Source organism: Croceibacterium selenioxidans, from assembly GCF_018599195.1.
Classification (GTDB): domain Bacteria; phylum Pseudomonadota; class Alphaproteobacteria; order Sphingomonadales; family Sphingomonadaceae; genus Croceibacterium_A; species Croceibacterium_A selenioxidans.
The window spans coordinates 1,577,074-1,686,337 of record NZ_JAHFVK010000001.1 but is presented as its reverse complement, the minus strand read 5'-3'; the positions used below and the strand labels follow the sequence as shown (position 1 = coordinate 1,686,337).

General features: G+C 64.0%; 116 protein-coding genes (2 of these 116 running past the window's edge). 52 read left to right on the top strand and 64 right to left on the bottom strand.

The features are described from left to right. The 12 genes in view from KK137_RS08275 to KK137_RS08220 are tightly spaced (at most 53 nt apart) and all read right to left on the bottom strand, a layout consistent with a single transcriptional unit that may run on beyond the window. On the bottom strand, nt 1–135 hold the beginning of the coding sequence (locus KK137_RS08275; protein ID WP_214535652.1) for a DUF899 family protein. 600 nt of this gene lie to the left of the window's left edge; 135 of the gene's 735 nt are visible here — the first part of the coding sequence; it begins with the start codon at nt 133–135; its stop codon lies off the left edge, out of view. Nucleotides 136–137: 2 nt separating this feature from the next. Then, a complete protein-coding gene (locus KK137_RS08270) occupies nt 138–776 on the bottom strand; it encodes a glutathione S-transferase family protein (RefSeq protein WP_214535651.1) in 639 nt (212 codons plus the stop codon). A 53-nt stretch (nt 777–829) separates the two neighbouring features. After that, nucleotides 830–1,279, bottom strand: coding sequence for an SRPBCC family protein (locus KK137_RS08265; protein WP_214535650.1), 450 nt, complete (start codon nt 1,277–1,279; stop codon nt 830–832). A 20-nt stretch (nt 1,280–1,299) separates the two neighbouring features. After that, the gene (locus KK137_RS08260; RefSeq protein WP_250893626.1) at nt 1,300–1,950 is read right to left on the bottom strand and encodes a glutathione S-transferase family protein; all 651 of its coding nucleotides are present in this window, start codon (nt 1,948–1,950) and stop codon (nt 1,300–1,302) included. After that, nucleotides 1,950–2,615 (bottom strand): dihydrofolate reductase family protein, encoded by a 666-nt coding sequence (locus KK137_RS08255; protein ID WP_214535648.1) that lies wholly within the window; start codon nt 2,613–2,615, stop codon nt 1,950–1,952. The genes KK137_RS08260 and KK137_RS08255 overlap by 1 nt, the downstream gene beginning before the upstream one ends. 4 nt (nt 2,616–2,619) lie before the next feature. Further along, nucleotides 2,620–3,117: a VOC family protein gene (locus KK137_RS08250; protein ID WP_214535647.1), complete on the bottom strand. Its 498-nt coding sequence runs from the start codon at nt 3,115–3,117 to the stop codon at nt 2,620–2,622. 2 nt (nt 3,118–3,119) lie between these two features. Continuing rightward, a complete protein-coding gene (locus tag KK137_RS08245; RefSeq protein WP_338028009.1) occupies nt 3,120–3,911 on the bottom strand; it encodes a VOC family protein in 792 nt (263 codons plus the stop codon). A 2-nt stretch (nt 3,912–3,913) separates the two neighbouring features. Next, the gene (locus KK137_RS08240; RefSeq protein WP_214535646.1) at nt 3,914–4,270 is read right to left on the bottom strand and encodes a DUF1428 domain-containing protein; all 357 of its coding nucleotides are present in this window, start codon (nt 4,268–4,270) and stop codon (nt 3,914–3,916) included. Nucleotides 4,271–4,290: 20 nt separating this feature from the next. Next, complete coding sequence (locus tag KK137_RS08235) at nt 4,291–4,953, bottom strand: glutathione S-transferase family protein (RefSeq protein WP_214535645.1); 663 nt, start codon at nt 4,951–4,953, stop codon at nt 4,291–4,293. A gap of 3 nt (nt 4,954–4,956) precedes the next feature. Further along, nucleotides 4,957–5,379, bottom strand: coding sequence for a DoxX family protein (locus tag KK137_RS08230; RefSeq protein ID WP_214535644.1), 423 nt, complete (start codon nt 5,377–5,379; stop codon nt 4,957–4,959). 27 nt (nt 5,380–5,406) lie between these two features. Then, the gene (locus tag KK137_RS08225; RefSeq protein WP_214535643.1) at nt 5,407–5,826 is read right to left on the bottom strand and encodes a VOC family protein; all 420 of its coding nucleotides are present in this window, start codon (nt 5,824–5,826) and stop codon (nt 5,407–5,409) included. Between the two features lie 24 nt (nt 5,827–5,850). Beyond that, entirely contained in the window at nt 5,851–6,576 is a 726-nt protein-coding gene (locus KK137_RS08220; protein WP_214535642.1) for a DUF899 family protein, read from the bottom strand. 80 nt (nt 6,577–6,656) lie between these two features. On the opposite strand from KK137_RS08220, the gene KK137_RS08215 reads away from it, so the two are divergent. Further along, complete coding sequence (locus tag KK137_RS08215) at nt 6,657–7,340, top strand: winged helix-turn-helix transcriptional regulator (protein ID WP_250893625.1); 684 nt, start codon at nt 6,657–6,659, stop codon at nt 7,338–7,340. Here KK137_RS08215 and KK137_RS08210 read toward each other — a convergent pair. Then, nucleotides 7,337–7,978 carry a glutathione S-transferase family protein gene (locus KK137_RS08210; RefSeq protein ID WP_214535641.1) on the bottom strand — a complete coding sequence of 214 codons (642 nt, stop codon included), beginning with the start codon at nt 7,976–7,978 and terminating at the stop codon, nt 7,337–7,339. The two genes, KK137_RS08215 and KK137_RS08210, sit on opposite strands and share 4 nt — an antisense overlap. 80 nt (nt 7,979–8,058) lie before the next feature. Between KK137_RS08210 and cobS the strand changes: the two genes are divergently transcribed. Next, nucleotides 8,059–9,042, top strand: coding sequence for a cobaltochelatase subunit CobS (gene cobS / locus KK137_RS08205; RefSeq protein ID WP_214535640.1), 984 nt, complete (start codon nt 8,059–8,061; stop codon nt 9,040–9,042). Between the two features lie 43 nt (nt 9,043–9,085). Continuing rightward, complete coding sequence (locus KK137_RS08200) at nt 9,086–11,239, top strand: transglycosylase domain-containing protein (RefSeq protein WP_250893624.1); 2,154 nt, start codon at nt 9,086–9,088, stop codon at nt 11,237–11,239. A 27-nt stretch (nt 11,240–11,266) separates the two neighbouring features. On the opposite strand, the gene truA is transcribed toward KK137_RS08200, so the two are convergent. Together truA and fmt are read right to left on the bottom strand one after the other, a co-directional pair. Continuing rightward, nucleotides 11,267–12,013: a tRNA pseudouridine(38-40) synthase TruA gene (gene truA, locus KK137_RS08195; protein ID WP_214535639.1), complete on the bottom strand. Its 747-nt coding sequence runs from the start codon at nt 12,011–12,013 to the stop codon at nt 11,267–11,269. Next, a complete protein-coding gene (fmt, locus tag KK137_RS08190; RefSeq protein WP_214535638.1) occupies nt 12,010–12,915 on the bottom strand; it encodes a methionyl-tRNA formyltransferase in 906 nt (301 codons plus the stop codon). Before fmt ends, truA begins: the two co-directional genes overlap by 4 nt. A 44-nt stretch (nt 12,916–12,959) precedes the next feature. Here fmt and recR point away from each other — a divergent pair, with 44 nt between their 5' ends. From recR to def, 3 genes are all read left to right on the top strand, one after another. Then, complete coding sequence (gene recR, locus KK137_RS08185; protein ID WP_214535637.1) at nt 12,960–13,556, top strand: recombination mediator RecR; 597 nt, start codon at nt 12,960–12,962, stop codon at nt 13,554–13,556. Then, nucleotides 13,553–13,798, top strand: coding sequence for a hypothetical protein (locus KK137_RS08180; RefSeq protein ID WP_214535636.1), 246 nt, complete (start codon nt 13,553–13,555; stop codon nt 13,796–13,798). The genes recR and KK137_RS08180 overlap by 4 nt, the downstream gene beginning before the upstream one ends. Nucleotides 13,799–13,861: 63 nt before the next feature. Then, a complete protein-coding gene (gene def / locus KK137_RS08175) occupies nt 13,862–14,431 on the top strand; it encodes a peptide deformylase (RefSeq protein WP_214535635.1) in 570 nt (189 codons plus the stop codon). Nucleotides 14,432–14,445: 14 nt separating this feature from the next. On the opposite strand, the gene KK137_RS08170 is transcribed toward def, so the two are convergent. Together KK137_RS08170 and KK137_RS08165 are read right to left on the bottom strand one after the other, a co-directional pair. Next, the gene (locus KK137_RS08170; RefSeq protein ID WP_214535634.1) at nt 14,446–14,856 is read right to left on the bottom strand and encodes a four-helix bundle copper-binding protein; all 411 of its coding nucleotides are present in this window, start codon (nt 14,854–14,856) and stop codon (nt 14,446–14,448) included. A gap of 119 nt (nt 14,857–14,975) precedes the next feature. After that, nucleotides 14,976–16,643, bottom strand: coding sequence for a formate--tetrahydrofolate ligase (locus tag KK137_RS08165; protein WP_214535633.1), 1,668 nt, complete (start codon nt 16,641–16,643; stop codon nt 14,976–14,978). Between the two features lie 245 nt (nt 16,644–16,888). Between KK137_RS08165 and KK137_RS08160 the strand changes: the two genes are divergently transcribed. Together KK137_RS08160 and KK137_RS08155 are read left to right on the top strand one after the other, a co-directional pair. Then, nucleotides 16,889–18,256: a DNA recombination protein RmuC gene (locus KK137_RS08160; RefSeq protein WP_214535632.1), complete on the top strand. Its 1,368-nt coding sequence runs from the start codon at nt 16,889–16,891 to the stop codon at nt 18,254–18,256. After that, nucleotides 18,253–18,882, top strand: coding sequence for an SH3 domain-containing protein (locus tag KK137_RS08155; protein WP_214535631.1), 630 nt, complete (start codon nt 18,253–18,255; stop codon nt 18,880–18,882). Before KK137_RS08160 ends, KK137_RS08155 begins: the two co-directional genes overlap by 4 nt. 12 nt (nt 18,883–18,894) lie before the next feature. Here the strand turns inward: KK137_RS08155 and KK137_RS08150 are convergent, their stop codons facing one another. The 7 genes from KK137_RS08150 to KK137_RS08120 all read right to left on the bottom strand — a co-directional run bounded on the left by KK137_RS08150 (nt 18,895) and on the right by KK137_RS08120 (nt 24,171). Continuing rightward, complete coding sequence (locus KK137_RS08150; protein ID WP_214535630.1) at nt 18,895–19,695, bottom strand: TrmH family RNA methyltransferase; 801 nt, start codon at nt 19,693–19,695, stop codon at nt 18,895–18,897. Nucleotides 19,696–19,722: 27 nt separating this feature from the next. Further along, entirely contained in the window at nt 19,723–19,998 is a 276-nt protein-coding gene (locus KK137_RS08145; protein ID WP_420829317.1) for an HPr family phosphocarrier protein, read from the bottom strand. A 23-nt stretch (nt 19,999–20,021) separates the two neighbouring features. Continuing rightward, the gene (locus KK137_RS08140) at nt 20,022–20,426 is read right to left on the bottom strand and encodes a PTS sugar transporter subunit IIA (RefSeq protein ID WP_214535629.1); all 405 of its coding nucleotides are present in this window, start codon (nt 20,424–20,426) and stop codon (nt 20,022–20,024) included. Nucleotides 20,427–20,499: 73 nt separating this feature from the next. After that, nucleotides 20,500–21,405 carry an RNase adapter RapZ gene (gene rapZ, locus KK137_RS08135; RefSeq protein WP_214535628.1) on the bottom strand — a complete coding sequence of 302 codons (906 nt, stop codon included), beginning with the start codon at nt 21,403–21,405 and terminating at the stop codon, nt 20,500–20,502. Nucleotides 21,406–21,450: 45 nt separating this feature from the next. Next, nucleotides 21,451–21,870 (bottom strand): HPr kinase/phosphorylase, encoded by a 420-nt coding sequence (locus KK137_RS08130; RefSeq protein ID WP_214535627.1) that lies wholly within the window; start codon nt 21,868–21,870, stop codon nt 21,451–21,453. Then, nucleotides 21,867–23,423 carry a sensor histidine kinase gene (locus KK137_RS08125; RefSeq protein ID WP_214535626.1) on the bottom strand — a complete coding sequence of 519 codons (1,557 nt, stop codon included), beginning with the start codon at nt 23,421–23,423 and terminating at the stop codon, nt 21,867–21,869. The genes KK137_RS08130 and KK137_RS08125 overlap by 4 nt, the downstream gene beginning before the upstream one ends. Then, nucleotides 23,416–24,171, bottom strand: a complete 756-nt coding sequence (locus KK137_RS08120; RefSeq protein WP_214535625.1) for a response regulator transcription factor — start codon at nt 24,169–24,171, stop codon at nt 23,416–23,418. The genes KK137_RS08125 and KK137_RS08120 overlap by 8 nt, the downstream gene beginning before the upstream one ends. Nucleotides 24,172–24,434: 263 nt before the next feature. On the opposite strand from KK137_RS08120, the gene KK137_RS08115 reads away from it, so the two are divergent. The 4 genes from KK137_RS08115 to KK137_RS08100 all read left to right on the top strand — a co-directional run bounded on the left by KK137_RS08115 (nt 24,435) and on the right by KK137_RS08100 (nt 29,996). Continuing rightward, nucleotides 24,435–26,030, top strand: a complete 1,596-nt coding sequence (locus KK137_RS08115; RefSeq protein ID WP_338028008.1) for a phosphoenolpyruvate carboxykinase — start codon at nt 24,435–24,437, stop codon at nt 26,028–26,030. 434 nt (nt 26,031–26,464) lie between these two features. Then, nucleotides 26,465–28,684 carry a putative bifunctional diguanylate cyclase/phosphodiesterase gene (locus KK137_RS08110; RefSeq protein ID WP_214535623.1) on the top strand — a complete coding sequence of 740 codons (2,220 nt, stop codon included), beginning with the start codon at nt 26,465–26,467 and terminating at the stop codon, nt 28,682–28,684. 175 nt (nt 28,685–28,859) lie between these two features. Continuing rightward, the gene (gene aqpZ, locus KK137_RS08105; RefSeq protein ID WP_214535622.1) at nt 28,860–29,570 is read left to right on the top strand and encodes an aquaporin Z; all 711 of its coding nucleotides are present in this window, start codon (nt 28,860–28,862) and stop codon (nt 29,568–29,570) included. A 156-nt stretch (nt 29,571–29,726) separates the two neighbouring features. Continuing rightward, nucleotides 29,727–29,996 (top strand): hypothetical protein, encoded by a 270-nt coding sequence (locus KK137_RS08100; protein ID WP_214535621.1) that lies wholly within the window; start codon nt 29,727–29,729, stop codon nt 29,994–29,996. A 3-nt stretch (nt 29,997–29,999) separates the two neighbouring features. On the opposite strand, the gene KK137_RS08095 is transcribed toward KK137_RS08100, so the two are convergent. After that, nucleotides 30,000–31,841, bottom strand: coding sequence for a DUF885 domain-containing protein (locus KK137_RS08095; protein WP_214535620.1), 1,842 nt, complete (start codon nt 31,839–31,841; stop codon nt 30,000–30,002). A 76-nt stretch (nt 31,842–31,917) separates the two neighbouring features. Between KK137_RS08095 and KK137_RS08090 the strand changes: the two genes are divergently transcribed. Beyond that, a complete protein-coding gene (locus tag KK137_RS08090) occupies nt 31,918–32,124 on the top strand; it encodes a hypothetical protein (RefSeq protein WP_214535619.1) in 207 nt (68 codons plus the stop codon). On the opposite strand, the gene KK137_RS08085 is transcribed toward KK137_RS08090, so the two are convergent. Then, complete coding sequence (locus KK137_RS08085; RefSeq protein ID WP_214535618.1) at nt 32,121–32,795, bottom strand: TonB family protein; 675 nt, start codon at nt 32,793–32,795, stop codon at nt 32,121–32,123. The genes KK137_RS08090 and KK137_RS08085 overlap by 4 nt on opposite strands. A 123-nt stretch (nt 32,796–32,918) precedes the next feature. Next, nucleotides 32,919–33,575, bottom strand: coding sequence for an alpha/beta hydrolase (locus KK137_RS08080; protein ID WP_214535617.1), 657 nt, complete (start codon nt 33,573–33,575; stop codon nt 32,919–32,921). 96 nt (nt 33,576–33,671) lie between these two features. Here KK137_RS08080 and KK137_RS08075 point away from each other — a divergent pair, with 96 nt between their 5' ends. From KK137_RS08075 to parC, 4 genes are all read left to right on the top strand, one after another. After that, the gene (locus tag KK137_RS08075) at nt 33,672–34,754 is read left to right on the top strand and encodes a cysteine desulfurase family protein (protein ID WP_214535616.1); all 1,083 of its coding nucleotides are present in this window, start codon (nt 33,672–33,674) and stop codon (nt 34,752–34,754) included. Then, on the top strand, nt 34,751–35,836 hold the full coding sequence (locus KK137_RS08070; protein WP_214535615.1) for a cysteine desulfurase family protein: 1,086 nt from the start codon (nt 34,751–34,753) through the stop codon (nt 35,834–35,836). The genes KK137_RS08075 and KK137_RS08070 overlap by 4 nt, the downstream gene beginning before the upstream one ends. 5 nt (nt 35,837–35,841) lie before the next feature. Further along, nucleotides 35,842–36,171: a 2Fe-2S iron-sulfur cluster-binding protein gene (locus KK137_RS08065; RefSeq protein WP_214536080.1), complete on the top strand. Its 330-nt coding sequence runs from the start codon at nt 35,842–35,844 to the stop codon at nt 36,169–36,171. Nucleotides 36,172–36,262: 91 nt separating this feature from the next. Continuing rightward, nucleotides 36,263–38,548, top strand: a complete 2,286-nt coding sequence (gene parC, locus KK137_RS08060) for a DNA topoisomerase IV subunit A (protein WP_214535614.1) — start codon at nt 36,263–36,265, stop codon at nt 38,546–38,548. An 88-nt stretch (nt 38,549–38,636) separates the two neighbouring features. Here the strand turns inward: parC and KK137_RS08055 are convergent, their stop codons facing one another. From KK137_RS08055 to KK137_RS08040, 4 genes are all read right to left on the bottom strand, one after another. Further along, entirely contained in the window at nt 38,637–39,143 is a 507-nt protein-coding gene (locus tag KK137_RS08055; protein WP_214535613.1) for a hypothetical protein, read from the bottom strand. 244 nt (nt 39,144–39,387) lie between these two features. Then, entirely contained in the window at nt 39,388–40,569 is a 1,182-nt protein-coding gene (locus tag KK137_RS08050) for a CCA tRNA nucleotidyltransferase (protein WP_214535612.1), read from the bottom strand. A gap of 65 nt (nt 40,570–40,634) precedes the next feature. Then, nucleotides 40,635–41,231: a CoA pyrophosphatase gene (locus KK137_RS08045; protein ID WP_214535611.1), complete on the bottom strand. Its 597-nt coding sequence runs from the start codon at nt 41,229–41,231 to the stop codon at nt 40,635–40,637. Continuing rightward, entirely contained in the window at nt 41,228–41,776 is a 549-nt protein-coding gene (locus KK137_RS08040) for a DUF1285 domain-containing protein (RefSeq protein ID WP_214535610.1), read from the bottom strand. Before KK137_RS08040 ends, KK137_RS08045 begins: the two co-directional genes overlap by 4 nt. 167 nt (nt 41,777–41,943) lie before the next feature. Here KK137_RS08040 and KK137_RS08035 point away from each other — a divergent pair, with 167 nt between their 5' ends. Beyond that, nucleotides 41,944–42,246, top strand: coding sequence for a hypothetical protein (locus tag KK137_RS08035; protein ID WP_214535609.1), 303 nt, complete (start codon nt 41,944–41,946; stop codon nt 42,244–42,246). A gap of 307 nt (nt 42,247–42,553) precedes the next feature. Here KK137_RS08035 and KK137_RS08030 read toward each other — a convergent pair whose 3' ends face one another. Together KK137_RS08030 and KK137_RS08025 are read right to left on the bottom strand one after the other, a co-directional pair. After that, complete coding sequence (locus KK137_RS08030) at nt 42,554–43,072, bottom strand: GNAT family N-acetyltransferase (protein WP_214535608.1); 519 nt, start codon at nt 43,070–43,072, stop codon at nt 42,554–42,556. A 225-nt stretch (nt 43,073–43,297) separates the two neighbouring features. Continuing rightward, nucleotides 43,298–44,458 carry a PQQ-dependent sugar dehydrogenase gene (locus KK137_RS08025; protein WP_214535607.1) on the bottom strand — a complete coding sequence of 387 codons (1,161 nt, stop codon included), beginning with the start codon at nt 44,456–44,458 and terminating at the stop codon, nt 43,298–43,300. On the opposite strand from KK137_RS08025, the gene KK137_RS08020 reads away from it, so the two are divergent. From KK137_RS08020 to folP, 3 genes are all read left to right on the top strand, one after another. Next, the gene (locus KK137_RS08020) at nt 44,457–45,098 is read left to right on the top strand and encodes a ribonuclease HII (protein WP_214535606.1); all 642 of its coding nucleotides are present in this window, start codon (nt 44,457–44,459) and stop codon (nt 45,096–45,098) included. The two genes, KK137_RS08025 and KK137_RS08020, sit on opposite strands and share 2 nt — an antisense overlap. Nucleotides 45,099–45,291: 193 nt before the next feature. Continuing rightward, nucleotides 45,292–46,416, top strand: coding sequence for a site-specific DNA-methyltransferase (locus KK137_RS08015; protein WP_214535605.1), 1,125 nt, complete (start codon nt 45,292–45,294; stop codon nt 46,414–46,416). A gap of 117 nt (nt 46,417–46,533) precedes the next feature. Further along, nucleotides 46,534–47,649: a dihydropteroate synthase gene (gene folP / locus KK137_RS08010; RefSeq protein ID WP_214535604.1), complete on the top strand. Its 1,116-nt coding sequence runs from the start codon at nt 46,534–46,536 to the stop codon at nt 47,647–47,649. 28 nt (nt 47,650–47,677) lie between these two features. Here folP and KK137_RS08005 read toward each other — a convergent pair whose 3' ends face one another. Both KK137_RS08005 and KK137_RS08000 read right to left on the bottom strand, forming a co-directional pair. After that, the gene (locus KK137_RS08005) at nt 47,678–48,652 is read right to left on the bottom strand and encodes a GGDEF domain-containing protein (RefSeq protein ID WP_214535603.1); all 975 of its coding nucleotides are present in this window, start codon (nt 48,650–48,652) and stop codon (nt 47,678–47,680) included. Between the two features lie 67 nt (nt 48,653–48,719). Then, the gene (locus KK137_RS08000) at nt 48,720–50,138 is read right to left on the bottom strand and encodes a sigma-54-dependent transcriptional regulator (protein ID WP_214535602.1); all 1,419 of its coding nucleotides are present in this window, start codon (nt 50,136–50,138) and stop codon (nt 48,720–48,722) included. A 140-nt stretch (nt 50,139–50,278) separates the two neighbouring features. Between KK137_RS08000 and KK137_RS07995 the strand changes: the two genes are divergently transcribed. The 9 genes from KK137_RS07995 (at nt 50,279) to KK137_RS07955 (ending at nt 56,936) form a co-directional block, all read left to right on the top strand. Beyond that, the gene (locus KK137_RS07995; RefSeq protein ID WP_214535601.1) at nt 50,279–50,401 is read left to right on the top strand and encodes an aa3-type cytochrome c oxidase subunit IV; all 123 of its coding nucleotides are present in this window, start codon (nt 50,279–50,281) and stop codon (nt 50,399–50,401) included. A gap of 18 nt (nt 50,402–50,419) precedes the next feature. Beyond that, the gene (locus KK137_RS07990; protein ID WP_214535600.1) at nt 50,420–51,541 is read left to right on the top strand and encodes an NAD(P) transhydrogenase subunit alpha; all 1,122 of its coding nucleotides are present in this window, start codon (nt 50,420–50,422) and stop codon (nt 51,539–51,541) included. Continuing rightward, nucleotides 51,538–52,029 (top strand): VOC family protein, encoded by a 492-nt coding sequence (locus KK137_RS07985; protein ID WP_214535599.1) that lies wholly within the window; start codon nt 51,538–51,540, stop codon nt 52,027–52,029. Before KK137_RS07990 ends, KK137_RS07985 begins: the two co-directional genes overlap by 4 nt. 5 nt (nt 52,030–52,034) lie before the next feature. After that, complete coding sequence (locus tag KK137_RS07980; protein WP_214535598.1) at nt 52,035–52,529, top strand: endonuclease domain-containing protein; 495 nt, start codon at nt 52,035–52,037, stop codon at nt 52,527–52,529. After that, nucleotides 52,529–52,810: an NAD(P) transhydrogenase subunit alpha part 2 gene (locus KK137_RS07975; RefSeq protein WP_055920497.1), complete on the top strand. Its 282-nt coding sequence runs from the start codon at nt 52,529–52,531 to the stop codon at nt 52,808–52,810. The genes KK137_RS07980 and KK137_RS07975 overlap by 1 nt, the downstream gene beginning before the upstream one ends. 56 nt (nt 52,811–52,866) lie before the next feature. Further along, on the top strand, nt 52,867–54,288 hold the full coding sequence (locus tag KK137_RS07970) for an NAD(P)(+) transhydrogenase (Re/Si-specific) subunit beta (protein WP_420829323.1): 1,422 nt from the start codon (nt 52,867–52,869) through the stop codon (nt 54,286–54,288). A 26-nt stretch (nt 54,289–54,314) separates the two neighbouring features. After that, nucleotides 54,315–55,010: an aspartate/glutamate racemase family protein gene (locus KK137_RS07965; protein ID WP_214535597.1), complete on the top strand. Its 696-nt coding sequence runs from the start codon at nt 54,315–54,317 to the stop codon at nt 55,008–55,010. Nucleotides 55,011–55,105: 95 nt separating this feature from the next. Next, nucleotides 55,106–56,266 (top strand): deoxyguanosinetriphosphate triphosphohydrolase, encoded by a 1,161-nt coding sequence (locus KK137_RS07960; RefSeq protein WP_214535596.1) that lies wholly within the window; start codon nt 55,106–55,108, stop codon nt 56,264–56,266. Next, entirely contained in the window at nt 56,259–56,936 is a 678-nt protein-coding gene (locus KK137_RS07955; protein ID WP_214535595.1) for an NAD(P)H-binding protein, read from the top strand. The genes KK137_RS07960 and KK137_RS07955 overlap by 8 nt, the downstream gene beginning before the upstream one ends. Nucleotides 56,937–57,003: 67 nt before the next feature. Here the strand turns inward: KK137_RS07955 and KK137_RS07950 are convergent, their stop codons facing one another. Next, nucleotides 57,004–57,132 carry an entericidin A/B family lipoprotein gene (locus tag KK137_RS07950; RefSeq protein ID WP_214535594.1) on the bottom strand — a complete coding sequence of 43 codons (129 nt, stop codon included), beginning with the start codon at nt 57,130–57,132 and terminating at the stop codon, nt 57,004–57,006. Between the two features lie 57 nt (nt 57,133–57,189). After that, nucleotides 57,190–58,104, bottom strand: a complete 915-nt coding sequence (locus KK137_RS07945) for a DMT family transporter (RefSeq protein WP_214535593.1) — start codon at nt 58,102–58,104, stop codon at nt 57,190–57,192. A gap of 75 nt (nt 58,105–58,179) precedes the next feature. On the opposite strand from KK137_RS07945, the gene KK137_RS07940 reads away from it, so the two are divergent. Next, nucleotides 58,180–58,410, top strand: coding sequence for a hypothetical protein (locus KK137_RS07940; protein ID WP_214535592.1), 231 nt, complete (start codon nt 58,180–58,182; stop codon nt 58,408–58,410). Between the two features lie 40 nt (nt 58,411–58,450). Here the strand turns inward: KK137_RS07940 and KK137_RS07935 are convergent, their stop codons facing one another. The 7 genes from KK137_RS07935 to KK137_RS07905 all read right to left on the bottom strand — a co-directional run bounded on the left by KK137_RS07935 (nt 58,451) and on the right by KK137_RS07905 (nt 66,649). Then, entirely contained in the window at nt 58,451–59,980 is a 1,530-nt protein-coding gene (locus KK137_RS07935; RefSeq protein ID WP_214535591.1) for a TadA family conjugal transfer-associated ATPase, read from the bottom strand. A 110-nt stretch (nt 59,981–60,090) separates the two neighbouring features. Further along, complete coding sequence (locus tag KK137_RS07930) at nt 60,091–61,239, bottom strand: glycosyltransferase (RefSeq protein ID WP_250893620.1); 1,149 nt, start codon at nt 61,237–61,239, stop codon at nt 60,091–60,093. Between the two features lie 36 nt (nt 61,240–61,275). After that, nucleotides 61,276–61,971, bottom strand: a complete 696-nt coding sequence (locus KK137_RS07925) for a class I SAM-dependent methyltransferase (protein WP_214535589.1) — start codon at nt 61,969–61,971, stop codon at nt 61,276–61,278. A 3-nt stretch (nt 61,972–61,974) separates the two neighbouring features. Continuing rightward, nucleotides 61,975–62,874 carry a lysylphosphatidylglycerol synthase domain-containing protein gene (locus tag KK137_RS07920; protein WP_214535588.1) on the bottom strand — a complete coding sequence of 300 codons (900 nt, stop codon included), beginning with the start codon at nt 62,872–62,874 and terminating at the stop codon, nt 61,975–61,977. A gap of 16 nt (nt 62,875–62,890) precedes the next feature. Further along, nucleotides 62,891–64,447 (bottom strand): hypothetical protein, encoded by a 1,557-nt coding sequence (locus KK137_RS07915; RefSeq protein WP_214535587.1) that lies wholly within the window; start codon nt 64,445–64,447, stop codon nt 62,891–62,893. A 101-nt stretch (nt 64,448–64,548) separates the two neighbouring features. Further along, entirely contained in the window at nt 64,549–65,562 is a 1,014-nt protein-coding gene (locus KK137_RS07910; RefSeq protein ID WP_214535586.1) for a glycosyltransferase family 2 protein, read from the bottom strand. Nucleotides 65,563–65,680: 118 nt separating this feature from the next. Beyond that, the gene (locus tag KK137_RS07905) at nt 65,681–66,649 is read right to left on the bottom strand and encodes a phosphatase PAP2 family protein (RefSeq protein WP_214535585.1); all 969 of its coding nucleotides are present in this window, start codon (nt 66,647–66,649) and stop codon (nt 65,681–65,683) included. 43 nt (nt 66,650–66,692) lie between these two features. On the opposite strand from KK137_RS07905, the gene KK137_RS07900 reads away from it, so the two are divergent. Further along, nucleotides 66,693–67,667 carry a DMT family transporter gene (locus tag KK137_RS07900; RefSeq protein WP_250893619.1) on the top strand — a complete coding sequence of 325 codons (975 nt, stop codon included), beginning with the start codon at nt 66,693–66,695 and terminating at the stop codon, nt 67,665–67,667. Nucleotides 67,668–67,987: 320 nt separating this feature from the next. Here KK137_RS07900 and KK137_RS07895 read toward each other — a convergent pair whose 3' ends face one another. The 6 genes from KK137_RS07895 to KK137_RS07870 all read right to left on the bottom strand — a co-directional run bounded on the left by KK137_RS07895 (nt 67,988) and on the right by KK137_RS07870 (nt 74,468). Next, nucleotides 67,988–68,245, bottom strand: a complete 258-nt coding sequence (locus KK137_RS07895) for an ATP synthase F1 subunit epsilon (protein ID WP_055920448.1) — start codon at nt 68,243–68,245, stop codon at nt 67,988–67,990. Nucleotides 68,246–68,247: 2 nt separating this feature from the next. Then, nucleotides 68,248–69,705, bottom strand: a complete 1,458-nt coding sequence (gene atpD, locus KK137_RS07890) for a F0F1 ATP synthase subunit beta (RefSeq protein WP_214535584.1) — start codon at nt 69,703–69,705, stop codon at nt 68,248–68,250. A 25-nt stretch (nt 69,706–69,730) separates the two neighbouring features. Next, the gene (locus KK137_RS07885; protein ID WP_214535583.1) at nt 69,731–70,606 is read right to left on the bottom strand and encodes a F0F1 ATP synthase subunit gamma; all 876 of its coding nucleotides are present in this window, start codon (nt 70,604–70,606) and stop codon (nt 69,731–69,733) included. A 10-nt stretch (nt 70,607–70,616) separates the two neighbouring features. Next, entirely contained in the window at nt 70,617–72,146 is a 1,530-nt protein-coding gene (atpA, locus tag KK137_RS07880; RefSeq protein ID WP_214535582.1) for a F0F1 ATP synthase subunit alpha, read from the bottom strand. Nucleotides 72,147–72,148: 2 nt separating this feature from the next. Then, a complete protein-coding gene (locus KK137_RS07875; protein WP_214535581.1) occupies nt 72,149–72,703 on the bottom strand; it encodes a F0F1 ATP synthase subunit delta in 555 nt (184 codons plus the stop codon). Between the two features lie 187 nt (nt 72,704–72,890). Further along, complete coding sequence (locus tag KK137_RS07870) at nt 72,891–74,468, bottom strand: S1 family peptidase (RefSeq protein WP_214535580.1); 1,578 nt, start codon at nt 74,466–74,468, stop codon at nt 72,891–72,893. 78 nt (nt 74,469–74,546) lie between these two features. Here KK137_RS07870 and KK137_RS07865 point away from each other — a divergent pair, with 78 nt between their 5' ends. Both KK137_RS07865 and KK137_RS07860 read left to right on the top strand, forming a co-directional pair. Next, nucleotides 74,547–75,584 (top strand): bifunctional transcriptional activator/DNA repair enzyme AdaA, encoded by a 1,038-nt coding sequence (locus tag KK137_RS07865; RefSeq protein WP_420829316.1) that lies wholly within the window; start codon nt 74,547–74,549, stop codon nt 75,582–75,584. Beyond that, nucleotides 75,581–76,333 (top strand): isocitrate lyase/PEP mutase family protein, encoded by a 753-nt coding sequence (locus KK137_RS07860; RefSeq protein WP_214535578.1) that lies wholly within the window; start codon nt 75,581–75,583, stop codon nt 76,331–76,333. Before KK137_RS07865 ends, KK137_RS07860 begins: the two co-directional genes overlap by 4 nt. Here KK137_RS07860 and KK137_RS07855 read toward each other — a convergent pair. Beyond that, nucleotides 76,318–78,483 (bottom strand): primosomal protein N', encoded by a 2,166-nt coding sequence (locus KK137_RS07855; protein ID WP_214536074.1) that lies wholly within the window; start codon nt 78,481–78,483, stop codon nt 76,318–76,320. The two genes, KK137_RS07860 and KK137_RS07855, sit on opposite strands and share 16 nt — an antisense overlap. Before the next feature lie 58 nt (nt 78,484–78,541). Between KK137_RS07855 and KK137_RS07850 the strand changes: the two genes are divergently transcribed. Beyond that, on the top strand, nt 78,542–79,231 hold the full coding sequence (locus KK137_RS07850; protein ID WP_214535577.1) for a DUF4197 family protein: 690 nt from the start codon (nt 78,542–78,544) through the stop codon (nt 79,229–79,231). On the opposite strand, the gene KK137_RS07845 is transcribed toward KK137_RS07850, so the two are convergent. Further along, nucleotides 79,228–79,878 (bottom strand): DUF2490 domain-containing protein, encoded by a 651-nt coding sequence (locus tag KK137_RS07845; protein WP_214535576.1) that lies wholly within the window; start codon nt 79,876–79,878, stop codon nt 79,228–79,230. The genes KK137_RS07850 and KK137_RS07845 overlap by 4 nt on opposite strands. Before the next feature lie 63 nt (nt 79,879–79,941). Here KK137_RS07845 and cobT point away from each other — a divergent pair, with 63 nt between their 5' ends. From cobT to KK137_RS07825, 4 genes are all read left to right on the top strand, one after another. Continuing rightward, nucleotides 79,942–81,759 carry a cobaltochelatase subunit CobT gene (cobT, locus tag KK137_RS07840; protein ID WP_214535575.1) on the top strand — a complete coding sequence of 606 codons (1,818 nt, stop codon included), beginning with the start codon at nt 79,942–79,944 and terminating at the stop codon, nt 81,757–81,759. A 117-nt stretch (nt 81,760–81,876) separates the two neighbouring features. After that, nucleotides 81,877–83,364: a cysteine--tRNA ligase gene (gene cysS, locus KK137_RS07835; protein ID WP_214535574.1), complete on the top strand. Its 1,488-nt coding sequence runs from the start codon at nt 81,877–81,879 to the stop codon at nt 83,362–83,364. 4 nt (nt 83,365–83,368) lie between these two features. Then, the gene (locus tag KK137_RS07830) at nt 83,369–84,286 is read left to right on the top strand and encodes a D-2-hydroxyacid dehydrogenase (RefSeq protein WP_214535573.1); all 918 of its coding nucleotides are present in this window, start codon (nt 83,369–83,371) and stop codon (nt 84,284–84,286) included. A 38-nt stretch (nt 84,287–84,324) separates the two neighbouring features. Further along, on the top strand, nt 84,325–85,758 hold the full coding sequence (locus KK137_RS07825; protein WP_214535572.1) for an aldehyde dehydrogenase family protein: 1,434 nt from the start codon (nt 84,325–84,327) through the stop codon (nt 85,756–85,758). 21 nt (nt 85,759–85,779) lie between these two features. Here the strand turns inward: KK137_RS07825 and KK137_RS07820 are convergent, their stop codons facing one another. Both KK137_RS07820 and KK137_RS07815 read right to left on the bottom strand, forming a co-directional pair. After that, a complete protein-coding gene (locus KK137_RS07820; protein WP_250893618.1) occupies nt 85,780–86,133 on the bottom strand; it encodes a hypothetical protein in 354 nt (117 codons plus the stop codon). Beyond that, nucleotides 86,108–86,269, bottom strand: a complete 162-nt coding sequence (locus KK137_RS07815) for a hypothetical protein (protein WP_420829315.1) — start codon at nt 86,267–86,269, stop codon at nt 86,108–86,110. Before KK137_RS07815 ends, KK137_RS07820 begins: the two co-directional genes overlap by 26 nt. A 176-nt stretch (nt 86,270–86,445) precedes the next feature. On the opposite strand from KK137_RS07815, the gene KK137_RS07810 reads away from it, so the two are divergent. From KK137_RS07810 to KK137_RS07765, 10 genes are all read left to right on the top strand, one after another. Beyond that, complete coding sequence (locus KK137_RS07810) at nt 86,446–87,075, top strand: S24 family peptidase (protein WP_214535570.1); 630 nt, start codon at nt 86,446–86,448, stop codon at nt 87,073–87,075. Between the two features lie 26 nt (nt 87,076–87,101). Then, the gene (locus tag KK137_RS07805; RefSeq protein ID WP_214535569.1) at nt 87,102–88,115 is read left to right on the top strand and encodes a nuclear transport factor 2 family protein; all 1,014 of its coding nucleotides are present in this window, start codon (nt 87,102–87,104) and stop codon (nt 88,113–88,115) included. Between the two features lie 68 nt (nt 88,116–88,183). Further along, on the top strand, nt 88,184–88,858 hold the full coding sequence (locus KK137_RS07800; protein ID WP_275950682.1) for an MBL fold metallo-hydrolase: 675 nt from the start codon (nt 88,184–88,186) through the stop codon (nt 88,856–88,858). A gap of 146 nt (nt 88,859–89,004) precedes the next feature. Further along, the gene (gene rpmF, locus KK137_RS07795) at nt 89,005–89,184 is read left to right on the top strand and encodes a 50S ribosomal protein L32 (RefSeq protein WP_082553650.1); all 180 of its coding nucleotides are present in this window, start codon (nt 89,005–89,007) and stop codon (nt 89,182–89,184) included. 25 nt (nt 89,185–89,209) lie between these two features. Further along, complete coding sequence (gene plsX, locus KK137_RS07790) at nt 89,210–90,268, top strand: phosphate acyltransferase PlsX (RefSeq protein WP_214535568.1); 1,059 nt, start codon at nt 89,210–89,212, stop codon at nt 90,266–90,268. Beyond that, entirely contained in the window at nt 90,265–91,230 is a 966-nt protein-coding gene (locus KK137_RS07785; RefSeq protein ID WP_214535567.1) for a beta-ketoacyl-ACP synthase III, read from the top strand. The genes plsX and KK137_RS07785 overlap by 4 nt, the downstream gene beginning before the upstream one ends. Before the next feature lie 99 nt (nt 91,231–91,329). Next, nucleotides 91,330–91,632 carry an integration host factor subunit alpha gene (locus KK137_RS07780; protein WP_214535566.1) on the top strand — a complete coding sequence of 101 codons (303 nt, stop codon included), beginning with the start codon at nt 91,330–91,332 and terminating at the stop codon, nt 91,630–91,632. After that, complete coding sequence (locus KK137_RS07775; RefSeq protein WP_214535565.1) at nt 91,629–92,015, top strand: MerR family transcriptional regulator; 387 nt, start codon at nt 91,629–91,631, stop codon at nt 92,013–92,015. The genes KK137_RS07780 and KK137_RS07775 overlap by 4 nt, the downstream gene beginning before the upstream one ends. 72 nt (nt 92,016–92,087) lie before the next feature. Next, nucleotides 92,088–92,624 carry an RNA polymerase sigma factor gene (locus KK137_RS07770; protein WP_250893617.1) on the top strand — a complete coding sequence of 179 codons (537 nt, stop codon included), beginning with the start codon at nt 92,088–92,090 and terminating at the stop codon, nt 92,622–92,624. Further along, nucleotides 92,621–93,214 (top strand): hypothetical protein, encoded by a 594-nt coding sequence (locus KK137_RS07765; RefSeq protein WP_214535564.1) that lies wholly within the window; start codon nt 92,621–92,623, stop codon nt 93,212–93,214. The genes KK137_RS07770 and KK137_RS07765 overlap by 4 nt, the downstream gene beginning before the upstream one ends. A gap of 58 nt (nt 93,215–93,272) precedes the next feature. Here the strand turns inward: KK137_RS07765 and KK137_RS07760 are convergent, their stop codons facing one another. Continuing rightward, nucleotides 93,273–93,806: a SixA phosphatase family protein gene (locus KK137_RS07760; RefSeq protein WP_214535563.1), complete on the bottom strand. Its 534-nt coding sequence runs from the start codon at nt 93,804–93,806 to the stop codon at nt 93,273–93,275. Next, the gene (locus KK137_RS07755) at nt 93,803–96,535 is read right to left on the bottom strand and encodes an ATP-dependent DNA helicase (RefSeq protein ID WP_214535562.1); all 2,733 of its coding nucleotides are present in this window, start codon (nt 96,533–96,535) and stop codon (nt 93,803–93,805) included. The genes KK137_RS07760 and KK137_RS07755 overlap by 4 nt, the downstream gene beginning before the upstream one ends. A 234-nt stretch (nt 96,536–96,769) precedes the next feature. Here KK137_RS07755 and KK137_RS07750 point away from each other — a divergent pair, with 234 nt between their 5' ends. Beyond that, the gene (locus KK137_RS07750) at nt 96,770–97,732 is read left to right on the top strand and encodes a hypothetical protein (protein WP_214535561.1); all 963 of its coding nucleotides are present in this window, start codon (nt 96,770–96,772) and stop codon (nt 97,730–97,732) included. Nucleotides 97,733–97,851: 119 nt separating this feature from the next. Continuing rightward, entirely contained in the window at nt 97,852–98,400 is a 549-nt protein-coding gene (locus tag KK137_RS07745) for an NINE protein (RefSeq protein ID WP_214535560.1), read from the top strand. 18 nt (nt 98,401–98,418) lie between these two features. Here KK137_RS07745 and KK137_RS07740 read toward each other — a convergent pair whose 3' ends face one another. From KK137_RS07740 to KK137_RS07720, 5 genes are all read right to left on the bottom strand, one after another. Beyond that, nucleotides 98,419–99,927, bottom strand: a complete 1,509-nt coding sequence (locus KK137_RS07740) for a tannase/feruloyl esterase family alpha/beta hydrolase (RefSeq protein WP_214535559.1) — start codon at nt 99,925–99,927, stop codon at nt 98,419–98,421. A 22-nt stretch (nt 99,928–99,949) separates the two neighbouring features. After that, nucleotides 99,950–100,444 (bottom strand): hypothetical protein, encoded by a 495-nt coding sequence (locus KK137_RS07735; protein ID WP_214535558.1) that lies wholly within the window; start codon nt 100,442–100,444, stop codon nt 99,950–99,952. 12 nt (nt 100,445–100,456) lie between these two features. Then, nucleotides 100,457–102,163, bottom strand: a complete 1,707-nt coding sequence (locus KK137_RS07730; protein WP_214535557.1) for a MoaF N-terminal domain-containing protein — start codon at nt 102,161–102,163, stop codon at nt 100,457–100,459. A gap of 94 nt (nt 102,164–102,257) precedes the next feature. Further along, nucleotides 102,258–103,433 (bottom strand): HlyD family secretion protein, encoded by a 1,176-nt coding sequence (locus tag KK137_RS07725; RefSeq protein ID WP_338028005.1) that lies wholly within the window; start codon nt 103,431–103,433, stop codon nt 102,258–102,260. After that, on the bottom strand, nt 103,430–105,040 hold the full coding sequence (locus tag KK137_RS07720) for an MFS transporter (RefSeq protein ID WP_214535556.1): 1,611 nt from the start codon (nt 105,038–105,040) through the stop codon (nt 103,430–103,432). The genes KK137_RS07725 and KK137_RS07720 overlap by 4 nt, the downstream gene beginning before the upstream one ends. 245 nt (nt 105,041–105,285) lie before the next feature. Between KK137_RS07720 and KK137_RS07715 the strand changes: the two genes are divergently transcribed. Beyond that, the gene (locus tag KK137_RS07715) at nt 105,286–106,887 is read left to right on the top strand and encodes a lysine--tRNA ligase (protein ID WP_214535555.1); all 1,602 of its coding nucleotides are present in this window, start codon (nt 105,286–105,288) and stop codon (nt 106,885–106,887) included. A 3-nt stretch (nt 106,888–106,890) separates the two neighbouring features. Here the strand turns inward: KK137_RS07715 and KK137_RS07710 are convergent, their stop codons facing one another. From KK137_RS07710 to ettA, 3 genes are all read right to left on the bottom strand, one after another. Beyond that, nucleotides 106,891–107,574, bottom strand: coding sequence for a prolyl hydroxylase family protein (locus KK137_RS07710; protein WP_214535554.1), 684 nt, complete (start codon nt 107,572–107,574; stop codon nt 106,891–106,893). Nucleotides 107,575–107,699: 125 nt separating this feature from the next. After that, the gene (locus tag KK137_RS07705; RefSeq protein WP_214535553.1) at nt 107,700–108,731 is read right to left on the bottom strand and encodes an RcnB family protein; all 1,032 of its coding nucleotides are present in this window, start codon (nt 108,729–108,731) and stop codon (nt 107,700–107,702) included. Nucleotides 108,732–108,902: 171 nt separating this feature from the next. Continuing rightward, nucleotides 108,903–109,264: the end of an energy-dependent translational throttle protein EttA gene (gene ettA / locus KK137_RS07700; protein ID WP_214535552.1), read on the bottom strand. The gene runs 1,312 nt beyond the window's last position; 362 of the gene's 1,674 nt are visible here — the last part of the coding sequence; its start codon lies beyond the right edge, outside the window; its stop codon occupies nt 108,903–108,905.

Sequence of the window (109,264 nt, the reverse complement as noted above, 5' to 3'; positions counted from 1 at the left end):
CAAGTTGCGGCGCATCTCGGCCACGGACTCGGTCTGCCGGCGAAGCGCGATCTCGGCGTCGAGCAGGGCGTTGCGGGCCTCGCGGTAGGCCGGGCTTTCGTTGGGGAACGCCATGCGGGGGAAATTGGCCGGCATCGTCACGCCTCCGTCTTGGTGGAACCCTGCATCTCGGCCATCAGCGCCATGTCGATGGCCGAGCCTTCCTGGTAAGCGGGCCGCTGGCTGCAACGGTCCCAATAGGCCTTGAAGCTCGCGCGCTCTGGCATGGAGCCGAAGCGCAAGCCCCACATGACCTGGCTGCCGACATAGACGTCCGCCATCGTGAAGCGGTCGCCGCAAACGTAGTCATGGGTGGAAAGCCAGCCGTCGAGCGCGTCCATCGTCTGATCGAAGCTGCCGAAGCCGACCATGCGCTGCCTGTCGCCTTCCGACCAACCCATCGCCTTCGCCGTTGTGGCCTGCTCGACCGGTCCGGAAGCGAAGAACAGCCAGCGGAAATAGTCGGCCTTCTCCTCAGGGCGGGGCAGCAGTTCCGGCGCCGACATTTCGGCGAGGTAGTGACATACCGCCGCCGCTTCGCTCACCGCGTGGTCGTGGCCGTTGTGGTGGTGGATGAGGGTCGGCAGCTTGCCCATCGGGTTCGCCCGGAACAATGCCTGGGGCTTGTTGTCCCATTCGACCAGCACTGGCTCATAGTCCGCTTTCGCTTCGTGCAGCGCCCAGCGCGCGATCTGCGCTCGGCTCATCGGATTGAAGAAGAACGTGTACTCGGCCATCGCAACCTCCAAAGCTCATTTGGAGCGGAACATAAGTAGAACAAATGGAGGGTTCAACCCCCTTCGCACAATTCCTTGAGCTGGTCGGCGCAGGCGCCCCAGCCGGGTTCGAAGCCCATGTCGGCGTGGCGCTTCGAATCCTCCTCGGTCCAATGGCGCGCCTTGGCGGTGTAGCGCGTGCCGCCGCCCTCAGGCTCGATCGACCAGATGCCGATCATGAACGGGCCGGCAGGCTCGAGGTCGCCGACGATCGCGTCGGTGAAGGCGAAACGTTTGCCTTCGTCCCAAGCCAGCACCATGCCGTCATGCGGATGCACTTCTCCGTCTGGGCCGTACATCGTGCAGTTGGAGACGCCGCCCGGGCGACGTTGAAGGTTGGCGAATTCGGCGCGCCACGGCTTTGGGCACCACCATTCCTCGATCCGGTTCGACATGACGTCCCAGACCTTCTCCGGCGGGGCGTCGATGAAACGGGTGATGCTGAGTTCCTTCGGATCGCTCATGTCTGTCCTCTCTCCAAATGTCAGTCTCTGTCAGGCGCGCCGAGCGGGAAGAAGGCGCGATAGGGCCGGGCGTCGTCGACGCAGCGCGCCACGGGCGGCAAGGCCAGCAGCTCGGCGCGCAATGCGGCGAGGCGCGAGCAATCCTCGGGTATCCGCTCGACCCAGTCGGCATAGAACAGCGACGGTGCCGCGGCGCAGGTAACCAGCGAAACGTGCGGCGGCAGGCTGTTCGCCTCGAGCCACTTCTCAAGCCAGCGATAAGTGCGCAACAGATCCTGCCTGCCCTTGTCGACCATGGCCTGGTCCGGGTTCTCCGAATTGGAGAGATGGGCGAACACCACCTGCTGCATGGGGTGCATGACGTAATGGTCGAACACCCGGTCGAGCATCCGCGTGGTCACGGCTTCAAGCGGGTCGGCCGGGATCAGCGGTGCGGGACCAGGGTGGCGGACGGCGAGGTATTCGATGATCGCTGTCGCTTCGAAGACCACGGTGTCCCCATCCTTCAGCACCGGGAATTTCCCCGAAGGATGCGCGCGTTGCACGAACACCGCGTTGCGCGGGTGGTCGGGCGAAACCTCCTTGAACGCGAACTCGGTCCCGTTCGCGTAAAGCGGGATCAACGCCTTCCAGGTGTAGGAGGAGAAGAGGTGGCCATAAAGTTCGAGCATCACCAGGTCCCTGCCTTCACCTTCTCGCGGCGTTCAAGTTCGCGATCGCTCGGCTCTTGCGTCGCAAACGTGCCGGTTTCCAGTTTGCCGACAGGCTCATACGTCAACACCACATTCCCTCCGGAACCCACGCGCTGTTCGATGAGCTTGAAGGTCCCCGGCGGCGTGCCTTCGCCGAACAGTCGCTTCCCCTGGCCTATGGCGACGGGGGCAAGCATCAGCACCAGCCTGTCGATCAGCCCGCGCTGGAGCAATTGCGGATAGAGCGTCGAGCTTCCCTGTATCACCAGGTCTGGTCCGTCCTGCTGCTTCAGGGCGGCGAGCGCGTCGATGTTCGCCAGGCGGTGGCTGCCCTCCCATTCGAGGCGCGCGTCCGAACGTGTCAGGACGAACTTCGCGACCCTGGCGAAGAGCGAGGCGATCGGACCGTCCGGGGGTTGGAATGGCCAGTAGCTGGCGAAGATATCATAGGTCCGGCGCCCGAGTAACAAATCGAACGGCGCGTCGAAGAGGCTGTCGATCTGCTCCCCGATCGCCTCGTCGGCGACCGGCTCCAGCCAGCCGCCGTACGGGAAGTTGCCCTGATCGTCTTCACCCGGCCCGCCCGGGGCCTGGATGACCCCGTCGAGCGAGATGAAGGCAGCGCCGATGATCCTGCGCGGCATGGCGTCAGGCTTCGGCGGGAGCGGCGTCGGCGGCCGCCTTGAGTGCGGCGATGTCGATTTTTTTCATCTTCATCATCGCTTCGAAGACTCGCTTGGCCCGACCCTTGTCGGAATCGGTCGAAGCTTCGGCAAGGAAGCGCGGGGTGATCTGCCACGAGACGCCCCACTTGTCCTTGCACCAGCCGCACATGCTCTCCTGCCCGCCATTCCCGACAATCGCGTTCCAATAGCGGTCGGTCTCTTCCTGGTCCTCCGTGATGACCTGGAACGAAAATGCCTCGCTCTGCTTGAAATACGATCCGCCGTTGAGGCCAAGGCAGGGGATGCCGAGCACGGTAAAATCGACCGTCAGCGGCTCGCCTTCCTTGGCGGAGGGATTGTCCGAAGGCGAGGCGTGTACCTTGCCGACAGAACTGTTGGGAAAGGTCTCGGCATAGAAGCGAGCTGCCGATGCGGCGTCGCTCTCGTACCAAAGACAGACCACTGCCTTGTTGCTGCTCATGATCATGCTCCTTTTGGGCCGACGAGCCCGAGGGCCGCGCCGCTGGGGTCGGTGGCGGTGAAGGCGAACTCTCCGCCGGGGATTTCCTGCAAGTCCTGGGTCACCCTGCCGCCGGTTGCTTCGACCGCCGCCTTCGCCGCCTCGACTTCCTTGACCCCAAATATCGGCAACCAGTGCGGCCGCTCGCCGCCCAGGTCGGGGTTGATTGCGCCGATCGCCACGCCGTCTACCTCGACGAACTGATAGTCGCCCAACGGACCCATCGGCATGGCCATCCCCAGCGTCCACCCGAGCAGGGCGGGGTAGAATTCGCTGGCCGCGCCCGCGTCGGTGGTGTTGAGCTCGTTCCAACGGCAATGGCCGGGCTTTTGCGCGTCGAACGCATCGCTCTGCGCATTCGGGTCACCCGGCGGGGGTACCGGATCCATGAGGTAGAACGAGGCGCCTTGGGCATCGGTGACCATGGCCATGCGGCCTACGCCCTCCATCGTTGTGGCCGGCATGTGTACCTGGCCACCCAGTTCTTGCGTCTTGGCTACGGCGGCGTCGACGTCCTGGGTGTGGAAGTAGGGCACCCAATGAGGCTGCATTCCGCTGTCCGACATCGTCGAGGTCAGCGACAGGACGCCACCGGCATAGCCGCCGCTTCCGCGCCGGATCTCTCGATATTCGGAACCGTTGGGCATGGAGTGGCCCTCGGCCGGGATCTCCCAGCCGAGCACCTCGCGATAGAACGGAGCCACGCCGCCGGGGTCGGGCGTCATGAGCTCGTACCAGATCGGTCCGCCGGGCACGGTCAGCGTCCCCTTACGACGAGGGGATCGAACCCGCCGAAGATCATGCGCTTGCCGTCGAAGGGCATGGCCTCGCCGAATGCCTTCATGCGTTCGTCGGCCATCATCTTTTCGTGGCTGGCGTCGGCGGTCGCCTTGTCGGGCCAGACCATCCACGAGAAGACCACCTTTTCGCCGTCCTGTATGTCGACGGCGCGGCGGAAGTCGGTCCACTTGCCGTCCTTGACGTCGACTTCCCAGGCTTCGACCTGCTCTTGCGCACCATAGTCCTTGGCGATGTCCCAGAACCGTTCGGCAACGTCCTGGTATTCGGCCTTCTTGTCGCCGGGGACCGGCACGAGGAATCCGTTGATGTACATGGCTATCTCTCCTCTGGGATTCAGGCGGCTTCTTCGGTGAAGTCGGCCATCTGCGCAGCGAGCGCGCGCTTGTAGGCCGGACGCTCCTCGCCACGAGCCTTGTAGGCGGCGAGGGCAGGGTATTCCGCGATAAGGTCCGTATGCCGCAGGTTATTGAGCACTGTGATCATCGCGATGTCGGCGATCGAGAACCGGCCCGCGAGCCAGTCCTTGCCGGCAAGCGCGTCGGTCAGGCGCGAGAGACGCTTTCGGCAGATGGCGAGCGCCGCTTCGCGCGCCTCCGGCATCCAGGCCTTGTCCTGGTGCAACAGGTCATAAATCGTGATCGGGACGATGAACGGCTCGACGCTGTTGAGCGCGGAGAACAGCCACGAGATGGCAGTCCAGCGGGGCTGGCCGTCCTTCGGCAGCAGACGCTCGTCCTGCTCACCGAGGTAGAGCAGGATGGCCCCGGTTTCGAAGATGTCGAGATCACCTTCACGAAACGCCGGTACCTGGTCGAACGGCTGGCGGGAGAGGTAGGCCTCCGGACGCGGGCTGCCGGCATTGAGCAGCTCTGTGTCGTAAGGTTCGCCGATCTCCTCCAGCGCCCAGCGGACGCGCAAGTCGCGCACGAGACCGCGAGCAAAAGGTGGAACCCACTCGAAGGCGGTCACTAGGGGGCGGGGGGCGGATGGGGTCATGGTTCACTCCTCTCGAATGCGGATGGGGAGGATGGCTCGAAGCGCGGGGCTGCGCAGCCAAAGACCGCCCCAGACCATGAGCGCGAGATACACGCCGAACAGCGTGTGAGTGAGCGGCGGGCTGCCGATACGCATGTGCGTGGCGATCGCTCCGCCGAGGTAGCCGGTGATCAGGATCGCTCCCAGGACCGCCGTGCGAGGCCAGATATACAGCAACGTGGGAACGAACAGCAGGAGGCCGAGGGTCCGTATCGTCACTGGGTCGAGCGACCAGCCGATGTCCGGACTGTTCGCCGCCACCATCGCCGGCGCCGCCAGCTTCGATCCGGCGTCGAGAAGCAGGAAGGCGGCGGCAAGACCGCTCAAAACCCTTCCGGCCCAGACTTGCGGAGATGCCGTCGTTTTGGATTGGGCCAGGCTCGCCATTATCGTTCTCCTCTCCCCGTCGGCCTCTCAGGCCCCTGCGTGCTCCGGAACCTCGGCCATGTTCATGTAGGCGTTTTCCCAGATATGGCCGTCGGGATCCTCGAAACTGCGACCGTACATGAAGCCCATGTCCTGCTTGGGAGTGGGATCGGCCTTGCCGCCTGCCGCAACCGCCTTGGCGACGATCGCCTCCACCTCCTCCTTGCTGTCCTGGCTCAGGGCCAGCAGCACTTGGGCCGACTGGTGGGCGTCTGGAATCTGCTTGGAAGTGAAGGTCTTCCAGAAGTCATGCCGCAGCAGCATGGCGACAATCGTGTCCGACCACATCATGGCCGCGGCCTGGTCGTTGGTGAACTGCGGATTGTTGGTGAATCCGATAGCCTCGTAAAAGCGCATCGAGGCGGGCAGATCCGTCACCGGAAGGTTCACGAAAATCATCTTGGCCATGGTTGATCCTTCTTATGCGGAGATTCAGTTCGAGTAAGTGAGCTTCGGGTACCAGTCCTTGCCGCGCCCTTGGGGCGTCCAGTCGAGGATGTTCCAAAGCGGCGTCGGGTCAGGCGCTAGATGGGGGTCGAATCCGGGGTCGGCCGTTTCGGAACCGCCTTCGGCTGCCCAGAACAAACGCACTTCCGGACCCTCGCGAGTCCAGACGAGCACGCCGGCGCCTTCGTTGCCATCGACTACCCAGTGGGTATCGCGCACGAAATCGTCGTCGACCGACTGATAGAACTTGAGGTTGCTCCATCCCCGCTCACGCGCGAAAGCCAACTGGCGGGCGACCGGCGAGCGACCGATGATGGCGAGCGCCAGCCGTTGCTCGATGTCAGGGGCGGGTACGTCCAACGAGCCTACGAACGACGTGCACATCGGGCAGGGCCGCGTCCGCTCGGGTCCGTACATCCACAAGTAGGTGAACAAGGTGTCGTGCGCGCCGAACAAATCGGCCAGGCCGACCTCGTTGCCCTGTTCGTCCAGGAAGCGGTAATCCTTCGCCGTTGGGCCCGGAGGAAGGGCCCGACGCTGCTCGGCCACTCGCTGGATCTGGCGGCGAAGGGCGATTTCCTCGCTCAGTAGCGCGGTGCGGGCTTGCCGGTAGTCGGCGCTCTCGCCTTGCCACCTCGTCGTGCTCGCTTCGGCCAGCTCAAGCGCCGGTTTCAGCGTGTCCCTGGACGGCAGTATTGCGGTGTCGCTCATTATGCAGCTCCTGTCCCGCTTCGTTGGTGCCGCGAATCGGCACTTGTTATTCGTGACCCATTGAGTTACTAAAAGCAACTATGAAGTTACAAAAAGAAACCGAGTCGCATGGCAAATGGTACCAGGACGCCTGCGGCACGGCCTTTGCGATGGAACTGGTCGGCGAGCGGTGGTCGATGCTGATCGTCAGGGAACTTATGCTTGGCGGTAGACGGTTTTCCGACTTGCGCGCCAGCCTGCCCGGAATTTCCGCCAAAGTGCTTACCGAACGACTGACCGGACTTGAGGAGGCAGGCGTGTTGACGCGCCGGAAGTTGCCTCCGCCGGCCGCGACGCAAGTCTATGAACTGACGGAGTGGGGCTATCTTGCGGAGCCCGCCATTCAGGAACTGGGGCGCTGGGCAGCGCGCTCGCGCGAGCACAATCCGCAACTGCCGCTTTCGCCGGTCAGCCTGATGCTGTCGATGCGTACCATGCTGGTGGCAGAGGCGGCGGAAGGGGTGGAGGCCAAAGTCGGCTTCGATATCGGAGGGGAGACGTTCCTCGCCCACCTTCATGATCAGCAATTGCCCGTTCGTCGCGGAGAGCTGGATGGGGCAGACGCGGTGATCCGCGCGTCAGCGCCGTTGCCGATCCTGCGCGTCATCTACGGCAAGCAGACTCTCGAAGCGATCGAAGCGGAAGGCGGCCTCAAGGTCGAAGGTGACCGCGAAGCCGCCCGCCGGTTCTGTTCCGTGTTCAGTCTGCCGGATAAGGTGGATTAGCGGCCCATCGCCGCGGCGAAGACTTCCTTTTCGATCTCCACGGCGGCTTTCCAGCCTGCGCGTTGCTGTACGCGTTCGAACCAGGCGGCGAGTTGCGGGTAGGCGGATGCGTCAAGCTCGAACCCGGTATAGCTGAGCGTGCGGATGACCGAAGCAACAGCAATGTCACCGACCGAGAAAGCTCCGTCGAGCCATTCGCCCGACACCGCGTCCTCGAGATAGACGAGGGGCTTCTTGATCGCTTCGTCGGCCGCCAGAGCGGCGGCCTCGTCACCCTCCGTGCCGAAAATCTGCGGACGCAGGAACCTGTTGAGCACGATCGGGGCACCGGCCGGGGTCAGCACGGTGTCGGCCACTTCCTCGAACCAGATCGCCCTGGAACGCGCCTCGGGCGAAGCAGGGAGCAGGGCGGGCTGGGGGTATTTGGCTTCGAGGTAAGTCACGATCGCGGTCGAGTCGGCCATCGTGAAATCACCGTCGCGGAAGGCGGGGATCTTGTGGAATGGGCTTACCGCCGAAAACTCCGGGTCCGGCTGGCCGGGATTGCTGGGCACCAGTTCGGCGTCGAGGCCCTTCTCCTTAACGGCGACAACCACCTTGCGTACGAACGGCGACAGCGGAAAACCGTAGATCTTCATGGATACCCTCCTTCAAGTGGCCGCTTGATGGGCTTTGCGTGTTGCAGGCACAAGTGCGTACGTCTACGCATCCCGGCGCGATGAACGAAATGACTACCAGCCACGCCAACTCCGGAACCGCCATGGCTGCGCCCGATCTCGAGATCGACGTGCGCGAGACCTTCGGCATTGATATCGACATGAAGGTCCCGGCCTTCTCCAAGGCCGACGAGCGCGTGCCTGATATCGACGAGACTTACGTGTTCGATCCGGACACCACGCTCGCGATTCTGGCCGGATTTGCCTTCAACCGCCGCGTGATGGTCCAGGGCTATCACGGCACAGGCAAGTCGACGCATATCGAACAGGTGGCGGCGCGCCTCAACTGGCCCTGCATCCGCATCAACCTCGACGCGCACATCAGCCGCATCGACCTGATCGGTCGCGACGCGATCGTGCTGCGTGACGGCCTCCAGGTGACTGAATTCCGCGAGGGCCTGCTGCCCTGGGCCCTGCAGCACCCGGTGGCCCTGGTGTTCGACGAGTACGACGCCGGCCGCCCGGACGTGATGTTCGTCATCCAGCGCGTGCTGGAGACCGAGGGCAAGCTCACGCTGCTCGACCAGAACCGCGTGATCCGCCCCAACCCCTATTTCCGCCTGTTCTCGACCGCCAACACGGTCGGCCTCGGCGATACCAGCGGGCTCTACCACGGTACCCAGGCGATCAACCAGGGTCAGATGGACCGCTGGAACGTCGTTGTCGGCCTCAACTATCTGCCGGCTGAGACCGAGCGGGAGATTGTCTCGGCCAAGACCTCGCTCGATCCGAAGCTCGTGGCCGATATGATCCGTGTGGCAGACCTGACGCGCCAGGGTTTCATCGGTGGCGACATCTCCACGGTGATGAGTCCGCGTACAGTCATCACCTGGGCGCAGAACACCGAGATATTCAAGGACCCCGGCTTCGCCTTCCGCCTCACCTTCCTCAACAAGTGTGATGAGGCGGAACGGATGCTGGTGGCGGAATATTACCAGCGCGTATTCGGCGTAGATTTACCCGAAAGCGTCGTCGGCAAGGCGTGAAGCCTCTCGTCAATCCTGTGTTAATCCTGTAACACAGTAGGCGATGGACATGCTGTCGCGGGGATCGGTCAAGGAACGTCGGGCGGGAATCTGGCCATGGTCGCGCCGGGCCGAGCCCGCGCGCTCGCAGGCGGAGTACATCTCCTACGGTCCCGATTACGACGAGCCTGATGCCCGCGATGCGCGCGAATGGCTCGACGAGCAACTTGCGCCCAAATCTAAGCCACGGACCCGATGGTGGTGGATCAAGCGTGGCCTGCTCGTCTGCCTGGCCGTGTTCCTGCTGCTGCTCGCCTGGCTGGCGATCACCGCTCCGCTCTCAAAGTCGCTCCAGCCGATTGCTCCGCCGCAACTGACGCTGCTCGCTGCCGACGGGACACCGATCGCGCGCAACGGCGCCATCGTCGACCAGCCGGTCCAGGTAAGTGAGTTGCCGCCCCATGTGATCCAGCCGTTCATCGCCATCGAGGACCGGCGCTTCTACAGTCATTGGGGCGTCGACCCGCGCGGCGTCGCCCGGGCGCTTTGGTCGAACATCACGACAGGGCGCACGCAAGGCGGCAGCACGATTACCCAGCAGCTCGCCAAGTTCACTTTCCTCACGCCCGAACAGAACCTGACCCGCAAGGCGCGCGAGGCGCTGATCGCATTCTGGCTCGAGGCGTGGTTGTCGAAGGACGAGATTCTCGAGCGCTACCTCTCCAACGCCTATTTCGGCGACAACGTTTACGGTCTGCGCGCCGCCTCGATGCATTATTTTTACCGCAAGCCCGAGAACCTCAAGCCGGAGCAGGCGGCGATGCTCGCCGGGCTGTTGCAGGCTCCTTCGCGCCTGGCGCCGACCGACAACCCGAAACTCGCCGAAAAACGCATGCGGATGGTGATGCGGGCCATGGTCGAGGCGGGCTACCTGACCCAGGCGCAGGCCAATGCGCTGCCGACCCCCCGAGTCGACGTACGAACCAAGAACGACCTCCCGACGGGAACTTATTTCGCCGACTGGGCCTTGCCCGAGGCGCGCCTCCATTCAGGCGTGAGCTACTCCAGTCAAACGGTCAGGACGACGCTCGACTCCCGCTTGCAGGCGGCGGCCCGCCGGGCCATCGAACGCGCTCCGCTCGGCGATGCCCAGGTCGCGCTGGTGGCGATGCGCACCAATGGTGAGGTCGTGGCGATGATCGGCGGGACAGACTACGCCAAGTCGCCGTTCAATCGCGCGACGCAGGCTCGGCGCCAGCCAGGCTCGACCTTCAAGACCTTCGTCTGGCTCGCCGCGCTCGAGGAGGGCTGGGAGCCGGACGACAGGATATCCAACCAACCGATCGAGCAGGGGTCCTATCGCCCGCGCAATGCCGGCGGGCGCTATTCGGAAACCATCACGCTGGCCGATGCTTTCGCGCAGTCGAGCAATGTCGCGGCCGTTCGCCTGTGGGGCGAGGTCGGCGACAAGGCGGTGATCGATGCGGCTCGCGAACTTGGCGTCACCTCTCCGCTAGCCAGCGGCGACCCCAGCCTGGCTCTCGGCACGTCTACCATGACACTGATGGAGCTGACCGCCGCCTATGCCGGAATTGCCGCCAATGACTTTCCAGTGAAACCGACCGCGATCAAGGCCGAGGAACCGGGCTGGCTGGAGACCTGGTTCGACGGCCGCTCAAGCCTGTCGGAAAGCGAACACGCGGACATGGAGGCCATGCTGCGCCAAGCGGTCAACCGGGGCACCGGGCGGGCAGCAACGCTCAACGGCCCCAACTTCGGCAAGACCGGGACCAGCCAGGACAATCGTGACGCGCTGTTCGTCGGCTATGCCGGGGACCTGGTGGTCGGAGTGTGGATTGGCAACGACGACAACACCCCGCTCAACGGGGTCTATGGTGGCGGGCTTCCGGCGCAAATCTGGAAGGACTTCATGCAGCAGGCGCTTGGTGAGCGCGCGGCCCCGCAACGCCCGCGTCCGACGCCGACGCCCGATCCGAGCGGGCCGGTGCAGCAGCTCGACTTGCCCGACCTCGGCACTATCCCGCTTGGCGATGGCAACGCGACGATCGGGGTTCAGAACGGCGGTGCGGTGATCTCCGGCGATATCCAGGGCGTGCCAGTCGACCTGCGCATCGACGAGCAGGGGGTTCGGATTAACGCCGACCCGCGCAATCGCGAGCGGCCGGTAGCTCAGGCGACACCGACAGCGACACCCTGATCCTCTCCGAGACAAGCTCGGGGTGGATCAGATGTCAGGATACTTCGCCGCGACGAAATACAATCCCTGAGCCGGCGCGTTCAGCCCCAACGCTGCGCGGTCGCGGGCCGCGAGAGCATCGGCCACCTGCTCGACGCTCCACTGCCCAAGGCCAACAAGTCCTAGAGTGCCCACCATCGAGCGGACCTGATGATGCAGGAAGCTGCGCGCTTCGGCCTCGATGCTGATCAGGTCGCCCTCGCGCCGCACGTCCAGTCGGTCGAGAGTCTTCACCGGATCGTTCGCCTGGCAATGAACCGAGCGGAAGGTTGTGAAGTCATGCCGCCCCACCAAGACTTGCGCCGCGCGGTGCATGGCCTCGGCGTCAAGCGGACGCGTCACGTGCCACGCCCGCCCACGGTCGAGCGTCAGCGGAGCGCGGCGATTGCGGATGCGATAGAGGTAGCTGCGGCCCAGGCAGGAGAAGCGCGCGTGCCAGTCCCCCGCCTTGGGTTCGCACGCCAGCACGGCAATAGGCTGCGGCCGGAGGCGAGCGTTGAGCGCCTCCATCAGGCGGAACGGAGCGATGTCCTTCTCGATGTCTACGTGGCTCACCATACCGAGTGCATGGACCCCGCTGTCGGTACGTCCGGCGCTATGCATCGTCACCGTTTCCCCGGTCACTTCGCGCACGGCGCGTTCGACCTCGGCCTGGATGGAAGGGCCGTGGTCCTGCCGCTGCAGGCCCATGAACGGGCCTCCGTCGAATTCGAGGGTGAGGGCGAACCGCGTCACCTCAGGACAGTTCCCACCGGTACCTGCTTGCCACGCAGGAAGTCCGTCGCGCTCATCGCGGGCTTGCCGGCACGCTGGACCGTCACGGCCCGCATCGCCGCATCGCCGCAAGCGACCGTAAACTCTTCATCCAGCACCGTCCCCGGCGCTCCATTCACTCCGACGACCCGCGCACGAAGCACCTTGATGCGCTCGCCATCAAGCTCGAGCCATGAGCCGGGAAAAGGCGCGAAGGCGCGCACCTCGCGCTCAAGCAACTCGGCGGACTTACGCCAGTCGATCCGGGTTTCGGATTTGTCGATCTTGGCGGCGTACGTCGCCCCGAGGGTTGGCTGCGGCTCGGGCCGAAGCTGGTCGAGCTGCGCGAGGGTATCGACCATCAGCCTCGCGCCGATCTCGGCCAGTTCCTCGAACAGCTCGCCGCTGGTCTTGTCCTCCACGGGGACCCGGGCTGTCGCGAGCATCGGGCCGGTATCCAGCCCTTGCTCCATCTGCATGATGGTGACGCCCGTCACGTGATCTCCGGCAAGGATCGAGCGCTGGATCGGCGCCGCGCCCCGCCACCTGGGCAGGAGCGAGGCGTGCACATTGAGACAGCCCCGCACCGGCCCTTGAAGGATCGGCTGAGGAAGGATGAGGCCGTAGGCGACAACCACGGCGATCTCCGGCTCCAGCGCGAGAAAGTCTGCCTGCGCTTCCATGTCGCGCAACGTGAGAGGATGGCGCACCTCGATGCCGAGGGCGTCGGCGGCCTGTTGGACCGGAGAGGGCTGCAGCTGCTTGCCGCGTCCCGCGGGGCGGGGCGGCTGGGTGTAGGTGGCCAAGATCTCGTGCCCGGCCTCGTGCAGCGCGGTAAGCGTCGGCACCGAAAAGGCCGGGGTGCCCATGAAGACTATGCGCATAGGGTCCCTTCCTCTTCGCCCGGCTTGGCCCTATCTCCCGCTCCATGGCATCGCAAGAGATCGAGGCGCTCGCGGGCGCATTGGCCCGCCTGCCCGGCCTTGGCCCGCGTTCGGCCCGGCGGGCGGTGCTGTGGCTGATCAAGCGGCGCGAGACGGCGCTGGTCCAGTTATTGGATGCTCTGGAGAACGTGCGGGTCTCGCTGGTCGAATGCCGCACCTGCGGCAACGTCGACACGCAGGACCCGTGTGGCATCTGCGCGGACCCGCGCCGTGATTCCCGCCAGCTTTGCGTGGTGGAAGATGTCGCGGACCTCTGGGCGCTCGACCGAGCGCGGCTGTTCACGGGCCATTACCATGTCCTGGGCGGCCGGCTCTCCGCGCTCGACGGCGTGCGGCCGGAGGATCTTTCGATCGGAAAACTGATCGAACGCGTGGCCGCGGGCGGGATCGACGAGGTCGTGCTCGCCATGAACGCCACCCTCGAAGGCCAGACCACCGCACATTACATAGCTGATCGGCTTGAGGCCTATCCGGTACGTATTACCCAGCTCGCCCACGGTCTGCCCGTCGGCGGTGAACTCGACTATCTCGACGAAGGCACCCTGGCCCAGGCATTGCGGGCGCGGAGGCCGGTGGGATGAAACGCAACTGGATCGTCGGGGGCTGGCTCATCGCCATGGTCGCCTCGGCGCTTCCATCGCTGTGGATGTCCCTTGACCTAGCCGAGCGCAATCCGCTGCAGATATACGTCGACCCCGCGACGGGCCGTCCCACGGCGCAACTCTACTGGCAGTTCTTCAGGTGGTGGCTGCCGATCGCGATTCCGGTCAGCTTGCTGGCCGCCGCTTGTATGTTCCTTAACCGCCCGGCGGACCGGCCGTAAGGTTGTGACTTTGCGCGCAGGCGTTCACTTGTCGTTCGGGGCGAAAATGCTTATTTGCGCGCCATGGCTATCCGCGAAATCCTCGAAGTGCCGGACTCCCGGCTGAAAACCGTGTCGACCCCCGTCGAGAAGTTCGACGACGAGCTCAAGGTGCTCGTCGAGGACATGTTCGAGACGATGTATGACGCCAACGGCATCGGCCTGGCGGCAATCCAGGTCGGCGTGCCGCTGCGCGTGCTGGTGATCGACCTCCAGCCCGAAGACCCGGATGCCGAGCCCGAGGAATGCACCGCGCATGGCGGGCATCACCACACGCACCAGCCGCTCAAGAAAGAGCCGCGGATATTCATCAACCCGGAGATTCTCGACCCGGCGGACGAGTTGAACGTCTACCAGGAAGGCTGCCTTTCGGTCCCCGACATCTACGCCGATGTCGAGCGCCCGAAGACGTGCCGGGTCCGCTGGCAGGACCTCGAAGGCCAGGTGCACGAGGAAGAAATGGACGGCCTGATGGCCACGTGCATCCAGCATGAGATGGACCATCTCGAGGGCATTCTGTTCATCGACCACCTGAGCCGGCTCAAGCGTAACATGGCGCTCAAGAAGCTTGAGAAGTTGCGCAAGGCGGCCTGACGCCGCTGGGAGGTTCAGGCCTCCGCGTGAACTTCCTGGTTGAGCATGATCAACGCTTCCCGGCAGTCGACCGAACATTCACTGCACATGGCTGCGCAACGGTGACAGTGCGCATGGTCATGCGTCTCGCATTCCGCCCGGCAGATGTCGCAAGCTTCGATGCAGGCGGCCAGCATGGTGCGGATGAGCTGACGGTTATGGTCGGTCCGGCGGCTGGCCACGCGGTAAGTCGCGGTACAGACGTCCGAGCAATCCATGCACAAGCGGATGCATCGGCGCATGTCCATGTCCTCGGCCGAGCAGGCATCGGCGCAGGAATTGCAGATCGCCGCGCAGTGCATCGCGTGCCTGACCGCCATTCCCAGAGAAGGATTGTCTTCGCCGCCGACCTCCGGGTGCTCGGCAATCATCTTTTCGATCGACATCGTTAGCTCCTTTCCCGTGAAGGGAGCGAACGACAGGGCGGGGCGTTCCGGAATTGATTTACGAAAAGGGCCGCCCCTTGGGGAGCGGCCCTTCGATTTCACACCGAGTGAATCGGCTCTTAGAACAGACCCTCGATCTGGCCGTTCTCGAGCCGGATGTGTTCTGCGCTCGGGACCTTGGGCAGGCCGGGCATGGTCATGATGTCGCCGCAGATGGCGACGATGAAGCCGGCGCCCGCCGCCAAGCGCACTTCGCGCACCGGCACCGTGTGGTGGCTCGGCGCGCCGAGCTTGGTCGGGTCGGTGGTGAAGCTGTACTGGGTCTTGGCCATGCAGATCGGCAGGTGACCGAAGCCGTCCTTTTCCCACTGGTGCAGCTGGTTGCGGACCGAGGAGTCGGCGATCGCTTCGTCCGCGCGGTAGATGCGCGTGGCGATCGTGTTGATCTTCTCGAACAGCGGCATGTCAGACGGGTAGAGCGGGGCGAACTGCGACTGGCCGCTCTCGGCGATCTCGACAACTCGCTTGGCCAGCTCTTCGGTGCCGGCGCTGCCGTTGGCCCAGTGGGTGCAGACGAAGGCTTCGCTGCCAACTGCGGCGACCGCTTCCTTGATCGCCTGCACTTCGGCCTCGGTGTCGGTGATGAAGTTGTTGATCGCGACGACTGCCGGCACACCGAACTGCTTCACGTTCTCGATGTGGCGCAGCAGGTTCACGACGCCCTTCTTCACCGCTTCGACGTCTTCCTTGCCGAGGTCGGCCTTGGCGACGCCGCCGTTCATCTTGAGCGCGCGCACGGTGGCGACGATCACGGCTGCCGACGGCTTGAGGTCCGCCTTGCGGCACTTGATGTCGAAGAACTTCTCCGCACCCAGGTCAGCGCCGAAACCGGCTTCGGTCACGACATAGTCGGCGAGCTTGAGCGCGGTCTTGGTCGCGGTCACCGAGTTGCAGCCGTGGGCGATGTTGGCGAACGGGCCGCCGTGGATGAACGCCGGGTTGTTCTCCAGCGTCTGCACCAGGTTCGGCTGGATCGCGCTCTTGAGCAGCACGGTCATCGCGCCATGGGCGTTGATGTCGCGAGCGCGCACGGCGGTCTTGTCGCGGCGGTAGCCGATGATGATGTTGCCGATCGACTCCTCCAGGTCCTCGATCGAGGTGGCGAGGCACAGGATCGCCATGATTTCCGAGGCGACGGTGATGTCGAAGCCGGTCTCACGCGGGTAGCCGTTCGAAACGCCGCCCAACGAGTTAACGATCTGGCGCAGGGCGCGGTCGTTCATGTCGAGCACGCGGCGCCAGGTGATGCGGCGGGTGTCGATCTCGAGCGCGTTACCCCAGTAGATGTGGTTGTCGATCATCGCGCTGAGCAGGTTGTGCGCGCTGGTGATCGCGTGGAAGTCGCCGGTGAAATGGAGGTTGATGTCCTCCATCGGCACGACCTGGGCATAGCCGCCGCCAGCCGCGCCGCCCTTGACGCCGAAGCACGGGCCGAGGCTCGGTTCGCGCAGGCAGACGATCGAGTTCTTGCCGATGCGGTTGAGACCATCGTTGAGGCCGACCGAGGTGGTGGTCTTGCCTTCGCCCGCCGGAGTCGGGTTGATGGCGGTGACGAGGATCAGCTTGCCGTCTTCCTTGTCCGCCTGCTGGTTGATCCAGTCCATGGCGATCTTGGCCTTGAAGCGGCCATAGGGCTCAAGCGATTCATCGGGGATGCCCAGGCGGGCGCCGATTTCAGTAATCGGCTTCATCTTGGCTGCGCGGGCGATCTCGATATCGGTGGCCATCAGGCGTCCTCTTCCGGTTTCTGGCCCGCCAGGTGATGCGGGCGTTAATGGGTCGCGAATTTTCGCAATCACGAAATTTTCGCAATCACGAATTTGTATGTGGCCCATACAATCTTACGGGCGTGATGCTCAAGCGCGAATCTTGCGGCGGTGCGTGATGATCGGGGGATCGAGCGGGCCGCAGCCTTGCAATGTTGGATTTTCCCGAATAGGTTCTCTTTTCGTTCTCAATTCCCGGAGGTTTGGTGGAACCGCTTCTCGTCATACTGATCGCACTTGGCGCCCTGGTGACCGGTGCCGCGCTCGGCTGGTTCGCCGGATCGCGCCCGGTCGCGGACTGGAAGGCGCGCCATGCGGAAGTCGATGGGATGGCCAAGGAGCGGGACGGACAATTCAAGCAGGCCGCGGCGGAGCTTGGTCAGGCGCGGATCGAAATCGCGACGCTCAAGGCCAATGCCGAGAACTTCGACAAGCAGATCGCGCAGTTGAACGAGGCGCGCGCCGAACTGCTTACCCAGTTCAAGGCGGCGGGCAGCGAAGTCCTGTCGAAGGCACAGGAGGATTTCCTCAAGCGTGCCGAGGAACGGTTCGGCAATTCGGAAAAGGCCAACAAGGAAGCGGTCTCCGCGCTTCTCGAACCGGTCAACCAGCGGCTTAAGAGCTACGAGGAGCAGGTCCGCGCCCTCGAAAGCCAGCGCGTCGATGCGTTCGGTCAGTTGACCGGGCTGATCCAGTCGATGCGAGAGGGGCAGGAGGCTGTACGGGCAGCGGCGCAACAACTCGGCAACAGCCTGCGCAATGCTCCGAAGGCCCGCGGGCGCTGGGGCGAGCAGCAACTCAAGAACGTTCTCGAACAGTGCGGCCTGGCCGAGCATACCGACTTCGTGACCGAGCATTCGGTGGAGACCGAGGAAGGCCGGTTGCGCCCCGATGCGATCGTGCGCATTCCCGGCAACAAACTGCTGGTGATCGATGCAAAGGTTTCGCTCAACGCCTACCAGGAAGCGTTCGAGGCGGCCGACGATGCCGAGCGCATCCGCCACCTCGATCTGCACGCGGCCTCGATGCGCAACCACATCCAGACGCTCGGTGCCAAAAGCTATCAGAGCCAGTTCGAGGAAGCGCCTGACTACGTGCTGATGTTCGTGCCGGGCGAGCACTTCATCGCCGCCGCGCTCGAACACGATCCGCGCTTGTGGGACTTCGCTTTCGAGCGGCGGGTACTGCTGGCGAGCCCGACCAATCTCGTCGCCATCTGCCGCACCGTCGCGCAAGTCTGGCGGCAGGACGGGCTCGCGCGCGAGGCCCGTGAGATCGGCCGCATGGGCGGCGAGCTTTACGATCGGCTCGCGGTCTCCGCCGAGCACCTCAAACGGGTCGGTTCGGGGCTGGAAACCGCGGTCGGCAACTACAACAAGTTCGTCGGCAGCTTTGAGCGCAACGTGCTCTCGGCCGGGCGCAGGCTGCGCGAGAAGCACATCGAGATCGGCAAGCGGGAGATCGACGAGGTACCTGTCATCGAAAGCGCACCCCGTTATGGCGCGGCAGACGATGTGCCGACACCGCGCCTGGTCGACACCTCGGACGATGACGAGGTCCGGAGCGCGGGATGAGGCTGAGGCTCGCGCCAACCCTGCTTCTCCCAATCCTGCTTTGCCATTCCGAAAGCGCGCTCGCCGAAAGCAAGTGGGCTCCGCAAGATACGTGCTCCGAAGTCGAAGGAGCCAGGTCGTTTCTCGACAGCCTCAAGACGGCCGTCGAGACGCGCGACACCGATGCCGTTATCGCGCTGGCAACAGATGACATTCTGCTCGACTTCGGGGGTGGGGCGGGGGGCACAGAACTTCGCTCGCGGCTCGACGATGGTCTGTGGGGTGAGCTCGACAAGCTCCTGGCTCTCGGTTGCGTGGTCAATCCCGGTGGCGACCTGACCTTGCCTTGGATATTCGAACAGGATCTCGGCGATGCGGATCCGTTCAGCACGATGCTGGTTGTCGCGCGCGACGAGCCGGTCCGGGCGGAGCCGAGCGCATCGGCGCGGGTGATTGCAACCATTTCGTGGGATCTAGTCGAGGTGGCTTCGCTCGATTCCGAGCAGCCGTTTCAGGCTGTTACCCTGGCGGATGGCCGCGAAGGCTACGTTGCGACCGGAAGGCTTCGCTCAATCGTCGATTATCGCCTGATTGCGTCACGTGTGGGTGGGCAGTGGAAGATCGCAGCGCTGGTAACCGGGGACTAGCGAGCAGACGGGTCAGACCTTGAGGTTCGCCAACACTTCGTAAGCCAAAACCGCGCCCGCCACCGCAGCGTTGAGGCTGTCTGCTCTCCCGCGCATCGGCATGGTCACCCGCAGGTCGCAGGCGATCTCGTACTCTTCGGGAAGCCCGCGCGATTCATTGCCCACCAGAATGAAGCACGGCGCGGCATAGGGCGCCTCGCGATAGGGCAGGGCATCCCGCAGGCTCGCCGCGACGAGTTGTCCGGCCCCGGAACGCAGCCACGGCAGGAACTCCTCCCAGCGGGCCAGTGCCACCTGCTGCGTGAAGATCGCCCCCATGCTCGCACGCACTGCTTCGACCGAGAACGGGTCGGCACTGTCGTCGAGCAGAATAAGCCCGCCGGCCCCAACGGCGTCCCCGGTCCGCAGCATGGTGCCGAGATTGCCGGGATCGCGCAGCGATTGCGCCACGAGCCAGATCGGCGCGGCGCCGCGGTCGAGTGCTGCCAGGGAAGTGTCGAATTCCGCAAAGACTCCGGCGATCGCCTGAGGATTGTCCTTGCCGGTGATCTTCGAAAGAATATCCGCGCTGGTCTCGACAATCTCACCTCCCGCGCGCTCTACGTCCGCCTCCAGCGCATCGAGCAGCGGATGGGGATCACGCCCCTCGGCCATGACCAGCATCTCGGGAAGCCGACCACATTCGCGCGCGTCGGTGAGCAACCGCAGGCCTTCGGCGAGGAACTTGCCCTCGCGCTTGCGATGTTTCTTGTCCCTCAACGAGCGAAGGTACTTCACCGTTGGGTTGGAAAATCCGGTTATCGTGCGGCGCATGATGGGGGCGAACTGGCTGGCGAAGGGTCAGTCCTCGCCGAAACCGTCCATGACCAATGCGGCGAGTTCTTCAAGCCGCTGTTCGGCCTCGGCCCCACTGACGCAAAGGCGGACAGTATCGCCTTTGGCAGCGCCGAGCATCATCAGGCCCAGGATCGAACCGCCGGCGGCACAATGGCCGTCCTTGGAAACGCGAACATCGCTTCCTTCCATTCCGGCCACGGCTGCGACGAACTTGGCGCTCGCACGAGCGTGAAGCCCGCGCTTGTTGACGATCATGACTTCGCGGCAGGTCTCTCCCAAGCCCCTGTCTCCCTCGGATCCTGTCACGCCTCCTGGCCGAGAAACTCGGAGGCGATTGTTATGTAATTGCGTCCGGCGTCACGCGCGGCCCGGGCCGCCGAGGCGAGGTCCATGTCCTTGCGCGCGCCAGCCAGGCGAATGAGCATGGGCAGATTGATCCCGGCAATGACCTCGGTCTTGCCGCTCTTCAGCAGCGAAATCGCGAGATTGGAGGGCGTGCCACCGAACAGGTCGGTGAGAAGGACTGCTCCGCTGCCGGAATCGACTTGCTTGATGGCCCTGGCGATTTCCTTGCGGCGCGCCTCCATGTCGTCGTGCGGGCCGATGCAGACGGTAGCGACGTCGACCTGCTTGCCGACGACATGCTCCATCGCGTGGACAAACTCCTCGGCCAATTGGCCGTGGGTCACCAGAATCATACCAATCATTTGGGGCAGCGACTCACGAAAAACGGGCGCGCAATCTGGACGATCCCTTGCGTCCGGACCAAAAACAAACAGGTCACGACTGTTGCGGCCCTTCGATCATTTCGGCAGTCCGCGACCCTAGGTTGCGGTGCAGCACAGTGGGCGAAAACCCTCCTTTACGCAAGGCCTCGGCTATACTTTCAGCGACAAACACGGACCTATGCCTGCCACCGGTGCAACCGAAGGCGATGTTAACATAGGTTTTTCCCTGTGCCGAATACCGCGGGAGCAGCTCCAGCAGCAAGTCGCGGATGCGAACGAAGGCCGACTCGAAGGCCGGATCCTTGCGAATGTGGTCGCCCACTTGCTTGTCCAAGCCGGTTTGAAGCCGCAGTTCCGGGTCCCAGTGCGGGTTATCGAGAAACCGCACGTCGAACACTAGGTCTGCCACGGGGGGCATGCCCCGGGCAAAGCCGAAGCTCGAAACCGTGATGGTCATATCCCGTGGGGCGTTCGCAGCAAAAAGCTCGCGCACGCGCTGCTGCAGGTCATTGCTGGAGAAATGCGTCGTGTCGATCAGTACGTCGGCCCAGCGCCGCAAGGGTGCCAGGAGTTCCCGCTCGGCCGCTATGCCCATCGCAACCGGAAGGTCGTGGGCGAGGGCATGTCGCCGTCTCGTTTCGTTGAAGCGCCGCTCGAGCTCGTGGCCCGAACAGTCCAGAAACAGCGTGGTGACGGCAATGCCGTCGCGATCGATGAGCTTCTTGACCAGCTCGATGATGGTTTCCGGGACAAACCCCCGGGTGCGGCAGTCGAAGCCGATCGCTAGCGATTGTTCGGTCGGTTCGGTGCCGACCAGGCGCTGGAGCAGGCGGACCGGGAAGTTATCGATAGCTTCCCAGCCAAGGTCTTCGAGTTCGCGCAGGGCGGTCGACTTGCCGGCGCCGAGCATGCCCGTGACCAGGAGAATCTGCTGCCGCTTAGGTGACTCGCTGGACATCCGACACGCTTTGCCCCTCTAAGTAACACTTGTGAAGTGGGCCGATCAGGGCGTCCCGTGCAGGGTCAGAGCCCACTCAGCTCGCAGCGCCAGCGCCGGATTGGCAGGATAGAGTCGGACGAACGGGATCCTGACGCCGTGCAGCGTGATGGATTCGACCGTATCGGGCAGGCGCGGCGCGCTCGAATCAAGTTGGACGATCAGCGCGATCGGGGCGGCCTCGGCGGGCAAATTGAGGAGGCCGACATTGCGGATCTCCAGCAGGCCGGTGATGAGCGGTGGCGGCAGGGCCCACAGGCGGCCTTGGCGGACTTCCAGCATCACGCCGTCATCACCGACGAGAGTCGCTCCGCGGTCGATCAGCGAGAGCGCTAGAGTCGACTTGCCGCTTCCCGGCGGCCCTTCGATCAACAGTCCGCGCGACTTGATGGCTACGCTGGTAGCCTGGTGAGGGACCGGGATCATGCCGCCGGTAAGTCCAGCACCAGGCACGCGCCTGTTGCCGCATCCGGGCGATCGGTGACGTAAAGCGCGCCGTCGTGGGCTTCTGCGATGGTCCGGGCGATGGCCAGCCCCAGGCCGCTGTGATCGCCGAAACCCTCTGTTTCGGGACGTGAGGTGTGGAACCGGGCGAAGACCTTCTCACGCGAGCCTTCCGGTATGCCGGGGCCCTCGTCGCAAATCGCGGCCCGGACCGTGTCGCCTTCGCGATATACGTTCACATGGATGGTCCCCCCAGGGGGCGAGAACGATACGGCGTTGTCGAGCAGATTGTCGATCACGCGCTCGAGACGGATCGGCACGCCGCTTACCAGGCCCGAACCGCTTTGCCGGATTTCCACCGTCCTCGCCGCGTTGAGGCCGCGGTCCTCGCGGGCCTTGACGACGTTGCTGATGAGCGTGGCCAGATTGAGCGGCTCGAAAGTCGCGCGGCTGAGCTCCGCGTCGATCCGGCTGGCTTCGGCTATCTCGGTTACCAGGCGGTCGATGCGACGCACGTCGTGGGCGGCGATCTCGTGCAACTGATCGCGCAGGGCCGGGTCCTTCACCTTGGGGAGAGACTCGATGGCACTCCTCAGGGAGGCGAGCGGGTTCTTGATCTCGTGCGCCACGTCGGCGGCGAAAGCCTCGACGCCGTCGATACGCTGGCGCAGGGCAATGGTCATGTCCGACACGGCGCGCGCGAGGACGCCGATCTCGTCCCCGCGTTGCTGCATCCGGGGGACCTCGACTTCGCGTTCTCTCCCCAGCCTCACACGCACGGCGTCGCGCGCCAGGCGGCGGAGCGGATCGATGATCGTGCGCGCCAGGAATAGCGACAGCACGATCGAGATGACGAGCGACACGGCAAAGAGAATGAGCAGCGAAGTGCGGGCATCGCGGACGGCGGCGGTGATGTCGCTGGCGTTTCGCGTGGTCAGCAAGCTCGCGCCGTTAAGGCCGACAGGCGCCGCGGCAGTGATCACGGGGGTCCTGTCGGGGGCCAGCCGCAATTCGATCTGGGTCAGGCCCTGCTCGCGAGCCCGGACCAGCTCCGGCCAGGCGTCCGCACCCTGCTCCTTCGGCTCGACGAAGGGGGGCACGGAGCGGGCCCCGACCAGGAAGTCCACCGTCGTGTCCAGAGCCCTGGCAAAGTCCTGAGGGAACGGCGCCGACACGGGATCACCCAGTTGAAACGACGGCTTGGCCAGTTCGAAGCTGTCGGCCCAGAGGTTGCCTTCGGCGTCGTACATGCGCAGCCGCATGTGCTGTTCCTTGCCGATCTGGATGAGCAGCGCTTCCTGCCGTTCGCGGGTGGCGCCGGCGAGCGCCTCCGCCGTGATCTGGGCTTCGATGCGCGCCAGCTTGAAGCGCTCGTCGAGCAATTGCCGGCGATAGGAGTCGAGGAAAAAGAGGCTGCCTGCCAGCAGCAGCAACGGGATCAGGTTCACCGCGAGGATGCGGGAGGTCAGCGAGGCGTTCGACGTGAAGGGAAACCAACGCCCGACGCGGCGTTCGTGCGGCTCCGGTTCAACCATCTGAGAAGCTGTAGCCTGCGCCGTAAAGCGTCTCGATCGCGCTGAATTGCGAGTCGACGACGCGGAACTTCCGTCGCAGGCGCTTGATGTGACTATCGACGGTGCGGTCGTCGACGAAGACGTCATCGGGATAGGCGGCATCCATAAGCTGGTTGCGGCTCTTGATGACGCCCGGCCTCTGGGCCAGCGCTTCGAGGATCAGGAATTCGGTCACGGTCAACGAGACCGGCCGATCCATCCACATGACCCGGTGACGTGACGGATCCATCCGCAGACGCCCCCGCTCGATCATCGGACCGTCCGGCGTATCCTCTTCCCCAGGTTCGGCGCCCGGATCGCGGAGAGACGAGGCGCGGCGCAGGATAGCGCGGATACGCGCGAGCAAGAGACGCTGGCTGAACGGCTTGGCGATGTAGTCGTCGGCGCCCATCGCCAGGCCTGCTTCTTCGTCCTGCTCTTCATCCTTGCTGGTCAGGAAGATGACCGGCAAGTCGCTTGTCTCGCGCAGCCGCCGTAACAATTCCATGCCGTCCATGCGGGGCATCTTGATGTCGAAGACGGCGAGGTCTGGGGGATTCTCGGTCAGCGCCTTGAGGGCGGCCTCGCCATCCGAATAGACGCGGGTAGCATACCCTTCGGCCTGCAGGGCGATCGACAGAGTCGTCAGGATATTCCGGTCATCATCGACCAGCGCGATGCTGCGCTGTAGTTCGACCGGTGCGGGGTCGCCAGGCGCCTGTTCAGCCATCATTCCGCCGGTCCAGAGAGCTATTCATCGCGTTCGGGTTACCGCGTTAGTCCTGAGGAGACAATTGGAGCTGGCGAATTTCGCAAATGGAATCCGCATAAACTATTGAAATGTAGGATTTCAGATTGCAGATGGACCGACGCAAAGGCTCTTGGTTCCCCGGTTTGACGGCGAACCGTTCGCCGACTATGCGCACGGATCAAGACTTGCCGCCTTATTGGGGGAGCGGCCTCGTATTGCGATTTTCGAAGGGAGACCCCTTAGTGACCAGTTCGCTTACCGTTCCGCTGTCGGCGCAGGGCATCAAGACTGACGCGGTAATCCTCGCCAACCTTGGTACTGCGGCGCTCGTCGAGCAGGCCGTCGCCAATGGCGAAGGTCAACTTGCGAAGCATGGGCCGTTCGTCGTTCAGACCGGCAAACACACTGGCCGCTCTGCGAAGGACAAGTTCATCGTCCGCGACGCCGAGACCGAGAGCACCGTGTGGTGGGGCAAGGTCAACGTGCCGATGACGCCGGAGCACTTCGCCGCGCTCAAGGAAGATTTCTTCGCCGCGCTCGGCACGAAGGACAAGCTTTACGTGGCCGACCTGTTTGGCGGTTCGCAGCCGGAATACCGCGTCAACGTGCGCGTGATCAACGAGCTCGCGTGGCACAACCTGTTCATCCGGACGCTGCTGGTGCGCCCGAGCAAGGACGAACTCGCTTCGTTCGCGCCCGAATACACCATCATCGACCTGCCGAGCTTCCGCGCCGATCCTGAGCGCCATGGCAGCCGCAGCGAGACGGTCGTGGCGGTCAACCTGAGCGAGAAGCTGATCCTTATCGGCGGCACGGCTTATGCCGGCGAGATGAAGAAGAGCGTGTTCGGCATCCTCAACTACCTGTTGCCGGCGAAGGGCGTGATGCCGATGCACTGCTCGGCCAACGTGGGGCCCGACGGCAAGACCGCGGTGTTCTTCGGCTTGTCAGGCACCGGCAAGACCACGCTCTCTGCCGATGCCAGCCGCACTCTGATCGGCGATGATGAGCATGGCTGGTCGGACACCGCCGTATTCAATTTCGAAGGCGGTTGTTACGCCAAGATGATCCGCCTTTCGCCCGAGGCGGAGCCGGAAATCTACGCGACCACCCGTATGTTCGGCACCGTGCTTGAAAACGTGGTCATGGACCCCGAGACCCGCGAACTCGATTTCGACGACGCCAGTCTCGCCGAGAACAGCCGTGGTGCCTATCCGATCGAGTTCATCCCGAACACTTCGGAGAAGAACCTCGGTCCTGTTCCCGCGAACGTGGTATTTCTCACCGCCGACGCCTTTGGAGTGCTGCCGCCTGTGGCGCGCCTGACGCCGGACCAGGCGATGTACCACTTCCTCTCGGGCTACACCGCCAAGGTCGCGGGCACCGAGATCGGAGTGACCGAACCGGAAGCGACTTTCAGCACCTGCTTTGGTGCGCCGTTCATGCCGCGTCATCCCTCGGTCTACGGCAACCTGCTCAAGCAGCGCATCGCTAGTGGCGGTGTGCAGTGCTGGCTGCTCAACACCGGTTGGACTGGGGGCAAGTACGGCGTCGGCAAGCGCATGCCGATCAAGGCGACGCGCGCGCTGCTCAATGCTGCGCTCGATGGCAGCCTGAACAATGCCGAATTCCGCCAGGATCCCAACTTCGGCTTCGAAGTTCCGGTGGCTGTGCCAGGGGTCGACAGCGCAATCCTCGATCCGCGCGAGACATGGGCGGACAAGAACGAATACGACCAGACCGCCGCCAAGCTGGTGCAACTGTTCGTGGAAAACTTCGCCCAGTTCGAAGCCCACGTCGACGAGGGCGTGCGCAAGGCCGCTCCGCAAGCGGCCTGAGCCGACTCGTAAACGTATCCCGTCCGTCCTCGTCCCGGGGGCGGACGGTTGTCTTTAAGGTTAATCGCCGCGCCACAAGTGCGAAGACACGCGAAGGTCGCCGAGAGGCTTCACGGCATCGTCAATTCGAGGCTTTGGCTGGACAAATGACGATCACCTGAAAGGGAAGGCGGTTTCACTGCGACCGCTTCTTCTTTGCGGTCTCTGCGATCCTGTTGAGGTGCTCCAAGTGGAGCAACGGCACCGAAGAGATTGATAGATATTTCTGAGAAAAGGGCGCGTCCCATCTCAGCTCTTGACCACGTTATGGTTACCCGAGATCTAGGGGTTTCTCCCTGGACGGTGGAAAACTGCCCGTGCGAGGTCCGCCGTTAGTTCAAATTAAACCATCCCGATTTACACATTGACCGAGACTTGGGGTCGACAGGCGGTCAATGGCAGTTCGGAGCATTCTCAAAGGGCTTACGGGCGCAGTTTCAAGCCGCGCCGATAGCGGACCCGATCACGGTGACGTTGCCGTCATTCGAGCGGGGGATGCCGACCGCCGATTGCAGGTACTCGATGAATTCGAAAAGGCCGGCATGGGCTGGATCTGGGCGACCGATGCGGAGGGACGCCTGATCTATCTCTCCGAAACAGCAGCGGAAAAGATCGGGCGACCCGTCGATTTGCTCCTCGCAAGGCCGCTTGTCCTGCTGTTCGAGACGGATCCAGACAATCCCGACGACAAGAGCGAAAGGCCGCTCAATTTTCAACTCAACGCGCACAGCAAGATCAATGACCTGACCGTGCGCGTCGTCCTCGATGGTGGCAGTTCTCGACCGGCATGGTGGTCGCTTTGCGGCCATCCCAAGTTCGACAAGGGCGGCAAGTTCGAAGGATATCGCGGCAGTGCCAAGGACATCACTGTCGAATACGAGCGCAAGCTGATCGACTCGCGCATGGCCGAATACGATGCTCTCACCGGGCTCGCCAACCGCCATCGCATGGTTCGCAGGCTCGATAGCATTCTCGGCGCCTACAGGTCTGCGAAGCGCAGCTGCGCGCTGATGATGCTCGACCTGGACCGCTTCAAATACGTCAACGACACCATGGGGCATCAGGCGGGCGATGACCTGTTGCGCCAGGTCGCGGAGCGGCTGCGAAATATCGTCGGTGATCGTGGCGAGATTGGGCGACTGGGCGGAGACGAGTTCCAGATCATCCTTCCGGATCTCGATGACCGCGGCAAGCTCGGCGAACTGGCCGACAAGGTCATCCAGATCGTCTCCCAGCCCTATCCGATCGACGGCAAACGCGCGATCATCGGCACAAGCGTTGGCATCGCCATTGCTCCCTATGACGGTATCGAACGCGAGGAAATCACCAGGGCATCCGACCTAGCCCTGTACGCGGCCAAAAACGGCGGGAGAGGGCAGTTCCGCTTCTACTCGTCCGACCTCAGGGACGAAGAGGAAGAGCGCGCGCTCCTGCTCAAAGACTTGCGCGAGGCCCTGGCTTCCGAACAGCTTCAGCTTCATTACCAGCCGGTTGTCAGGACCAGCGATCACGTGGTCGTCGGTTTCGAAGCGCTGATGAGGTGGGAACATCCCGAACGTGGGCCGGTTTCGCCTGACATTTTCATCCCAGCGGCCGAAGAATCTAACCTGATCAATCAGTTGGGCGAATGGGCGCTCCGTCGTGCCTGTGCCGACGCCGCCTCGTGGCCAGAAACTGTTCGCGTGGCGGTCAACGTGTCGGCGGTCCAGTTCAACAACGTGAACTTCGTCTCGGTGGTCACCAACGCGCTCGCCGCTGCGGAAATGACCCCAGATCGGCTCGAGCTTGAGCTCACCGAGAGCGTATTCATGGGGGACAGCGAACAGACCGATCGAACCTTCCAGTCCCTCAAGCATCTGGGGGTGAGGCTGGCGCTGGATGATTTCGGTACCGGCTACTCTTCACTGAGCTATTTGCGCTCTGCCCCGTTCGACAAACTCAAGGTCGACAAGAGCTTCGTCGATTCCTGCACCCAGAAGGACCAGAACAGCGCCAAGATCATTACGGCGATCATCGGCCTGAGCGACGCCTTGGGGATGGAAACTACGGTCGAGGGTGTCGAGGCTTTCGACCAATTCCACCTGGTTTGTGAGAAGGGCGCCAAATACATCCAGGGCTGGATCTATTCCAAGGCCTTGCCGGCTTCGATCGTCGCCGAGCGCATGCGTAGCGGCGAACTAAAAATTGAGCCGAACGGCCCCGAGATTCACCGACCGGAGCGACGCTCTGTATTTCGCCGTGTCGGGGTGATTCACGACGATCACCGTTACGAAGCGGTGATGCGCAACCTTTCCAGGACCGGCGCGATGGTGGAGGGCCTTGTAGGCGTTCCCGTGGGCACGGGCCTGGTGCTCGACCTGGGCGAAGGCCAGCTTGCGGTGGGCATTGTGAACCGAAGCGAGGACCTGATGATCGCCATCGAGTTCGAGACGCCCTTGGTCGGAGACGGGGCGGGTGGCCTATGCACCCGCCACCGCGTTTCTCCCTACGCGCTTGCGGCGGCGGGCATGCCGCTCGCAGCCTTGCCTCCGGGCCACTATCCCCTGGCCCTGAACGAAGGGGGCAGGAAGTCGAAGCCGCAATTCATGCAGGTTGTCGTCGCCGGCATGGGATGACCGGGGTACCGCGCTGGATCTAACCCCACGAATTTCTCCGACTTTTCAGCCCTTCTCGTAGGATTCCGCGTCCCGTACTACGGGAAAGCCCTGATGGTCGTTAGACCCATGGAATGGTCAACCTCCCTTGCCGCTCCTCAGGGGGCGTAGTGGCAATCGCGGGGAAGGAGAGCCCATGACTATCGGCAGACGCATGGCGGCGGAGGTTATCGGGACCTTCTGGTTAGTATTCGGTGGGTGCGGCAGCGCTGTCTTGGCGGCGGCGTTCCCTGAAGTGGGAATCGGCCTGCTCGGCGTGGCCTTGGCGTTCGGACTTACCGTGCTGACGATGGCCTTTGCACTCGGCCACGTATCGGGAGGGCACTTCAATCCGGCCGTGACGCTAGGCCTGTGGGCGGGCTCGCGCTTTCCCGCACGGGACATTCCCTATTACGTCGTGGCCCAAGTGATCGGCGCAATCGCGGCCGCCTACCTGCTGTTCTGCATCGCGAGCGGCTCTCCAGACTTCGATCTGGCGACCAATGGCCTTGCCGCAAATGGTTTCGGCGCGGGATCGCCGGGGGGCTATTCGCTTGCCGCGAGTTTGATCATCGAGATCGTTTTGACTGCCGGTTTCCTGATGGTGATCCTCGGAGCGACGGACGTCAGGGCGCCAGCGGGATTTGCGCCGATAGCTATCGGGCTCGCTCTTACGCTGATCCACTTGATCAGTATTCCGGTGACGAACACCTCGGTCAATCCGGCCCGTAGCACAGGACCCGCGCTAGTCGTGGGCGGCCTGGCACTTCAGCAACTGTGGCTGTTCTGGGTAGCGCCGTTAATCGGTGGTGCGATCGGTGGCGGGCTCTATCGGGCGTTGTTTTCTGAGCCGCCCCGGCCGATGTGAGGTTTGGCGTGATCTGCATGGTTGTGCCGCGATTAGGCGCCGGTTTCGGGCATTTAGTCACAAAAACAAAGCGGATCACCTCACTATCCTGCAGTCTTCGCAACAGGACGGGCTGTCGTGCCAAGCACGAAGCTGGGACATGAGGGGTAAATCGACTTGGCCGACAAAGGACAGGGCCATCTGCCAGCGGATGCGAATTCCGCGACCGCGCCGAACGGGACAGTCGACCGACTTCCCGGCTTGGCGCATGAGCTGGCCAACCTTGTGCAGGCGGTGAGCGGCAACCTTGAGCTGCTCGGCCGCGGCTCGCTGGATGAAACGTCGCTCCGCTATCTTAGCAATGCCCAGATGGCTACCCGGCATCTGACCGAACTGACCATCGGGCTTCAGTCGACAATGCCGAGCCGGCTCAGGACGCGCAGGTAGCGATCACGCTTTCTCCGAGGCAATGTAGCGGTCGATGGTCTTCGCCAGAACGTCGAGCGGCACGTTGCCGCCCTGGACCACGGCCTCGTCGAAATCGCGCAAATCGTAGGCAGGGCCGAGCGCTTGCTGCGCCCGCCCGCGCTGGCGGACGATCTCGGTGTGGCCCACCTTATAGCCGCAAGCCTGGCCGGGCCACGAGCAGTAGCGATCGACTTCGCTTTCAACCTGCTCGCGCTTGTTGCCGTTGCGCTCCATGAAGAACGCGATGCCCTGCTCGCGCGTCCAGCGCTTGGCGTGGAGGCCGCTGTCGACCACCAGGCGGCAGGCGCGGAAGGCCTGGTCCTGGAGGTATCCGAGCCGCCACGCCGGGTTTTCGTCGTACGCGCCGAGCTCGTCGGCCAGCTGCTCTGCGTAGAGGGCCCAACCTTCCGAATAGGCGTTGAACGAGAGGATCGAGCGGATCAGCGGGAGCTGGTTCGAATATTCGCCCTGCCAGACGTGGCCCGGGATGGCTTCGTGATGGACGAGGGTGGGGACGTCGAACTTGCGGTGCAGGTCAGTGGTCCGCAGGTTGAGCCAAACCTTGCCGGGGATCGAGCCGTCAACTGAACCGGCCCCGCCATACGCGGTCGGAGCGCCAGGCTCTTCCGCAAGCGGCAGACGCCGCACTTCGAGGTTGGCACGCACCAATGTGCGGAAAGCGCGGGGCATCTGCGCGCGGATCCACGAAATGCGCTCCTGGACGAATTCCATGATCTCCGCCCGGCCGGGATCGTCCGGCGCGAACTTGAACCGCGGATCGGTACCGAGCTGAGTCATCCGGGTTCCGACCGGCCCCTCGGTATAGCCGAGACTGCGCAGGATCGGGTCCATCCGCGAGTGGATCTCGTCGAGCTGGGCCAGGCCCATCTCGTGAATCTCGTCCGGCGTCATGCGGGTAGTCGTGCTCGCGCGGAGGGCCCAGGCGTACCACTCGTCACCGCCGGGCTGCGACCACATGCCAGCGTCGGTGTCTGACTTTCCGGCCTGGCGCTTCAATTCGGTGAGTTGATGCTCGAGCGCCGTGGCAATCGGCCCTTTGACTATGGCCGAGGCCCGCTTTTCCCAATCGCCCGCGATATTGCCCTCTGCTGCGCGGCGGGTGAGGGAGCTGACCATCGAACCGCCTGACTTGGCGTCCGCGACCGAGGCTTCCATCTGGGTGATAGCCTTGGCCAGCAGGAACGACGGGGGGATGACTCCCAGGCCGGCGGCCGAGCGGATGCGTTCGAGTTCGCCGTCGAGGTTGGCCGGTATCTGCTCCAGGCGCGAGACGTAGGCCTCGGCGTCTGCCGCATCGCGCACGGGATGATCGGCATCGAGAAAGCGCGGATAGTCGATGTAGCCGCCGACGTTCTGAATCACGACATAGGGCGCGTTGCGCCAGCCCCCCACGGCCACGTCGCCATAGGGAAGGGCAAAGCCATCGAGCGCCGTCGAATAGGCGCTTTCCACCACCTCGAAGCTGGTCCTGGTCGAGGGATCGAGCTTCGAAGTGTCCGTCGCTCGCACCCGGGCGAGATCGGCGCGCAGGGTTGCGGCCAGCGTCTCAACCGCGGCGGGCGTAGTGCCGCCCAATCGGCCGCGCATATAGGCCCGGTTACCCACGTCGAGGCCAAGCCCGGTCGCCCCAGTCGGAGATTGTTCGAGCAGGTTCCACGCCACATCGTTGAGCAGCGTGGTCGCGTCGGCCGGCGAGGTTTGGGCAGAGGCCGCCGACCAGGCGGGCAGCGCCAACATCGAGGCACCGACACCAAGCGTGGCGAGCGCCTGGCGGCGGGTGATGGTTTCATTTGAAATGGGCATGGCGGGTTTTTGCGGCCGAGGATCGAGTCTGTCAATCCGCATGGATTTGCGAGGCGCCGCCGTCTAGGTCAGCCCCATGGATATCGTGCTTTCACTCGTCATGCTCGCCACGCTGGTCCTTATCGGGGGGGCGGTCTTCCTGTGGCGCAGGGGCGGAGCGCAGAAGCAGATTTGGCTCATGTTGCTTCTGGCGGTGGTAATGGTCATCAACTTGATGATCTGGTTGCTGCCGGATTCGAGCGGCACCGCCCCGGTCGACCGTGCCGCCGAACAAGCACGCTAGTCGGGAATTTGCCAGAGCACCGTACCGCTGAACGAGCCCATGATCTTGGCGCCGGCGCCATCGGTCGCGGGCTCGAACCGGGCACGGCGCGCGATCAGCCGGCAGGTGGCGTCGTCGAGTTGGCGATTACCGGACGATAGGGTCACATCGCAGGCCGATACCTTGCCGTTGGTTCCGATGATCAGCTTATAGCCGACCGTGCCCTCGACCTCTCTGTAGAGGAGTGCGGCGGGATAATCATTGTTCGTGACCCAGCCATTGCGATCGTTGCTCGGCCTTGCGAGTCGAGGCTGGAGAAACGGACTGGGAGTGGGGGATGGCATTGGCGTTGACGTAGGCGTGACCTTCAGCCCGGTTCCATCTGGCGGATCGATTGGCTTGTCGAATGTAGCAACACCGTCGTCCTTGGGTATCGGCAAGTCGATGGGCCGCTGTGGCGCGACGACCGTGCTCGAAGTCGGTTGGTCGCTGGCCTGTGGCTTCGGCGGGGTCGGAGTAGGCGTCGGGTCTGGCGTCAGGACGATTGGCCTCCACACATCCACCGGCGGAGCAAAGCCCGCCACGGTCAGCCCGGTAACCACCCCAAGGCCAAGGGCCGCGTGGATGATGGCCACGCCCGCAATGGCGGTGACGCGGCGACGCGGATCATTCGATTGGTCCAGATAGGCCATGCCCTGCTCCTCTCCTTGTACGGCCCCGGTTTATGCTCCGGTGACTCCTGTAATGATGTAACATTACTACAGAGAGGCTTTGTTGAGCAAGACCCCTCGCGAGGCCTTGCTCAACCAGTCAGTTCAGCGGATCGGGCAGTCGGGCGACAGGCGGAAGTCGAGGTAGTTGTCGACCGAGCCCATCAGTTCTTCGATCTCGTTCTCGAAGAAATGGTTCGCCCGTGGGATTTCCTCGTGATGGATCGTGATGTGCTTCTGCGTGCGCAGCTTCTCGACCAGCTTCACGACCGAATTGGGTTGCACGACAGTGTCCGCCGCACCCTGGATGAAGATGCCAGAGGCAGGGCAGGGAGCCAGGAACGAGAAGTCGTACATGTTGGCCGGCGGGGCGATCGAGATGAATCCGCGAATCTCCGGACGGCGCATCAGCAACTGCATGCCGATGAGCGCGCCAAAGCTTACCCCGGCGACCCAGGTGGTCTGCGACTCGGGATGGATCGACTGCACCCAGTCGAGGGCGGCGGCCGCGTCGGACAGTTCGCCGATGCCATTGTCGAAGCTGCCCTGACTGCGGCCGACGCCGCGAAAATTAAAGCGCAACGTGGCAAAGCCGCGGTCGACGAAAGTCTTGTACAACCGCTGGACGATACGGTCGTTCATCGTGCCGCCACCCTGCGAATGAGGGTGGAGAATCATGGCCACAGGCGCGCGCGGACGCGGGGCTGGTGCAAAACGGCCTTCGAGGCGGCCTTCGGGGCCGGGGAAGATGACGGAGGGCATGGTCGCAGCTCTTGTTCGGTAGGGTACTGGCGCAGGTGGCGCGCGTGAAGTCGCGGGCTATATAGTGTTGATGCAAAATTTCGCAATTCCCGCGCGATGAGCCGTATCTATCTGGATCATGCCGCTACCTCGCCCCTGCGCCCACAAGCTCGCGAGGCGGTCGAGCGCGGATTCGAGATCTGGGCCAATCCGTCGAGCCCGCATGCTGAAGGAAGGGCGGCCCGGGCGGCCCTCGAAGACGCCAGGGCCCGCGTAAAAGCGGCGCTTGGCTGGGAGGGAGAGGTAATCTTCACTTCTGGCGCAAGTGAAGCCCTGGCTATCGGGCTTGGGCAGGCCAAGGCCGATCGCCGGCTCGTCTCGGCGGTCGAGCATGACGCCGTCTTTCGCGCCGCACCGGATGCCGAGATCCTGACGCTCGGCAAGGACCAGGACAGGCACGCCTGCGTCGATCGTGAGGTTCTGGCCGAGTCGCTTGCGCGGCCCGGCCGGTCGATTGTCGCGGTGCAGTCGATCAACTCCGAAACCGGCACGGTGCTGCTGCCGCACGGTGACGATTCGGTCGCCCGCCAGGTGCGGGAAGGCGGGGGATTGCTGCTGGCGGACTGTTCGCAATCTGCCGGCAAGGTGCCGCTGCCGGATGCCGACATGATCGTGGTTTCCGCCCACAAGCTCGGCGGTCCGATCGGGATCGGTGCCTTGCTGGTGAAAGACTACGCCATGCTCGAACCGACGGGTGGACATGAGCGCGGCTACAGGCAGGGTACGGAGAACCTCCCGGGCGCACTCGGATTCGCAGCGGCGCTGGAGGTCGGCGGGGTCGAGACCTGGCTGACTTCCTATCCCGAGCGCTTCGAGTTCAAGGACTTGCTCGGACGGGGCGGAGACGTGCTTAGGCCCGGACTGCAATGTTCGCATATCATCGCCGTGTCAGCCAAGCGGCTGGCCGCCGCGGTGACGTTGATCAAGCTCGACGCCATGGGTTTCGCGATCTCGGCTGGCAGCGCCTGCTCTTCGGGTACCTTGAAGCGTAGCCGGGCTCTGGAAGCGTTCGGCGTGGACGAGGACGTTGCCGCGCGCACGGTTCGGATCAGCATCGGCTGGAACACCACGGTCTCGCAGCTCGATGCTTTTGCCGAGGCTTGGCAAGCGGTCGCCAGCGAAGCGCAGTCGCGCGCATGATTTACCTCGATTACCAGGCCACGACGCCGCTCGCCCCCGAGGCGCGAGAGGAGATGCTGCGTTGGCTTGATGGGCCGGGCGGGGCGGGGTTTGGAAACCCCCACAGCATTCACCGCATGGGCCGCCAGGCGGAAGCGGCGGTCGAAATCGCCCGTGAGCGCGTGGCGGCGCTGTTTCCTTCGGGAGGAACCGTCGTCTTTACAGGTAGCGCGACAGAGGCGATCAATCTCGCCCTGCGCGGGAGCGAGGCGGGTCGGGCAGGGAGGCCGGTGGCTGTTAGCGCCATCGAGCATTCGGCGGTTCTCGATACCGCTCTCGACCTGCCGGGTGACACGACGATCCTGCCGGTCGATCGCGATGCCCTAGTCGACCCGCAGGTTGCCTTGCCCGAAGGTGTCGGGATCGTTTCGGTGATGCAGGTCAACAACGAGGTTGGTACGATCCAGCCCGTCGCGGATTTGTACGAGCGGGTGAAAGCACGGGGCGCGCTGTTTATGTGCGATGCGGTCCAGGCCGCTGGCAAGATCCCCATAGGCGAGGCTGACCTGATTGCGATCAGCGCGCACAAGTTTCACGGTCCCAAAGGGATCGGCGCCTTGTGGGTGCGCGACGGGATTGAGCTCGCGCCCGAGATTACCGGCGGCGGACAGGAAGGAGGGCTTCGATCGGGAACTCTCAGTCCGGCCCTGTGCGCGGGAATGGGCATGGCCGCGAAAGTGGCGCTCGAACGCATGGACCAGGACGCCGTCCATGTGGCTTCCCTGTGGGACCGCGCGCTTGAGCTCTTCCCCGATTGGCAAGTCAACGGAAGCGCGGCGCAGCGCTATCGCGGCAACCTCAACATCCGCCACAAAGGCCTCGACGTCTCGCGCCTGATCTCCGACGTGCGCGAGGTCATGTTCTCTGCCGGGTCGGCCTGTGCCAGCGAGAGCAACAAGCCGAGCCGCATCCTTTCGGCGATCGGCCTGACGCAGGAACAGGCACGCGGATCGATCCGTCTCGGTTTTGGACGCTACACCACGCTCGAGGAGCTTGAACGGGCGGCCGAACTGGTTAATTGTGCTGCAGCGCAGCAAGGATAACAGCCATTCGTGTAGCCTTCATTACAAGTGACGGAGAACGCGTAGATGCGGCCGCTGAGCCGGGCATGCGCTTGCTCGAGGTCGCCCAGGCTGCCGGCATGCCGCTCGAAGGAACATGCGAAGGGCAGATGGCTTGCTCGACCTGTCACGTGATCCTTCCCACTGATTGGTTCGAGCGTCTGCCACCGGCCAGCGACGACGAGGAAGACATGCTCGACCTGGCCGTGGGCGTTTGCCGCACCAGCCGACTGTCGTGCCAGATCGAGCTGACCGACGCTCTCGACGGGATCGAAGTGCGTATCCCGGCCGAAAGTTGGGATATGCAGAAGCGGTAGAAACGCGTCGTTCGCTGTCTTCCCTATCCTTGGTGTTGAAAGCCCCATTCCCCGCCTGTCGCGTGGTTCCAGCCGCTGCTAGGGCGGGGGCATGACTGTTATCGAAGACGAGAAGGATCCGTTCGACGCCATCGTCGACGCGCCGTTCGATAGTGCCTTGTCCGAGCGCTATCTGGTCTATGCGCTTTCGACGATCACGGCGCGCTCTCTGCCCGACTTGCGCGACGGCCTGAAGCCGGTTCACCGGCGGATCCTGTGGGGCATGCGCGGGTTGCGGCTAGATCCTTCGAGCGCGTTCAAGAAATCCAGCCGCGTGGTGGGCGATGTGATGGGCAAGTACCATCCGCACGGCAACCTCGCGCTCTACGACGCGATGGTCCGCCTCGCGCAGCCGTTCACGCTGCGCTATCCCTTGGTCGAAGGGCAGGGGAACTTCGGCAACATCGACGGCGATAACGCGGCGGCGGAAAGGTACACCGAGTGCCGTCTGACGCGCACGGCGATGCAGCTGATGGAGGGGCTCGACGAAGGTACGGTCGATTTCGTCCCGACTTACAACAACGAGGAAGAAGAGCCGTCGATCTTCCCGGGCCTGTTCCCGAACCTCCTCGCCAATGGCGCGAGCGGCATCGCGGTGGGCATGGCGACCTCGATCCCGAGCCACAACGTTGCCGAGGTCATCGACGCGGTGCTCGAGCTGATCGACAATCCGCACGTCGAGCATGCCCGGCTGATGGAGCTATTCCACGGGCCGGACTTCGCCACCGGGGGGCTGATCGTCGATTCGAAGGAGGCGATCTCGCAAGCCTACGAGACGGGCCGCGGCAGCTTCCGGGTTCGCGGGCGGTTCTTCGCGGCGGAGTCCAAGGACGAGGCCGACCAGCAGGCCGGCATCGAGCGCCTTGGGGGCGGACAGTACCAGCTGGTGATCTCAGAGATCCCCTACATGGTCCCGAAGGGCAAGCTCATCGAGCAGATCGCCCAGGCTATCGCCGATCGAAAACTACCGATTCTGGAAGACGTTCGCGATGAAAGCGACGAACAAATCCGCATCGTCCTCGTGCCCAAGAGCCGTAACGTAGATCCGGAGCTCCTCAAGGAAAGCCTCTACAAGCTCACCGATCTCGAGACGCGTTTCGGCCTCAACCTCAACGTGCTCGACGCCACCCGCACACCGATGGTTATGGGCTTGCATGAACTGCTGTCGAACTGGGTCGCGCACCAGATCGACATCCTCCAGCGACGTAGTCGTCACCGGTTGCAGAAAATTGCCGACCGGTTGGAGCTTGTCGAAGGCTATATTATCGCCTTCCTCAACCTCGACCGCGTGATCGAGATCATCCGCACCGAGGATGAGCCCAAACCCGTGATGATGGCGGAGTTCGGGCTGACGGACCGGCAAGCCGAGGCGATCCTCAACATGCGCTTGCGCAGCTTGCGCAGGCTCGAGGAGATGGAGCTCAAGCGAGAGCGTGACGAGCTACTGGCCGAGCGCGCGGACCTTGAGAAGCTGCTCGATTCCCCGGCCCGGCAACGGACTCGCGTCAAGCGCGACCTCACCGCTTTGCGGAAAGACTACGCTGAAGACACCGCGCTCGGCCGCCGCCGGACCACTATTGCCGAGGCGGCGCCCACCGTCGAGTTCAGCATGGACGCGATGATCGAAAAGGAGCCTGTGACGGTGATCCTCTCCCAGCGTGGCTGGATCAGAGCCGCGCGCGGGCATTTGCCGCTGGAGCAGGATTGGAAGTTCAAGGAAGGTGATGGTCCGGCCTTTGCGCTCCATGCCCAGACTACCGACAAGCTGCTCGTAGCCGCTGACGACGGACGCTTTTTCACCATCGGCGCAGACAAGCTCCCCGGGGCTCGGGGCTTCGGCGAGCCCTTGCGCAATACCCTGGACATTGATGCGTCAGCCCAGATTGTCGAGTTGATCGTCCACAAGCCGGGCACCCAGTTGCTGCTGGTCTCAAGCACCGGCCACGGGTTTGCCGCGGTGACCGACGAGCTGCTGGCAGAGACCCGCAAGGGCCGGCAGGTGGTCAACCTCAAGGACGGGCGAAAGCTGGTCGTTGTCCGCCCGATCGCTCCCGAGCACGATCATGTCGCCGTGGTGGGCGAGAACCGCAAGCTGGTGGTCTTCAGTCTCGAAGAGCTGCCGGTCATGTCGCGAGGGCAGGGAGTGACCTTGCAGCGTTATCGCGATGGTGGGCTGGGAGATGCCACGACGCTCAGGCTGGAGGATGGTTTGTCATGGGAGATGGGAGGCGACACAGGCCGAACCCGGACCGAGAAGGACATCCACATGTGGAAAGTCGCCCGCGGTGCCGCTGGGCGGCTCCCTCCGCAGGGCTTTCCCCGCGACAACAAGTTCTGAGCCTAAGCCGCGAACGGAGGGAACCCGCCCAAGTAGCGACCCTTGGCGGGCCCCCTCCACCGGGTGCGGGGGCACCCGGTATCCCTGATCAATCGCCGCCCTGGGCTGCGAGAGCCGCTTCGACGTCGGCGGCGGTCGCGAGGAACGTGAGCTTGTCGGCCTGTACGGCCATCTGCTTCTTGGGCAGCGAGGTCGCGCCATCCTTGAGGTCGACCACTACGAGGTCTCCTTCGACCTTGTTCACCTTGCCGAGAACGATGCCGTCGCTGCTGTAGACTTCGGTGCCGCCCACGAGCTTGGCCTCTAGCGCCGCGCCCGCTTCTGCATTCGCCGCACCAGCCGCAGCTTCGAGATCGGCCTTGTTCCAGCCAATCGTCGGGCCTTTCTCGCCGTCGCTGATCGTGTCGGCGGGGATAGCCGCTTTGAGGTTGCCGGTGTCGATCACGACATTGCCGCCGGTCACCTGTTCGATCTTGCCGACTTCGTTGCCGTCGGGGCCGTAGACAGTGGCACCAACGGTGGGAGCCGCAAACGCCGAGGCCGAAAGGCCAGCCAGCGCCAGGACGGAAGCGGCAGCCAGGGGGAAGAACTTCATCGTACTCTCCATTGTCTCCAAAACACTTGGCGCCCGTTCGAGCGGGCGGGGACAGCCGAAATGAGGGGAGTGGGGCTGGCCGCTATAGTTGCGGCAATTTCTGGCGACCCCGCGCCGATGACGGGCGTCACCGGTCCTGCATGTTGCGACTTCGTTTCCTGCTTCGGGATGCAAGGGCCATCGCGCAAATCGGTTTCGGATGAGCCGTTGCCTTCCCGCGCCGAAAGGTTAGCCAATACAACTGTTAACGCGGCAGCCGCTCATCCAGCAGGGCAGTCGCCCGCTCCGGACCCGGAAATCCTTCCTCGACCCAGCGGTGCTCGATTTCGCGCAGGATTCTCGCGACTTCCGGTCCCGCCGAGATTCCGCGTGCGACAATTTGGCCGCCCTTGATCGGGAATTGCGGAATGTCCCACCCGCTGAGTGGCGAGATGTCGGCACCCGCCAGAAGGAGCCGGTCGATCGCTTCGTCGTGGCCCAGGTGATAGGCGAGGGAACGCGCCTCGCCTGGATCGGGCTTTCGCCCCGCGGCCGTCACCAGCCGCTTCTTCTGCGCTGCCGACAGTCTCAGCCGGGCGGCAACTTGTTCAGCCGCGCGGGGGTCTGCCGGCAACAGCGCGGCAAGCCGACGCAGCGGGTCTGATCTGGCACCCTGGCGGCTTTCCTCGTCGACAAGCGCGTGGAGCGCAGCGACCCCCGGTGCGCCCGCTTCGGGCAGTATGACCGGCAGCACGCCGCGTGCCTCCATCCGCTCCACTGTCGCAGAGGGGTCGGGCAGGGAGAGCAGGTTGAGGAGTTCCGCTGCCACGCGTTCGCGGCTCAGCCCCTTGAGCGTGGGCGCAAGTTGGGCACAAGCCTCTTCTGCCTCATCGTCCAGCTCGCTGCCGAAACGGGCCTGGAAGCGGTAGTAGCGCAGGATGCGCAGGTGATCTTCGCGGATCCGTTGGCGCGCATCCCCGATGAACCGTACGCGATGTGCCTTGAGGTCGGCCGTTCCCTCGAACCAGTCGAAGAGTTCGAGCGTCACCGGGTCGACATAGAGCGCATTGATGGTGAAGTCGCGCCGCTGGGCATCTTCTCGCCAATCGGTCGCGAATGCCACGGTGGCGCGGCGCCCATCGGTGCTGACGTCGTGCCGCAGCGTCGTCACTTCGACATTGCCGCCCGGCAGGATCGCGGTCACCGTACCGTGGTCGATACCTGTGGGGATGGCACGGATGCCCGCCTGTCCGAGCCGTTCCATGACCGTCTGGGGTGGATGCAGGGTAGCGGCGTCGATGTCGGCGACTGGATGGCCGAGCAGGGTGTCGCGCACAGCGCCGCCCACCCAGCGGACGTTGTCCGAGCCGAGGGCAGCGACGAGGGCCGCGAGGTCCTCTCGGGCAGTCCACGGCGCGGCAGGCAGATACGGCGCTGCGGTATTCATTCTGGCTGCGGGCAGTTCGCGATCATTTGCGCCGCATGGCACAGCGAGAGCGAGTAGGACAGACTTCAGTCTCTCCGCGGCCACGCCAACCGTTGCGATAGGTTGGCGATGATGGCCGCGGTGATGCCCCAGATGACATGGCCCTGCCATTCGATCTCGATGTAGGGCCGCATCTGGCCAAACCATTCGCGTTCCTTGTGAGCCTGATTGGCCGGGTCGAGAACGAAGGCGAGCGGCGCCTCGAACCAGGAGGCGACTTCGAGCGGATTGGGTGAGATCGCCAGATCCGGCGGGACCAGTCCAAGCACCGGTGTCACGTCATAGCCGGTTCCGGTGATGAAGCGATCGCTGGCGCCGATAATCCTGACATCCGAAGGGTTTATGGCCAGTTCCTCGTGGGCTTCGCGAAGCGCGGCCTCGACTGCGTCTTCACCCGGATCAAGCTTGCCGCCCGGGAAAGCCACCTGTCCGGCATGAGCCCGCATCGAATCCGGCCGATGCGTCAGGATCACGCCGGGCTCATCCCGCTCGGTCACTGCCACCAGCACCGCTGCGGGCCGGATTTCAGGCGGAGCGAACTGCCCGTCATTGCGGAGGCCGGGCAGTTCGACGCTGTGCCCTTCGTCGAACAGCAACTTCAGCCGTTCGAACAGCGCACTCATTCTGGGTAGAGCGAGAAGCGCTCGCCCTGGCTTTCGACCCAGAACCCGTCGTCGTTGGCGAGCGCGTGATGAGCCAGTTGCAGCCAGGTCGAACGGTTGAGTTTCGCTTCGCAGCCGTGGCGCACCATCAAGTAGACCGAGGGCGTATCAAGGTCTCCGGCGGTGCGAAGCGGATGATCCGGGCCCGCGATAACCAGTTCATCGGTGTTGAGGCGGAAGGCGAGCGCGCCGTCGAGGACCTTGGTGTCGATGGCGATGAAGGCCGCATCTTCGACCTCGATCGACTGCTTGCACTCGGGCGTGACCAGCCAGTGCCGTCCTTTGCGGTCGCGCTTGAGCAGCGAGGAGAAGGTCCGGATCATCGCGGGCCGAGTAATTTCCCGGCCTTCGTGGAACCAGGTGCCGTCTGCGGCGATTCGCGCGTGGCTGTCTGCAGTATCGCGGGGATTCCAGCGATCTACAGGCGGAAGTTCGTGCGCTTCGATAACTTCGGTTATCTCCCGCAGCGTCATGGCTGCCAGATCTGGTGGTTCATCGTACGGCATTGGCTCTGAGATGGCAGATGGTGACGCCTGTAACAATCTCGCATCTTTTCGGAGGGGGGCATTAAGACGGAATTCAGCCCGTTCCGACGGGTGGCCGTCACCCGAACGAGATCGTTGCGGAGCTTGGTAGAAGGCGTAGGTTGCCATCGCGATTACATTGAAGACCAATGGCCGGGGAGAAGGTGATGAAGGTCGGCATATTCGGTGCAGCCATGCTCCTCGCGTCGACGAGCGTCATGGCGCAAGAGACGCAGGCGCCGCCAGCCGACACGCAAGCCAAACAGGAAAAGCGCATCTGCCGCACCGACAAGATGACTGGCTCGCTCACGCGATCCCGACGGATTTGCCTGACACGGGCGCAGTGGCAAGAGGTCCATAACCGCACGAAACAAGGGCTCGACGATACGGTGAGGCAAGCTGCCGGAGGTTGTCAGGCGCCTACGAACGTTACGCGGGGATCGATGTGCTAGCAGAATTCAGCAGAGCGCCAAATTGACACTTTGGGGTGACGGGGTGACACGGTGGCGTCGAGTTTTTCGAAAGTGTCACCTTGCGGATTTTTCGCGGAAAACAGCCAAATTTTGTGTCACCTTGGGTTATCGAGTGTGACCTTTCGGTTCCTGCCCCTTCGGGTCAAGTTGACACTTTTCGCTCAAGCGAGACCAAGAGAGAATCCAACAATATCAAAGAGCCAACCCCGTTGTGGGCTGGTTCGTTGTTTGTAGGAAAGTGGTTTTTGGCTGCTCATGCACCCAAGGCGCGGCTTAGTTCGCCGGTCTATCCCAGCCAGGGGCCCAACATACCCGCTTGAGGCAATGTAGCCGGAGCGGCGCCGCGGATCAGAAGACGGGCCGGGTCCCACGGGCCGGGGCACTGCCAGCCTCGCGGGGCTTCGGTGAAGCCGAAGCGTCCGTAGTAGGGCGCGTCACCGATCAGGACTTGCGGAATCGGGGCAGCGGGGTCGATCGCGGCAGCTTGCGCCGCCATCAGCGCCCGACCGAAGCCCTGGTCCTGCCGCTCGGGAGTGATCGCGACCGGGCCGACCATAATCAGCGGGTGGGCGCGGCCTTGGGGATCATTGAGCGCGACCGGCCAGGCCTGGATCGTGCCGACGAGGTACTCTTCGGCATCGAGCGCGGCGAAGCTTAGCCCCGGAAGCCAATCGGTACCCTGGCGGATCTTGTAGGCCGTGCGTTCTTGCCGGCCAGGGCCGAACGCGCGATCCAGCACGTCTTCCACCAGAGCCGGATCGACCTGGTCGAGGGGAATCAGGGTGGAGGCTGCAGGCTCGGCCATAAGGCGCGCGCCGATAGGGTTCGCAGGGGGTGATGGCAATGATGAAATCCTCAGCCGAGGCAGCGTGGGCTCGCTTGACCCTCCGTCACGCGCTTGCAGGGCGCGTCCACCTCCCCATGAGCGTCGCTCACAGGGAGGATCTGACGTAGCCTGAAAATCCGCCCGGTCGCGGAGCGATGGGGAGGGGGACCGTCCGCGAAGCGGATGGTGGAGGGCCTCGTCGGGCTACCTCGCCGGTGTCAGCTGCAACAGCCGCCCGTTAGCGCCGTCCTCGATCACGTAGAGCGAGCCATCGGCTGCCTCAACGATATCACGCAACCGCTTGTCGAACTTGATACGCGCTTCCTCGGTGCCCTTGCCGTCAGCCAACTTGACCCGCACGATCGACATGGAGCCGAGGTTGGCGATGACGGCCTGGTTGCGCCACTGCGGCCAGAGCTTGCCGCTGTAGAACACGAAATCGCCCGGGGCGATCACCGGGTTCCAGGAAATCGCGGGCTTGGTAAATCCGTCGTTGGCGGAGTGATCGGGGATCGGCGAGCCGTCGTAGTTGTCGCCGTTGGAGCGCACCGGCCAACCGTAGTTGTTCCCGGGCTCGACCTTGTTGATTTCGTCCCCGCCGCGCGGGCCATGCTCGAGGTCCCACAGCTGGCCGTCGAGGTCGAAGTGGAGCCCAAGCAGGTTGCGGTGGCCATAGCTCCAGATCTCCCGGCTCACGCCGCCCCGGTCGGCGAACGGGTTGCCGTCGGCGGGCGTGCCGTCGAGGTTGAGCCGCAGGATCTTGCCCAGGTTGGTGCCAAGATCCTGCGCCGGATCGCCCTGCATGCGCTCGCCCGAGGAGAGGAACAGGTACTTGCCGTCGGGCGAGAAGGCGATCTTGTGCGAATAATGTCCGGCGCTCTTGATCGCGGGCTGCTGGCGCCAGATCTGCGTCAGGCCCTCTATCCGGCAATCGGCCCCGGGATCGCAGACCAGCGTGCCGCGGCCCATCGCGGCGAAGCTGGCCGTGCCGTCGCCCGGATCGGCCCAGGTGAGATAGATCGTCCGGCGGCTGACCGTGGGCGCGCTCTCCGAAGCCAGGAACGCCACGTCGCCGAGGCCGCCCTGGCCTTGAACGAGAACCTTCGGCAGCCCGGTAACGCTGCCCAGGCGGCCCGTGGCCAGATCGACGAACTTCATCGTGCCCGGCTTCTCGGTGATGAACAGCGTTTGGGTGCCCGGCGCGAAGGCGAGCGCCCAGGGAGAATCGAACGAACCCTTTTCTGCGATCGCAAACGGTGAAGAGCCCGCCTGCGCCGGACTATCCCCCGACTGGGCGCTGCTGCAGCTTGCGATCAACAGCGTTGCGGGAGATAGGGCGGCGAGCAGTTGTTTGACCTTGCGCATGCTATCCGGAACTCCCTCTCGCGAATTTGCGTCGTCTCTGGCTTCGGGCGAACTCGTCTTTGGCGTCGACGAGGCCGGCCGCGGGCCGCTTGCAGGGCCCGTTGTGGCGGCGGCGGTGCTGCTGTGCAAGCCGCGACCTGCCGGGCTCGACGATTCCAAGAAGCTTGCCGCCGCGCGGCGCGGGGAGCTGGAAGCGCGTATCCGCCGCCGTTGCGCGTTCGGGATTGGCGTGGTCGAGGTTGAACATATCGACGCCCTCAACATCTTTCAGGCGACGATGTGGGCCATGGCCCAGGCCGTCGCCCGATTGTGCGAGGCAGTGGGCTGCGAACCCGCCGAAGTGCTGGTTGACGGCAACCTGACGCCCGCCGGACGGCGTTCGGAGTGGCGCTGGCCCGCCCGGCCGATCGTTGGCGGCGATGCGCTGGAGCCGTGCATCTCGGCGGCCTCGATCCTCGCCAAGGAGCACCGCGACCGGCTGATGCGCGAGTATCACCTGGCTCATCCGCAGTACGGGTGGGAGCGCAACAAGGGTTACGGCACGCCCGATCATCTCGAAGCGCTGCGCGTGCACGGCCCGACGCCGCTGCACCGGCGCAGCTTCTCGCCGGTCGCGCAGATGGATCTTTTTTCGGCCTGAAGCCGAGTCTTTCCAGCCACACCACCAGATATCGAGTCTCTGACCACCGCAATGACTCAAGATGCTGTGCCGGACTCGTTCCGTTCCGGTCTTGGCAAATCGCGCCACGTCCAAACCCTCGGAAATCCGCGGGTTGACGCGGGACTCGCACCACTGGCAACCTGTGGATAAATCAGGGGGCAGAAAGAACGTAATGGGCGTTGTCACTACACTCCGGGCGCCGCGTGCCCGCGCCGCCGAGCCGGTAAAGCTGCCGCTCGGCCAAATCCTCGCGGGCGATTGCATCGAGGCGATGCGGTCTCTTCCGAGCGCGTCGGTGGACCTAGTGTTCGCCGATCCGCCGTACAACTTGCAGCTGGGCGGGGATCTCAATCGTCCCGATGGCAGCCATGTCGATGCCGTGACCGACCATTGGGACCGGTTCGACAGCTTCGCGACTTATGACGCATTCACAAGGGATTGGCTTACGGAAGCGCGACGCGTTCTCAAGCCCGATGGCGCCCTGTGGGTCATTGGCAGCTACCACAATATCTTCCGCGTCGGCGCGCTGATGCAGGACCTGGGGTTCTGGATCCTCAACGACATCGTCTGGCGCAAGTCGAACCCGATGCCGAACTTCCGCGGCACCCGCTTCACCAATGCGCACGAGACGCTGATCTGGGCGAGCATGGGCGAAAAGTCCCGCTACCACTTCAACTACCGCGCGATGAAGACACTCAACGACGAGCTGCAGATGCGCAGCGACTGGGTCATGCCGATCTGCAGCGGACAGGAACGGCTCAAGGAGGGCGGTCACAAGGCGCACCCGACGCAGAAGCCCGAGGCGCTGCTTTATCGCGTACTGCTGGCGACGACCGAGACCGGCGACGTGGTGCTCGACCCGTTCTTCGGGACCGGTACCACTGGCGCGGTCGCCAAGCGCCTGGGCCGCAACTGGATCGGCTGCGAGCGGGAGACGGACTACCGCCGCATCGCGTTGGAACGGATCGAAGGGGCGCTGCCGCTCGACGAAAGCGCGCTGGCGACGATGCAGAGCCGCAAGCAGGCGCCCAAGGTGGCGTTCGGAGCGCTGGTCGAGGCGGGCTTCATTGCCCCCGGCACCGAGATCTTCGACCGCCAGCGCCGCTGGACCGCTATCGTGCGCGCCGACGGCTCTATCGAATGCGGGCGCGAACAAGGGTCGATCCATGGCGTCGGCAAGACGCTGCAAGACGCCCCGAGCTGCAACGGCTGGACCTTCTGGCACATCATGCACGAAGGGCAGGCGAGCCCGATCGACACTCTGCGCCAGCTCTATTTGCTGGCGGTTGAGGACTAATCTCACCCTCGCTCCTAAACTCGTCATTGCGAGGAACGAAGCGACGCGGCAATCCAGAGCGATTACGCGAAGCGCTCTGGATGGCGCCGCTTCGCTCGCAATGACGAAGGAATGGACTTGCCCGACAAGCTCTACATCCAGCCGCTGACGCTGGTATCCAGTCCCCAGACCGTGGCTGGCGACGCGATCCGCCTTGCCGGTGGGATGGTCTATGCCCGCGAGTTCGCGGTCACAATCAGCCGAGACGGGACAGTGGTGCAGCGGGAGCTGGTGACGCCGGAGGGCATAGACGAGGCTCTAGCACGGCTGCCGGACACGCTCGGCGCCGAAGCCGAAGCACAATGGGCAGGGTTGCGCATGGCTCATCCCCCGCTGCAACTGGGGGAACGCACGGTCCGGCTAGACCAGCCGCAGGTGATGGGCATTCTCAACGTGACCCCCGACAGTTTTTCGGATGGCGGCAAGTTCCTCGACGATCCCGCGGAGGCTCAGGCCCATGCGGGCTCCATGCTCGAGGCCGGAGCGGCGATCGTCGACATTGGCGGGGAAAGCACCCGCCCGGGCGCCGCTGCGGTGTGGGAGGGAGATGAGATCAAGCGGGTGGTCCCGGCGGTGGAGCACTGCGTCAAGATGGGTGCGGCCGTCAGCGTCGATACTCGGCGTCCGGGAGTGATGGAGGCCGCGCTCGCAGCGGGCGCGCATATCATCAACGACGTTTCAGCCTTGCGGCACGACCCGCGCAGCCTCGAGTTCGCCGCAGCCAGTGGCGTGCCGGTTGTGCTCATGCACGCCCCTGGCGATGGTGAGGATCTGCACGCGGACGGCCACTACGGCAACGTGGTGTTCGACGTGTTCGACTGGCTCCGCGCTGCACGCGATCGAGCGGTCGAGGTGGGCATCCCCCGCCAGCGGATCGTGCTCGACCCCGGCATCGGCTTCGGCAAGACGCTGGCCGAAAACCTCGCGCTGCTCAACGCGCTGCCGCTGTTCCATGCCCTGGGCCAGCCGCTGCTGCTAGGCGCGAGCCGCAAGCGGATGATCGGCGCGCTCTCGAACGAAGTGGAGGCGCACAAGCGCCTCGGAGGCAGCGTGACACTCGCGGTCGCGGGAATGCAGGCCGGCTACCAGCTACTCCGCGTCCACGATGTCTATGACACGGTGCAGGCCCGCAATGTCTGGCGCGGGCTGCGCGATGCGGCGCTGACGGACTTCAGGGGCCTGGCCGACGACTGATTTGCCGCTCTGCCGCGCGCGCGCGGCACTAGGCGGCGATCGAGCGATTCCTGCCTTCGGATTTCGCCCGGTAGAGCAATTCGTCGGCACGAATGATCGCTTCCTGCGCACCATTGTCGGTGTCGTTCACGCAAACGAGACCGGCCGAGAAGGTGATCGTGCCAATGGGCTCATCGGTCGCGCGGAGCTTGTACCGGGTGCCGGCAACATGTTCCCGGGCTTCCTCGATGATGCGCTTTGCGTCGCTGAGTTCAGTGTCCGAGAGGATGACCAGGAATTCCTCGCCTCCCCAACGTCCGACCACGTGCGGGGCGCAAGCTGTCGAGAGCGCGTTTCCGATCGATTTCAGGACCCGGTCTCCGACGACATGACCGTATGTGTCGTTGACCGACTTGAAGTGGTCCACATCGCAGATGGCCAGGACATGGTCGCGCTTGGCTTCCGCGAGCTCGGCCAAGTGGGCAAGCAGGGCCCGTCGATTATGCAGGTTTGTCACCGCGTCGCGATTGGAATCCTCGCGCGCCGCCTCCAGCTCGGTCCTCAAGGTCTGAAGTTCGGCCATCGCCGCGGCCAGTTCGTTTTCGGCTTTGCGGGACCGGTCGAGCATCGTTGCCAGGATGGTTGCGACGTTCGCAGGATCGGTTTTCAGTCGATCGTAGTCGCTGCTCAACTCGAGATTGAAGGCGCCCGCGACAACGGCAGCGTCGTTCACGGCGTCAGTGATCTTGAGAGCCTGATGACGAAGCGCCCTGGCAAAGTCGGGCTCGTCGTTTGTCAGGCCTGGAGGAAGAGCGGTAAGGAATTGCGCAAAAAGCTCGTCGGCATCCTTTTGGGTGACGCGAATGCCATCGTCGCTGATTGCGGCCAAAGCCTTGTGGAGCGCCGGATGCGCGCCGGAATGGGCCGCGAAGCAGAGTGTGTAGTTCTGGGGTGTCGGATCGAGGAGATGATGCCGGAGAAACGCAATCGTCTCTTCCGCTATCTCATGGGGGCGCTCAGACATCTGCAGATCCAAACCTGGCCTTTCGCTCATCGAAGCCAGTCTCGTTGAAATGGGATTCGCGGGACACTCAAGCTGCGCTCTCGATCCCGAGGTCGCTAAGCTTGCGATAGAGCGTCGACCGACCGATCCCCAGGCGGCGCGCCACCTCGGTCATGCGACCGCGGTAGTGGCCGATGGCAAGGCGGATCACGTCGGCTTCGATTTCCTCGAGCAGGCGGAGGTGTCCGTCGGAGGTGTAGAGCTGCACACCACCACCGTCCTGCGCCGGCTGCGTCGCGTTCTCCATGTCGCCGAGGATTTCGCTCAGTTGCGGGAAGTCGGTCGCGGTAAGGGCGTTGCCGTCGCAGAACACGGCGGCACGGAACAGCACGGCTTGCAGCTGGCGAACGTTGCCAGGCCAGTCGAATGCGGCCAGCAACTGCAGGGCGCCGTCGGTGATGCCGAGCGGACGCAAGCCGGGCTGTTCACCGATGCGGGCTAGGAAGTGCCGGGTGAGGGAGGGAATGTCTCCGGTCCGCTCTCTCAGCGCAGGAAGCACGATCTTGGTTCCGTTCAACAGATCGAGCAGTTCGGCCCGGAAATGACCCGCCGTCACCAGGTCGGCGAGCGGCAGGTTACTGGCGGAAATGATGCGGACGTCGACCTTGAAGCTGTGAGCCACGCCAATCGGGCGGACCGAGCGATTGGTCAGCGATTCGACCAGGCGGTCCTGGAGTTCGGGCGAGAGGCGATCGACCTCATCGAGTACCAGCGTGCCGCCGTCGCAATTCTGCAAGGCGCCCGTCTGGCGGTCGAACGCTCCGGCGAAGGCGCCCTTCTCGTGGCCGAAGAGCATCGATTCGAGGCTGTTGGCAGGAACGCTGCCGATGTTGATCATACGGAAGGCGGCCTTCGCCCGCGGGCTTGCCGCGTACATGGCGCGCACCAGCATTTCCTTGCCGGTGCCACTTTCGCCTTCGATGAGGATCGAACCGTGGCCCCGTGCGGCCTTCGCCGCTTTCGCCAGCGCGTCGCGGAACGGGGGGGCGGTGCCGACCATGGCGTCGAAATCGAGCACTGCCGGCATCTTCTCGGTCAGCGGCGTCAACTCGTCGCGCGGGGCCTCGTGCGTCGTGGTATTGCGCAGCGCCAGCATCATCCGGTCCGGAGCGACCGGCTTGACGAGATAGTCGGTTGCACCGGCCCGCATCGCCTCGACCGCCAGCAGCGGCGAAGTGCTGGTCGTGAGCATGAGGATCGGCACAGCGGGGCGGCGGCTCTTGAGCTCGGCGATGAGCTCGCAAGCTTGGTCACCCGGAACAAACTGGTCGAGAATGATCGCCGAAAGCTGCATTCCCTGGCGGGTGCCAAGGGTCGCGATGGCGGTTTCGGCGTCATTGGCGACAACAGTCCGCCAGCCTTCGCGCGCGGCCAGCGCCGAAATCAACCTGCTCTGCGCAGGCTCGTCGTCAATCAGCATTAAAAGGCGCTGCTCGGCCTCGGCCATTCGTATTGTCCCCAGTCCCTACCAAGCCGCTGCATACCGGGATCGAGTAAAGAGCGGATTAAGGAGGGGTTGAGCGCATTCGCGTGCAGCTATAGAGCGGTCAGCAACTGCTAACGACGCTCACAAGGGAATTCAGGGTAATGGCATCGGCTAACGACATGAAGGCTGCGGAAAAGACCTACGGCGGCTTCATCAACCTGCTCAAATGGACCGTGCCGATTCTCGTCGCGCTGGTCCTCCTGATCATCATCGTCATTTCCTGATCAGGCGCGGCTGGGGGGATGCGCATCGCGGTCTTGCAGGAACGGGCCGCGGGCGAAACCCGCGTGGCCGTTACGCCGGAGACGGTCAAAAAGTTCAAAGCGCTGGGCGCTACCGTCGCGGTTGAACGCGGCGCTGGTGTCGACGCGTCGATTTCCGACGAGGACTACGAAGCGGCAGGGGCTGAGCTGGGTCTGGCCGCCGAGGTGGTGAAGGGCGCGGAAATCGTGCTCGGCATCCAAGCGCCCGAGATTGCGACGCTGGCGGGCGCTGCACCCGGCGCATGGGTCGTGGCCGTGTTCGATCCGTTCGGCCAGCGCGAGCGGGTGGAGGCTTACGCCAAGGCGGGGCTCGAGGCGCTGGCGATGGAGTTCATGCCGCGCATCACGCGGGCGCAGAGCATGGATGTGCTCTCCAGCCAGTCCAACCTCGCCGGCTACAAGGCGGTTCTGGCCGCAGCCGACGCCTATGGCCGCGCGTTTCCCCTGATGATGACCGCGGCGGGCACCGTCGCGGCAGCCAAGGCCTTTGTCATGGGTGTCGGGGTGGCGGGCCTGCAGGCGATCGCCACCGCCAAGCGCCTGGGCGCGCAGGTTTCGGCGACCGACGTGCGTTCGGCGACCAGGGAACAGATCCAGTCGCTCGGCGCCAAGCCGATCTTCGTCGAAAGCGTCGCTGGCATCGAGGGCGAAGGCAGCGGCGGCTATGCGACGGAAATGTCCGAAGAATACCAGAAGGCCCAGGCCGAGCTGGTTTCGAACCACATCGCCAAGCAGGACATCGTCATCACGACGGCGCTCATCCCGGGGCGCGCGGCTCCGCGCCTGATCACCGATGCGCAGATCGCCACGATGAAGCCGGGAAGCGTGATCTACGATCTTGCCGTGGCGCAAGGCGGCAACGTCGAGGGCTCGGTGGCCGACCAGTTGGTCGAGCGTCATGGCGTGAAGATCATCGGCTATTCGAACACACCGGCTCACCTGGCCGCGGACGCCTCGGCGCTGTTTGCCCGCAATCACTTCAACTTCCTCTCCGCCTTTTGGGACAAGGAGCAGGGCCGTCCGGTGCTGGACGATGAAATCGGCAACGCCGTGCGCCTGACGCGCGGCGGGGAAATCGTGAACGAGAGGGTCAAGGGATGAACAGGTTGCGTATTTCGCTGGCGCTCGCGGCATTGGGTCTCGCCGTTCCGGCCAGCGCCCAGGGGCCGGAGTTCTCCGCTGGGCTGCAATTCAACCCCTTCATGGTCGCGATCTCGGTCGCCGATATCGAGAAGGAAACGGCCTGGTTCGTCGACAACCTCGGCTTCACGGTCGAGAAGGACGCGTCGCTGAGGGACGGTGCGGTTCATTTCCGTTGGCTGATCAACGGTAACCAGCGGATCGAACTGATCCAGCTCGCGGATTCGCAGCCTGCCGCCACTCGGCCCAAGCCGCCCGGCCACGCTGCGGTTCGCGGGATCACGCAGGTCACGCTCGAGACCTCTGACATCGAGGCGGTAAAGGTCGCCTTGGCAAACAAGGGGGTGACTCCCACGCTCGACATCACCGAAGTCGCGCCGCTTGGGATCAAGGTCATGTACCTGCTCGATCCCGAGGGTAACGCGATCGAGATCGCGCAGAAGGTCTGAGGCTGATGGTGGGGGGAAGCGTGGACGAGAAGAACGGCGGCGCCGTTTTGCCTCCCCAGCACGGGGAGGGGGACCGCGCGAAGCGTGGTGGAGGGGGCTCGCGCCCCGCACAACGTCCCGTAGTCTACAACGCGCGAAAACTGCGCAGGGGAATGACCATCCCCGAGCGGCTGCTTTGGCGCGCATTGAGACAGCGCCCCCAAGGAATAAAGTTCCGCCGGCAGCATCCGATCGGCCCCTACATCGCAGATTTCTGCTGTCTGCAGGCGCGGCTGGTGATCGAAGTCGATGGGTTCGTTCACGACACGGCGGGACGGGCAGAGCGCGATGCTCGGCGTGAAAAGTACATTGAGGAAAACGGGTTCAGGGTTGTGCGGATTTCGGCAGCGCGCGTCATAGCCGACGCGGTCGATACTGCGGCCAGAATCGACGCGTTGGCGGAGGGCCCCCTCCACCAGCCTTCGGCTGGTCCCCCTCCCCGTGCCGGGGAGGTTAACTAGTGGACTTCATCACGATCCTTTCGATCTTCGTGCTGGCCTGTTTCGTGGGCTACTACGTCGTCTGGTCGGTCACTCCCGCGCTGCATACGCCGCTGATGGCGGTGACCAATGCCATCTCCTCGGTGATCATCGTCGGTGCGCTGATCGCGGCGGCGGCCTCAGGTAATCCGGTGGCCAAGTGGCTCGGTCTTGCCGGTGTAGTGCTGGCGAGTGTGAACATTTTCGGCGGATTCGCGGTCACGGCGCGGATGCTGGCGATGTACAAGAAGAAGGAGCGTTGACCGTGGCGCTTCTTCCCCCCGACAACACGACCGACCTCAGCATCGCCGCCGACGCGGTGCATGCGGTGAACCCGTGGGTCTCGTTGGCCTACCTTATTGCCGGCGTGTGCTTCATCCTGGCCTTGCGCGGGCTTTCTTCGCCCTCGACGAGCCAGCGGGGCAATCGTTTCGGCATGGCGGGCATGCTGATCGCTGTCGTGACGACGCTGATCACTCACCAGATCGCCAGCGTAGCGGAAATCGCGGGGGCCATCGCGATCGGCGGGGTGATCGGCTTCGTCATCGCCCGCCGCATCCAGATGACCGCGATGCCGCAACTCGTGGCCGCTTTCCACTCGCTGGTTGGCCTGGCCGCGGTGTTGGTCGCGGCCGCGGCGTTCGTGAACCCCGACGCGTTCGGCATTCTCGGCCTCGACGGCAATATCCTTACCGTCAGCCGCATCGAGATGGCGCTGGGCGCCGCTATCGGCGCGATAACGTTCTCCGGCTCGGTCATCGCCTTTGCGAAGCTCAACGGCAACATGTCGGGAGCGCCGATCCTTCTGCCTGCACGACACGTAATCAACCTCGGTACCCTCGCGGCAATCGTCGTCCTCACCGGACTGTTCGCCGTCTCTCCGGACGCCGGCCCGGCCGAGAACATGATGTTCTGGATCGTCGTCGCGCTCGCCTTCGCGATCGGCTTCCTGCTGATTATCCCGATCGGCGGGGCGGACATGCCCGTCGTCGTGTCGATGCTCAACAGTTACTCGGGCTGGGCGGCGGCGGCGATGGGGTTCACGCTGCACAACACCGCGATGATCATCACCGGCGCCCTGGTCGGCAGCTCGGGCGCGATCCTGAGCTACATCATGTGCCGCGCCATGAACCGCAGCTTCATCAGCGTGATAGCGGGCGGATTTGGCGCGGATACGAGCTCTGCCGGAGGCGAAGCCAGGGAGCAGCGCCCCTACAAGCAGGGCAGCGCGGCCGACGCCGCCTTCATGCTCCAGCAGGCCGAGAGCGTCATCATTATCCCGGGTTACGGCATGGCCGTGGCCCAGGCGCAGCACGCGCTGCGCGAGATGGGCGACTTGCTCAAGAAGGAGGGGGTCAACGTCAAGTACGCGATCCACCCGGTAGCGGGCCGCATGCCCGGGCACATGAACGTGCTGCTGGCCGAAGCCAACGTGCCCTATGACGAGGTGTTCGAGCTGGAGGACATCAACAGCGAGTTCGCCCAGGCCGATGTCGCTTTCATCATCGGCGCCAATGACGTGGTGAACCCGGCGGCCAAGACCGACAAGTCGAGCCCGATCTACGGCATGCCCGTGTTCGATGTGGACAAGGCCAAGACGGTCATGTTCATCAAGCGGAGCATGGGCGGGGTGGGCTATGCCGGGGTCGATAACGACGTCTTCTATATGGACCAGACGATGATGTTGCTGGCCGATGCCAAGAAGATGGTCGAAGAAATCAACAAGGCGCTGGCGGAATAGCCGGTCTGCAAGTGAGGGATTAAAAGTTGCGCAAGCTCGGGCTGATAGGGGGGATGAGCTGGGTCTCCACCCGCACCTATTACGAACACATCAACCGCAAAGTGCAGCAGCGCACCGATGCGCGGCATAGCGCGCCCTTGTTGATCGAGAGCCTCGACTTCTCGCAGCTTTACGCCCTGCACGACGAGGCGGACTGGGACCGCGCCGCCGCAATCCTGGTCGACGCCGCCCGGCGACTTGAGCAGGCCGGGGCGACCGCGATCGTTATCGGCGCGAACTCGATGCATCGCGAATACGACCACGTTGCCGAGGCGGTGCAAGTGCCGATCCTGCACATCGCCGAATGCGTTGGTGAGCGAATGGGCGCGGATGGCGTGAAGAGCGCGGCCCTGTTCGGCACCAGCAACGTGATGACCGAGAGCTTTTACCGTCGCCGGCTGGTGGCCCACGGCGTCGATCTCTTGCCGCCCGACCTAGCCAACGTCGAGACGCTCGACCGGATCATCTACGACGAGCTGATGGTCGGCAAGGCGACCCGCGACGCCGAACGCAAACTCAAAACCATGATCACGGTGAAGGAGAAGGAAGGCGCCGATGCCATCGTTCTCGCCTGCACCGAGTTGGAGATGGTGGTCGACGTCGATGCCAACGTGCTGCCCATTTACGACAGCACACGGATCCATGCCGAGAAGGCGGTGGAGTGGATCCTGGGCGAGGGCTGAGCAAATCCTTCGCGAGCTTGCTCGGCGCGGATTTCATTCACTTTCCTGGCGTTGAGCGGGTTGTAAACCGCGGGGCGCAAGTCTAGCGCCCAACCATGAACCGCGCGCCCTATGCCGCCGATCCAGCCGCTTCGCGCGGACGCGAGTTCCAGCAGGGGCACGAAGGCAGCCGCGGCCCGCGCAGCGCCTTTCAGCGCGATCGCGACCGCATCATCCATTCGATCGCCTTCCGGCGCCTGGCAGGCAAGACCCAGGTCTTCATCGCTCCCGACGGCGACCATTTCCGCGTCCGCTTGACCCACAGCCTGGAGGTTGCGCAGATCGGCCGCGTCATCGCCCGGGCGTTGGGACTGGACGAGGACCTGACCGAGGCGCTGTGTCTGGCCCACGACATTGGCCACCCGCCGTTCGGCCATGCTGGTGAGAAGGCCCTCGACGCCGCGCTCGAGCAGCGGGGCGGGTTTGCCCACAACGAGAATACCTTGCGCGTCCTCATGCGCCTGAATTGCCCCTATGCAGGCATTCCGGGGCTGAATCTCAGCTGGGAAGTGCTCGAAGGGCTGGCGAAGCACAACGGTCCGGTGACCGAGCCGGGCTGGGCGCTGACCGAACTCGACGCGGCCTATCCGCTCGATCTCGTGCGTTGGCCATCGCTCGAAGCCCAGGTCGCCGCGCTCTCCGACGACATCGCTTATGATAACCACGACATCGACGATGGTTTGCGCTCGGGATACCTCACGCTCGACGAGTTGCTCGAACTCGATTTCGTAGCCGACAACTGGCGTGCGGTCGAAGCGCGCTTTCCCGGGCAACCCCACGAAGTGCTCTTGCGGGAACTGGTGAGGGACCAGATCGGGCTGATGGTCAACGATCTGCTGGAAACCACGCGCGCCAATCTCGCCGGCATCGGCTCCGTGGAGGACGTGCGCGCCGCGGGCCGGGCGCTGGCAACGCTCTCTCCGACGATGGCCGCACAGGAGCGGCAGCTGAAGTCCTTCCTCTACCGCCGCCTCTATTACCACGACGTACAGCTGGCCACCGCGGAGCGGGCGCGAAACGTCATTGCCAAGCTCTATGCCGGCTACCACCAGCAGCCCTCGTTACTGCCGGAGGGTTGGGGCGCGAGTCTGCCCGAAGAAGAGCCCGGTCGGAGCCGTCATATTGCCGATTTCATCGCCGGAATGACCGACCGCTACGCAATGGAGCAATATCGCAAGATCTACGGCTCGGTGCCCGAAGGGCTGTCCAATGTCTGAGCCGTATCGCGTTCTGTTGGTCGGCGCCTCGGGTCTCGTCGGCCATCGCGTGATGGAGACGGCAAAGGACGAAGCCTGGTTGCGCGTGGTGGCGCTTGCCCGTCGCGAAACACCTATGCCGCGCGGGGCGAAGATGGAGATGCTGGTAGCTCCGCCAGGCGAATGGCCGGAAGTGGTGGCGGCCATCGCTCCTGACGCGATGATTTGTGCACTGGGTACGACCATGAAGCAGGCGGGGAGCGAAGAAGCCTTCCGCTCAGTCGATCATGATCTGGTCTTGTCGGTAGCGAGCGCGGCTCGCGAGGCGGGCGTCAAGAATTTCGTGCTGATTTCTTCGGTGGGCGCCAACCCCAATTCGAAAACCTTCTACCTGCGGGTGAAGGGCGAAGTGGAAGCGGCCGTTAGCAAGCTCCGTTTCCGCCGGTTGGATATCCTGCGCCCCGGGCTTCTACGTGGGAAGCGCCAGGGAGAGGCGCGGCGGCTGGAGAGGATGGCGATGCTCTTCGCTCCTTTGACGGACTTGTTTATGCTTGGCGGTATGTCGCGCTATCGCTCCATCGAAGCACGAGAGGTCGCCGCCGCCGCGATCCAGTGTTCGCGAGAGAAAGCCTCAGGGCAGTTCGTGCATGAACACGCGGCAATCCTGCGTCAGGCGCGGCGGCTCAGCTAGCCCTATATAGAGAGGCGCCCGCCGGACATCTCCGACGGGCGCCTTGCGACCCTCAGGTCAAGCTATCTCAAATCTCGTTGTCGGCGGCCTGGCCGACAGATTCGATGTCCTGTCCGGCTCCCTTTACGGTGTTGCACGCGGCGACCGACAGCGAGAACGCAGCTAGTCCCAAGGCAAGAACGATCTTGCGAATCATATCCCAACTCCTTCCGAAGCTTTGCGCTTCTTGAAGGGTCCAACCCTTCGTTTCGGCTTATGTTCCCTCCATCGGGACAGCCTCGCGCCGGGCGGTTCTGGCGAAACGATGTTCACGCCAGGCGATGATCAGGCCTGCGGTCACGATCAGGGGCGCCCCGAACCAGGTGCTGGCCGGCGGCAACATGTCGAACAACAGCCAGCCATAGAGGGTCGCCCAGAACAGGGCCGAGTAATCCATCACGATAACGCTGGCGACTGGTCCGAAGCGCAGGGCGGCGGTCAGAAGCAGCTGGCCCACCAGGCCGGTCGCGCCGATCCCGGCCAGGAGCAGCCACTCCGTGGAATCGTGACTCGTCATCACAAACGGCAGGGCCACGGCCGTCAGCGGCGCGCTGAACAGCGCGAAATAGAATACGATCGTCAGCGGTTTGTCGGTCTTGCTGAGGTCTGCGATCTGAATTGAGATCAACGCGATCATGAAGGCCGCCGCGAGACCGACGAGGGCTCCATAGATCGGGAAATGGCCGCTGCCCGGTTGCGCGATCACCACGATGCCGATGAAACCCAAAGCCACCGCCGACCAGCGCCAGAGCCCGACCTTCTCCCTCAGCACGACGATCGAGAGCAAGACCGCCCAGATCGGCACGGTGAAGTTGAGCGTGGTGGCCTCCGCCAGCGGGAGGATAATGACCGCTCCGAAGTTGAGGACCATCCCGATGGTTCCGTAGAGACCGCGCCGGAAATGCGTCCAGGGCCGCTTGGTGGCCAGGCTGCCGATCCCGGTCGTCGCCCAGACCCAGGCCAGCATGACCGGGATTGTGAGGAACTGACGCCAGAACATGATTTCGAGCAAGTGCACGCCGCGCTCGGCCGCCAGCTTGATCAGCGCGGACATCGTCGCCAGCCCGGCAACGGCACCGAGGCGGATGAGCAGGGCGAGCAGGGGACGATGAACAGGGGCGGCGTGCATTGCCGTCCGCCTTAGGACGATACGGGTGGCGATCAAGCGTTGCCGACGCGGGATGTCCCGGCCATATCGCGTGCGATGGACGAGCCCGAATTCCTGCTCTTCGCCAGCGATGCGACTTTGATGGGACTGACTGGCGGGGCGCTGCTGCTAGTGGCCCTCGCCGCGATGGTCGCTGAGCGCCGGCGGCAAAAGCGCAAGCATGTCGATGCGGTCGGCTGCATGCCGTGGACCACGCTGTTTTTCTTGTGCTTCTTTCCCGGCGCGATCCTTATGTGGATGGCGCTCAAGGGGTGGCTGGCGGGTTAGTCAGATCCTCCCCAACTTTGGGGTGGAGAGGGTCCGGATCCTACAAACAGGCTTCGAGATAGGCTTGGTCAAACCCGAACTGACGGGCCTTTTCGAGCGTGTAGGGACGCAAGCCGGAGGCGCGGAATTCACCGATGATCTTTCCGTCCTCGCTCTCGTCGAGATATTCGAACGCGAACAGTTCCTGGGTGACGATCACGTCGCCTTCCATGCCGATGACCTCGGTGATGTTGGTCGTACGGCGCGAGCCGTCGCGCAAGCGCTTCACCTGCACGATCAGGTCGACCGATTCCGCGATCTGGCGGCTGATGGCTTCCTTCGGGATCTTGATGTCACCCATCAGGATCATGTTCTCCATACGGCCGAGGCACTCGCGCGGGCTGTTGGCGTGGAGCGTACACATCGAACCGTCGTGACCGGTATTCATGGCGGCGAGCAGGTCGAAACACTCGGCGCCACGAATTTCGCCCAGGATGATGCGGTCAGGGCGCATACGCAGGGCGTTCTTGACGAGGTCGCCAATGGTGATCGCGCCCTGGCCTTCCAGGTTCGGCGGACGGGTTTCGAGCGGCAGCCAGTGCGGCTGCTGCAGGCGGAGTTCGGCCGCGTCTTCGATCGTCAGGACGCGCTCGCCCGGGTCGATCATCTTCGAAAGGGCGTTGAGCATGGTCGTCTTGCCCGAACCGGTACCGCCCGAGATGACGATGTTCATGCGGCAGGCGCCCGCGATCTTCAGCGCAGTCGCCATCTTCTCGCTCATCGAACCGAAGTCCTTGAGCATGTCGATCGTGATCGGCTTCTCGGAGAACTTACGAATGGAGATGGCGGTGCCGCGCAGCGACAGCGGCGGCACGATTACGTTGACGCGGCTACCGTCCTTGAGGCGAGCGTCGGCCAGCGGCGTGGTCTGGTCGACGCGGCGGCCGACCTGGTTCACGATGCGCTGGGCGATCTGGAACAAGTGCGCTTCGTCACGGAACTGGATCGGCGCGATCTGCAGCTTGCCCTTCTTTTCGATGTAGGTCTGCAGCGGGCCGTTGACCATGATATCGGACACGTCCGGGTCGCCGAGCAATTCCTCGAGCGGACCGAAGCCGAGCAGTTCGTCGATCAGCACCTTTTCGAGCGCGAACTGCTCACGCCGGTTGAGAGTGACCTTGAGCTCGGTCAGCACCTCCATGATGATCGGACGGAATTCTTCCGACAGTTCATCTTTGGAAAGGGTCGCGGCGGCTTCGGGATCGACGCGCTCGAGCAACCGGGGGAGCACTTGCTCCTTGATCTTGTGGACCGACGCTTCGAAGCCGCCGACTTCCGAGGTAACCGAGCCACCGGCCGCGTTAGCGCGATCGGCCAGGCGCGACATCGCGTCTTCGCGGTTCGACCCGCCGCCAGAGGGCGCACTTGTGTCACCGCTCGGCAGTTCGTTGGGAACCGACGGAAACTGTTGGCCGCCACCGGCTTCGCGCGGAACCGCCCCGCCGCCCTTCATGGGCCTCGCCACGCCGAAACTCGGACGCGCTCCGGGGCTCATTCCTGCAACCCCGTTTTTCCGGCCGAAAGCGCTCATTCCAAGTCCTTTTGATTCGATGTTACCAGTGACGCGAAGGTCTCAGCCCCCTGGCCTGGCTTCTCTCGGAACTTGGTGAATATTCCGCAAAGCTTGATTTTCTCTAAAAGTCAGCTTGATCCCGGAGGCCGGAAGCGCTCGTTAACCTCGCCATTGGCGAACGCAATCAGGGCATCTGCGTACTCCCGCCAGCCCCCGTCGGACAGCTCTCCAGCAATGTTGCGTCCTAGCGCCTGGGCAGACTGCCGACTAACCCTGTCGCGCAGGAGCCTTGCAAGGGCCGCCTCATCTTCCGTGGGGAACAGCCAGCCGTTCTTGCCATGTTCGATCAGGCCTGAGAACCCGGGTAGATCGGCCGCGATGACAGGCCTTCGATAATGCTGGGCCACGGCAAGAACACCCGATCCGCTGACACTCCGGTATGGTGCGAGAACTGCATCGCAACGTACAAAATACTCCGCAGCTTCGACGTCGGAGACGTAGCGGGAGACGAGTTCGACCCTTCCATCCAACGCGCGACTTTGCGCGAGTGCGCGAATATCTTTCTCGCCTTCCCAGATCTCTCCCGCCACCGTCAGGTGCACCCCTTCCAGCCCGGGGTGGGCGAGCGCGCGAAGGGCGATGTCGACACCCTTGTAGTGGCGCACGAGACCAAAGCAGAGCAACTCAAGCCGACCGCGACGCGGGAGTGTATGCTGGGCTTCGGGGAAGTCCGTGAAGATGGGATGAGGAATGACGCAAATCGGTTGGGTATGGCCGGCCTTGCGCAAATCGTGGGCGACTTCGTCCGTATGAACAACGAACCCGTCTGCCGCTGCGAGTTGCCAATTGGACAGTCTCGACTTCCATAAGCTTCGCTCATGGTCGGCGGCGTTATGCACGATCATCATGACTTTAAGCCCGTGTCGCTTCAGATAACGGGCAATCGTACCGAGCGCCGGCCCCAAAAAGAAAGTCCATGCGGGAATAACAGCCACTCCAGGCCCGCGCCGCGAAATGCGCGCGGCCGCCTTCCGCCAGCCAACAGGATCAAGGGAATTAAGCGAATGTTGCGCCGTAAACGGAGCTTCGCTTGAGCTTGTCGGGTCCCGTTCGCTTTCGCCTGGATAAAGCCACGTCGGGTAGAGTTTGGCGAAACTCTCGGCTTCGAATTGTATATCTTTGCGATCGCCCAACGCCCGGCCAAGCGCAGTGCTGTGCCGTGCTATACCCCCTCGGAACGGAGTTATCGGCGCGACAAGTGTTACGCGTTGAACCATGGCGTCGGCCGAGATGTGAAGCCAAAGTTGGCGGAGCTAGGCAACTGCTGTGACCCACAGCCTTGCGCTGAAATGACTGCCGACCCCCGGCAACTTGGACAGGGGGTGCAACCACTTCAACACATTGTAATGTGGCACTATCTCAGTCTTTATCTCACTGCGGTCAAAGCCCGCTTTGATAAGCAAATCCGCGGTCTGCGTAGCGTTGCGCACCGCGATATGCTCGGGAAACTGGCGTAGGATACCGCTTGCCTTGGCCCGCTCCAAAAAGAAATCCAGGTTCGGCGTATGCAGATGAAGGCTCCCGCCCGGGCGAAGCGATTGCCGGATCGCCGCATAAATATCGACTGCCAGATCGTCATCGATATGCTCGGAGAAATCCAGCGTGGCTGCGACGTCGAAGGCCTGCGGCTTGCGTGCGCAGAAATCTCGAATATCGCTGCAGTGGAAGCGATAGCGTTGTTTGCCCGTCCGTTCTGCCCAGGCGTTCGCCGCCGCGATGAAGTCGGGAGAAAAGTCGACGCCATCGTATGACGCAAAATTATCGCCGATCGCCTGCAGCAACATTCCGTTCCCGCAGGCAAAATCCGCTATCCGCGTTTCTCGGGTAAGGTTCATTCTGGGAACCAGGTTTTTTACCCGGGCGAGCGGTTTGGAATTGTATCGTTCGACATAGTCACCGCTGTGAAGGGCGAGACTGTGCTCGGTCACTGCCGAGGTACCGTTCGTCATCTCTCATTTCCCCGTGATAGGAGCTGTGGTGGCCCGGTCACCCGCAGCTTCCGACCGCCTGAAGGCTTGGAAAGCGGTCGCCACCAGCGCGCAGCCGGCCAAACACATCAACCTGTCGATGCCCACGGCCAAGAAGGCTGTGGCCGGCGGAATCTGCCCCGTAGTCGCGGCCAACGCGGCGAGTGCTTCGCTTACTCCCAATCCCGCCGGCGCGATCGAGGATGCCGAGCCCATCAGCAGCGCCAGGACGAACGGGAACGTCTCGATGAGACCGATCGATACTCCCAATGCCGCGAAGGCAAACTTAAGGCGCAAGGCGGTGATCGCGATGCCAGCAATCCGGTGCACAAGTGTCAGAAGTGCGGTCCGGTACCCGGCTTTCGCCCAGAGCCACTGCAGCACGCCGCCCACCCCAATTGTCCCAATCAACATCAACGGCCAGGCTAGGCCAATTGATGTTGGCACAAGGGTCAATCCGGCTCCCATCATCGCCAGGGCAACCCACAGGACGGCGGTTAGCAGGACCAGCATGGAACTGTCGCGCAAGGTCCCTCCGGCCCGGACCAATGCTCCCGTCCGTATGACAGCTCCGCCGGGAAGCGGAAGCAGTTCTGCCAGATAGGCATAGGCCGAGATGATGGTCGCCCGCCGGATGGGCATCTGTAGCCCGGCGCTGCGTGCCAGCAGAACCAACCCGAGGCCGCCATAGATGAGCGACGGGGCCACCAGCACTGCCAACATGGCGAGGGGGAGCGGCCGAAGATCGTCCAGCCGAAAATCCAGTTGCCGATATGAGAAGGCACATCCCACGGCAAAGACGATCAAGGCCAGGACCAGGGCCGGCTTACGATACGCGTCGCTCCGCTGGTTCAGATGGCGGGCGAATGAAAGGAGGCGCTCCATGACCGGTCAGTGAGCCTCAAAAACCTGTCCAGTAGGGCGACGGCGGCGGGGGTGTCGACGGGCGCTTCAAATGATCGCCCCAGACGAGCTGCACGGGTATACCGGTGGAGTTGAGCCGATAGACGTCGCGACTGAGTTCGACAACGGCACCGGCAGGATGGAGTCTCCCGTCGATCTCAATGGGCCCGCCCACGACCGTGTATGGGCCAGGGACCCCGATTTGGGTCGTGCGGCTTTCGCCTCCCCCCAGTTCTCGGCCTGCGACCCAGAAGGGGCCCCAGAAGCGGATGTAGTTCTCACGCAAGGCAATGGCATCGTCGGGAAGAACATGGACGTCCGGCCTTCCGCTGAGGACGTTTGTAAACATTTCCCTGTTTTCGATCAGCAAAGGAACTGGTTTCTGGCCCATGATCGAACGAAATGACGGGCTGAGTCCTTCAAGATAATTTCTCGACCCCCAGTTCGTCATGAACGCGTTTGCCTTGGGGTAATTGCCGAGCATGCCGGGAAAGTCGAAGTAGGCGACCGGTCGGGGGAATATGGCTTCGCCGGCGGCGACCAAACTCCGTTGACGCTCAAGTATGCCGCGCTGCTCCATCAGGCCGGCCAGGAGGCCACACAGCGTCAGCGCAAGTGCAATCATCATAACGCCGTGTCGCTGTGCAATTGCGTGCAGAGCCACGCTGCACGCGACCGCAACAGGAGGCAGGATGAACACATAAAAGTAGGGATAGGAGTTCTGGTAGAATGCGGGGATCAATATCGGAAGCCAAAGTCCCGCGAAAAGTATCTTCCGGTCGCGATCGACAGGCGACCGAAGAAGCGCGAAAGGCGTCATGGCGATGCAAAGTGCAAACACGGGTGCAAGCATGGCCGCTTTCAAGGCAACGCCGTGAGTGGATGGACCGTCGCCCGAAAACATGCGCTGAGCCGCGTTGCTGACGACGAATTCCGCCGAAGCTGTGGTGCTTCCGGCAAGTCCGGCGCTGTGCAACCAATAGAGCAGACCGAAGAACCCAAACGCGAGCCCAGCGACTGCGCAGAGACGCAGGAAGACTGAGCGGCAGAAACTTCCCTCCGCCCATCGGAGCCACGCAACGCCGAAGAAGGCCGAAAGATACAGGCCACTCTTGATCGTGAGCAAACTGGAGAGTGCAATCAGGGCCGCAGCAACAATCAAGCGGGTCGCATCGAGATTGGACCGAAGCAGTATGAGCAGGCTGCTCGAAAGCAGCATCGCGGCCATCGGATCAAACCGGAATGAGCTTCCGTGCTGCAGTACGAACCCGGCCGAAAGGTACAGCAGGCCAGCCAGTAGTGCTTCGGCCTTGGAGAAAAACTTCGCCGCCATGCCAACGATGCAGAATGTCGTTGTGATCAAGCAAGCGAACATGAACATACGAATTATCAGAACATGGTCGATGCTCGATCCTGGCAGTGCCACGACCCAGGTGAACGCTCTGGTGTAAAGTGTCTGGAGCGGCGTGCTGAGAGTGCCGTCGAGCAGACTGTGGACCTGCGAGAAGTGCCAGAACTCGTCCCAATTCAACGCCCGAGTCAGGGCAATTTTCAATTCGACTATTAAGAGGATCGCGAGCCCGGCCGTCGGCCAGGCTGGAGAGTCTCGCCCAGGCAGGGACCATCGCGAAACTTTCGCCGTTTGAGTCGTGGCGGTCACGCTGCCTCACGAGGCTGGCGGGATCGCCCGCTGTCGACAACCGGCTGTGCGTTGCGGCTAGCCGCTTCGAGCTTTTCTTCAATCGCCCTGATGCGGATGAGGCTGGTTTCAATCAGTTTGCGGTTGGCGCCGATAAGGTCGGCCAGAATGCCCATTATCGCGATAAGCACGCCGGAGACCAGCAAGGCACCGCCGATGACCAATGATTGCACATGGCCATCGCCCGCGCCTTCCATCCAGAACCAGATAAAGCGCAGGATCGGCAATATCCCCAGGAAGGCAATCAACAGGCCGCTGCAGACAAAAACCTTCAATGGGTTGTAGGTGGTGTAAGCGCGAGCCATCGTCATTCCGGTATTTGCGATGAAGCGCGGGATCGACTTGAATAGCCGGGAAGGGCGAGTTGTTTCGTGAGTTCGGATCGGCACCGTCAGAATGGCCATGCGCTTGCGCCCGGCCTGGATGAGCATGTCCGTGGTGTAGCTGAATTCGGTGGTGATGTTGATCCGTTGGGCGGCTTCGCGAGTGATCGCGCGAAAGCCGCTGACGGCGTCCGGGACATCGGCGTTGGCCAGCCGCTGCACCGCTGCGCTGCCGAGGCGTTGAAGCAGGCGCTTGAATGGAGAAAAGTGCGTATTGTTGGTCACGCCACGATCGCCAACGACGATGTCTGCCTGACCGGACAAAATCGGAGCGACCAACAAGGCGATGTCAGCGCCTTCATATTGCCCATCCGCGTCGGTGTTGACGACGATGTCCGCCCCGGCCTCGAGAGCGGCTTCTAACCCGCTCCGAAATGCCGCGGCTAAACCGCGGTTGCGCCGGTGGCGGACCACGTGCTGCACGCCCCAAAGTCGGGCGACCTCCGCAGTGCCGTCGTCGCTGCCATCATCGATGACAAGAAATTCGATCTCGTCGATTCCCTCTATTCGGCGGGGTAGTGCGGCGAGAGTGGCCGGCAATACCTCCGCCTCGTTCAGGCAGGGAATTTGGATGATCAACTTGGTCATGGTGCTCCTGAACGAGAATCTAGGCGTCGGCGTCGGTCAAGTATTTGATTTTACATAGTCTTTTAATGGCCGGCAAAGTTGATGGATCATTACGGTCCTTCAGGAGCGTCCAACCGTTTCAGGTGGTTGCAGGAGATGTGACGGGCTCCGGGAACTGATCCTCCGGTAGGATGTCCCGGTGCGGGGTTAGCCGCTCAGCGAGCCAGGCAGAAGCAAAGGCCAGCGCGATACCGACCGGCAAGTCGACCAGGTAATGCCAGCGGTTGGCAATCGCATCGATGGCGATGAATCCGAAGAGCAAGATATAGAGCGGCACCAGCACCCGGCCGTAACGCCAAGCGAACAGCAGAAAAAGGAAGCTACCCCCCGTATGGAGCGATGGCATCGCCGCGACTCCTGCGGTGAAGTTCAGGCTGCCATTGGCTGCAAGCCACACCTCTCCATTGGCCGCATTCTGCCGCCAGGCCTCAAGCATCCCTGCCTGCGCGCCGCTTTGCAGCGGCTCGAGCCCCGGCTCGTAAAGGAACGGGCCAAGCGCGGGCATGAGCAAATATGCTATCGCGCCGAGGCCTTGGAATATCAGCGCTGCCAGGAAAAGCGTTCGGAAGTGCTCGGGTGTGCGCAGCGCATGATAGCAGAAGCTGACATAGAACATGCCAATGAAGGCGGTCATGTAGAGGTTGCTGTCGAGCGGCACGATTGGCACAAGCGCGCGCCTCAACGCGAAGCAGGCGAGCACTAATGGCCGGAGCGCGCGATCGATCTCCCAGTAGAGCCAGTCCCACAGTGTCGGATTGATATGGGGAATCCACAGCTTCAAGTTGAAGTGGAGCAGCAACACCGCTGCATAACATGGCAATGCCACCAGAAAGGTTGAGAGCAGCGCCCGACGCTGCCCGACGAGTGCGAAGCAGGCCCAGACCGACAAACCTAGAAGCGGGTAGAGATAATGGATACCGACAAACGCGGCCCGCTCTCCCGAGGGGAGATTAAACGGCAGTTCGAATAGCCACGAAACGACAGTCACCAGGCCGGCCAGGGCTACGGTGAAGCTGATTTCGGGCCATTTCCGCAACAGGTCCATCATGGGGACATGGCTAAGGCAACATGCTTAAGATGTTGTTAAACGATTGATCGCGCTTGCTTGGTTCCTGCTTGAGGCTAAGGGGCGACTGGGCGGCATGGCGCCGCATGGGAGCCGGCTTTCCTTGCATCAATCCGACCGCGCCGGGCTGCTCTATGCGCTGGCTGGTTTCTGCACACTCTCGATTGGCGATGCGATCATCAAGGGCATGCCGGGCGCTTGGCCGGCGCCGGCGATGGCGGCGACGCGGTATATTGCCGGCACGCTGCTGCTTGGCGCGTTGATGGTGCGGTACGAGGGCTGGCGATCGTTGGCCCTGCCACGCGATAAGCTGCAGTGGGTTCGTGGGATCGCGATCAGTATTTCGGCCATGGGCATGTTCCTGGCCGTCTGGATCATGCCGCTGGCTGAAGCGACGACGATTGCCTTTACGCAGCCGATGATCACCGCCGTGCTCGCCACGGTCCTGCTCCGAGAGCGCGCGCGACCGGCGACTTGGATCGCGACCCTGATTGCCTTTGCTGGGGTATTCGTGGTTCTTCGTCCGAATTTCGCAGTCGCGGGATGGGGCATTCTCTTTCCGCTGCTGGGCGCGACGGGCATGGCCGTCACCATCATCGCCAACCGGGCTGTGCAGGGGAGGGCCAGCATCCTCGCCATGCAGTACTACATGTCGGTCACCGCCATGATCTTCCTGCTCTTCGCCACGACGGCCGCCCATTTCACCGGGCTGGAGAACTTCGCCATGCATTGGCCGCACTGGAGCGTGGTCGCGCGCTGCGCTTTCATCGGCCTCAGCGCCTCGCTAGCGCAGTGGCTGATCTTCATGGGGACTGTGAAGGCGGGTGCCGGCACCGTCGCTCCGATGACCTACGGGCAGCTGCTGATGGCGGTGACGTTGGGGTGGATATTCTTCGACGATCATCCGGATCCGATCGCGCTTCTGGGTGCGGCGATCATTATCGGAGCGGGCCTGTTCCTGTGGTGGGAAGGTCGCTTGGGGACGGCCAAGCCGGCCTGACACGCGGCGCGGGCATGGTTACGGGGTCGGTAACCCAATCGCTCAACCGCCGAGCAAGGGTCATTGAGCGATAAGCGTCTTGGGCCGCACCGGAGACCGCCGTGTCACGTAGGCCGCATCCCTATTTTGGTCGACTGAATCGCAGGGAAGAGCCTATTCCAGCGCCTGTTGCGCGTGGGGCAAATGCGCGTGTTCCCTTGGCCAAGCCGGGCGATCAGCCGGGCGTCCTATGGGACGCCTATCGGGAAGCGCATCCGCCCGAATGAAAAAGGGCGCCGCAAGGGGCGCCCTTTTCCTTTTTCGTACGCGAGGTCGAAGGCTCAGCTCTCGACGTGCTCCGCGAGGATGGTCAGGCCGTTCTCGCCCACCTCGGCGAAGCCACCGCGAACCTCGATGCTTTCGAAATCGGAGCCTGAGGTGCGGTAAACCTTAACCGCGCCATCGCGGATCGTGGACATGACCGGAGCATGACCTTCGAGCACGCCGAACTCGCCCTCGGTACCGGGGACGACCACCATGTGGACTTCCTCGGAGCGGACCAGACGTTCCGGCGTGACGAGTTCGAAGTGCAACGCCATGATCAGGCCTCTTCAGCCAGCTTCTTGGCCTTCTCGACTGCTTCGTCGATGCCGCCGACCATGTAGAACGCGGCTTCCGGCAGGTGATCGTACTCGCCATCGACAACGGCCTTGAACGAACGGACGGTGTCTTCGACCTGCACGAACTTGCCCGGGATATTGGTGAAGACCTCGGCGACGTGGAACGGCTGCGACAGGAAGCGCTGGATCTTGCGCGCGCGGGCGACGGTCAGCTTATCCTCTTCGGACAGCTCGTCCATGCCGAGAATGGCGATGATGTCCTGCAGGCTCTTGTACTTCTGCAGGGTCTCCTGGACGCGACGAGCGACGTCGTAGTGCTCCTGGCCGACGACGGCCGGGGTCAGCACGCGGCTGGTCGAGTCCAGCGGGTCGACCGCCGGGTAGATGCCGAGCTCGGAGATCGCGCGGTTCAGCGTGGTCGTTGCGTCCAAGTGGGCGAACGAGGTTGCCGGGGCAGGGTCGGTAAGGTCGTCCGCAGGGACGTAGATCGCCTGCACCGAGGTGATCGAGCCCTTGTTGGTCGAGGTGATGCGTTCCTGCAGCGCGCCCATGTCGGTCGACAGGGTTGGCTGGTAGCCCACCGCCGAAGGAATACGGCCGAGCAGCGCCGACACTTCCGAACCCGCCTGGGTGAAGCGGAAGATGTTGTCGACGAAGAACAGCACGTCCTGGCCTTCCTGGTCGCGGAAATACTCGGCCATGGTCAGGCCCGAGAGCGCGACGCGGGCGCGGGCGCCCGGGGGCTCGTTCATCTGGCCGAACACGAGGGCGACCTTGGAGCCTTCCGAGGTGGCGTTGCCGTCGGCGTCCTTGGCGATAACGCCGGCGTCGAGGAACTCGTGGTAGAGATCGTTACCTTCGCGGGTACGTTCACCCACGCCGGCGAATACCGACACGCCGCCGTGACCCTTGGCGATGTTGTTGATCAGTTCCTGGATCAGCACGGTCTTGCCGACGCCGGCGCCGCCGAACAGGCCGATCTTGCCGCCACGCGCATAGGGCGCGAGGAGGTCGATGACCTTGATCCCGGTGACGAGGATCGCGGCTTCGGTCGACTGATCGACGAACAGCGGGGCTTCGGCGTGGATCGGGGCGGTCTGTTCGGCATTCACCGGACCGCGCTCGTCGATCGGCTCGCCGATGACGTTGAGGATGCGGCCGAGCGTCTTCGGGCCGACCGGCACCGAGATCTGCGCGCCGGTGTTGGCAACCTTCTGGCCGCGGGTCAGGCCTTCGGTCGAGTCCATCGCGATGGTGCGGACGGTGTTCTCGCCGAGATGCTGGGCAACTTCGAGCACCAGCCGCTGGCCGTTGTTCTCGGTCTCGAGCGCGGTGAGAATTGCCGGCAGTTCGCCTTCGAAGGCGACGTCCACGACGGCGCCGATGACCTGGGCGACGGTGCCGTTGGTCGTCTTGTTGAGCACGGGGGCGGTGGCCATTTTGGTTTCCTTGCCTTGAACTTGCTTAAAGCGCTTCGGCGCCAGCAATAATTTCGATGAGTTCGGTGGTGATCGCGGCCTGGCGGCTGCGGTTGTACTGGATGGTCAGCTTGTTGATCAGGTCGCCGGCGTTGCGCGTGGCATTGTCCATCGCGGTCATCGAGGCGCCCTGTTCGGAGGCGGCGACTTCCAGCAGCGCACCGAAGATCTGGGTCTTCAGATAACGCGGAAGCAACTCCTCGAGGATTTCCTCCTCGCTCGGTTCGTACTCGACCACGGCGCCACCGGTTTCGGCGGCCGTGGTGGGAGCCGGAACCGGGACGATCTGCTGGACCGTCGGCTCTTGTACCAGGGCAGAGCGGAAGATCGGGTAGATCAGATGCGCGACGTCGAACTTGCCGGCGTCAAACATGCCGATCACTTCGGATGCGATCGCTTCGGCTTCGGCAAAGCCGGGCTCGCGCACGGTCGAGGTGTCGAAGTTCGCGCCCACCGCGTTCGGATAAACGCGACGGATCGGTGCGCGGCCCTTGCGGCCGACGAGGTAGAACTCGACGGTCTTGCCCGCCGCCATCAGCTCGCGCGCCTTGGCCACGGCCGCACGCACGATGTTGGAGTTGAGGCCGCCGCACAGACCCTTGTCGGTGTTCACGACCACCAGCAGGTGGCGCTGGTCCGAACCAGTGCCGCGCAGCAGCTTGGGCGCGTTGTCCTGCCCCGCGACCTTGCCGGCCAGGCTGGCCATGACTGCCGCAAGCCGCGTGGCGTAAGGACGCGCGGCTTCTGCCGCGGCCTGCGCCTTGCGCAGCTTCGCAGCGGCGACCATCTGCTTGGCCTTGGTGATCTTCTGGGTCGATTTGACCGAGTTGATCCGACCTTTGAGTTCCTTCAGCGAGGCCACTTAGCGTTCCTTACGCGAACTGCTTGGCGAAAGTATCAAGCGCGGCGACGGTCTTGGTCTTCGCTTCGTCACCAAACTCACGCGTGTCGCGAATGAGAGTCAGCACGTCGGCGTGCTCGCTGCGCATGAAGCTCAGCATGGCGGCTTCGTATTCGGTCACCCGGTTGGCCGGGATCGGATCCAGGTAACCGTTGGTGCCGGCGAAGATCGACACGGTCTGCTCTTCGAACGGCAGCGGGCTGAACTGAGCCTGCTTGAGCAGCTCCGTCAGGCGCGCGCCGCGGTTGAGCAGCTTCTGCGTCGAGGCGTCGAGGTCCGAGCCGAACTGGGCGAAGGCCGCCATTTCGCGGTACTGCGCCAGCTCCAGCTTGATCGAGCCCGCGACCTTCTTCATCGCCTTGGTCTGCGCAGCGCCACCGACGCGGCTAACCGAGAGACCGACGTTAATCGCCGGACGGATGCCCTGGTAGAACAGACCGGTTTCGAGGAAGATCTGGCCGTCGGTGATCGAGATCACGTTGGTGGGAATGTAGGCCGACACGTCGCCCGCCTGCGTTTCGATGATCGGCAGTGCCGTCAGCGAGCCGGCGCCGTTCTCGTCGTTCATCTTCGCCGCACGCTCAAGCAGGCGAGAGTGGAGATAGAACACGTCACCCGGATAAGCTTCGCGGCCCGGCGGGCGGCGCAGCAGCAGCGACATCTGGCGGTAGGCGACGGCCTGCTTCGAAAGGTCGTCGTACACGATCACGGCGTGCATGCCGTTGTCGCGGAAGAATTCGCCCATCGCGCAACCGGTGTAAGGCGCGAGGTACTGCAGCGGAGCCGGCTCCGAAGCGGTCGCGGCCACGACGATCGAATATTCCATCGCGCCGTTTTCTTCGAGCTGACGGACGATCTGCGCCACGGTCGAGCGCTTCTGGCCGACGGCGACGTAGATGCAGTAGAGCTTCTTGCCCTCGTCAGTGCCAGCGTTGACGCCCTTCTGGTTGATGAAAGTGTCGATCGCGACGGCGGTCTTGCCGGTCTGACGGTCGCCAATGATCAGTTCGCGCTGGCCGCGGCCGACGGGAACCAGGGCGTCGATCGCCTTGAGGCCGGTCTGCACGGGCTCGTGCACCGACTTGCGCGGGATGATGCCCGGAGCCTTCACTTCGACGCGACGGCGTTCGGTGCTCTCGATCGGGCCCTTGCCGTCGATCGGGTTGCCGAGCGCATCGACCACGCGGCCGAGCAGGCCCTTGCCGACCGGGACGTCCACGATGGTGCCGGTCCGCTTGACGACGTCGCCTTCCTTGATCTGGGCGTCCGAGCCGAAGATCACGACGCCAACGTTGTCGGCTTCGAGGTTGAGGGCCATGCCCTGGATGCCGTTGGCGAACTCGACCATCTCACCGGCCTGAACCTTGTCGAGGCCGTGGATGCGCGCGATGCCGTCACCGACCGAAAGCACGCGGCCGACTTCCGAGACCTGAGCCTCGGTGCCGAAGTTGGCGATCTGGTCCTTGATGACCTTGGAGATTTCTGCGGCGCGGATTTCCATTGTTAGCCTTTCATCGCCTGGGCGAGAGTATTGAGACGCGAACGGATCGAGCTGTCGATCCGCTGGGAGCCGATGGTGACGACTAGCCCGCCGAGAAGCTCCGGCTCGACACGGGTCTTCAGCTTCACGGTACGGCCCTCGCGGGCGCGGAGCTTCTGCTCCAGCGTTGTGAGCTGTTCGTCGGTGAGGGGGTGCGCGCTGGCGACTTCGGCAGTCACCTCACCGCGCTGCGCGGCGGCAATCGACTGGAACGCGCGAATCGTCGCCGGCAGTTCGCCAGCGCGGCGGTTCTGCGCAAGGACGCCGAGGAAGTTGCGGGTCAGCTCGGAGAGGCCGAGCTTTTCGCCAAGGCCCGAAAGAACGCGGCCCAGGGCTTCGCGGCTCACTTCGGGGTTGCGGATGAGGGCGCGCAGCTCAGCCGATTCGCTGAGTGCGTCGGCAAACGTCTCGAGGTCGCGTTCGACCGCGGTGACTGTGCCCGCCTCGCTGGCGAGATCGAACAGTGCCGAGGCGTAACGCCCCGCTAGGCTTGCCTGAATACCGGCGGAAACATCCACGCGCGAAAGGTCCTCTTAGGTCCGGTGAAACGGAAAATGTCAGTTTGCCGAAAGCGGGCGCGAACGAGGCACCCCGGCAAAGCTGGCGCGCCCGTAGCAAAGGGGGGGCGGGGATGCAACTCGGTGAGCGCGAGTCCGTGCTCCGAGTCCGTCGAGTCTGGCGTATCTGCCCGATTTCTGCGCTTTGTCAGCCTGCCTTAGCGCAGCTGTAAACCAGCCGCTCGTTCGGCCTCTCCGGCAGCAATGCGAGAATCCCGGCCTGCATCGCGCCGTAGTCGCTCGATGCGTCCTGGCCGGCACCGCAAGCGGGCGCCTGGAATTCGGCCCGCGCCGCGCGAATGCGTTCCATGGTCTCGCGATCGAGCAGGTACCTTTCCATCCGGTATTCCTTCGAAGTGGGGTCGAAGGTGTTTACCGAAACCGATTCCTCGTCTTGCGGCACCAGCACCCGGGACCAGGTTCCGTTCGAGAACCCGTATTGGGTGCGACCGTTGACGCAACCATCGGCTGACCAGTTGAAGGGAACGTTGGCTTCTGCCGCCCCCGTCACGCGACTGCGCTCGGGAACGAGGGAACAGATCATGTTGCCGGCGGTCGGGGCGACCATCGGTCCGCGCTTCTCCTCCGCTGCCATCTCGGTTCGCAGCCGCTCTTCGAGCCGGCCCTTTATCTCGTCGAAGCCCGGCCGGCCGATCCATGCCAAAGCTGCGCCGACGACCGCCACGGCAGCCAGGCCGAAGCCGATCTCGGCGTTGTGCTTCAGTCCGACATGGTGGGCATGAATCGCGAGACCCGCGGCGCCGAGCGCGCAAATCAACAGTGTCATGGCAAGAGCGAGTCCGTTGTCGCGTTCGTCAAACAGGGCGAACTCGATCTCGCGGCGCAATTCGGCCTGTCGGCGGGCGAGCGCCTGCTCCTTGGTGGCGGCCTCTGCCTGGGCGACTTGCCGCTGTTGCTCGGCGCGCTCCCGCTCCGCCAGCTCGAGGTCGGCGATGGAGCGGCAGGGCATGCCGTTGACCTGCGGGGTGACGTTGTTCGCGCGGAGAAAGGGCAGCAGCTCGCGCGTCGAGACGGCGAAAAAGAACTCCGCGTCCGCGCCGCCGCTTTCCGCCCCGAAACTGTTGACGCCGATCACGCGGCCGCAGTCGTCGAGCAGAGGCCCACCGCTGGAGCCGCGCGCGATCGGGGCGGTGTGGAGAAGCGAATCAAATTCGCGGGTCGGCCGCCGTCCGGCCAGGGTGCCGGTGCTCTTTACGGGAGGCTGGGCGCGGAAGATGTCCGCGGAGGACAAGCCCTGCGCCCGGTCCACGTTCATGGGATAGCCGACCGCGGTGACGTTTCCGCTCTCGGTCGCGGGATTGCCCGATATCGTCAGCGGGGGAAGCCGCATCGGCTGGGTTGTGGCGAGCAAGGCGAGGTCGTTACGCGGACTTACTGCTACCATCCGCGCATAGACTGCAGTGGTGCCGTCAGACGGAACGATGCCGATCGAGAGGTTGTCGTCCGCACGCGCTTCGGCAACGACGTGGGCGTTGGTGACGATCATCTCGGGACCGACGGCAAAGCCAGTGCCATGGGAAACCGGGACGATCTGCTCCCCGTCCTGTTCGACGATGACGATTCGCACGACGCCGCGCGCCGCGGCGCGGATGTCTTCCGGATCGGCCTGGGCGGCCGAGGGAACGAGCAGGATCAGGCCCAGGACCGGCAGCAGCCGCGCGAGCCATCTCAGGAAACCGGGAAATCGCACTTTGCCCTCCGCCATGCGCGCCTTCTTGCCGTCATCTGCTTTGAGCGCAAGATTCGGGAAGCAATCAGCGGCCAAAGTCCTATTTTGCCAGGCATGATGACCAATCAGCCACCCACCCTCGAACAGATGAAAGCGGCCTTCGCTGCGCGCGATCGTGCGTGGGACGGGCGCTTCGTGGTCGCGGTGACGAGTACCGGGATCTATTGCCGTCCCAGTTGTCCCGCCCGCCGCCCTCGGCCGGAGAACACGCAGTTCTACGAAAGCAACCAGCGGGCCGAGTCCGCCGGCTTCCGCGCCTGCAAGCGGTGCGAGCCTGATGCGGTAACGCGGGATCGCGCTGCGATCGAACGAGCCATCGCACTGTTACGGACGACAGACGAGGCGCTGTCGCTGAGCGACCTGGCGGAGGCAGTCGGTTACTCGCCGAGCCACCTCCAACGTATCTTCACGCGTGACACCGGCCTTTCCCCCGCCTCCTATGCCCGCGCTTTGCGGGAGGAGCGGGCCAGGAGCGCCTTGAGCGCCTCGGGCTCGGTGACCGAGGCGATTTACGAGGCCGGGTTCGAGAGTCCGAGCCGGTTCTATGATTCGATGGAAGGAAAGTTGGGCATGAAGCCTTCGGCCTGGGCCCGCGGAGGTGCGGGAGTGACGATCAATTGGACCGTGACCGAAACCAGCCTCGGACCGTTGCTGGTGGCGGCGACCGACAAGGGCGTGTGCCGCCTGTCCTTCGGACGCGGGCGCGACGAACTGGAGCAGCTGTTCCCCAACGCGCAACTCGTCGAGGGCGGGGCAGACTTTCGCACCTTGGTTGAACGCGTCCTCAAGGCGGTGGATGATCCCGCCACCGGGCGCGACATCCCCGTCGACGTTTCGGGAACCGCGTTCCAGGAACGGGTGTGGCAGGAACTGCGCAAGATCCCTCCGGGCGAGACTCGTTCCTATACCGAGATTGCCGCGGCCGCCGGCAATCCCAAGGCCGTGCGAGCAGCCGGTTCGGCCAACGGTGCAAACCATGTGCCGGTTCTCATTCCTTGCCATTGCGTGGTGCGCTCTGACGGGTCATTGGGCGGTTACGCTTATGGGCTCGACATCAAGCGGGCCCTGCTGGAGCGGGAGAAACAGGCATGAATGCGTTGCGCGATGCTTTTGCGGCCCTGCACCGGCCTGGCGATCCGGTCCTGCTCTACAATATCTGGGACGTCGGCAGCGCGAAGGCGGTGGCTTCCGCGGGCGCGCCGGCGCTTGCGACCGGCAGCCATTCGCTGGCAGAGGCTCAGGGCTTCCCTGACGGGGAAGGCATTCCGCTCAACCTCCTGCTCGACAGTGTTCGCCGGATCAGCTCGGCAGTCGACATTCCGGTATCGGTGGACTTCGAGGGCGGCTTTGCGGCGGATCCGGCTCACTTGGCCGAACACGCGCGCCTCCTGGTCGATGCGGGCGCGGTCGGGTGTAATTTCGAGGATCAGGTCATTGGCGGCGAGGGTCTTCATCCGATCGAGGAGCAGGCTCGCCGTGTGGCCGCGGTCGTGGAAAGCGGGCTTTGGGTCAACGCGCGTACGGACCTGTTTCTTAAGCGGCTGATTGCCGGCGAAAATGCGAACGATCGCTCCTTGCTGGGCGAAGCGCTCGAGCGAGCTCATGCTTTCGCCGGAGCCGGCGCGCACAGCTTCTTCGTGCCGGGTGTCAGCGACCTCGATCTCATTGCGGAAATTTGCGCGGCCTCGCCCCTGCCAGTGAATGTGATCAAGCGGGACATGACGGACATTGCAGCGACTGCCGCGGCGGGCGTGGCCCGTATCAGTTGGGGGCCCTATCCCTGGTATTGGGCGATGGCGCGCCTGACCGAGGAAGCAAAGGCGCTCTACACGAAGCTGTAGGGGTCGATGTCGACTGCGACGCGGACGCCTTGTGGAAACGACAGCGCCCCCAGCCAGTCACGGATGACCTGCTGCACCTCGGCACTGCGACGTGCGTTGAGCAGCAGACGATAACGATAGCGCCCGCGGAGCATCGAAAGGGGGGCCGGCGCGGGTCCGAGAATCATGACGTCATCGAAGTTCGGGCGGGTCGCTCCGATGCGGTTCGCCGCCTCGCGAGCTTCGGCTTCATCCTCTGAAGACACGATGATCGCGGCCCAACGGCCGAACGGCGGCGCACCAGCATGGCGCCGGGCCTCGGTCTCGGCCTCATAAAATGCGTCGCGATCGCCCGCGGCTAGCGCCGCGATGACCGAGGCTTCAGGATGACGGGTCTGGATGAAAACCTCTCCCGGCTTGGCGCCGCGTCCGGCCCGGCCGGCCACCTGCGCGACTTGCTGGTAGGTGCGTTCGGCCGCGCGCAAATCTCCGCCCTCGAGGCCAAGATCCGCATCGACGACCCCGACCAGTGTCAGCTCCGGGAAATGGAAGCCCTTGGTGACCAGCTGGGTGCCCACGATCACGTCGATCTCACCCGCCTCCGCCTGGGCAATGAACTGCGCGGCCTTTTCGGGCGAGTTCAGGGTGTCGGAAGTGACAATTGCCAGCCGGGCTTCGGGCAGAATCTCCTCAACCTCGTGCGCGATCCGCTCGACGCCGGGACCGCAGGCGACCAGGCAGTCGGGCTCGCCGCATTCGGGACAGGCATCGGGCGGAACTGTCTCGTGGCCGCAGTGATGGCAAGCGAGGCGGCGGCTCAGCCGGTGTTCGACCAGCCAGGCGCTGCAGTTGGGGCACTGGAAACGGAATCCGCAATGCCGGCATAGCGTCAAAGGCGCGTAGCCCCGACGATTGAGGAACAGCAGCGACTGCTCGCCCTTCTCGAGCCGATCCTTGAGCGCCTCGACGAGCCGGGGCGATAGCCACCGTCCGCGGTCGGGCTTTTCTTCGATGAGGTTGATGGTGTCGATGGACGGCAATTCGGCGCCGCCGAAGCGGGCAGGGAGGACCAGCTTCTCGTAAATCCCGGTCTGAGCCATCTGCAGGCTTTCCAGGGCGGGCGTGGCGCTGGCGAGAATCACCGGAATGTTTTCGAACCGGGCGCGCATGACCGCCACGTCTCTTGCGTTGTAGCGAACGCCGTCATCTTGTTTGAAGCTCACCTCGTGTGCTTCATCGACGACGACCAGGCCGAGCTTGGCATAGGGCAGGAACAGCGCCGACCGCGCGCCGACCACGACTTGGGCCGTTCCGGCCGCGATGGCCCGCCAGGCCCTGCGCCGCTCCGTCGACTTGAGCGATGAGTGCCATACGATCGGCGGTGCACCGAAGCGATCTTCGAAGCGCCGCAGGAAGGCTTCTGTCAGTGCAATTTCAGGAAGCAGAACAAGGGTTTGGTGCCCATGCCTGAGGTTTTGCGCGATGGCTTCGAAATAGGTCTCGGTCTTGCCCGATCCGGTCACGCCATCGAGCAGGAAGGGCGCGAACTGGCACTGCTTCACGGCACCTACGAAACGATCGGCGACGTCCCGTTGGTCCGGGGACAATTCGGGTTCTGCAAAGGCGGGATCGACCGGCGGATAGGGACGGTCACAATCGACCTCGACAGGTTCCAGCACGCCCTGGTTTACGAGGCCGCGCAACACCCCTTCGCTGACACCCGCCATGCCTGAGAGTTCACGGATAGTCGCCTGTTCGCCATCGAGCGCGTCGATCGCCGCCAGGCGCTGTGGGGTCAGCCGTTCCGGCATGCCTCCGCTCAGGCGGTACTCGATTGTCGTTGCCGGACCGCGCAGGGCACCGCCGCTGGAAAGCACCATGCGCGCCACCGAGGCCAGCGAGGCGCAATAGTAGTCCGCCGTCCATTCGAGCAGCCGGCGAAGCTCGGCCTTGAGCGGCGGAACCGGCAAAACCGCAAGCAGCGGCCGAAGCTTTGCATCGGGAACCGACTGAGTGGGCAGGCGATCTTCCTCCCACACGATGCCCACGATCTGCCGTGGTCCGAGCGGCGCGACGACGACCGAGCCCGGTTCGACCTGCATCCCATCGGGGACACGGTAGTCGAGCGGACCCAGTGCAGCGTTGAAGATAAGCAGTCGAGCGCGGTTCATGTTCACCGCGGCATATGGGCGCCGTACGCCGGGGGCGGCAAGAAGAGAGGTCGCGAAAATGCCCGAAATGATCCTTACACGCCGACGCGCGTTGCTTGGCGGCTCATTCGCCGCGGTCGCTGTCTTGGCTCTGCCGGGTTGTGCCACCTACCCTGCCTTCAGTTACGAGGAAGCGATCCGGCGCCTGCTCGTTCGCGCGAGTGAAGGGGCGTTCCTGCGCTTGACCGAGCCTGGTGGCTATTGGGACCGCCAGGTCGCGCAGGTCGGGCTCAACGGCTATTTCGGTAACCGAGGTTCGGTGCTCGCCAATATTCTGACATCGACCTTGTTCAAGAACCGGCTGGAGCGAGTGGCGGCCGAGATCGCCGTCGACGCTTCCTACCGCGTTGCCCCGGTCGTGACCGACGCCGTGCGGACGGTGGGATACGCCAATGCCATCGCGCTGATTCGAGGCGGTCCGACCGCCGCGACCTCGTATCTCCGAGAGGAGATGGGTGGCCAACTGATCGAAGCGCTGGTGCCCGAGGTAAGCCAGGCATTGCAGGTTGCCGAGGATCCGCTCGTCAGAGAGCTTGTGGTAGGCCTGACTGGCGTCGACTTCGGGGGAATGGCGCGCGGGTTTGCCGGCTCGATCGAAAACGTGATCTGGACCGAGATCGGCCGCGAGGAAGCGGCGATTCGCGCCGACCCCGCAGGAACGCGCGATCGGGTCTTGATGGAAGCATTTGGGGGCAGCGCCCTGTACTAGCCCCTATAGGTCAGCGAAATCTGCGCGACGTGGCTGAGCTTGTCCTCCTCTCCGTCGCGAGGTGACAGGATGATAAGGTAGCCCGCGGTTCCTTCGATCTGCGGAGAGAGCTTGTAGGTCAGGGCTCCTGTGGCGCGCCATTGGTCAATATGGGCATCATCGCCGGCGGTCTGCGAGCGGGCGGTGTAGAGCAACTCCCCGGCCAGCGAGCCCTTGAGCTCCTTTGCCAACGGCCAGGTCGCGGTCACCTTCTGCCGCAAGCGCAGCTCCATTCGATCAGCACCCTCGAAAAAGCGCTCCTCGACCCGGGTCCGGAAGGACCACATGCCAAAGGTGAGGGTCAGTTGCTGATGGGGCCGGAACTCGTCGGTGCTGTCGAAGGTCTCGACATACGCGGCGCCTCCGCCGACGACCGCCTCTTTTGACAACCTGAATTCCGCCATGCCGCGAGAGAGCAGTTGGTTGCCGTTTTCGCGAACACGCTGCGAGAGGTCCAGCGTGCCTGTCACGTCGTCCTCTGCCAAGGGCACTGAAAAGGACTGTGATAGCCACAGCTGCGCGTCCTCGTCCGCCGCATGGACTTCGTCCGAGGGAATGATTCCAGCGGCGGTGAGAGTCAAAACCGAAAAGGCGGTTGTGCGCAGCATGTTGGCGCCTATACCGCCCAACTGCCCAGTAGAGACACAGTTTTACCGATCGATCGCACTGCCATGGCCGAAGAATCTCCTCTCGATCGCTTCAAGCAGGCGCTGACCGGCGCTGCCCGGGCCATCGGGCACGATGCGGAGGCCGAGGTAAGCTGGACCGCCGACGCCCCTGGAATCCAGGGCAAGTCGCTGCGTGTGCCGATGCCGGGCCGCACCCTGCCGCGCGACCAGGCGCAGGAAGCGCGCGGCGTGGCCGACAGTTTCGCGCTCAAGCTGCGTTTCCATGACGAGGCGGTCCACCGCCGCTCGATGCCCTCGGAGCCAGCGGCCCGTAGCTGCTACGATGCAATCGAGCGCGTGCGTTACGAGGCGCTGGGCGAGAACAACTACGCCGGCATGCGCGAGAACCTTGCCGCGGCGACTGAATTGCGCGTGCGGACCGATCCGATCACCCGCGCGACCAAAGCGGACGAGGTCCCGCTGCAGACCGCGTTGGCGCTGATGCTGCGTGAACAGCTGACCGGCCAGCCAATTCCCCAAGCCGCGCAGGCTGGGGTGGAGATGGTCCGCGAGTACGTCGAAAGCCGCACCGGCGACGACTTCGAGCGGCTGGCCCTGTCGATCGACGACCAGCAGGCCTTTCAGTCGCTTTCGCTCGACATGCTGCGCCACCTGCAGCTGGTAGAGGCGGAGCCGCTCGATGATTCCGGCGACGACGAATCGGGCGAGGACGAGGGCTCCGAAGACGAGCAGGGCGAAGACGACAACGACGATGGCGGCAGTGAGATGCGCCAGGAGCAGGTTGCTGGAGACAGCAGTGAGGGTGCGGGCGAGGAGGAGACCGAGCAGGAGGTCGAGACCGAGCAGGAGATGAGGGAAGGGGAGCCCGGCGAAGAGGGAGAGGAGGGCATGATGCCCGTCCGTCCCAATCGCTCGTGGACCGACCTGCCCGACACGTTCGACTACAAGGTATTCACGGAAGAGTTCGACGAGGTCGTTGAAGCGACCGAGCTGTGCGACTTCGAGGAACTCGACCGTCTGCGCGCCTATCTGGACAGCCAGCTGACGGGCCTGCAGGGCGTCGTCACCCGGCTCGCCAACCGGCTTCAGCGGCGCCTGATGGCGCAACAGAACCGCAGCTGGGACTTCGACCAGGAGGAAGGCCTGCTCGACGCCGCGCGGCTGGCCCGCGTGGTCGTCAGCCCGGGCCACTCGCTGAGCTACAAGATCGAACGCGACCAGGAGTTCAAGGACACAGTCGTCACACTGTTGATCGACAACTCCGGCTCGATGCGCGGGCGGCCGATCTCCATCGCCGCGATCAGCGCCGACATCATGGCTCGCACGCTCGAGCGCTGTGGCGTGAAGGTCGAGATTCTCGGCTTCACCACCCGCGCGTGGAAAGGCGGGCAATGCCGCGAGAAGTGGCTGAATTCCGGCAAACCCGCCGCGCCCGGCCGCCTAAACGATTTGCGCCACATCATCTACAAGAAGGCCGACGAGCCGATGCGCCGCGCGCGCAAGAGCCTGGGCCTGATGATGCGCGAGGGGCTTCTCAAGGAGAACATCGACGGCGAAGCGCTGATCTGGGCGCACAACCGACTGCTCGCGCGAGCAGAGGATCGCCGCATCCTGATGGTCATCTCCGACGGTGCCCCGGTGGACGATTCGACCCTGAGCGTGAACTCGGCGGGTTATCTCGAAACGCACCTGCGCAAGGTGATCGACTGGATCGAGAAGCAATCGCCCGTGCAACTGGTGGCGATCGGTATCGGCCATGACGTAACCCGCTACTACAAGCGCGCCGTAACGATCATGGATGTCGAACAGCTTGGCGGGACGATCATCGAGCAACTGGCGGACTTGTTCGAGGTCGAGTGAGCCGAGCGGCCGCCTGGGCCTCCCCATGAACGGTGAGAGTTTCGCCAGGTGTGGAAAGCGACGGTCTCGATCCGCCCCTGCTTGACCTCGGCGACGCACTGCTTAAGCCCGCCGGCGATGACCGCGCCCTTGCACTTGTTCAACTCGCTCACTCGCGAGCTCGAGACTTTCCAGCCGATCCATGCCGGAGAGGCGCGGGTCTATACTTGCGGGCCGACGGTCTACAACTACCCGCACATCGGCAATATGCGCGCTTATGTCTTTGCCGACATCCTCGGGCGGACTCTGAGCTGGAAGGGGTACAGCCTCACCCACGTCATCAACATCACCGACGTCGGCCACCTGACGGACGATGCTGACGAAGGTGAGGACAAGATGGAGAAGATGGCGGCCGAGAAGGCGCAGTCCATCTGGGACATCGCACGGCATTATACCGAGGCTTACTGGGCCGATGTGAAGGCGCTCAACATCCGTCAGCCGGCACACTGGTCGATCGCCACCGACTATGTCCCGGCCATGATCGAATTCGCCCAGTCGATTGCCGACAAGCACTGCTACGAGCTTGAAAGCGGTCTCTACTTCGACGTTTCAACCGTCGCCGATTACGGCCGCCTGGCGCGTGCCAAGACCGACGAGGGGGAGGGGCGGATCGAGGCGGTCGAAGGCAAGCGCAATGCCGCCGACTTCGCCATCTGGCGCAAGACCCCCCCGGGCGAGAAGCGGCAGATGGAATGGGATTCGCCATGGGGGCGCGGGGCGCCTGGCTGGCATCTCGAGTGCTCGGTGATGAGCGGAAAGCTGCTCGGCTTTCCGTTCGACATTCACACCGGCGGAATCGACCACCGCGAGATTCATCACCCGAACGAGATCGCGCAGAACCAGGCGTTCTGCTGCACCAATGGGCTCGACGTGCCGGCCAACAGCGGCGCGCGGCTGTGGATGCACAACAATTTCCTCGTCGAGCGCAGCGGCAAGATGTCGAAGAGCGCGGGGGAATTCCTGCGCCTGCAGCTGCTGATCGACAAAGGCTATCACCCGCTCGCCTACCGCATGATGGGCCTCCAGGCCCACTATCGCAGCGAGCTGGAATTCAGCTGGGAAGGTCTGGGTGCGGCTCTCACCCGCCTGAAGCGGCTGGTCATGGCGGTCGAGGCCTTGAAGGCGCGGGTCGAGGAGCCGATCGAACAGCCCGCAGGCGGGTGGACGCAACTGCGGGCGCATGACGAAGTCGGCAGCATGCTCTTGCCCCACGTCGCGCGTTTCGACGAGGCGGTTTCGGACGACCTTAACACCGCTATCGGACTTACCGTTCTTGAGGACCTGCTGTCGCTCAAGAAGGTCGATCCGCGCGATCGCCTGACGGCCGCGTCCGCGTTCGATGCCGTTCTCGGCCTTGGCTTGCTCGACCTCGGCCGCGCAGACTTGCGTTTGCGGCCCAAGGGCGCGGCGATCGAGGAGACGGAGATCGAAGAGGCCCTCACCCGGCGCAAGGCCGCGCGCGCTGAAAAGGACTTCGCCACTTCGGACGCGATCCGTGACGACCTCGCCGCGAGCGGTGTCGAGGTGATGGACGGTGATCCGCTCGGCTGGGAGTGGAAGCTCTAGCTCCGTGACCATAGCCGTCCTTCCGCAGCACGCTCAGCCTCTTCTCGAAGGTCGTTTGCCCGATTGGATCGACGTTCGCTGGTGGGACTCGGTTGAGGAGCTCCATCGGCATGCGCCCGAGGCCGAGATCGGTTGGTTCGACATGCACGTGAAACCGCCGGCCTTTCGCGCGATCGAACTGGCGACGCAGCTTCGCTGGCTCAACAGTTCCTACGCCGGCGTCGATTGGATGCCGTTGGCGGATCTCCAGCGGCGCGGGGTGAGCCTCACTTGCGGCACTGGCCTCACTACTCAGCAGGTGGCCGAGTTCGCCGTGATGACCATGCTGGCGGTCGCGAAGGATTATCCCGCTGTCGTCCGCGCGCAGGATCGTGCCGATTGGCTCGCGGTGCCGCCGGGGATTCGCGACCTTGCGGGAAGCCGGGCGCTGCTGCTCGGAAACGGGGCCATCGGGAGAGCTATCGGCCGGGTCCTTGAGGCATTCGAGGTCGAGACGGTCCCGGTGACGAGCCGGCAGGGCGATTGGCGTGAGCAACTCGGCATTTTCGACTGGATCGTGCTGGCGGTGCCTGGAACGCGGGAAACCCGCGGGATGATCGGTGCCGCCGAACTTGACGTCATGAAGCCAGATGCGGTGCTGGTGAACTTTGCACGCGCCGATTGCGTGGACCAGGCCGCATTGGTCGATGCCCTGCGCGAGAAGCGCATCGCGGCCGCCATTCTCGATCTCACCGATCCGGAGCCCCTGCCGCCGGGGCACCCGCTTTGGTCGCTCGACAACGCGCACATCACCATGCATCTCTCGGGCATTCCGACGCCCGCCAGCCAGGCGCGCGCGGCCGAGCGGTTCCTGCGCAACTGCGAGCGTTTCGGTAAGGGCGAACCGCTTGAAGCGCGAGTGGATCTGACGCGCGGGTATTGAGGCGTACTTTCTCGCTTGCGGGAGAGGAGGAGACCGTGATGAAGCTCAAGGATACTTACCCGCTCTACCTCAACAACAAGGCTGCGCAGCCCAATTCCGACCTTGAGGTGACCGACAAGTTCACCGGTGAGGTTGCGTTCCGCACCGCGCTGGCCACGCCCGACATCATCGAGGAGGCGATCGCCGGGACCGTCCGTGCCGCCGGGCCGATGGCACGGCTGGCAAGCTATGAGCGGCGCGACGTCTTGCTCCATTGCGTCGGGCGTTTCCGTGAGCGGTTCGACGAGCTGGCTTATGCGTTGTGCGTCGAGGCGGGAAAGCCGATCGGCGATTCCGAAGGCGAGGTCGGCCGCCTGATCGACACCTTCAGCATCGCCGCCGAGGAGGCTACCCGCAACTACGGCGAGGTCCAGCCGCTCGACATCTCTCCGCGCGCCAAGGGCTACATGGGCATCTGGAAGCGCGTGCCGATCGGGCCGTGCAGCTTCATCAGTCCGTTCAATTTCCCGCTGAACCTCGCCGCGCACAAGATCGCCCCGGCCATCGCCGCCGGTTGCCCGTTCGTGATGAAACCTGCCAGCCTGACGCCGCTTGGCGCGATCATCATGGGCGAGGTCCTGGCCGAGTGCGATATCCTGCCCGAGGGCGCGTTCTCGATCCTCCCGGCCCACCGGGAGGGGGCGGACATGTTCACTACCGACGAGCGCTTCAAGCTGCTCAGCTTCACCGGATCGCCTGCCGTTGGCTGGCCGCTCAAGGCCAAGGCCGGAACGAAGAAGGTCGTTCTCGAACTCGGCGGCAACGCGGCAGTGATCGTCGATAAGGATGCCGACCTCGATCACGCGCTGGAGCGGATCGTGTTCGGCGCGTTCTACCAGTCGGGACAGAGCTGCATCGGGGTGCAGCGCGTCCTGATTCACGACAGTATCTACGACCGATTCAAGGACATGCTGGTCTCCAAGACCAAGACACTGGTCGCGGGCGATCCGCATGATCGGAACACCTTCATTGGCCCGATGATCTCGGAGAAGGAGGCGCAGCGCCTCAAGGGCTGGATCGACGCCGCGGTAGAGGCGGGCGCCACGCTGCTCTGTGGCGGCAAGCTTGAAGGCGCGATGCTCGAAGCGACTTTGCTCGAGAACGTTCCCAAGTTCTGCGACGCCAACAAGGAAGAGGCTTTCGGGCCGCTCGCCAACCTGATGCGGTTCTCCGAGTGGGACGAAGCGCTCGACCAAGTCAACGACAGCCGGTTCGGGCTCCAGGCCGGGATCTTCACGCGAGACATCCACAAGGTGCTCGAAGCGTGGGACAGGCTGGAGGTTGGGGGCGTGATTGTGAATGACGTGTCCTCCTATCGGGTCGACAACATGCCGTACGGCGGGGTCAAGGATTCAGGGCTGGGGCGGGAAGGGATCCGCTTCTCGATCGAAGACATGACCGAAATACGGAACCTGGTGATCCGGCGGGTTTGATCCCTCTCCGAAGAGGGAGGGTCATCCTTCCTCCAGGAGAAGCAACTCGCAGCACACCTGCATCCACGGCGGTTCGAGGCGATGGTCGACTGCGGTTACGGCCGCATCGGCCACGAGCTGGCGGGGGATCGCGAACTCGTGATCCGGAAGGAGGGCGATGAACAATTCGCCCGCGTGAACCGCCCCCTCCCCCTCGAACTCAAGCGCCACCTTATGGCGCGCTCCGGCGAAAGTGATGCTGGCCCAGCTTCTTTCCGAATGGCTGGCTATTCTCGCTTGTCCTTTAGCGAGATCGAGCAGGGCGGCCCGCACGCGGTCGCCGGCGTTACGGCGCATATGCGGGCTGAGCTCAGGAAGTCGAGGGCTGGAAGTCATGCAGGCTCTCCTGATAGTCGTTCATGAAATGTTCCACACGGTGTTCCATGCGTGGGCGCGGCATGCGGCCGTTGCGCAGATCGAACACGAAGCGCGGATCGTGGGTGGCGAGGCGGCCGAATTTGGTTGCCGGCATTCCGGTTTTCCGGAGGAATACCTCTACCTTTCGGATCAGCATCACGCGCCTCGTTGAACTGGGTGTTGGCCCCGCGAGTCGCCCCGCGAACTCAATCCATTGCGGTTCAAATCCTACTTGTCTAGGAAAAATCCTACGTGTAGGAGAGCGCTCTCAAGTGTGATAGGAACGCGGCCATGGATGCGCGTGGGAAATTGGCTGAACTGGCGCGGGCGCAAGGCAGTAGCCTGGCCGCGCTTTCGCGGATGCTCGGTCGAAATACGACGTATTTGCAGCAGTATATTACCAAGGGAAGTCCGCGAAAGCTGGAAGAGGAGGACCGGCGCCGCTTGGCGCGGTTCTTCGGAGTCGGCGAATCGGAACTGGGCGGGCCGTCGACGGAAATATCCTACGAACAGGCGAAGGACTGGGTCGATATTCCACGATTGCCGCTAGAAGCTTCGGCTGGTCCGGGCGCGGTGGGAGCGGCGGAAATTCCCTTCGACGCGTTTCGCTTCTCGCGCCGCTGGCTGCGCGAACAGCGGCTTGAGCCCGGCATGCTCTCTTCGATCCGGGTCATGGGCGATTCCATGGACCCGGTCCTGCGCGACGGCGACGAGATCCTCGTCGACCGCACGATGCGGCCCTTTCGCGAGGGCATCCACGTCGTGCGCTTGGGCGAGGCGCTGCACGTCAAGCTGCTCCAGGCCGTGCCGCCCGACCGCCTGCGGCTGATCAGCAAGAATCCGGCCTATGAACCGGTCGAGGTGCTAATGTCCGACATCGATGTCGTGGGCCGCGTGGTATGGAAGGGCGGCAGGATATAGGATTGATCGCCTTGGGGGAGGGGTACATGCACCATCGGTTCGTTTTCGCCGTAGCTTTGATGGCTCTGCCGTCGGTCGCCTTGGGGCAAGGTACTCTCGAACAGCGGGTCGAGCGGATGGAGGCGGAGTCCGACATCCGCCGAATCCTTGTCGAATATGGCGCCTACCTCGATGCCCGTGACTACGCCGGTTATGCCGGGCTCTTTGCTGCGGACGGCGAATGGATCGGCGGTTTCGGAAAGTTCACTGGGCCGGAGGCGATCCGCAAGATGCTCGAGGATGGCCTCGGCAAGCCGGAGCCGGGATTCGTCAACAAGGCGAACTTCCACATGCTGACCAACCCGTTGATCGAGATCGACGGCAACCGCGCCCGGGTTATCTCCAAGTACCTGTTCTGGTCCCGCTCTCCCGACGACCGCCCGACCCCGCTAATGGCCGGGCGCTATGAGGACGAGTTCGTGCGCGAGAACGGGAAATGGAAGATCGCGCGGCGCACGACCTGGGGCGAGATTCCCTTCAGCGATCCCAACGAGCCGCCCTCGGCGCAGGGTCCGAATCTCGCAGTGCGGAGCAACGACGCGCGCCTGCGGGCGGTGGAGGACCAGCTCGCGATCCAGCGGGTGCTGGTTGAATATTCCGCCCGGCTCGATGCGCGGGACTTCGACGGATATGCCGCCCTCTTCGCTCGCCAGGGCACCTGGCAGAACGGCAACACGGTCCGCCGCGGGCGCGAAGAGATCAAGGCCATGCTGGTCGGCCTGTTCGGCGCCCCGGCGCCAGGCTTCGTCAACCGGGAGGACTATCACCTGGTGTCCAATCCGCAGGTCGACGTCGATGGCGACCACGCCACTGCCCGATCGCGCCACCTTCTGATCATGCGCGGCAACGACGGCGAACCCACACCGGAACTGGCCGGGCTCTATGAGGACGAATTCATCCGCGAGGACGGCCAATGGAAGATTCTCCGCCGCATCGACAACCCGATCATGCCGACGCGCGAGGAGTGGCTCAAGGAAATGGAGGCGAGGCGGGCGAGGTAAGCGTAACTCCTCCCCGAGCTCGCCCGTGAAGGATTGAAGGCCGGGCCAAATACGTCCACCTGTCCGCCATGACCGACGTCCAAGAAGCCCCGCTGCGCGCCGCCATCATCACCGTCACGCCGTTCCAGCAGAACTGCTCGCTGGTCTGGTGCAGCAAGACGCTGCGCGGCGCGCTGGTCGATCCGGGCGGTGATCTCGACCTTATCAAGGCGAGCGTGGCGAAGGCCGGCGTGACGCTGGAGAAGATCCTGCTCACTCACGGTCACGCCGACCACTGCGGCCAGGCGGGGATGTTGGCCAAGGAGCTGTCGCTGCCGATCGAGGGCCCGCAAGAGGCCGACCGCTTCTGGATTGCCAGGCTCGAGGATGACGGACCACGTTTCGGGATCGAAACCAGAGTGTTCGAACCGGATCGCTGGCTCGAGGACGGCGACACTGTCAGTTTCGGCGAAGTCGAGCTTGAAGTTATCCACTGTCCCGGTCACACGCCGGGCCACGTGGTATTCTTCCATCGCCCCACGAATTTCGCCTTTGTCGGCGACGTCTTGTTCGCGGGCTCCATCGGCCGAACCGACTTCCCCATGGGCAACCATCAGGACCTGCTCGACGCGATAACGGGCAAGCTCTGGCCTCTCGGCGACGAGGTAACTTTCGTCCCGGGCCACGGTCCGACCAGCACCTTCGGCCGCGAGCGACAGAGCAATCCGTTCGTGAGCGACGCGGCGATCAGGGCGGGGCACTGATGGCTCCCTTGCGCACTCGCGAAAAATCGCTATAGGCCGCGCCTTCGCCGCATGGCTGCCCAGACGCCGTTGCCCTTGCGCATGCAAGGGGCTTGGCTTAGGGGCGCCGTCAAAGACGACAGAGATTTCAAGGAACAGGTGCCGAAATGGCAGTCCCTAAGAGAAAAACTACTCCCTCCCGCCGGGGCATGCGCCGTTCGCACGACGCTCTCACGGTTGCAGCATTCCACGAATGCCCCGATTGTGGCGAGCTCAAGCGCCCGCACAATCTTTGCACCCATTGCGGCAAGTATAACGGACGCGAGATCGTCTCCGTCGGGCTCTAAGGCCCGGATTGCCAAGGAATAGCGCATGAGCCTGCCGCGTATCGCTGTTGATGCGATGGGCGGCGACGAGGGCGTGCGCGTGATGGTCTCCGGCGCCGCGCTCGCGCGGCGTCGCCATGACCAGTTCAAATTCCTGCTCGTCGGTGACGAGGCGCGGATCAAAGCCGCCCTCGAAAACCATCCGAACATGCGCAACGCTTCCGAAATCCTCCATTGCGAGGATGTCGTCGGCGGGCATGAGAAGCCGACGCAGGCCCTGCGCCGGGCCAAGAAGACCTCGATGGGCCTCGCCATCGAAGCGGTGAAGCACGGCGACGCCGGCGCTGCCGTGAGTGCGGGCAACACCGGGGCCTTGATGGCGATGAGCAAGTTGGCGCTGCGGACCATGCCGGGCATCGATCGACCGGCGCTCGCGGCGCTGATGCCGACGCTCGAAGAGCACGACGTGATCATGCTCGACCTCGGCGCCAATACCGAGTGCGATGCGCGCAACCTGGTGCAGTTCGCGATCATGGGCGCCGCCTATGCGCGGATCGTCACCGGGCGCGACAAGCCGCGTGTCCGGTTGCTCAACATCGGGACCGAGGAAACCAAGGGCACCGGGGAATTGCAGGAGGCCGCCCAAAGGCTTCGCGACGCGACGGGCCTTGCCCTGAGCTTCGAGGGCTACGTCGAAGCCGACAAGATCAACCGTGGAAATATCGAAGTCGTGGTTACGGACGGATTTTCAGGCAACATCGCGCTCAAGGCGATCGAAGGGTCGGCGCGTTTCGTGACCGATCTTCTGAAGGATGCGTTCCGCAGTTCGTTGCGCTCGAAAATCGGATTCCTGATTTCGCGCCCGGCGACCGAACTGCTGCGGCACCATCTCGATCCCAACAACCACAACGGGGCCGTCTTCCTCGGCCTCAACGGCGTGGTGGTGAAGTCGCACGGCAGCGCCAATGCCGCGGGTGTGGCCAATGCCGTGGCTGTCGCCGCCCGCCTTCTCGAAGAAAACTTGACCGAACGGATCACGGCTGACCTGGCCGAGCTTGGCGAAATTCGCCTGCGTGAAAACGGATCGGGTGGAGCTGCCAAGTGATCCGATCTGTCTTCAAGGGCTCAGGGTCGGCACTGCCGCCGAAGCTGATGAGCAATCACGAGTTGGCGACTTTCGTCGAGACCAGTGACGAATGGATTCGCGAACGGACCGGCATTACCCATCGCCATATTGCCGGTGAAGGCGAAACGACTGGCAGCCTGGCTATCGCAGCGGCTCGCGCGGCGCTCGTGGACGCCGGAATCGAAGCGAGCGAAATCGACCTGATTGTGCTCGCCACCGCGACGCCGGATAGCACGTTCCCCGCCACGGCCACCAAGGTCCAGGCGGCGCTGGGGTGCGCAGGCGGCGCCGCGTTTGACGTGGCCGCCGTATGTTCGGGCTTCGTCTATGCGCTGGCGACGGTCGACTCGATGCTCCGCACCGGACTTGCGAAGTGTGCGCTGGTAATTGGCGCGGAGACCTTCAGCCGGATTCTGGACTGGGAAGACCGCACCACCTGCGTGCTGTTCGGCGACGGTGCCGGCGCGATGGTGTTCAAGGCTGAAGAGGTCGCGGAAGATGGCCCCGGAGTCCTGGCCTCTCGGCTCCATGCCGATGGCCGGCACAAGGATCTGCTGTTCGTCGATGGTGGACCCTCGACAACCGGTACGGTCGGCAAGCTTCGCATGAAAGGCCGCGAAGTGTTCCGTCATGCGGTGGTGAACCTTGCCGAAGTGCTCGAGGAGGTCCTCGACCAAACCGGCCACACGGCCGCGGACATCGACTGGGTCGTGCCTCATCAGGCCAACATGCGCATCCTCGACGCGACGGCGCGCAAGCTCGGTTTGCCGCCCGAGAAGGTGATCGTCACCGTCGACCGCCACGCCAATACCTCAGCCGCATCGGTGCCCCTTGCGTTCGACGTGGCGCGCCGCGATGGGCGCATCAAGGACGGCGATCTGGTGATGCTGGAGGCCATGGGCGGGGGCTTTACCTGGGGCGCCAGCCTGCTTCGCATATAGCTTGTGAGTTGCGCGTTTAGTCATCTTGCCAAACGCTCGCAATTCAGTCATTTATCGTCCCAGGGGTCGCACGAAAGTAGCTTTGGAGGAACGCACGAGATGATGCGATCCGTTGGTACACTAACGCGCGCCGATCTTGCTGAGACGATCAATCGCAAGTTGGGCTTTTCGCGAGCAGAAAGTTTGGCCTTGGTCGAAGAGATCCTGGCCAAGATGTGCAACGCGATGGCCACGGGCGAGAACGTCAAGATCTCGGGGTTCGGCACATTCATCCTGCGTGACAAGCGGGAGAGAGTCGGTCGCAATCCCAAGACCGGCATCGAGGTTCCGATCACTCCTCGTCGGGTCATGACCTTCCGGGCGAGCCAGAAGCTCAAGGACAGGATCACCAAAGGCGCGTGAGCGACGCGGGGCATCCTGCATTTGACGACGGCAAGGAGCCGGACGCCCTTCGCACGATAGGCGAATTGGCGGCCGGCTTCGGTATCCGCCAACATGTTCTTCGATATTGGGAACAGCAGTTCCCGATGCTTCGTCCGCTCAAGCGTAGTGGCGGGCGACGGTATTACCGTCCGGAAGACGTGGCGCTGGTGGCGACCATCGATCGCTTGATCAATCGCGAGGGATACACCCTCAAGGGTGCCCGCCAGGCGATCGAGAAGGGGACGCCGGCAGCCACGGTCCCGTTGCCGATCTCGAGGGGGCCGGCTTCACCGGCCGATCCCGCGCTCTTGCCGCAACTTCGATCGATCAGGCAAAGGCTCGCCGCGGCGCTCGCGACCTGACGATTTTTCAGTCATCGCTGTAAGACATGCCTCAGCCCTTCGACTAATCAGGTCGAAGGGATCGGATGAGGCATGAACGGCAAGACCGCCAGAGCGGAGCAGGACGCACGTTATCTCGTCGCCGCGCGCACGCACGGTGCGATGATCGAACGGCTGGCCCACGGCTACGAGTTTGATGCGGATTTACGGCGCGATCTCGTTCAGGAGATTCACGCGGCGCTGTGGCGCAGCTTCGCGATCTTCGAAGGACAATGTGCCGAGAAGAGCTGGGTCCACCGTATCGCGCACAATGTCGGCGTCACGCACATGATGACGGGGCGGCGGAAGCGTCGCTTGCCGCTGGTCGGCCTCGAACAGATCGCCGAGTTTCCCGGCAGTGACGATCCCGAGCACAGCACCGGGGAGCGGACGCTGTCCGACCGGCTGCTGGCGACGATCCACCGGCTGGAACCGGCCGATCGCCAGGTCATGTTGCTCTACCTCGAAGACCTGACCGCGGCGGAGATCGGCGAAGTCACCGGTCTTTCGGCTTCCGCCGTGGCCGTCCGTATACATCGGCTCAAGGCGTTGCTCGCCGAGCCCTATCGCGCACAGGAGAAACGGGCATGACTCCCGATGACGATGCCAAGCAAGCGTGGCAGGCCTCGGTCGAAATCGGCGGAGCTTTGCCGCTGGACGAGGTGCGGGCAGGGGCCGACAAGTTCTACCGTTTCGTTCGCCGCCGCAACCTGATCGAGTACGCGGCCTGCGTCGTCGCGCTCGTGGTCTTTTCGGTTTACATCGTGGTCTTGCCCCACGTGCTGCAAAAGATCGGATCGGTGATGATCGTCGCTGGCACCGTGTTTGCCGCATGGCAGCTTCACAGGCGCGCCTCGGCGGTCCCGCCGGAAAATGCCGGAACCATGCCGATCCTGCTTTTCTCACGAGCGCAACTCGTCAGGCAGCGGGACGCCCTACGCACGATCTTCTGGTGGTATATTCTGCCCTTTCTTCCCGGACTGTTCGTCATCATGCTGGGCGGACGGGCGGTGAGGCTAAGCAAGACGGGAGAGACGGCGGCTGTCGGCTGGCAGGAACTGGTGCTGCTGGGCATTATCGGGGCGTCGCTTGGCGGACTGTGGTGGTGGAACCAGAAGGCTGCGGCAAAGCTGCAGCGGCATATCGACGACATCGACGCGCTTACGGGGCGGGGCGCGTGAGGAAGGCCCGCGGGACGATCGGAAGCTGACGGCGAAACGACCAGATCCGGGGTTGACCCTAGCGGACGCGCTCCGGCCCCAGCTCGGAATCGAGGTCTCGTGGACGGGTGAGATGGACCAGCGTGCCGCAGCCGGGCTCGCAGTCGGCCCAACGGCCGATGTCCAACTCCAGCACCGCGAAGGTCGCGGTCGGGTATTTCTCCGCCACCTCGGCGAATAGGGCGTTCTCATTTTCGGCCGCGACCAGGTCGAAGACCAGTTCCTGCAGGCCCGGATTGTGCCCGGCGAGCAAAACGGCGTCCGGATCGCCTTCTACGCCTTGTAGAACATGAATCAGTGTGCTGCTTTCGGCGAGATAGATGCGCTCGTCCCAATGGATGGGAATTTGCAACCGTGCCGCTTGGAGCGTGTCTTTCACGCGTTCGGCGGGGCTGGCGAGGAGCGTGTCCCACCGCACGCCATATTCGCGGATGTGCTCCCCGACGACGGCCGCGCCGCGGCGGCCGCGGTCGTTCAGGCCCCGATCGAAATCGCGCTGCGACATGTCGCTCCAGTCCGATTTCGCGTGCCTCAGCAAACCGAGCCGTTTCACTGCTGGTCCCGTTCCTCTTCCGGCGCCATCGCCGCGCCGTTGCCCCGCTCAGAGAAAACACCCGTCGCGACGCGTTGTAAAGCGTCCGCCAAGGTCAGGCGATGAACGGGCGTGCCCGCGGGAAAGGCGCTCAGCAGCCGCGACGGGAACGCTGAGGACAGGACGATGAAGAACCCGCTGTCTTCCGCCGAGCGAATGAGCCGCCCAAAGGCCTGAGCGAGTCGCGCGCGGATCAGGCGGTCGTCATGCGCGCTCCCGCCGTTGGCGGCACGGCGGGCGCGGTGCAGGATGGAGGGCTTGGGCCAGGGCACTTGTTCCATCACGACGCAGCGGAGGCTACGGCCCGGCACGTCCACCCCGTCGCGCAGGGCATCGGTGCCGAGCAGGCTGGCGTTGGGATCGTCGCGGAAGATGTCGACGAGCGTACCGGTGTCGATTGGATCGACGTGCTGGGCATAAAGCGGCAATCCCGCCCGGGCGAGCCGGTCGGCGACACGGCCGTGGACCGCTCGCAGCCGGCGGATCGCGGTGAACAGGCCGAGCACGCCGCCTTCGCTGGCTTCGATGATGTGGGCGTAGGCGCCGGCCAGCGCCGGGATGTCTCCCTTGGCGATGTCGGTGACGATCAGCACCTCGGCGCGCCCAGCGTAGTCGAATGGGCTCTCGGCACTGGTGAGGAGGGGCTGGCTTTCAAGGTGCGCGGCTCCCGAACGGGCGACCGCGGCCTGCCAATCGTCGCCGTCGCGCAGGGTCGCGCTTGTCAGCATCACGCCGTGCGCGGGTTCCAGCACGACTTTGGCGAAGGGCTTCATCGGATCGAGGAAGTGCCGGTGCAGGCCGATATCGAACTCGCGCGCATCGGAGCGTTCGACCGCGAGCCAGTCGACGAATTCGGGATCGGTCGGACCGCCGAGCCGGTTGAGCAGCGCTTCCCAGGCCGAGAGGGTGTCGATGCGCCAGGCAAGCGAATGACGCGCGCCCTCGATCCTGGCGCGGCCCGCCCCGTCGAGCCAGTCGGGCGCGTCCTCGGCCAGGGCTTCGAGCCTCACGCCCAGCCGGATCAGCGGCTGGCGGATCGCGGCGAGCGCCGCGGCCGCTTGCTGAGACAGCTCCACGAAGTTGCCGTCGAGCTGGGCCGCCTCGGTCTCGATACCATAGCCGGCCTCCTGCCCGCCGCTCTCGTCGCGGGCGTAAGTCACCGCCCGAACGGCGGCGAGGAGCGCTTCGATGGGGCCAAATGGATTGCCTTCTGCGAGCCGCTGGAGCCAGCCATCGCCCGGCAGCGCCTCGGCCGCGTCACAGGCCTGTGCAATCGCCTTGCCGCCAGCCTCGTCGCAGCTGGCGACATCGGCCAGCCTCGCGGCGAGCCCCCTGCGGCGGTTGCGCGAGCCTTTCTCCGGCCCCACGATCCAGCGCTTGAGTTCGATCGCCTCCTGGCCTGTGAGGGCGGCGGAGAACGTGCTGTCGGCCGCCTCGAACACGTGGTGTCCTTCATCGAACACTATGCGCGTCGGACGCTGCGCGTGGTCACGTCCGCGCGCAGCGTTGACCATCACCAAGGCATGATTGGCGATGACCAGATCTGCCTGGGCCGAGGCGCGCGCCGCTCGCTCGATGAAGCACTTCCGGTAGTGCGGGCATCCGGCATAGACGCATTCGCCGCGCTGGTCGGTCAGCGAGCGGATGGCGCGGTTGCGGAACAGGGTGCCGAGCCAGCCAGGCAAATCGCCGCCGATCATGTCCCCGTCCTGGCTATAGGCGGCCCAGCGTGCCACCAAGTGAGCCAGGATGGCCGCGCGCCCGCCGAAGCCGCCCTGCAGCGCATCCTCCAGATTGAGCAGGCACAAGTAGTTTTCGCGCCCCTTGCGCACCACGACGGGGCGGCTGCCATCGGACCGGGCCTCGGGCCACGCGCGCGTACTTTCGCGGCGGAGCTGGCGCTGGAGGTTCTTGGTGTAGGTCGAAACCCAGACCGTGCCTTGGGACCGCTCGGTCCACAGCGAGGCCGGTGCAAGATAGCCGAGTGTCTTGCCGATCCCCGTTCCGGCCTGCGCCAGCAACACGTGCGGCGTACCCCGGCGGTCCCGCGGAGCGAACACCCGACCCGCCTCCTTCGAGTAGGCGCGCTGACCCTCTCGCCGTTCCGCCCCATCGCCGGTAAGGTCTTCGAGCCGGGCTTCGATCTCGCGTTCATCGAGGGAGACCTGCGCAGGCTGTGGCCGCTCGGGGGCCTCCTCCCATTCGGGCAGCTTGGAGAAGAGCCATTTCTCTGCCCGATCGGGCCTCCGGATATGCGGGGCAATCACCTGGGCCCAGGGCCAGCGCAGGCGAGTGAGCGACTGCAGGCCGCTCCAGGCGCCTTCCCGTTCGACCCAGTTCTCGCTCTCGCAGTTTTCGATCAGCGCGCCTGCAGCCTCTTGCAGCAAGGCAGGGACGGCGTCGTCACTTGTGGGTTCTGGCAAACCGAGTGCGTGCGCCAGGCCCTTTGGCGTCGGCACCACGAAGCGAGCCGGATGGACGAAGGCAAATAGCTCGAGCAGGTCGAGTCCCGACAAGTCCGGGTAACCCAGCCGCGTTGCCACCAATGGCGCATTGAGCAGAAGGAGCGGGGTGTCCGCCGCTGCCATAATGGCCTCGCCCTTGCCGACGGCGCGGGTATCCCCGTTCGGCCTTCGCAGCCACGTGCCCGCATGGCTCGCATGCAGAGCGGGAAGGGGGACGGCCGGCATGCCATCCTGATGCTGCGACAGGAACGAAAAGTAAACGCGAATGGGTTCTCGCTAGCGGCTTTTCCCGCACCGAGACGCATTTTGGCGTAATCTGCGAACTCGGTCCGCCCCAACAATCTTTCGGCCCATCTTGTCCCGCTCTTGGAAAAAGGGCGGAAAAACAGGGCTCTTCCGATCAACATGAACAAAACGTCAGGGAACGCGAATCGCGCCATGGCCATTTTGGGCCTTGCTATGAAGAAAACACGCAACAGCTCGCTAAGCAGTGCCTCCGTGATTGCCACGGCCATGCTGCTTGGGGCCACTCCGGGGTTTGCGCAATCCGCCGAGCCTTCGGTTAGCCCGTTCCCTGAGGTCGCCGCGCCGGCTCCATTGCCCGAAACCAGCCCGACCAAGACTGCCGAACCGGTGATGATCTCATCGCCGGTGGTTCAGCCGATCCCAGAGCCCGAACCGGAAGCAGTTCCCGCCGCTTCGACGGACCCTGTCGCTGCCGCTCCCACGACACGAACCGTGCAACGAGCGACCGCACCGCGCGAGGCTGAGGCGCCGCGTGCGGCCCCTGTGGCCGTAGCGGATCCGGCACCGGCAGCGAAACTCCCCGCGGCTCCGGTAGACGTGGTTCCGTTTGAGCCTGGCGAGCCGGCTCCGGTGGTTGACGAGGCTCCGGCCGCGCCAGTCGACAACCAACTAGCCGACGACTTGCTACCGATTGGGCTGGGCGGACTCGCCGTCCTGGCCCTCGCGGTGTGGGGCTTTATTGCCATCGGACGGCGTAAGCCCCTTGACCGACGCGCCGCGAGCGGTGCGCGGCCTGCGCCGAAGCCTGTCGAACGACAGGTACCCGCCACGCTGGGCGCTTCGCCGGTCGTCGCCACGCCCGTACCGGCGCGCATTTGGTCGCAGAACCTGGCGCCCACTCAGCCGGCGAACCTGGCTCACTCCGGCGCCGGTGTGGCTTTGCCGCGGACGATGCCTGCATCTTTCGAGGAGCGCGACGCCCTCCTCAAGCGGATGGTCGCCGCCAAGCCGGACCGAGCCAACCCCTTCGTGGGCTACAAGGCCCGAATGAAGCGCGCTCGGTTGATCCTGCAATCGCTGGGCCGCGATTTCACCGACGCCGAGCCCTGGATCGACCTCAGCCAGTATTCCGCGAACTGGCCTGAGCTGTCGCGGAGCAAGACTGCCGCTGCCTGATCACCCGAGGCAGCGTAGAAGGGGCGGCTACTCCACGGCCGCCCCTTCGCGCATGGTGCGAAGATATTAACCACTTCATGCGATAGCTCTTGCCGAATTGCGTAGGCTTGGGGGCACGCATGAGCGGTTTTGGGCGAAAGGGGCTCGGGGTTGAAGGCGCGGCTGCGACCGCGGCTTCGGTCGGACTGGGCCTCGACGGATTGCACAACTCGGCACGACGGCATGGGTCGTTCGGTTCCCTCGCTGGGCTGCCTTCGGGTGACCCGGACTTGGCGCGGCGGCGTGAAGCGTTCCTGGCTTCGGAACGCGCGCGCAAGGCGGAAGCCGGAGACGACCATTCCAACGAGGGCGGCGCTTTCAAAGGCAAGCCGACAGGTGATCGCAGTCTGCCCATGGCTTACCTGCTGTGGTTCATTCTCGGAAACCTCTCCGCGCACAGGTTCTATCTGGGCGCCTACCAATCGGCGGTGATCCAGTTCTTCGTCGGCGTATTTTCGTGGATGCTGATCTTCACATCGGCCACTACCGGAGATGGCGGGTTCGGCATCGCGGGGTTCGCCGTGCTCGTGGGCTGGGGTCTATGGGTCCTAGGCGACGTGTTCTTCATCCATCGCCTCTACAAGAGGCGCTACCGCCGGCCGAGCGAGGTCGCCGCGACCTTCGCCTGACCGGCGGGCTTATCGCAGTCAGCTAGCGGCCCTGGCTACGCACTGCCAGCTCTTGGGGTCGTTTGCGTCTCCGGTGCCCTTGTAGTGCGCAACCGTTGGCCAGGCGCAATGCGGCCGGGTTAACGAGCCGTCGGCCTTGGTCCCGACGAGCACTTCGGGTGCCGTCCCGCTTTCCTTCCAGCTGTCGAGGGCATCGAGCCATTCGACCTCGTCGGCGCCGGGCCCGCCACGGCAGTGCTCCACGCCCGGTAGAGTGAAGTAGCGCATCGATTGCGGAGCGGCGTTGTTCTTGGCCAGCACGGCACGGACATAGTCGTTGGTGCCGACCGGGCTCGGGCCGGGGTCGTTCTCGCCATGCCACAGTATCAGCTTGCCGCCGCGGCCGAAGAAGGCCGACAGGTCGGGGTTCTTTGCCTCGTACATCGCGGCAAAGGCGCTGCCGCGCAGGGTTTGCACGTTGGCGAGGGTCATGGTGGCGAGGTCGATCGGTTGATTGCCGAAGATGAGCGGCAACAGACCCCGCAGGCCGCCGCCCCCGCTCGGGTCGGTGCCGGCGCCATTGGTGCCGACGAAAAGGCTCCAGCCGGTCTCGCCGCCACGGCTCATCGGGAACATGCCCCACTGGCCGTCGGGGGTGCGGACGCCGTCGTACACCGTGCGCAGCGCGGTCACTTGCGCCGGGGCGAGGCAGGTGGCGTTCTTGGCGCCTGAGCACTGGATCGTCGCGGGGTCCCAGTTGCACTGGCGCGGATCGGCGATCAGGCCGTCCTTGAGGCCATCGGCAGCGTCGCAGCTGGCCAGGGCGGAGGACTTGGCGAGCGCGAGGTCCTCGGCGGTGAAGCCACCGTTGTTCTTGGCGAATGTCTGGTTGCGCAGCACGGCGCTTGTCTGGACCTGCAGTGTGTACACCGGGGCCCCCGCGCTGATGGCGTCGTAGTCCGCCGGGAACCGTTGCGCCGACATCAGCGCCATGCGTCCACCGGTCGAGCAGCCCTGGAAATAGGCACGGCGGTGAGGCTGGTCGTAGTAGGCTTCGACCAGCTTCTTGCCCGCGACGGTCATCTCGTGGATGCCGCGCCAGGCGAAGTCTTTCGCCGCTTCCGGATTTGCGGCCCAGCTCGTGTCCCACACGTTGGTGGAATCGTGGCCGGCGTTCGTCTGGAACGTGGCGTAGCCCTTCTTCAAACCTTCGCTCGCAGCCTGGATGGTAATGTTACCGGCCCAGCCGCCGCCGCCAATACCAAGGACCTTGCCGTTCCAGCTTGCCGGCAGGCGATAGACCACGCCAATTGTGGAGCCGGGGACGGGGGACAGCGTGCCGGTGACCTCGCAAAAGCTGGGCAGGCCGTTGGCCCCGGGAACCCACTTCCCGCTGGCGTTGGCGGCACCGAGCATCGAGGCGCTCACCGCCGCACAAGTATCGGCCCCGGCGAGAGCGGGAGAACCGGCGGGGCTCGTGGTGGCCGTTTCGCTGGTCGTGCAGCCTGCTGTCAGCGCGGCGAGCGCGACTGTTGCGAGAAATCTCATTGGCGACCCTTTCAAGGCGTTGTCAGGCGAGCCGTGCACTGGCGATGCGCCAGCCGTCGTTGCCCTTGATGAACTCGGTGACGAGGACCTGGCGTTCCTCGTGTCGGTGGCTGCCCTGTCCCTGGAAGCGAGCCATCTGTTCGAGGGTCGAGTGGCCGGTGAACTCGGCCTCTCGTTCTAAGGTGCAGGCGCAGCGAGCCTTGGCGGAAAGACCGTTCTCGGCGAATTCGAGCGATATCTCGTGCCCCAGATCCTCGGCGATCGAGCGGACGTCCTGTCCGAGATCTATGCTCTCGGGCGAAGCGATGAACTCAGCACAGTCGGCAGCGCCGTTGAGGTAGCGCAGAAACTTGCGCTGGAGCGCTTCGATCGACCGCTCATCTTCCAGCCGGGCGAGTTTGGCCCGACTGTCATCGGCCGCGAGGGCGGCAGCTGGCGCAGCCGCTGCGATCGGAACGGCGACAAGTGCGCTCGATTTCAGGAAACTGCGGCGGTTCGTGGCGGATAGCTTTTCCATCTCGTGTCCTCCTCAGGCCGCGGGGAAGAATTTGTCGACGTTGAACTTTCCGGCATGCCGGGCAGGCGCGCCGACTGCGCTCATGCTGAGGCCGTTCTTGCCGCAATGATAGCCGATGCCGGCATCGTGCATGGTGCGCATGTTGATCAGGATCGTGCCGAGCGTCCCGTTGCACGCCTCTTCCTGCCAGCGCGCGAAGTAGAGCTGGTCGCGGATCTTCACGAAATCCCCGCTGCCGCTCCACTCGGTCGCGAAGTGCCCCGTTGGCGTCGGGATGATCCAGGAGGTCGTGTTCGGCGTCGAATAGAGGTGCATCGAATTGAGGCCCGGCGAATACTCCCAGGTGAACGCCCGGCCCAGCAAGTCACTCGTGCGCTCGTGCCGCTTGGTCCCGGGATCGGGAATGCCTTGGCCCACGATCTTGCCGAACAGCGTCTCGGCGCCGGCCTCGTTGGCGAAGTAGGGCGTATTGAGGAACCCGTGATAGTTGGTCGCGAGGCCCGCATCGAGGTCGATCACCGCGATATGGCCGTCGTGATTGGGCTCGCCCTGCAGCAAGTGGCCGAAGATGAACGCCCCCGGCATGACTTCCCACGCGTTGTAGCGCGCTTCCTTCCAATCCCCTGCACCGTTCCTGCGCCACTGCAGGCTGTCGGCGGTGGTGAAGCGGTACTCCATCTGAGGCCCGTCGTCGTAGTGGATGGCAAAGGCCTTGCCCGCCAAGTCGCCACTGGGCTTGGTGCCGTTGCCGGCCATCGGGCTTGGGCGGTCGAACACGTGGGTGTTCTCCGCCACGACCTTGGCGACTTCGGCCGGGGTCATCTTGTCCATCGTCGCGACCGGGCGATAGATCCGCCGCTCGCCCTTCTTGGCGTTCTCGATCTTGAGCGGCTCGGCGCTGAAATCGCCCAGCTTCTCGAATCGGGCGAGCTGGCCGAGCCACTCGCCGGTGCCGCGGAACATGTAGTACTCGAGCTCGTCAGCGCCGTTGAACCCGAGGCGGAGCCCGGCCTGCAGCAACCGGTTCACATCCACCAGGTACATGTGCAGCAAGCCAGAGAACTCGCTCTCCACGCGCGCCACCAGATAGAGGTCTTCGGTCAGCTGGATGTAGTCCATCGGCGCCGAATAGCCGCGCTTCCCCTTGAGACGGTCAAGCTCGACCCAGTGAGTGTAGGTGACCGAGGGATAGTATTCGATCGTGCGGTTGCCGGTATCCTCGGTCCACGCGAACGCGCGCCCCTCCAGCCGCAGCGTCGGCGCGTGCCGCTCGGTCGGAGGCTCGCTATCGCCGGACTGGACATAACCGTGCCACACCGCCCGGTTGACTTCGCGGTCGTGCGGGGAGGGTCCGCCGCCGAACCACAGCTCGAACACCGTGGCGAGATTGCTGTGACGGTCCCAGGCGATCGCATATCCGCGCGTCGAGTCAGGGACGAGGTGGGAGATCAGCGTCACATGGTCGAGCGTCAGCGCGCCATACCCGGCCTCTGCCCCTTCGAACGAGACCTTGTTACCCTGTCCGAACTGCCAGCTCAGCGTGCCGGCTCCGTCGGTCACGACGCGCAGGTTGGTACCCGCCAGGTCTGTTTCGAGCGGCCCCTTGCTCCCCGGACCGCCCCGCGCCGGCCCCGCAAGCTTGGCCTGCACCTGCGCCGCGGTCAGCTGCGTGAACGGATACCGGAATAGCGGCACGTCCGGATAGGCTTGCAGGGCCATACCCCATCTCTCCCTGTTGTGTTCTCTTTGTGCGCTTACCTGCCACAGCGGGGCGTCAGCGCAAGCGGGGATTGCGGGAATTTGGCCGGATCGCCTACCGCTCGCTGCTCGTATCCACGCTTGCTTCGACAGACATGCCGGGCCGCAGGCGCCGTGCCAGCGGCTGGTTGGGATCGATAGCGATCCGCACCGGGATGCGTTGCGGCACCTTCACAAAGTTGCCGGTCGCGTTGTCGGGCCGGATGACCGAGAACTCGCTGCCCGCCGCAGGGGCGATCTGTTCGACGCGGCCCTGGAGTTCGCGCCCGCCGAGTGCATCGACCCGCACACGCGCGCGTTGACCCGGCTGGATATCGGCGGTCTGCGCTTCCTTGAAGTTGGCTACGACCCAGATCTTCTCCGGCACCACAAACAGCAGCTGCGTGCCGGCGGTGACGAATTGGCCCAGGCGCACGCCAACTTCGCTCACCTGGCCCGCTTGCGGCGCAAGGATTCGGGTGTTGTCGAGATCGATCTGGGCGACCTTCAGCGCTGCGCGCGCGTTGGCCACGCTTGCTTCCAGCCCGCCGCGCCCGACGGTCACGCTGCGCACCTGTTCCTGCGCCACGGTGCGCTGCGCCTCCGCCTGACGCACAGCGGCTTCGGCCTGCTGTTGCGCCGCCAGCGCCTGGTCACGCTCCCGCGTGGTGATCCAGCGTTGCGCGTAGAGTTCGCCGATGCGGCTCATGTCGGCCTGGGCTCGGGCCAACTGCGCCCGCGCGCTTTCGATCGCCGCCTGCTGACCGACCACTGAGGCTTCGCTCGATCTCTGGCTCTGTTCCGAGTTCGCGAGGTTGGCGATCTGCGCTTGGAGGGTGGCTTCGGCCTGCTGCACACGCTGGCGGTAGGTGCGGTCGTCGATCTGCACCAGAGGGTCGCCTGCCTTCACCTGTTGGAAGTCCTGGACGTAGACCTTCGTCACATAACCGCTCACCTGCGGGGAGATCACCGTGGTCTGGCCGCGGACGAAGGCGTTGTCGGTAGTCTGGACCGAGCTGTGGAACGGCGGCAGGTCCCAGGCATAAAGGGCCAGCAGCGCGCCGGCTAGCAGGACCACCAGGAACACGATGGTCATCTTCGGCCCGCTCTTGGGCGGGGCCCAGCCGCTGGCTTTGGGACCCACCTGGTCGGGGCTTTCCAGCGGGTCCTCTTGCCTCACGTGCGCGGGATCGGGCTCTTCCTCGACAGGTGAGGGCGGCGGCTTGTCTTCGGGAGGCTGGGTGTCGCTCACTGGCTGGGCCTCAGTTTCTGAATGGCTGCGAGTTCCTTGGCCAGCGGGTTAATCCCGTACCACCGGAGATAGAGCCAGCGACTGCCGAGATAAGCGAAAGCCACCGCTGATAGAACGGCAATCAGGAGGAACACGTCGTTAAAGGCCATGATGTTCGCCTCGCGCGTGACTTGCTGGGTGAGGAGCTCGATCCCCCGCTTCTGCAGCAGCACCTGATCGGTTACCACTTTGCCATAGGCTCCGCTCAACTGCCTGACCCGCAGCGCGACCTGCGGATCGGTCGCCAGCATGCTCTGGACCAACTCGTTGAAATGGTAGCGCTGACGAACGATCTGAAACGTGCCGAGCATCGCGCCGCCCCCTAGCCCACCGAGCGTTTGCGCGATGCTGAACACGGCGGAGAAGCTCACCATGTGACTAGGCCCCTTGGCCAGGGCGCGCAGGATGCCGAGCATCATCGTCGGTCCGAGGAAATAGGCCGCGGCGAAGCCGATCATGCCCTGCGTCACATAGAAGTCGGCGGGGCGGGTGAGGTTGCTCGAGTGCGAGTCCAGCCAGGCGCCGAGGCCAATCAGCGCGACCGAGAGCACGATGGGTTTGAGCAAGTCGTTCGGATTCAGCGTCACCAGGCTGGCGATCACCCCGGCCAAGGTGGTCACCACCAGTACCAGGTTGAAAATGATGAGCTGATCGTTGCCCATGCCGACGACGGAAAGGAGGCCCACGGCGCCATAATTCTGCTCGCCCAGCAGCAAGCGCACAGTCGCCGCCACCAAGGCGAAGCGCAGCACTCCTCGCGTTCGCATCCAGCGGGTGTTGAGCATCGGGTTGGCGCGGTTATGCTCGATCACCATAGCCGCGCCGATCAAGACGACCGAAGCCGCAAAGGCATAGCCGATCCACGGCGTCGTCCACCACACGATCCGCCCCTGCGTCAGCACCGCCAGCAGCAGCATCATGCCCGGTGCGAAGAGGGCGAAGCTCGCGAAGTCGAGCTTCTCGAACACGTTGGCGGTCTCGCTCGGAGGCAACCGCAAAAGGGCGATGCTACCAAGGCAGATCAGGCTCAGCGCGAATTCGAACATGTAGAGGTTGGTGATCTCGCCATTTGCCAGCAACAAGGGCGAGATTACCCGGGCTAGCGGCAACGCGACCTGCGTCAGTCCCACCCCCAGGATCATTCCGCCGAGCCGCGCTTTCGCCGGCATCGCCTGCATGATGTAAAAGAATCCCAGCGGGGTGAACCCGGCGGCAATTATCCCCGCTCCAGCGCGCAGCGCGAGCTCCAGCCCATAGCTATGCACCACGACTTGCACGCCGGAGATTGCCACGAACCCGAGCAGAAACACCCGAGTAAGCCGCTGCAGGCCGAACTGCTGGCGGAACTTGATCAGCATGAAGCTCGTGCAGACATTGGTCATCGAATAGGCGGCCGTCAGCCAAGCCCCCTCGACGCTCGTCAAACCCAGCGCTCCCTGAATTTGGGGCAAGTTGCCGATCAACAGGCCGTTGGCGAGCCCCGCGGTCAGCGCGACAAGGACGCCGATCGCAAAATAGCCGATCCGGCGCGGCATAGGGTGCGTCGGCGTGGCCGGGGATCCGGGCATGACCGGCCGCTCATGCGGCGCGAACTCATAGGTCAAAGTCTGCGGCGCCACCCCGTTCCCGTTCAGAAGCGCGATTGCTCATGGGTACAATGATCTACGGAAGACTCGGTTTCCTTGGAGAGCTGTCGCGGCGGGGGAGTACGGCGGCCTTCGCATCTTTTGCCCGTCAAGGCCTGCGTCTGGTCCCTACCGTCGAATGTCAGCAAAGGCTTGCACCGCGGGCCGCCATCCGCAAAGGCCCAAGCATGATTGACGACGCGCTGATTTCCGCCGCCCGAGTGTCCAAGGCCTGGCCGTTCCAGGAGGCCATGAAGCTCGTCAAACGCTATCCGGACGGAAAGCCCGGCGGGGTGCCGGTGCTGTTCGAGACCGGCTACGGTCCGTCGGGCCTGCCGCACATCGGCACGTTCCAGGAAGTCCTGCGCACCACGCTCGTCCGCCGGGCCTACGAGATTGTCTCGGGGGGTGCGCCAACGCGCCTGGTGGCGTTCAGCGACGACATGGATGGGCTGCGCAAGGTACCCGACAACGTGCCGCAGCAGGAGATGATGGCGCGGCACCTCGGTCAGCCGCTCAGCCGACTGCCCGATCCCTTCGGCAAGTTCGAAAGCTTCGCGCATCACAATAACGCCATGCTGCGCGACTTCCTCGACCGCTTCGGCTTCGAGTACGAATTTGTCGCCGCGAGCGACCGCTACAACTCGGGCGCCTTCGACGCTCCGCTGGTTCGGGTGCTCGAGACGTTCGACGCCATCATGGACATCATGTTGCCGACGCTGAGGGCGGAGCGGCAGAAGACCTATTCGCCGGTGCTGCCTATCAGCGAGAAGAGCGGCGTGGTACTCCAGGTTCCGGTCCAGGTGGTCGACGCTGCGAACGGAATCGTCCGCTTCGAAGACGAGGGCGAGACGGTCGAGCAGTGCGTGTTCGGCGGAAAGGCCAAACTGCAGTGGAAGGTCGACTGGGCCATGCGCTGGTATGCGCTTGGCGTCGACTACGAGATGAGCGGCAAGGACCTGACCGACAGCGTCACCCAATCCGGCCGCATCGTCCGAGCGCTCGGCGGGCGTATGCCTGAAGTCATGATCTATGAGCTGTTCCTCGACGAAAAGGGGGAGAAGATCTCCAAGTCGAAGGGCAATGGGCTGACCATCGAGGAATGGCTGACCTACGGCACCGAAGAGAGCCTGGGCTTCTACATTTTCCGCGAGCCGAAGAGTGCCAAGAGCCTCCATGTCGGCGTAATCCCCAAGGCGGTGGACGAATATTGGCAGTTCCGGGCCAAAATCCCCGAGCAGCCGATCGAACAGCAACTCGGCAATCCGGTCTGGCACCTGCTGCGCGCCAATGGCTATCACGGTGGCGAGGGCGATACGCTGCCGGTAAGCTACGCCTTGCTGCTCAACCTCGTCGGGGTGTTGGGCGCAGGGGCGACGCACGAACAGGTGTGGAGCTACCTGGGTAACTACATTCATGATCTGAACCCCGCGCACCATCCCGAGCTGGATGCGCTGATCAACCGGGCGCTCGCCTACAATCGCGACTTCATCGCGCCGACCCTCAAGCGCCGGGCGCCCGAGCCCAACGAGGCCGCTGCCTTGCGGGCACTCGACGAGGAACTGGCACGCTCGGGTGAAGATACTCCGGCGGAGGACTTGCAGACCGCCGTCTACGAGATCGGCAAGAAGGAAGAGTACGGCTTCGACAGCCTGCGCGACTGGTTCCGCGCTCTCTACGAGACGCTGCTCGGTTCAAGCCAGGGGCCGCGCATGGGCAGCTTTATCGCGCTCTATGGCGTGACCAATACCCGCAAGCTGATTGCCGAGGCGCTGGAACGAAGCGCGTGAGGATCAGAGCCAACGGCGGCAGCGGTACCATTTGGTAACGATGTACTTCACGCCGCGGACCACTGGTGTGCCGGCGTGGATCGTCCAGGGGTTAGGGACGCCTTCCGGATCCGCGTTGTTCCAGATGAGCAGCGCGCCGGGCTGAGGCTCGACCTTGAAGCCGAGGCGCGGAAAGTGCGTTGCGCCTCCTTCCTCGACCTCGTTGAGGTAAGCCATGGCGGTGATCGACCGCTGCCCACCTCGGTTCTTTTCTGTTTCCCAATAGGGAGTGCCCCCGGGAAACCAGTCCGCGTGGGCCTGGAATTCCTGGCCCACCATGTAGCGCTGCCCCTGGATCGTCTCGCCGAACGTCGGATCCATCCCAAGCAGATCGTCGATCCGCCGTTGCAGGCCTTTGATAAACGGATCGTGCGGATCGACGTCGCCGGAATAGGAGGTGCGGTAGCCGCTCGAATACTCGGCGTCGAAAGCCCGGCTCGGCTTGGCAATGGCATCCACCATCGCGATGACTTGTCGGCATTCCTCGGGCGTGAAGAAGTTGCCGACCGCCCAAAGCTCGGCTTGCTCGCAGGGAATCTTATAGGCGTCCTTGTTGGCGCCGAGCCGCTCCCGCACCTTGCGACCAATCTTGCGCAGGCGCGGCTGGTCGCTCGTATCCTCAGGGGGCGGGATGTGGATCTCCGTCATGGGCGGACCCTATCCATCGACGGCCAGTCCAGGCAAGCCCTTGAAAATGGACAAGCAGAAGCCCCCGCTCCTTTCGGGGCGAGGGCTTCGCTCCTGCCGGGCCACTCACACCGGCAGAAGGGCAGTTACCAGAAGAAGTTGTAGATCACGTCGACCACTTCACCGGTGAAGGTATTTACCAGGACCACGTCGTCATAATAGCGAACCCAGCGGTAAGGGCCGTAGACCTCTGGCAGGCGATACTGCCATGGGTTGCCGATCCAGTAGCTGTTGCCGAAGAACAGGGAGTCGAGGTGGAACCCGACGCCCAGTTGCCGGTAGGCGTAGTTGCGATAGGGCGCGTAATAGGCGCCCAACCGGTAGTTGTAGCGGTTGCTGTTACGATAGCGCTGCCAGTCATAGCGGCTATTGTCGCGCCAGCGGCGGTCCCACTGGCGGTAGTCGTGCCGATCGCCACGGTTCCAATCGCCTCGGTCATTCCGAGCGTAGCGTCCGTTGCGCCAATCGTTGTCGCCGCGCCGGTCGTCCCGATTTTGCCAGTCCGGCCTGCCATCGCGATCTCGATCTCGATCGGAACGGTCAACCTTGCCATCGCCTCGGCGATCGTTGTCGCGGTGCTGCCAGTCTTGTCGATTGTCGCGGTCACGGCTGGCGTCCCGATAAGTCGGGTTGCGGTTCTGGTCGGTGTAAGTGCGATTTCGCTCCTGTCCCGCCTGTCGCGGCTGGCCCGCCTGAGGCCGGGATCGGCTGCCGAGCCATTCCTGCAAGCGCGCGTTCTGTTCGGCACGTTGCTGGTTGCGGCTATCCCCTTGCGGCTGTCCCCGTGTCGCGCGCTGTGTGACCTGGGCTTGCTGACGAGCAGGGACTGCACGATTGCCCTGTGGGGCCGCAGGTGTGGGACGCTGTTCTGCGCGCGCGGCGTTCTGCTGGGGGGCGCGCTGCTCAGGGGTCGGACGCTGGGCAGGTGCCTGGCGCTGCGCTTGCTGGTCGCTCTGACGCTCCGCGCGAGCGGCGGGTTGCGCTCTGCGAGCCTCGGTGCGCTCTGACCAGCTTTGCTGGCGCTGCGAGGTCTGCTCTCCGCGACCACCGTTCCGGCCGCCGCGATCCTGTGCGGAAGCGGGAACCGATAAGCTGCTGGCGACGAGCGCGACTGCCAAAGCAGACCACCCGACGCGCCCTTTCAAACTTTGATGTGACATTGACGGCATCTCCAAACTCTACCGCCAAGTGGCTGCGGCTGATGAGTCGGTGATATTCCGTCGGGGCTGTCCGACAACTGAACCGGTCGGACAGCCTTATGTTCATGTTTCAAGCATTCAAGATGAACGTCAACGGGTCAGCTTCTTGTAGGCCAAGCGTGTAGGACGATCGGCCGCATCGCCGAGGCGGCGACGCTTGTCTTCCTCGTAAGACTCGAAATTGCCCTCGAACCATTCGACATGGCTGTCGCCTTCGAAGGCCAGGATGTGCGTCGCCAGACGGTCGAGGAAGAAGCGGTCGTGGCTGATGACCACGGCGCAGCCCGCGAAGTTCTCGATCGCATCTTCGAGCGCGGCTAGAGTCTCGACGTCGAGGTCGTTGGTCGGCTCGTCCAGCAGCAGCACGTTGCCGCCCGTCTTGAGCATCTTGGCCATGTGCACGCGGTTGCGCTCACCGCCCGAAAGTTTGCCGACATTCTTCTGTTGGTCCT

Excerpts from the sequence above, each read along its gene's own strand:
- KK137_RS08090 (WP_214535619.1), top strand. The coding sequence starts at position 31,918 with ATGGATATCGTGCTTTCACTCGTCATGCTCGCCACGCTGGTCCTTATC.
- def (WP_214535635.1), top strand. The coding sequence starts at position 13,862 with ATGGCTATCCGCGAAATCCTCGAAGTGCCGGACTCCCGGCTGAAAACC.
- plsX (WP_214535568.1), top strand. The coding sequence starts at position 89,210 with ATGAGCCTGCCGCGTATCGCTGTTGATGCGATGGGCGGCGACGAGGGC.
- KK137_RS08255 (WP_214535648.1), bottom strand. The coding sequence starts at position 2,615 with ATGCCGCGCAGGATCATCGGCGCTGCCTTCATCTCGCTCGACGGGGTC.
- KK137_RS08055 (WP_214535613.1), bottom strand. The coding sequence starts at position 39,143 with ATGAAGTTCTTCCCCCTGGCTGCCGCTTCCGTCCTGGCGCTGGCTGGC.
- KK137_RS07910 (WP_214535586.1), bottom strand. The coding sequence starts at position 65,562 with ATGACCAAGTTGATCATCCAAATTCCCTGCCTGAACGAGGCGGAGGTA.
- KK137_RS07990 (WP_214535600.1), top strand. The coding sequence starts at position 50,420 with ATGCGCATCGCGGTCTTGCAGGAACGGGCCGCGGGCGAAACCCGCGTG.
- KK137_RS08265 (WP_214535650.1), bottom strand. The coding sequence starts at position 1,279 with ATGAGCGATCCGAAGGAACTCAGCATCACCCGTTTCATCGACGCCCCG.
- KK137_RS08020 (WP_214535606.1), top strand. The coding sequence starts at position 44,457 with ATGCTATCCGGAACTCCCTCTCGCGAATTTGCGTCGTCTCTGGCTTCG.
- KK137_RS07945 (WP_214535593.1), bottom strand. The coding sequence starts at position 58,104 with ATGCACGCCGCCCCTGTTCATCGTCCCCTGCTCGCCCTGCTCATCCGC.
- fmt (WP_214535638.1), bottom strand. The coding sequence starts at position 12,915 with ATGCGCATAGTCTTCATGGGCACCCCGGCCTTTTCGGTGCCGACGCTT.
- KK137_RS08150 (WP_214535630.1), bottom strand. The coding sequence starts at position 19,695 with ATGCGCCGCACGATAACCGGATTTTCCAACCCAACGGTGAAGTACCTT.
- KK137_RS07735 (WP_214535558.1), bottom strand. The coding sequence starts at position 100,444 with ATGGAAAAGCTATCCGCCACGAACCGCCGCAGTTTCCTGAAATCGAGC.
- KK137_RS07895 (WP_055920448.1), bottom strand. The coding sequence starts at position 68,245 with ATGGCGTTGCACTTCGAACTCGTCACGCCGGAACGTCTGGTCCGCTCC.
- recR (WP_214535637.1), top strand. The coding sequence starts at position 12,960 with ATGGCATCGCAAGAGATCGAGGCGCTCGCGGGCGCATTGGCCCGCCTG.
- KK137_RS07755 (WP_214535562.1), bottom strand. The coding sequence starts at position 96,535 with ATGCCGGCCGTCCCCCTTCCCGCTCTGCATGCGAGCCATGCGGGCACG.
- KK137_RS07860 (WP_214535578.1), top strand. The coding sequence starts at position 75,581 with ATGAATGCGTTGCGCGATGCTTTTGCGGCCCTGCACCGGCCTGGCGAT.
- KK137_RS08155 (WP_214535631.1), top strand. The coding sequence starts at position 18,253 with ATGAGGCTGAGGCTCGCGCCAACCCTGCTTCTCCCAATCCTGCTTTGC.
- KK137_RS07855 (WP_214536074.1), bottom strand. The coding sequence starts at position 78,483 with ATGAACCGCGCTCGACTGCTTATCTTCAACGCTGCACTGGGTCCGCTC.
- KK137_RS08085 (WP_214535618.1), bottom strand. The coding sequence starts at position 32,795 with ATGGCCTATCTGGACCAATCGAATGATCCGCGTCGCCGCGTCACCGCC.
- KK137_RS07985 (WP_214535599.1), top strand. The coding sequence starts at position 51,538 with ATGAACAGGTTGCGTATTTCGCTGGCGCTCGCGGCATTGGGTCTCGCC.
- KK137_RS08025 (WP_214535607.1), bottom strand. The coding sequence starts at position 44,458 with ATGCGCAAGGTCAAACAACTGCTCGCCGCCCTATCTCCCGCAACGCTG.
- KK137_RS07715 (WP_214535555.1), top strand. The coding sequence starts at position 105,286 with ATGATTGACGACGCGCTGATTTCCGCCGCCCGAGTGTCCAAGGCCTGG.
- cobS (WP_214535640.1), top strand. The coding sequence starts at position 8,059 with ATGAACGAAATGACTACCAGCCACGCCAACTCCGGAACCGCCATGGCT.
- KK137_RS08125 (WP_214535626.1), bottom strand. The coding sequence starts at position 23,423 with ATGGTTGAACCGGAGCCGCACGAACGCCGCGTCGGGCGTTGGTTTCCC.
- KK137_RS07820 (WP_250893618.1), bottom strand. The coding sequence starts at position 86,133 with ATGACTTCCAGCCCTCGACTTCCTGAGCTCAGCCCGCATATGCGCCGT.
- KK137_RS08240 (WP_214535646.1), bottom strand. The coding sequence starts at position 4,270 with ATGTACATCAACGGATTCCTCGTGCCGGTCCCCGGCGACAAGAAGGCC.
- KK137_RS08045 (WP_214535611.1), bottom strand. The coding sequence starts at position 41,231 with ATGAGTGCGCTGTTCGAACGGCTGAAGTTGCTGTTCGACGAAGGGCAC.
- rapZ (WP_214535628.1), bottom strand. The coding sequence starts at position 21,405 with ATGTCCAGCGAGTCACCTAAGCGGCAGCAGATTCTCCTGGTCACGGGC.
- KK137_RS08200 (WP_250893624.1), top strand. The coding sequence starts at position 9,086 with ATGGACATGCTGTCGCGGGGATCGGTCAAGGAACGTCGGGCGGGAATC.
- cobT (WP_214535575.1), top strand. The coding sequence starts at position 79,942 with ATGGCCGAAGAATCTCCTCTCGATCGCTTCAAGCAGGCGCTGACCGGC.
- KK137_RS07920 (WP_214535588.1), bottom strand. The coding sequence starts at position 62,874 with ATGGAGCGCCTCCTTTCATTCGCCCGCCATCTGAACCAGCGGAGCGAC.
- KK137_RS08110 (WP_214535623.1), top strand. The coding sequence starts at position 26,465 with ATGGCAGTTCGGAGCATTCTCAAAGGGCTTACGGGCGCAGTTTCAAGC.
- KK137_RS07870 (WP_214535580.1), bottom strand. The coding sequence starts at position 74,468 with ATGGCGGAGGGCAAAGTGCGATTTCCCGGTTTCCTGAGATGGCTCGCG.
- KK137_RS07805 (WP_214535569.1), top strand. The coding sequence starts at position 87,102 with ATGCACCATCGGTTCGTTTTCGCCGTAGCTTTGATGGCTCTGCCGTCG.
- KK137_RS08260 (WP_250893626.1), bottom strand. The coding sequence starts at position 1,950 with ATGCTCGAACTTTATGGCCACCTCTTCTCCTCCTACACCTGGAAGGCG.
- KK137_RS07745 (WP_214535560.1), top strand. The coding sequence starts at position 97,852 with ATGAGCGGTTTTGGGCGAAAGGGGCTCGGGGTTGAAGGCGCGGCTGCG.
- KK137_RS08120 (WP_214535625.1), bottom strand. The coding sequence starts at position 24,171 with ATGGCTGAACAGGCGCCTGGCGACCCCGCACCGGTCGAACTACAGCGC.
- KK137_RS07905 (WP_214535585.1), bottom strand. The coding sequence starts at position 66,649 with ATGATGGACCTGTTGCGGAAATGGCCCGAAATCAGCTTCACCGTAGCC.
- KK137_RS08005 (WP_214535603.1), bottom strand. The coding sequence starts at position 48,652 with ATGTCTGAGCGCCCCCATGAGATAGCGGAAGAGACGATTGCGTTTCTC.
- KK137_RS08080 (WP_214535617.1), bottom strand. The coding sequence starts at position 33,575 with ATGCCCTCCGTCATCTTCCCCGGCCCCGAAGGCCGCCTCGAAGGCCGT.
- KK137_RS08220 (WP_214535642.1), bottom strand. The coding sequence starts at position 6,576 with ATGAGCGACACCGCAATACTGCCGTCCAGGGACACGCTGAAACCGGCG.
- KK137_RS08040 (WP_214535610.1), bottom strand. The coding sequence starts at position 41,776 with ATGCCGTACGATGAACCACCAGATCTGGCAGCCATGACGCTGCGGGAG.
- KK137_RS07825 (WP_214535572.1), top strand. The coding sequence starts at position 84,325 with ATGAAGCTCAAGGATACTTACCCGCTCTACCTCAACAACAAGGCTGCG.
- KK137_RS08215 (WP_250893625.1), top strand. The coding sequence starts at position 6,657 with ATGAAGTTACAAAAAGAAACCGAGTCGCATGGCAAATGGTACCAGGAC.
- KK137_RS08270 (WP_214535651.1), bottom strand. The coding sequence starts at position 776 with ATGGCCGAGTACACGTTCTTCTTCAATCCGATGAGCCGAGCGCAGATC.
- KK137_RS07850 (WP_214535577.1), top strand. The coding sequence starts at position 78,542 with ATGCCCGAAATGATCCTTACACGCCGACGCGCGTTGCTTGGCGGCTCA.
- KK137_RS08095 (WP_214535620.1), bottom strand. The coding sequence starts at position 31,841 with ATGCCCATTTCAAATGAAACCATCACCCGCCGCCAGGCGCTCGCCACG.
- KK137_RS07950 (WP_214535594.1), bottom strand. The coding sequence starts at position 57,132 with ATGATTCGCAAGATCGTTCTTGCCTTGGGACTAGCTGCGTTCTCGCTG.
- KK137_RS07815 (WP_420829315.1), bottom strand. The coding sequence starts at position 86,269 with ATGCCGGCAACCAAATTCGGCCGCCTCGCCACCCACGATCCGCGCTTC.
- KK137_RS07720 (WP_214535556.1), bottom strand. The coding sequence starts at position 105,040 with ATGCCCGGATCCCCGGCCACGCCGACGCACCCTATGCCGCGCCGGATC.
- KK137_RS08225 (WP_214535643.1), bottom strand. The coding sequence starts at position 5,826 with ATGGCCAAGATGATTTTCGTGAACCTTCCGGTGACGGATCTGCCCGCC.
- KK137_RS07730 (WP_214535557.1), bottom strand. The coding sequence starts at position 102,163 with ATGGCCCTGCAAGCCTATCCGGACGTGCCGCTATTCCGGTATCCGTTC.
- KK137_RS08050 (WP_214535612.1), bottom strand. The coding sequence starts at position 40,569 with ATGAATACCGCAGCGCCGTATCTGCCTGCCGCGCCGTGGACTGCCCGA.
- KK137_RS07980 (WP_214535598.1), top strand. The coding sequence starts at position 52,035 with ATGGTGGGGGGAAGCGTGGACGAGAAGAACGGCGGCGCCGTTTTGCCT.
- KK137_RS08170 (WP_214535634.1), bottom strand. The coding sequence starts at position 14,856 with ATGTCGATCGAAAAGATGATTGCCGAGCACCCGGAGGTCGGCGGCGAA.
- KK137_RS08180 (WP_214535636.1), top strand. The coding sequence starts at position 13,553 with ATGAAACGCAACTGGATCGTCGGGGGCTGGCTCATCGCCATGGTCGCC.
- cysS (WP_214535574.1), top strand. The coding sequence starts at position 81,877 with ATGACCGCGCCCTTGCACTTGTTCAACTCGCTCACTCGCGAGCTCGAG.
- KK137_RS07765 (WP_214535564.1), top strand. The coding sequence starts at position 92,621 with ATGACTCCCGATGACGATGCCAAGCAAGCGTGGCAGGCCTCGGTCGAA.
- KK137_RS08030 (WP_214535608.1), bottom strand. The coding sequence starts at position 43,072 with ATGGCCGAGCCTGCAGCCTCCACCCTGATTCCCCTCGACCAGGTCGAT.
- KK137_RS08165 (WP_214535633.1), bottom strand. The coding sequence starts at position 16,643 with ATGGCCACCGATATCGAGATCGCCCGCGCAGCCAAGATGAAGCCGATT.
- KK137_RS08210 (WP_214535641.1), bottom strand. The coding sequence starts at position 7,978 with ATGAAGATCTACGGTTTTCCGCTGTCGCCGTTCGTACGCAAGGTGGTT.
- KK137_RS08235 (WP_214535645.1), bottom strand. The coding sequence starts at position 4,953 with ATGACCCCATCCGCCCCCCGCCCCCTAGTGACCGCCTTCGAGTGGGTT.
- KK137_RS08035 (WP_214535609.1), top strand. The coding sequence starts at position 41,944 with ATGGCCGGGGAGAAGGTGATGAAGGTCGGCATATTCGGTGCAGCCATG.
- KK137_RS07845 (WP_214535576.1), bottom strand. The coding sequence starts at position 79,878 with ATGCTGCGCACAACCGCCTTTTCGGTTTTGACTCTCACCGCCGCTGGA.
- parC (WP_214535614.1), top strand. The coding sequence starts at position 36,263 with ATGACTGTTATCGAAGACGAGAAGGATCCGTTCGACGCCATCGTCGAC.
- aqpZ (WP_214535622.1), top strand. The coding sequence starts at position 28,860 with ATGACTATCGGCAGACGCATGGCGGCGGAGGTTATCGGGACCTTCTGG.
- KK137_RS08230 (WP_214535644.1), bottom strand. The coding sequence starts at position 5,379 with ATGGCGAGCCTGGCCCAATCCAAAACGACGGCATCTCCGCAAGTCTGG.
- rpmF (WP_082553650.1), top strand. The coding sequence starts at position 89,005 with ATGGCAGTCCCTAAGAGAAAAACTACTCCCTCCCGCCGGGGCATGCGC.
- KK137_RS07940 (WP_214535592.1), top strand. The coding sequence starts at position 58,180 with ATGGACGAGCCCGAATTCCTGCTCTTCGCCAGCGATGCGACTTTGATG.
- KK137_RS08000 (WP_214535602.1), bottom strand. The coding sequence starts at position 50,138 with ATGGCCGAGGCCGAGCAGCGCCTTTTAATGCTGATTGACGACGAGCCT.
- KK137_RS07810 (WP_214535570.1), top strand. The coding sequence starts at position 86,446 with ATGGATGCGCGTGGGAAATTGGCTGAACTGGCGCGGGCGCAAGGCAGT.
- KK137_RS07960 (WP_214535596.1), top strand. The coding sequence starts at position 55,106 with ATGAACCGCGCGCCCTATGCCGCCGATCCAGCCGCTTCGCGCGGACGC.
- KK137_RS08075 (WP_214535616.1), top strand. The coding sequence starts at position 33,672 with ATGAGCCGTATCTATCTGGATCATGCCGCTACCTCGCCCCTGCGCCCA.
- KK137_RS07800 (WP_275950682.1), top strand. The coding sequence starts at position 88,184 with ATGACCGACGTCCAAGAAGCCCCGCTGCGCGCCGCCATCATCACCGTC.
- KK137_RS07865 (WP_420829316.1), top strand. The coding sequence starts at position 74,547 with ATGATGACCAATCAGCCACCCACCCTCGAACAGATGAAAGCGGCCTTC.
- KK137_RS08140 (WP_214535629.1), bottom strand. The coding sequence starts at position 20,426 with ATGATTGGTATGATTCTGGTGACCCACGGCCAATTGGCCGAGGAGTTT.
- KK137_RS07740 (WP_214535559.1), bottom strand. The coding sequence starts at position 99,927 with ATGAGATTTCTCGCAACAGTCGCGCTCGCCGCGCTGACAGCAGGCTGC.
- atpA (WP_214535582.1), bottom strand. The coding sequence starts at position 72,146 with ATGGAAATCCGCGCCGCAGAAATCTCCAAGGTCATCAAGGACCAGATC.
- KK137_RS08070 (WP_214535615.1), top strand. The coding sequence starts at position 34,751 with ATGATTTACCTCGATTACCAGGCCACGACGCCGCTCGCCCCCGAGGCG.
- KK137_RS08015 (WP_214535605.1), top strand. The coding sequence starts at position 45,292 with ATGGGCGTTGTCACTACACTCCGGGCGCCGCGTGCCCGCGCCGCCGAG.
- KK137_RS07750 (WP_214535561.1), top strand. The coding sequence starts at position 96,770 with ATGAAGAAAACACGCAACAGCTCGCTAAGCAGTGCCTCCGTGATTGCC.
- KK137_RS07710 (WP_214535554.1), bottom strand. The coding sequence starts at position 107,574 with ATGACGGAGATCCACATCCCGCCCCCTGAGGATACGAGCGACCAGCCG.
- KK137_RS07925 (WP_214535589.1), bottom strand. The coding sequence starts at position 61,971 with ATGACGAACGGTACCTCGGCAGTGACCGAGCACAGTCTCGCCCTTCAC.
- KK137_RS07935 (WP_214535591.1), bottom strand. The coding sequence starts at position 59,980 with ATGAGCGCTTTCGGCCGGAAAAACGGGGTTGCAGGAATGAGCCCCGGA.
- KK137_RS07955 (WP_214535595.1), top strand. The coding sequence starts at position 56,259 with ATGTCTGAGCCGTATCGCGTTCTGTTGGTCGGCGCCTCGGGTCTCGTC.
- KK137_RS07770 (WP_250893617.1), top strand. The coding sequence starts at position 92,088 with ATGAACGGCAAGACCGCCAGAGCGGAGCAGGACGCACGTTATCTCGTC.
- KK137_RS08130 (WP_214535627.1), bottom strand. The coding sequence starts at position 21,870 with ATGATCCCGGTCCCTCACCAGGCTACCAGCGTAGCCATCAAGTCGCGC.
- KK137_RS07930 (WP_250893620.1), bottom strand. The coding sequence starts at position 61,239 with ATGGTTCAACGCGTAACACTTGTCGCGCCGATAACTCCGTTCCGAGGG.
- KK137_RS07995 (WP_214535601.1), top strand. The coding sequence starts at position 50,279 with ATGGCATCGGCTAACGACATGAAGGCTGCGGAAAAGACCTACGGCGGC.
- KK137_RS07780 (WP_214535566.1), top strand. The coding sequence starts at position 91,330 with ATGATGCGATCCGTTGGTACACTAACGCGCGCCGATCTTGCTGAGACG.
- KK137_RS08250 (WP_214535647.1), bottom strand. The coding sequence starts at position 3,117 with ATGAGCAGCAACAAGGCAGTGGTCTGTCTTTGGTACGAGAGCGACGCC.
- atpD (WP_214535584.1), bottom strand. The coding sequence starts at position 69,705 with ATGGCCACCGCCCCCGTGCTCAACAAGACGACCAACGGCACCGTCGCC.